Origin of the sequence: Vibrio agarivorans (genome assembly GCF_030409635.1) — a bacterium.
In the GTDB taxonomy this organism is placed as follows: domain Bacteria; phylum Pseudomonadota; class Gammaproteobacteria; order Enterobacterales; family Vibrionaceae; genus Vibrio; species Vibrio agarivorans.
The window spans coordinates 1609208-1724550 of sequence record NZ_JAUFQF010000004.1 but is presented as its reverse complement, the minus strand read 5'-3'; the positions used below and the strand labels follow the sequence as shown (position 1 = coordinate 1724550).

99 protein-coding genes and 1 other RNA gene (2 of these 100 running past the window's edge) are annotated in these 115343 nt (G+C 46.3%); 31 read left to right on the top strand and 69 right to left on the bottom strand.

Annotated elements, in window-relative coordinates; translation table 11 throughout:
• Together rimK and QWZ05_RS16400 are read left to right on the top strand one after the other, a co-directional pair.
• Positions 1-636, top strand: the 3' portion of a protein-coding gene (gene rimK, locus QWZ05_RS16405; RefSeq protein ID WP_264878111.1) for a 30S ribosomal protein S6--L-glutamate ligase. It extends 270 nt beyond the left edge of the window; the window shows 636 of its 906 coding nt (coding positions 271-906); its start codon lies off the left edge, out of view; the stop codon is at positions 634-636.
• On the top strand, positions 623-1687 hold the full coding sequence (locus tag QWZ05_RS16400) for a succinylglutamate desuccinylase/aspartoacylase family protein (protein WP_264878110.1): 1065 nt from the start codon (positions 623-625) through the stop codon (positions 1685-1687). The genes rimK and QWZ05_RS16400 overlap by 14 nt, the downstream gene beginning before the upstream one ends.
• Before the next feature lie 95 nt (positions 1688-1782).
• Here the strand turns inward: QWZ05_RS16400 and QWZ05_RS16395 are convergent, their stop codons facing one another.
• The 4 genes from QWZ05_RS16395 to dinB all read right to left on the bottom strand — a co-directional run bounded on the left by QWZ05_RS16395 (position 1783) and on the right by dinB (position 6754).
• Positions 1783-3147 carry a sodium-dependent transporter gene (locus QWZ05_RS16395; protein ID WP_290299496.1) on the bottom strand — a complete coding sequence of 455 codons (1365 nt, stop codon included), beginning with the start codon at positions 3145-3147 and terminating at the stop codon, positions 1783-1785.
• A gap of 93 nt (positions 3148-3240) precedes the next feature.
• Complete coding sequence (locus QWZ05_RS16390) at positions 3241-4791, bottom strand: sensor domain-containing diguanylate cyclase (RefSeq protein ID WP_290299494.1); 1551 nt, start codon at positions 4789-4791, stop codon at positions 3241-3243.
• A gap of 54 nt (positions 4792-4845) precedes the next feature.
• On the bottom strand, positions 4846-5592 hold the full coding sequence (locus tag QWZ05_RS16385; RefSeq protein WP_290299492.1) for a DUF2884 family protein: 747 nt from the start codon (positions 5590-5592) through the stop codon (positions 4846-4848).
• Between the two features lie 97 nt (positions 5593-5689).
• Positions 5690-6754, bottom strand: a complete 1065-nt coding sequence (dinB, locus tag QWZ05_RS16380) for a DNA polymerase IV (RefSeq protein ID WP_290300814.1) — start codon at positions 6752-6754, stop codon at positions 5690-5692.
• A 194-nt stretch (positions 6755-6948) separates the two neighbouring features.
• Here dinB and QWZ05_RS16375 point away from each other — a divergent pair, with 194 nt between their 5' ends.
• On the top strand, positions 6949-8169 hold the full coding sequence (locus QWZ05_RS16375; protein WP_290299490.1) for a response regulator: 1221 nt from the start codon (positions 6949-6951) through the stop codon (positions 8167-8169).
• A gap of 54 nt (positions 8170-8223) precedes the next feature.
• On the opposite strand, the gene dnaJ is transcribed toward QWZ05_RS16375, so the two are convergent.
• The 3 genes from dnaJ to grpE all read right to left on the bottom strand — a co-directional run bounded on the left by dnaJ (position 8224) and on the right by grpE (position 12501).
• Entirely contained in the window at positions 8224-9366 is a 1143-nt protein-coding gene (gene dnaJ / locus QWZ05_RS16370; protein WP_290299488.1) for a molecular chaperone DnaJ, read from the bottom strand.
• A gap of 215 nt (positions 9367-9581) precedes the next feature.
• The gene (dnaK, locus tag QWZ05_RS16365; RefSeq protein ID WP_264878103.1) at positions 9582-11495 is read right to left on the bottom strand and encodes a molecular chaperone DnaK; all 1914 of its coding nucleotides are present in this window, start codon (positions 11493-11495) and stop codon (positions 9582-9584) included.
• A gap of 397 nt (positions 11496-11892) precedes the next feature.
• Positions 11893-12501 (bottom strand): nucleotide exchange factor GrpE, encoded by a 609-nt coding sequence (gene grpE / locus QWZ05_RS16360; RefSeq protein ID WP_264878102.1) that lies wholly within the window; start codon positions 12499-12501, stop codon positions 11893-11895.
• Between the two features lie 244 nt (positions 12502-12745).
• Here grpE and nadK point away from each other — a divergent pair, with 244 nt between their 5' ends.
• Complete coding sequence (gene nadK / locus QWZ05_RS16355; protein WP_264878101.1) at positions 12746-13630, top strand: NAD(+) kinase; 885 nt, start codon at positions 12746-12748, stop codon at positions 13628-13630.
• A gap of 78 nt (positions 13631-13708) precedes the next feature.
• On the opposite strand, the gene QWZ05_RS16350 is transcribed toward nadK, so the two are convergent.
• Positions 13709-15544 carry an SLC13 family permease gene (locus QWZ05_RS16350; RefSeq protein ID WP_290299485.1) on the bottom strand — a complete coding sequence of 612 codons (1836 nt, stop codon included), beginning with the start codon at positions 15542-15544 and terminating at the stop codon, positions 13709-13711.
• A gap of 269 nt (positions 15545-15813) precedes the next feature.
• Between QWZ05_RS16350 and recN the strand changes: the two genes are divergently transcribed.
• Both recN and bamE read left to right on the top strand, forming a co-directional pair.
• The gene (gene recN, locus QWZ05_RS16345; RefSeq protein WP_290299483.1) at positions 15814-17478 is read left to right on the top strand and encodes a DNA repair protein RecN; all 1665 of its coding nucleotides are present in this window, start codon (positions 15814-15816) and stop codon (positions 17476-17478) included.
• Between the two features lie 213 nt (positions 17479-17691).
• Entirely contained in the window at positions 17692-18051 is a 360-nt protein-coding gene (gene bamE / locus QWZ05_RS16340; RefSeq protein WP_290299480.1) for an outer membrane protein assembly factor BamE, read from the top strand.
• Positions 18052-18116: 65 nt separating this feature from the next.
• Here bamE and QWZ05_RS16335 read toward each other — a convergent pair whose 3' ends face one another.
• Entirely contained in the window at positions 18117-18470 is a 354-nt protein-coding gene (locus tag QWZ05_RS16335; protein ID WP_264878097.1) for an RnfH family protein, read from the bottom strand.
• Entirely contained in the window at positions 18460-18903 is a 444-nt protein-coding gene (locus QWZ05_RS16330) for an SRPBCC family protein (RefSeq protein WP_264878096.1), read from the bottom strand. Before QWZ05_RS16330 ends, QWZ05_RS16335 begins: the two co-directional genes overlap by 11 nt.
• Before the next feature lie 116 nt (positions 18904-19019).
• Between QWZ05_RS16330 and smpB the strand changes: the two genes are divergently transcribed.
• Both smpB and ssrA read left to right on the top strand, forming a co-directional pair.
• Positions 19020-19505, top strand: a complete 486-nt coding sequence (smpB, locus tag QWZ05_RS16325) for an SsrA-binding protein SmpB (RefSeq protein WP_164648927.1) — start codon at positions 19020-19022, stop codon at positions 19503-19505.
• 67 nt (positions 19506-19572) lie between these two features.
• Positions 19573-19939: a transfer-messenger RNA gene (gene ssrA / locus QWZ05_RS16320) on the top strand.
• Positions 19940-20055: 116 nt separating this feature from the next.
• Here ssrA and QWZ05_RS16315 read toward each other — a convergent pair.
• From QWZ05_RS16315 to QWZ05_RS16305, 4 genes are all read right to left on the bottom strand, one after another.
• Positions 20056-20892, bottom strand: coding sequence for a BRO-N domain-containing protein (locus QWZ05_RS16315; RefSeq protein ID WP_290299475.1), 837 nt, complete (start codon positions 20890-20892; stop codon positions 20056-20058).
• Between the two features lie 82 nt (positions 20893-20974).
• Positions 20975-21763 carry a recombinase family protein gene (locus QWZ05_RS16310; protein ID WP_290299472.1) on the bottom strand — a complete coding sequence of 263 codons (789 nt, stop codon included), beginning with the start codon at positions 21761-21763 and terminating at the stop codon, positions 20975-20977.
• Between the two features lie 376 nt (positions 21764-22139).
• Positions 22140-22559 (bottom strand): endonuclease domain-containing protein, encoded by a 420-nt coding sequence (locus QWZ05_RS22315; RefSeq protein ID WP_353958918.1) that lies wholly within the window; start codon positions 22557-22559, stop codon positions 22140-22142.
• Positions 22560-22925: 366 nt separating this feature from the next.
• On the bottom strand, positions 22926-24296 hold the full coding sequence (locus QWZ05_RS16305) for a Fic family protein (protein WP_415852266.1): 1371 nt from the start codon (positions 24294-24296) through the stop codon (positions 22926-22928).
• A gap of 427 nt (positions 24297-24723) precedes the next feature.
• Between QWZ05_RS16305 and QWZ05_RS16300 the strand changes: the two genes are divergently transcribed.
• Positions 24724-26055, top strand: coding sequence for an ATP-binding protein (locus tag QWZ05_RS16300; RefSeq protein ID WP_264878081.1), 1332 nt, complete (start codon positions 24724-24726; stop codon positions 26053-26055).
• A 219-nt stretch (positions 26056-26274) separates the two neighbouring features.
• Here QWZ05_RS16300 and recQ read toward each other — a convergent pair whose 3' ends face one another.
• Positions 26275-28410 carry a DNA helicase RecQ gene (gene recQ / locus QWZ05_RS16295; RefSeq protein WP_290299465.1) on the bottom strand — a complete coding sequence of 712 codons (2136 nt, stop codon included), beginning with the start codon at positions 28408-28410 and terminating at the stop codon, positions 26275-26277.
• 237 nt (positions 28411-28647) lie between these two features.
• Here recQ and QWZ05_RS16290 point away from each other — a divergent pair, with 237 nt between their 5' ends.
• The 5 genes from QWZ05_RS16290 (at position 28648) to sstT (ending at position 34950) form a co-directional block, all read left to right on the top strand.
• Positions 28648-29352, top strand: coding sequence for a vWA domain-containing protein (locus tag QWZ05_RS16290; RefSeq protein ID WP_290299462.1), 705 nt, complete (start codon positions 28648-28650; stop codon positions 29350-29352).
• A 180-nt stretch (positions 29353-29532) separates the two neighbouring features.
• Positions 29533-31260, top strand: a complete 1728-nt coding sequence (locus QWZ05_RS16285; RefSeq protein WP_290299460.1) for a sodium:solute symporter family transporter — start codon at positions 29533-29535, stop codon at positions 31258-31260.
• 133 nt (positions 31261-31393) lie between these two features.
• Complete coding sequence (locus QWZ05_RS16280; RefSeq protein ID WP_264878077.1) at positions 31394-32062, top strand: YoaK family protein; 669 nt, start codon at positions 31394-31396, stop codon at positions 32060-32062.
• 307 nt (positions 32063-32369) lie between these two features.
• Positions 32370-33428: a ribosome small subunit-dependent GTPase A gene (rsgA, locus tag QWZ05_RS16275; RefSeq protein ID WP_290299457.1), complete on the top strand. Its 1059-nt coding sequence runs from the start codon at positions 32370-32372 to the stop codon at positions 33426-33428.
• A gap of 280 nt (positions 33429-33708) precedes the next feature.
• The gene (gene sstT, locus QWZ05_RS16270) at positions 33709-34950 is read left to right on the top strand and encodes a serine/threonine transporter SstT (protein WP_290299455.1); all 1242 of its coding nucleotides are present in this window, start codon (positions 33709-33711) and stop codon (positions 34948-34950) included.
• Between the two features lie 156 nt (positions 34951-35106).
• Here the strand turns inward: sstT and ureG are convergent, their stop codons facing one another.
• From ureG to QWZ05_RS16190, 16 genes are all read right to left on the bottom strand, one after another.
• Positions 35107-35739: an urease accessory protein UreG gene (gene ureG, locus QWZ05_RS16265; protein WP_264878074.1), complete on the bottom strand. Its 633-nt coding sequence runs from the start codon at positions 35737-35739 to the stop codon at positions 35107-35109.
• Positions 35740-35773: 34 nt separating this feature from the next.
• Positions 35774-36463, bottom strand: a complete 690-nt coding sequence (locus QWZ05_RS16260; protein ID WP_264878073.1) for an urease accessory protein UreF — start codon at positions 36461-36463, stop codon at positions 35774-35776.
• Between the two features lie 32 nt (positions 36464-36495).
• The gene (locus QWZ05_RS16255) at positions 36496-37059 is read right to left on the bottom strand and encodes a HupE/UreJ family protein (RefSeq protein ID WP_264878072.1); all 564 of its coding nucleotides are present in this window, start codon (positions 37057-37059) and stop codon (positions 36496-36498) included.
• 45 nt (positions 37060-37104) lie between these two features.
• On the bottom strand, positions 37105-37557 hold the full coding sequence (gene ureE / locus QWZ05_RS16250; protein WP_264878071.1) for an urease accessory protein UreE: 453 nt from the start codon (positions 37555-37557) through the stop codon (positions 37105-37107).
• 37 nt (positions 37558-37594) lie between these two features.
• The gene (gene ureC / locus QWZ05_RS16245) at positions 37595-39298 is read right to left on the bottom strand and encodes an urease subunit alpha (protein WP_290299450.1); all 1704 of its coding nucleotides are present in this window, start codon (positions 39296-39298) and stop codon (positions 37595-37597) included.
• Positions 39299-39377: 79 nt separating this feature from the next.
• The gene (locus QWZ05_RS16240) at positions 39378-39713 is read right to left on the bottom strand and encodes an urease subunit beta (protein WP_264878069.1); all 336 of its coding nucleotides are present in this window, start codon (positions 39711-39713) and stop codon (positions 39378-39380) included.
• Positions 39714-39723: 10 nt separating this feature from the next.
• Positions 39724-40026, bottom strand: coding sequence for an urease subunit gamma (gene ureA, locus QWZ05_RS16235; protein ID WP_264878068.1), 303 nt, complete (start codon positions 40024-40026; stop codon positions 39724-39726).
• Positions 40027-40050: 24 nt separating this feature from the next.
• Positions 40051-40977 (bottom strand): urease accessory protein UreD, encoded by a 927-nt coding sequence (locus QWZ05_RS16230; protein ID WP_290299448.1) that lies wholly within the window; start codon positions 40975-40977, stop codon positions 40051-40053.
• Complete coding sequence (gene urtE / locus QWZ05_RS16225) at positions 40974-41669, bottom strand: urea ABC transporter ATP-binding subunit UrtE (protein ID WP_290299446.1); 696 nt, start codon at positions 41667-41669, stop codon at positions 40974-40976. The genes QWZ05_RS16230 and urtE overlap by 4 nt, the downstream gene beginning before the upstream one ends.
• A 1-nt stretch (position 41670) precedes the next feature.
• Positions 41671-42522 carry an urea ABC transporter ATP-binding protein UrtD gene (gene urtD / locus QWZ05_RS16220; RefSeq protein ID WP_264878065.1) on the bottom strand — a complete coding sequence of 284 codons (852 nt, stop codon included), beginning with the start codon at positions 42520-42522 and terminating at the stop codon, positions 41671-41673.
• Positions 42519-43682 (bottom strand): urea ABC transporter permease subunit UrtC, encoded by a 1164-nt coding sequence (gene urtC / locus QWZ05_RS16215; RefSeq protein WP_290299443.1) that lies wholly within the window; start codon positions 43680-43682, stop codon positions 42519-42521. The genes urtD and urtC overlap by 4 nt, the downstream gene beginning before the upstream one ends.
• Before the next feature lie 10 nt (positions 43683-43692).
• On the bottom strand, positions 43693-45312 hold the full coding sequence (urtB, locus tag QWZ05_RS16210; protein ID WP_264878063.1) for an urea ABC transporter permease subunit UrtB: 1620 nt from the start codon (positions 45310-45312) through the stop codon (positions 43693-43695).
• Between the two features lie 120 nt (positions 45313-45432).
• Positions 45433-46719, bottom strand: coding sequence for an urea ABC transporter substrate-binding protein (gene urtA / locus QWZ05_RS16205; RefSeq protein WP_290299441.1), 1287 nt, complete (start codon positions 46717-46719; stop codon positions 45433-45435).
• A 407-nt stretch (positions 46720-47126) separates the two neighbouring features.
• Positions 47127-48437, bottom strand: a complete 1311-nt coding sequence (aceA, locus tag QWZ05_RS16200) for an isocitrate lyase (protein WP_290299440.1) — start codon at positions 48435-48437, stop codon at positions 47127-47129.
• A gap of 134 nt (positions 48438-48571) precedes the next feature.
• Positions 48572-50149 (bottom strand): malate synthase A, encoded by a 1578-nt coding sequence (gene aceB, locus QWZ05_RS16195; protein WP_290300813.1) that lies wholly within the window; start codon positions 50147-50149, stop codon positions 48572-48574.
• Positions 50150-50867: 718 nt separating this feature from the next.
• A complete protein-coding gene (locus QWZ05_RS16190) occupies positions 50868-51773 on the bottom strand; it encodes a hydrogen peroxide-inducible genes activator (protein WP_264878060.1) in 906 nt (301 codons plus the stop codon).
• A gap of 210 nt (positions 51774-51983) precedes the next feature.
• Between QWZ05_RS16190 and QWZ05_RS16185 the strand changes: the two genes are divergently transcribed.
• The 4 genes from QWZ05_RS16185 (at position 51984) to glpD (ending at position 57420) form a co-directional block, all read left to right on the top strand.
• The gene (locus tag QWZ05_RS16185) at positions 51984-52592 is read left to right on the top strand and encodes a peroxiredoxin C (RefSeq protein WP_264878059.1); all 609 of its coding nucleotides are present in this window, start codon (positions 51984-51986) and stop codon (positions 52590-52592) included.
• A gap of 303 nt (positions 52593-52895) precedes the next feature.
• On the top strand, positions 52896-53927 hold the full coding sequence (gene dapD / locus QWZ05_RS16180; RefSeq protein ID WP_264878058.1) for a 2,3,4,5-tetrahydropyridine-2,6-dicarboxylate N-succinyltransferase: 1032 nt from the start codon (positions 52896-52898) through the stop codon (positions 53925-53927).
• 171 nt (positions 53928-54098) lie between these two features.
• A complete protein-coding gene (glpK, locus tag QWZ05_RS16175; RefSeq protein ID WP_290299436.1) occupies positions 54099-55655 on the top strand; it encodes a glycerol kinase GlpK in 1557 nt (518 codons plus the stop codon).
• A gap of 208 nt (positions 55656-55863) precedes the next feature.
• Entirely contained in the window at positions 55864-57420 is a 1557-nt protein-coding gene (glpD, locus tag QWZ05_RS16170) for a glycerol-3-phosphate dehydrogenase (protein WP_264878056.1), read from the top strand.
• A 6-nt stretch (positions 57421-57426) separates the two neighbouring features.
• On the opposite strand, the gene QWZ05_RS16165 is transcribed toward glpD, so the two are convergent.
• The gene (locus QWZ05_RS16165; protein WP_290299434.1) at positions 57427-58611 is read right to left on the bottom strand and encodes an NnrS family protein; all 1185 of its coding nucleotides are present in this window, start codon (positions 58609-58611) and stop codon (positions 57427-57429) included.
• A 279-nt stretch (positions 58612-58890) separates the two neighbouring features.
• Between QWZ05_RS16165 and QWZ05_RS16160 the strand changes: the two genes are divergently transcribed.
• On the top strand, positions 58891-59895 hold the full coding sequence (locus QWZ05_RS16160; RefSeq protein WP_290299432.1) for a substrate-binding domain-containing protein: 1005 nt from the start codon (positions 58891-58893) through the stop codon (positions 59893-59895).
• Between the two features lie 109 nt (positions 59896-60004).
• Here the strand turns inward: QWZ05_RS16160 and QWZ05_RS16155 are convergent, their stop codons facing one another.
• The 3 genes from QWZ05_RS16155 to QWZ05_RS16145 all read right to left on the bottom strand — a co-directional run bounded on the left by QWZ05_RS16155 (position 60005) and on the right by QWZ05_RS16145 (position 63128).
• On the bottom strand, positions 60005-61231 hold the full coding sequence (locus tag QWZ05_RS16155; protein WP_264878053.1) for an ABC transporter substrate-binding protein: 1227 nt from the start codon (positions 61229-61231) through the stop codon (positions 60005-60007).
• A gap of 128 nt (positions 61232-61359) precedes the next feature.
• A complete protein-coding gene (locus tag QWZ05_RS16150) occupies positions 61360-62211 on the bottom strand; it encodes a carbohydrate ABC transporter permease (protein WP_264878052.1) in 852 nt (283 codons plus the stop codon).
• Positions 62211-63128 (bottom strand): carbohydrate ABC transporter permease, encoded by a 918-nt coding sequence (locus QWZ05_RS16145; protein WP_264878051.1) that lies wholly within the window; start codon positions 63126-63128, stop codon positions 62211-62213. Before QWZ05_RS16145 ends, QWZ05_RS16150 begins: the two co-directional genes overlap by 1 nt.
• 349 nt (positions 63129-63477) lie before the next feature.
• On the opposite strand from QWZ05_RS16145, the gene QWZ05_RS16140 reads away from it, so the two are divergent.
• Positions 63478-64569, top strand: a complete 1092-nt coding sequence (locus QWZ05_RS16140) for an ABC transporter ATP-binding protein (RefSeq protein WP_264878050.1) — start codon at positions 63478-63480, stop codon at positions 64567-64569.
• A gap of 9 nt (positions 64570-64578) precedes the next feature.
• On the opposite strand, the gene QWZ05_RS16135 is transcribed toward QWZ05_RS16140, so the two are convergent.
• A complete protein-coding gene (locus QWZ05_RS16135; RefSeq protein ID WP_290299429.1) occupies positions 64579-65508 on the bottom strand; it encodes a LysR family transcriptional regulator in 930 nt (309 codons plus the stop codon).
• Positions 65509-65665: 157 nt separating this feature from the next.
• Between QWZ05_RS16135 and chrA the strand changes: the two genes are divergently transcribed.
• On the top strand, positions 65666-66808 hold the full coding sequence (gene chrA / locus QWZ05_RS16130; protein ID WP_290299427.1) for a chromate efflux transporter: 1143 nt from the start codon (positions 65666-65668) through the stop codon (positions 66806-66808).
• Between the two features lie 83 nt (positions 66809-66891).
• Here the strand turns inward: chrA and QWZ05_RS16125 are convergent, their stop codons facing one another.
• From QWZ05_RS16125 to QWZ05_RS16060, 14 genes are all read right to left on the bottom strand, one after another.
• Positions 66892-67911 (bottom strand): tetratricopeptide repeat protein, encoded by a 1020-nt coding sequence (locus QWZ05_RS16125; protein WP_290299425.1) that lies wholly within the window; start codon positions 67909-67911, stop codon positions 66892-66894.
• Between the two features lie 9 nt (positions 67912-67920).
• On the bottom strand, positions 67921-68865 hold the full coding sequence (locus tag QWZ05_RS16120; protein ID WP_264878047.1) for a type II secretion system F family protein: 945 nt from the start codon (positions 68863-68865) through the stop codon (positions 67921-67923).
• A gap of 1 nt (position 68866) precedes the next feature.
• A complete protein-coding gene (locus QWZ05_RS16115) occupies positions 68867-69835 on the bottom strand; it encodes a type II secretion system F family protein (protein WP_290299422.1) in 969 nt (322 codons plus the stop codon).
• Between the two features lie 9 nt (positions 69836-69844).
• The gene (locus tag QWZ05_RS16110) at positions 69845-71308 is read right to left on the bottom strand and encodes a TadA family conjugal transfer-associated ATPase (protein ID WP_264878045.1); all 1464 of its coding nucleotides are present in this window, start codon (positions 71306-71308) and stop codon (positions 69845-69847) included.
• Between the two features lie 19 nt (positions 71309-71327).
• The gene (locus QWZ05_RS16105; RefSeq protein ID WP_264878044.1) at positions 71328-72548 is read right to left on the bottom strand and encodes a CpaE/TadZ family protein; all 1221 of its coding nucleotides are present in this window, start codon (positions 72546-72548) and stop codon (positions 71328-71330) included.
• Between the two features lie 9 nt (positions 72549-72557).
• Positions 72558-73043 (bottom strand): TadE/TadG family type IV pilus assembly protein, encoded by a 486-nt coding sequence (locus QWZ05_RS16100; RefSeq protein ID WP_264878043.1) that lies wholly within the window; start codon positions 73041-73043, stop codon positions 72558-72560.
• A complete protein-coding gene (locus QWZ05_RS16095) occupies positions 73040-73483 on the bottom strand; it encodes a TadE/TadG family type IV pilus assembly protein (RefSeq protein ID WP_264878042.1) in 444 nt (147 codons plus the stop codon). Before QWZ05_RS16095 ends, QWZ05_RS16100 begins: the two co-directional genes overlap by 4 nt.
• A gap of 1 nt (position 73484) precedes the next feature.
• Positions 73485-74714 carry a pilus assembly protein TadG-related protein gene (locus QWZ05_RS16090; protein ID WP_264878041.1) on the bottom strand — a complete coding sequence of 410 codons (1230 nt, stop codon included), beginning with the start codon at positions 74712-74714 and terminating at the stop codon, positions 73485-73487.
• 16 nt (positions 74715-74730) lie between these two features.
• Positions 74731-75003, bottom strand: a complete 273-nt coding sequence (locus QWZ05_RS16085) for a hypothetical protein (protein ID WP_264878040.1) — start codon at positions 75001-75003, stop codon at positions 74731-74733.
• A gap of 16 nt (positions 75004-75019) precedes the next feature.
• Complete coding sequence (locus tag QWZ05_RS16080; protein WP_264878039.1) at positions 75020-76483, bottom strand: type II and III secretion system protein family protein; 1464 nt, start codon at positions 76481-76483, stop codon at positions 75020-75022.
• An 8-nt stretch (positions 76484-76491) separates the two neighbouring features.
• Positions 76492-77241 carry a Flp pilus assembly protein CpaB gene (cpaB, locus tag QWZ05_RS16075; protein ID WP_264878038.1) on the bottom strand — a complete coding sequence of 250 codons (750 nt, stop codon included), beginning with the start codon at positions 77239-77241 and terminating at the stop codon, positions 76492-76494.
• Positions 77238-78575, bottom strand: coding sequence for a DUF8689 domain-containing protein (locus QWZ05_RS16070; protein WP_264878223.1), 1338 nt, complete (start codon positions 78573-78575; stop codon positions 77238-77240). The genes cpaB and QWZ05_RS16070 overlap by 4 nt, the downstream gene beginning before the upstream one ends.
• Positions 78576-78600: 25 nt before the next feature.
• On the bottom strand, positions 78601-79104 hold the full coding sequence (locus tag QWZ05_RS16065) for an A24 family peptidase (RefSeq protein ID WP_290299415.1): 504 nt from the start codon (positions 79102-79104) through the stop codon (positions 78601-78603).
• A 318-nt stretch (positions 79105-79422) separates the two neighbouring features.
• A complete protein-coding gene (locus QWZ05_RS16060) occupies positions 79423-79587 on the bottom strand; it encodes a Flp family type IVb pilin (protein WP_264878036.1) in 165 nt (54 codons plus the stop codon).
• Between the two features lie 739 nt (positions 79588-80326).
• On the opposite strand from QWZ05_RS16060, the gene QWZ05_RS16055 reads away from it, so the two are divergent.
• Positions 80327-80839 (top strand): helix-turn-helix domain-containing protein, encoded by a 513-nt coding sequence (locus QWZ05_RS16055; protein WP_264878035.1) that lies wholly within the window; start codon positions 80327-80329, stop codon positions 80837-80839.
• 104 nt (positions 80840-80943) lie between these two features.
• The gene (locus tag QWZ05_RS16050) at positions 80944-82635 is read left to right on the top strand and encodes an AMP-binding protein (protein ID WP_290299410.1); all 1692 of its coding nucleotides are present in this window, start codon (positions 80944-80946) and stop codon (positions 82633-82635) included.
• Positions 82636-82795: 160 nt separating this feature from the next.
• Here QWZ05_RS16050 and fusA read toward each other — a convergent pair whose 3' ends face one another.
• Together fusA and radA are read right to left on the bottom strand one after the other, a co-directional pair.
• The gene (fusA, locus tag QWZ05_RS16045) at positions 82796-84883 is read right to left on the bottom strand and encodes an elongation factor G (protein WP_264878033.1); all 2088 of its coding nucleotides are present in this window, start codon (positions 84881-84883) and stop codon (positions 82796-82798) included.
• 217 nt (positions 84884-85100) lie between these two features.
• Positions 85101-86477: a DNA repair protein RadA gene (radA, locus tag QWZ05_RS16040; protein WP_289960641.1), complete on the bottom strand. Its 1377-nt coding sequence runs from the start codon at positions 86475-86477 to the stop codon at positions 85101-85103.
• A gap of 264 nt (positions 86478-86741) precedes the next feature.
• On the opposite strand from radA, the gene QWZ05_RS16035 reads away from it, so the two are divergent.
• Positions 86742-89084, top strand: coding sequence for a PilZ domain-containing protein (locus tag QWZ05_RS16035; RefSeq protein WP_290299406.1), 2343 nt, complete (start codon positions 86742-86744; stop codon positions 89082-89084).
• Between the two features lie 84 nt (positions 89085-89168).
• Here QWZ05_RS16035 and serB read toward each other — a convergent pair whose 3' ends face one another.
• Entirely contained in the window at positions 89169-90146 is a 978-nt protein-coding gene (serB, locus tag QWZ05_RS16030) for a phosphoserine phosphatase (protein WP_290299403.1), read from the bottom strand.
• Positions 90147-90246: 100 nt separating this feature from the next.
• Between serB and QWZ05_RS16025 the strand changes: the two genes are divergently transcribed.
• Positions 90247-90849 carry a YtjB family periplasmic protein gene (locus QWZ05_RS16025; protein WP_264878029.1) on the top strand — a complete coding sequence of 201 codons (603 nt, stop codon included), beginning with the start codon at positions 90247-90249 and terminating at the stop codon, positions 90847-90849.
• A 105-nt stretch (positions 90850-90954) separates the two neighbouring features.
• On the opposite strand, the gene QWZ05_RS16020 is transcribed toward QWZ05_RS16025, so the two are convergent.
• Genes QWZ05_RS16020 through rppH form a run of 5 tightly spaced genes read right to left on the bottom strand, consistent with a single transcriptional unit; the run spans position 90955 to position 96225 of the window.
• Positions 90955-91806: a thymidylate synthase gene (locus QWZ05_RS16020; protein ID WP_264878028.1), complete on the bottom strand. Its 852-nt coding sequence runs from the start codon at positions 91804-91806 to the stop codon at positions 90955-90957.
• Positions 91803-92630: a prolipoprotein diacylglyceryl transferase gene (gene lgt, locus QWZ05_RS16015; RefSeq protein WP_290299402.1), complete on the bottom strand. Its 828-nt coding sequence runs from the start codon at positions 92628-92630 to the stop codon at positions 91803-91805. Before lgt ends, QWZ05_RS16020 begins: the two co-directional genes overlap by 4 nt.
• 26 nt (positions 92631-92656) lie before the next feature.
• Positions 92657-93451, bottom strand: a complete 795-nt coding sequence (locus QWZ05_RS16010) for a sulfite exporter TauE/SafE family protein (protein ID WP_264878026.1) — start codon at positions 93449-93451, stop codon at positions 92657-92659.
• Positions 93452-93460: 9 nt separating this feature from the next.
• On the bottom strand, positions 93461-95704 hold the full coding sequence (gene ptsP, locus QWZ05_RS16005) for a phosphoenolpyruvate--protein phosphotransferase (protein WP_264878025.1): 2244 nt from the start codon (positions 95702-95704) through the stop codon (positions 93461-93463).
• Between the two features lie 2 nt (positions 95705-95706).
• Complete coding sequence (rppH, locus tag QWZ05_RS16000) at positions 95707-96225, bottom strand: RNA pyrophosphohydrolase (protein WP_264878024.1); 519 nt, start codon at positions 96223-96225, stop codon at positions 95707-95709.
• 671 nt (positions 96226-96896) lie between these two features.
• Between rppH and mutH the strand changes: the two genes are divergently transcribed.
• Positions 96897-97565: a DNA mismatch repair endonuclease MutH gene (gene mutH / locus QWZ05_RS15995; RefSeq protein WP_264878023.1), complete on the top strand. Its 669-nt coding sequence runs from the start codon at positions 96897-96899 to the stop codon at positions 97563-97565.
• 21 nt (positions 97566-97586) lie between these two features.
• Here mutH and QWZ05_RS15990 read toward each other — a convergent pair whose 3' ends face one another.
• From QWZ05_RS15990 to brnQ, 6 genes are all read right to left on the bottom strand, one after another.
• A complete protein-coding gene (locus tag QWZ05_RS15990) occupies positions 97587-97898 on the bottom strand; it encodes a DUF6482 family protein (RefSeq protein ID WP_264878022.1) in 312 nt (103 codons plus the stop codon).
• A gap of 210 nt (positions 97899-98108) precedes the next feature.
• On the bottom strand, positions 98109-98360 hold the full coding sequence (locus tag QWZ05_RS15985) for a DUF1127 domain-containing protein (protein WP_290300812.1): 252 nt from the start codon (positions 98358-98360) through the stop codon (positions 98109-98111).
• A gap of 571 nt (positions 98361-98931) precedes the next feature.
• A complete protein-coding gene (gene vpsR, locus QWZ05_RS15980) occupies positions 98932-100263 on the bottom strand; it encodes a cyclic-di-GMP-binding transcriptional regulator VpsR (RefSeq protein WP_264878020.1) in 1332 nt (443 codons plus the stop codon).
• Between the two features lie 351 nt (positions 100264-100614).
• The gene (lysS, locus tag QWZ05_RS15975; RefSeq protein ID WP_290299396.1) at positions 100615-102132 is read right to left on the bottom strand and encodes a lysine--tRNA ligase; all 1518 of its coding nucleotides are present in this window, start codon (positions 102130-102132) and stop codon (positions 100615-100617) included.
• Between the two features lie 50 nt (positions 102133-102182).
• Positions 102183-103281, bottom strand: a protein-coding gene (prfB, locus tag QWZ05_RS15970; protein WP_264878019.1) for a peptide chain release factor 2 whose coding sequence is annotated in 2 segments (ribosomal slippage) — positions 102183-103205 and positions 103207-103281 — 1098 coding nt in all. Because the reading frame shifts where the segments join, the coding sequence is not laid out codon by codon here.
• Between the two features lie 163 nt (positions 103282-103444).
• Positions 103445-104758 (bottom strand): branched-chain amino acid transport system II carrier protein, encoded by a 1314-nt coding sequence (brnQ, locus tag QWZ05_RS15965; protein WP_264878018.1) that lies wholly within the window; start codon positions 104756-104758, stop codon positions 103445-103447.
• 335 nt (positions 104759-105093) lie between these two features.
• Between brnQ and QWZ05_RS15960 the strand changes: the two genes are divergently transcribed.
• Positions 105094-105837 (top strand): tRNA1(Val) (adenine(37)-N6)-methyltransferase, encoded by a 744-nt coding sequence (locus tag QWZ05_RS15960; protein WP_264878017.1) that lies wholly within the window; start codon positions 105094-105096, stop codon positions 105835-105837.
• A gap of 108 nt (positions 105838-105945) precedes the next feature.
• On the top strand, positions 105946-107172 hold the full coding sequence (gene srmB / locus QWZ05_RS15955; protein WP_264878016.1) for an ATP-dependent RNA helicase SrmB: 1227 nt from the start codon (positions 105946-105948) through the stop codon (positions 107170-107172).
• 353 nt (positions 107173-107525) lie between these two features.
• Here the strand turns inward: srmB and prfC are convergent, their stop codons facing one another.
• From prfC to ubiT, 5 genes are all read right to left on the bottom strand, one after another.
• Positions 107526-109106, bottom strand: coding sequence for a peptide chain release factor 3 (gene prfC, locus QWZ05_RS15950; RefSeq protein WP_164649010.1), 1581 nt, complete (start codon positions 109104-109106; stop codon positions 107526-107528).
• Between the two features lie 139 nt (positions 109107-109245).
• Positions 109246-109695, bottom strand: a complete 450-nt coding sequence (rimI, locus tag QWZ05_RS15945) for a ribosomal protein S18-alanine N-acetyltransferase (protein WP_264878015.1) — start codon at positions 109693-109695, stop codon at positions 109246-109248.
• 7 nt (positions 109696-109702) lie between these two features.
• A complete protein-coding gene (locus QWZ05_RS15940; protein ID WP_264878222.1) occupies positions 109703-110113 on the bottom strand; it encodes a DNA polymerase III subunit psi in 411 nt (136 codons plus the stop codon).
• 84 nt (positions 110114-110197) lie between these two features.
• Positions 110198-110701, bottom strand: a complete 504-nt coding sequence (locus tag QWZ05_RS15935) for a GNAT family N-acetyltransferase (RefSeq protein WP_290299391.1) — start codon at positions 110699-110701, stop codon at positions 110198-110200.
• Positions 110691-111212 (bottom strand): ubiquinone anaerobic biosynthesis accessory factor UbiT, encoded by a 522-nt coding sequence (ubiT, locus tag QWZ05_RS15930; RefSeq protein WP_264878013.1) that lies wholly within the window; start codon positions 111210-111212, stop codon positions 110691-110693. Before ubiT ends, QWZ05_RS15935 begins: the two co-directional genes overlap by 11 nt.
• Positions 111213-111393: 181 nt before the next feature.
• Between ubiT and QWZ05_RS15925 the strand changes: the two genes are divergently transcribed.
• The 3 genes from QWZ05_RS15925 to QWZ05_RS15915 form a co-directional block, all read left to right on the top strand.
• A complete protein-coding gene (locus QWZ05_RS15925; protein WP_264878012.1) occupies positions 111394-113430 on the top strand; it encodes a sensor domain-containing protein in 2037 nt (678 codons plus the stop codon).
• 147 nt (positions 113431-113577) lie between these two features.
• Entirely contained in the window at positions 113578-114591 is a 1014-nt protein-coding gene (gene ubiU / locus QWZ05_RS15920) for a ubiquinone anaerobic biosynthesis protein UbiU (protein WP_264878011.1), read from the top strand.
• 11 nt (positions 114592-114602) lie between these two features.
• Positions 114603-115343, top strand: the 5' portion of a protein-coding gene (locus QWZ05_RS15915; RefSeq protein WP_264878010.1) for a U32 family peptidase. The gene runs 138 nt beyond the window's last position; the window shows 741 of its 879 coding nt (coding positions 1-741); it begins with the start codon at positions 114603-114605; the stop codon falls past the right edge of the window.

Genomic DNA, 115343 nt, shown 5'->3' with positions numbered 1-115343 from the left:
TCGGTGGCCATCACTCGCTCTCGTGACAAGCTTCGCTCAATGCAGCTTTTGTCACGTAAAGGCATCGGTATGCCTATCACAGGTTTTGCAAGCAAGCCTGATGACGTTAAAGACCTGCTCGATATGGTCGGCGGCGCGCCAGTCGTCATCAAGCTCCTTGAAGGGACACAAGGTATTGGTGTTGTTCTCGCTGAAACGCGTAAAGCAGCGGAAAGTGTTGTTGAAGCGTTTATGGGCCTGAAAGCCAACATCATGGTGCAAGAGTACATTAAAGAAGCAGGCGGCGCTGACATTCGTTGCTTTGTTATTGGTGACAAGGTGATCGCTGCGATGAAGCGTCAAGGTGCAGAGGGCGAGTTCCGCTCTAACCTACACCGTGGCGGCACAGCTTCTTTGGTAAAAATCACTCCTGAAGAGCGCCGTACTGCGGTTGCAGCGGCAAAAATCATGGGGCTGAACGTAGCAGGAGTTGACTTGCTTCGCTCTGAACGAGGCCCATTGGTGATGGAAGTTAACTCCTCACCAGGCCTAGAAGGCATCGAAGCAGCAACTGGTAAAGATGTAGCGGGCATGATCATCGATTTCATCGAGAAAAACGCCGCTAGCAAAAGGACGCAAACTCGTGGCAAAGGTTAAATTCAACCAACCATTCGAACTGCTGGGGGAATCGACCCCAGCAGGGTCTCGCTCTGTGATTGAAATTGAGGGACCTAAACTTTATACCCACTCACCACTCTCAATTCCGGTTGAAGTGATAAACGGCAAATATCCAGGCCCAGTGCTTATGGTTAATGCAGCGATTCACGGTGATGAGTTAAATGGCGTAGAAGTCGTAAGACAGCTGATTGATACGCTTGATGAAACGAAACTAAAGGGCACGGTAATCGCAGTACCGATCGTCAACACGTTTGGTTTTATTCACAAATCACGTTACCTACCTGACCGTCGTGACCTCAACCGTTGCTTCCCAGGTAGTGAAAAAGGATCTTTGGCTTCGCGTGTCGCTCATACTTTCTTTGATGCATTGGTGGGCAAGTGTGATTATATCCTCGACCTCCACACCGGGGCGATACACCGCACTAACTTACCACAAATCAGAGCTGACTTGAGCAACCCAGAAACGCTACGTATCGCTAAAGCATTCGCGACTCCCGTGATTGTCGATGCACCACTACGTGACGGGTCATTGCGCAGCGAAGCCGAGCGTTTAGGTATTCCTGTATTAACCTATGAGGCAGGTGAAGCATTGCGTTTCGAACCGATTTGTATCTCGGCGGGTTTCATCGGCGTGCAACGAGTGATGAAAGCTATTGGTATGCTGCGTGCAAGCCGTAAAAAGTTACCGACTCCGGTGATTGCAAAATCCACAAGTTGGATCCGCGCAGAAGACGACGGTATTTTACGTACCCAAGTATCACTCGGTGATAAGGTAGAAAAAGGCCAAATCATCGCCTACATCGCCTCACCACTGGGTCACAGTGAAGTAGCGATCAAAGCGCATCGAAGCGGCATTGTGATCGGTCAGCAAACCCTTCCACTGGTTAACGAAGGTGATGCTATCTTCCATCTGGCCTACTTCACTCAAGATGAAGAGCAAGTTGAACAAGTCGTCGATGAGTTTATTGTTGAAGTCGCAAACGAAGATGAGCCATTAACCACTGGTGCTATCGAGATTAAGAACCCTTAACTCGTCGTCAAATTACCCAAGAACTACAAAGCCGAGCAATTTAACCTGCTCGGCTTTGTTTTATTCCAACATCACAGCTCGATTTATCAACTCACTTAAAAAAACGAAGCCCAAATGATCGCCCCAACAAGTATTGGGCAAACAACTTTCACGTAGATTGGCCACACCTTACCGAGCAGGCTGTGTTTAAAGTCTGCATCTCCCTGCTCTATCTCAGCCAACTTAGCACTTCGACTCCAAGCCCAACCACCAAATAAACAGATCATCATTGCAGCGAAAGGCTGTAAATACTGTGTCGCGACCATCGCAACCAATCCAAACAGTTGACCGAAGTTCGCGACAATAACCAAGCTGAACAGTGCGATGATACTACCCAGCACATAAGTCGTGGTTGAGCGCTGAGTGTTGAACCGTTCGCACACTAAAGCGACTGGGCACTCCAGCATCGAGATCGAAGACGTTAGCGCCGCGATAGTAAGCAACAAGAAGAACACAATTGCAAAGAGCTGTCCCAAAAGCCCTAGGCTCTCAAACATCAGGGGCAGTACGGTAAAGACTAGCGTGTCTGAGTTCAGCAAACTGCCATCAGCGGCATAAATTTCAACGCCTTGGTTCATAGCGACGTACATCGCTGGGATCACCACAAGGCCAGCAATAATAGCGACGGCTGAATCGACAACCGCAACGCTCATCGCCGCCTTCGGCAGGCTCTCTTTTTTACTCAAATACGAACCATAAATCAGCATTGAGCATCCACCAATCGTTAGCGAGAAAAAGCCCTGCCCCATTGCTGCAAGGAGCAACTGTCGATCCCAAATTTTACTAAAGTCAGGGATCAGATAGTGCTTGAGACCTTCCATCGCGCCTTGTTGCATCATGATGTAGATAAACAATACCAAGAAAAGCACAAACAAAGCCGGCATGAGGCGAGTCGACCACTTTTCGATCCCTTGCTTTACACCACTGCGCACAATCAGCATCGTTAGCCAATAGAACACAAGTGTGCCTGCCACATTACGGGTCAAAGAGAAGCCTTTAAACCACTGTGCGATGTCTACTGCCCCTAGCGCTTCAAAAATTGCACCAAAAAAGAAGCAGATTAACCAGCCGCCGACAATGCTGTAAAAGCCCATCACTGCGCAGGGTACAAGCAAGCTCAACCAACCCGAAGCTTGACCAAAACCACGATTCAATCGGCTTGTACCTAGCGACACTAAACTGTCAATTGGGTTCGCTTGTCCATGTCGGCCGATTGCCATCTCTAGCAATAGCATTGGAAATGCGACGACAATAATCATCACTGTATAAACAAAAAGAAATGCCCCACCACCATTACTGGCTGCTTGAGTAGGAAAGCCCCAAATATTGCCAAGCCCGACAGCTGCACCTGCCGCAGCAAGTACGAAGCCCATACGAGATCCAAAGCTTTCTCGTTGAAAAGTGTCTGTTACACCGCTCATAAAAACACCAACATACTAGTTTGCGAGTACGATAGCGACAAAAACAAACAATAGCAATGCTATGCGCCATACAATACCGCAATATGAAGATATTTAATCTACAGCTAAGTGTAATTTAGGTTTTACATCCTTATATTTCGAATAAGAGCAGCGATTTCGACCAAGTGACTTCGCATGATACAGCGCTTCATCAGCGCAACGAAAAATCGCTTGTTGCTGTTCGAGATCGTCACTGGTGATAGACACTGCCCCTAGGCTTATAGTAAGCAAATGGTGGATATCAGAAAACTCATGCACAATGGCCAATTCTTCTACTGCACGTCGATATGTCTCTGCGATGGCCTCGACCAAAATGGTTTGCTCACTTGACAGCACAACACAAAATTCCTCACCGCCAAAACGTGCCAACAACTTTGGCATGTCGTTGGAGACATCACGTAAGCAATGTGCCACTGCCTTTAATGCCTCATCACCTTGAACATGACCATAGTGATCATTGTAAGGCTTGAAAAAATCAACATCGATCAAAAGGACAAGATGATGTTGGGCCTTGTTTGCACGCAGCTCCTGCCAATAAGTGTGCAATCGATGGCGATTGGCTAGCTCTGTCAGCGCATCATGGTCGGCATGAAATTGTAGCGTACGTTTTGTGGCTTCTAACTCTTTAAATATCAGGGTTATTCGGCGTGCAAAATCTCTCATCTCAAATGAGATAAAGTCTTGCTCATTTGGCATGTAATCTTTCTGGTTCGCAAAATTGTTAAGCATCTGCGACGCCTGTTTTAACGGGCGAACAATCATATGCACGATGGCTAAAGCAAATAGGAACATAATTGAGGAGAATAGCGGTAATACGGCCAATTCTTGCCAAGAAATAAAGTGTGGTAGCTTAATCGAATGCTCGATACGCAAAACAACCGAAGGCTGATTCGCATAGTCAAGTAATTTAATATAGGTGATATTAGGCTCGTTTTCAGGAGGGCCCTGTGGGAAGTCTTCTGAGTTGTGTATCGTTACGCTCAACCCGGTCGCTAACTTAAGCGACCGCATCACCTGAGAGGTGATTGGACGAACAAAGAGAGAATAGCCGTGAGTACAATCAGATCCATCGCTCGAACAAATTCTGGCTGTTGCGATAAATGCAGGTTGGTCGTTAACCATCATAAACTTCACGACCGGCGTGATCTGATCAGTACGTGAACGCAGCGTATCGGCCAGTAAACTGCCATAACGATACCGATACTCTTCAAAGCTCACATTACTTTGCGTGTTAGGGTCATACCCCTTAACGAATACTGGGCTAACATTTTGGTCGAAGATCAGCACAGCATTGAGCTGAGTAACATAAAAAAAGTGATCATTCAGATTCTCTAGAACAAATGCCTCTTTCGGGTCTTCAACATACTCGACAAGCTCATCCCAAGCAGAAAAATCTTCTAGAGACCGCGCTAAGTTATTGGATTGAAGATACACCATGGTGCGCACACGATTAACTTCTTCCACCTGCTGCTTTTGAGCGAGCTCTTGTGCTTGATCAAAAGTCCAAAAATATCGAAATGCCAAATACGTGAGCAAAAAGGCCATCGTCATAAACAGTGATGCGACGATGGTCAATTGCTTTACGGTTAAATGAGTCAGGCGCATACGGTGGATATTCGTTCCTCGTTAAGAGTCTTAGGCTGATTGTGTCTCACGTGATTAGATGCTAAACACGCGGTAGTTCTCTAGCTCAGGTATTTTCTTATGCAATTCTTGCTCTTGCTGCTGTAGACCTTCAAGCTCTTCACAAAGCCCATCTTTATCTTGCTTTAGCTGGTTCGCATGCTCTCGAAATCTTTGCTCTAGCTTCGCCTTTAGCTTGGCCATATCATCGGCCATCTGAGTTAAGTTCAATCCGCCCTCTTGATCCATTTTCGCTGACATTGCGGCAAAGGCATCTTCAAAAAACTCACTGGTAAATAGCGCCTTAGCTTGATCCATCTCGGCGTCCCACTGCGCAATAAACTCATCAAACGACGTCGCGGGGATAGTAAAATCTCCCTGATTGTAATATCGAGCCTGTAAGCCGGAGAAATAGTCTGTCATCGCCGCTTTCAAATCATCAAACGCAGTAGGTGCATCAATAGAAGCGGCAATCTCATCGACGATATCTAACGCCAAAGCCAACCCATCATCGGTGAGCTTTTTCACTTTCGGACCATAATCCGCTAAGCGTTGCTTATAATCCTCCATCGCTTGCTGTTGCTCAGGGCTTAGTTGCAATGATTCGCCACGTAAAGTAACACTGTTGTCACTTGCAATTGCCAACCTACTGCCATCTGATTCAACAATTTCTAAATGCTCTGCACTCACATTGACATTATTGTCTATGTCTATTCGGCATTGCGCAGCAAAGAGCATTGGCGTAAAGAGTAGGCTAGCTGCAACAATTATTGTGGATTTCATATCGACCTCGAAACAAACAGGAGAGCCCTTACATTATTAGATCAATCAACATCCAATAACAACTATTTAACTTTATGGCAAATTAACGGAAAAACAATTAGATAAGTGATAGCTGATGAATATCACCCGGCGGCTTCAATGTGACGTTGAGGCCCATTAAACGGATTCCTCGCCCTTTTTGTCGCTCAAGGATCTCTTTCAGTAAGGGTTTAAAGTCATCAAGATCCAAATGATTGTGCTGATGTTCTATGGTCGTCAATTGAAAGTCTGCAAACTTGAGTTTAATGCCCTGCTTTGCGATTTCACCTTGTTCACTGTGCCTAGCAAGACGACGCTGTAATTCTGGAAACAGCTTCTCTTCAAGCAATCCCCAGCACTCTTCATAGCTAAAAATATTGTGACTGAGTGTCCGTTCCACTCCTACGGACTTGCGTTCACGAGACGTCTCAACTTCACGATGATCAATACCGTTGCTTCGATTCCATAACGATGCGCCCAAACGGCCAAATTTACGGATAACCTCTGCCTGCTGACTGTGGCGAATATCGAGACAACGAAAATAACCTGCATTGTTGAGTTTCTCCAATGACACCTTGCCCACTCCGGGAATTTTCTCGAGCGGTAAGTCATCGATAAAGGCCTGAACCTCATCGGGGGTGACAACACAGATACCATTCGGTTTGTTAACATCAGAGGCCACTTTAGCAACAAACTTAAGTGGCGCTACCCCGGCAGAGGCGGTGAGATTTAACTCTGCTTCAATATCACACCGAATAGCGTTGGCAATAAGTGTTGCTGAGCCTTTACACTGTGTACTGTCGGTAACATCCAGATAAGCTTCATCCAATGATAAGGGTTCAATTAAGTCGGTATAGCGACGAAATATCTGATGTATATGCCGTGAAACCTGTTTATAAACCTCCATTCTACCGGGCACTAAAACCAGGCTCGGGCAAAGCTCGAAAGCCTTAATTGTTGGCATCGCACTGCGCACACCAAATTGACGTGCTTGATAGTTACATGTCGATACAACGCCTCTGCGCTTATCGCGGCCGCCCACCGCAATAGGCACATTTTTTAGCTCAGGATTGTCGCGCATCTCAACCGCGGCATAGAAACAATCCATGTCGATATGGATAATTTTCTTCACCACACACCTCAAATTTAACTGTATACATAAACAGTATAAATCATGAGGTTTTGCCATTCAATTCCGAGCCACTAGTGATATAGGTGAACTAAGCTAACATTCTGTTACATCTAGTCGCATCGTTACTCGCCTTTTCCCACAGTCGCCTTATGATGATAAAAAACTCAGCAATAGACTGAGAAACTGGGACACACAAAGGAGTGGTTGTGATGCATCAAGTACTTGTCGTAGAGGACAGTCGCGCATACCAAAACTATTTAAGCCAGCAGTTACGTCAAGCAGGATTTGATGTAATCTGTGCCAATTCACTTTTACAAGCAAAAGAGATCATTGCAGAACAACCGCAACTGCTTTGCGCCATACTCGATTATTGTTTGCCTGATGCTCAAGATGGTGAAGTGATCGATTGGGTCCTGCAGCATCAATATCGAGTAATTGTCTTGACTGCGACCTTTAATGAAAATGTTCGCGAGAGTGTGCTTGCTAAGGGTGTTGTGGATTACATTCTCAAAGACAGCATGGCTTCTGTCTCTTATTTGCTGCCTCTGGTGCACCGCTTGCGTAACAACCACAACCATAAAGCTCTAGTGGTTGATGATTCACGTACCGTGCGTAACCACATAACATACCTACTTAACCAACAATATATCACAACCATAGAGGCAGAAAACGGCCAACAAGCGCTTGAGCTTTTTCAGCAACACAGTGACATTTCAATCATCATTACTGACCACGATATGCCGATTAAAGACGGCATCAGCATGATTCGTGAATTACGAACAACGCATAACCCTAGCCAGTTGGCGATCCTCGGGCTCTCGGGCAGTGACGACCGCACAATGACCGCACAGTTTCTAAAAGCGGGAGCAAACGACTTTTTGTACAAGCCTTTCAATCAGGAGGAGTTGTTTTGTCGCATTCACCACCTATTAGAAATGAAAGAGGCGCACTTAGAGATGTATCGCCTTGCAAACCAAGATGCACTGACAGGACTGTGGAACCGTCGCTATTTGTTTAATCAGTCGTGTCCAAGCTCGTGTAGCGCGCGCTCCGTTGCCATGCTAGATATTGATTTCTTTAAAAAGGTCAACGACAACTACGGTCATGATGCTGGTGATTCTGCCATTCGCACTATCGCAAACATTTTGAAAATCTACTTTCCCGATGACGTGGTGGCAAGGTTTGGTGGCGAGGAGTTTTGTGTGCAAAGCTGTGCGCCTTATGAAGAATTCATCCAACGCTTGGAATCGGTTCGCTGCCGCGTTGAGAAAACCCCTGTGGCTCATGGTGACTTGAAAATACCTTTGACGATTAGTATTGGCTCTAGCCAAGACAAAGGCTCACTCGAGCAACAAATAAAATTGGCTGACGAAAGGCTTTATCAAGCCAAAGAGAATGGACGCAATCGACTTATCTGTACCCCTTAACGACAAAAACCTGCACAGCGGTGCAGGTTTTCAGTCATTTTAGCGAGTTGATGTCTAGCTAGTTAGGTCATCAAAGAACTTCTTCACGCCATCGAAAAAGCCTTCTGATTTCGGCTTATGCTTTACTGCTGCTTCGCCACCACAAGACTCTTCAAATTCTTTGAGTAGCTCTTTTTGACGTGAACTTAGGTTAACCGGAGTTTCAACAACCAGTTTAACAATCAAATCGCCAACACCGCCGCCGCGCACGCCTTTCACGCCTTTACCACGCATACGGAACATACGACCTGTTTGTGTCTCGGTTGGTACTTTCAGGTTCACACGACCATCAAGTGTTGGAACTTCAACTTCGCCACCAAGCGCCGCCATTGCAAAGCTCACAGGCACTTCACAGTAAAGACTGTTGCCATCACGCTCAAAAATGTGGTGCTCTTTCACGTGAACCTGTACGTACAAGTCACCAGCTGGAGCACCCATTTCTCCCGCTTCGCCTTCACCCGATAGACGAATGCGATCGCCAGTATCCACACCAGCAGGGATCTTAACGTTAAGTGTTTTGGTTTTCTGCTTACGGCCTTGACCATGACACACGTTACATGGGTCTTTAATGATCTTGCCTTTACCGTGACAAGTAGGACAGGTTTGCTGAACCGCAAAGAAGCCCTGGCGCATCTGAACCTGACCATGACCGTGACAAGTGCCACACGTTTCAGGCGATGAGCCTTTCTTCGCACCGCTACCGTCACAGGTATCACAGTGAACTAAAGTAGGTACTTCAATCTCTTTAGATACACCACGTACTGCTTCTTCTAGCGACAGTTCCATGTTGTAGCGTAGATCGGCACCGCGCTGAGCACGCTGTTGACCACCGCGACCACGGCCACCACCAAAAATGTCACCAAATACGTCACCAAAGATATCGCCGAAATCGCCTTGGCCGCCGCCAAAACCACCGCCGCCCATGCCGCCTTGTTCAAAGGCTGCGTGACCATATTGGTCATAGGCTGCTTTCTTCTGTGGATCAAGCAGGATCTCGTACGCTTCTTTTACTTCTTTAAACTTTTCTGCCGCAGAGTCATCACCCTGGTTACGGTCTGGGTGGTATTTCATCGCTAGGCGTTTATACGCCTTCTTAATATCGCGCTCTGATGCATCACGGCTCACGCCTAATACTTCGTAAAAATCACGTTTTGACATGTTCTTCGTCACCAATTTAGTACTGCTAACGGGCTTTACTGGAAAAAGCACCGCTGGGTGTTTGTATCGTTCTAGCTAAAAGCTTTTCTTCAAGATAAGCCATCTAGTCAGGCAAAGTATTTAGCTGGAACGACAAGAGTATTTACAAACATACGGGCGTATGAGTTTCCTCAAACGCCCGCAAGAATATAACAGTTAAGTCAAAAGACTAAGAATTACTTCTTCTCGTCTTCTTTAACTTCTTCAAACTCTGCATCTACAACGTCGTCTTGCTGAGGTTGCTCTGCACCTGCTTCAGCGCCTTGAGCCGCTTGAGCTTGTTGTTGAGCAATTTCCATCAACTTCTGAGCTGCTGTCATTAGAGCTTGAACTTTAGCGTCGATAGCTTCTTTATCTTCGCCTTTACGAGCTTCTTCAAGTTCAGTGATCGCTGCTTCAATCTTCTCTTTCTCGTCTGCAGGTAGAGCTTCACCAGCTTCTTCTACTTGCTTGCGAGTACCGTGAATCATTTGGTCAGCTTGGTTACGTGCAGTCGCTAGCTCTTCGAACTTCTTGTCCGCTTCTTTGTTTGCTTCTGCTTCTTGAACCATTTTCTCGATATCGTCGTCGCTTAGACCACCAGATGCTTGGATAGTGATCTTCTGCTCTTTACCTGTCTGCTTGTCTTTCGCAGATACGTGTAGGATACCGTCAGCATCTAGGTCGAATGTTACTTCGATTTGTGGCATGCCACGAGGTGCTGCTTGAATACCTTCTAGGTTAAATTGACCTAGAGACTTGTTGTAAGACGCTTGCTTACGCTCACCTTGTAGAACGTGGATAGTTACTGCGTTCTGGTTGTCTTCTGCTGTAGAGAAAACTTGGTTCGCTTTTGTTGGGATAGTCGTGTTCTTCTCAACAAGCTTAGTCATTACGCCGCCCATAGTCTCGATACCTAGAGACAGAGGAGTAACGTCTAGTAGAAGTACGTCTTTCACTTCGCCTGCAAGTACACCACCTTGAACTGCAGCACCCATTGCTACTGCCTCATCAGGGTTTACATCGCGGCGAGCTTCTTTACCGAAGAACTCAGCAACTTTCGCTTGAACCATAGGCATACGAGTCTGACCACCAACTAGGATAACGTCGTTGATGTCGCTTACAGACAGGTCAGCGTCAGCTAGAGCAACTTTTAGTGGCTCAAGAGAACGTTGAACTAGGTCTTCAACTAGAGATTCTAGTTTTGCACGCGTTACTTTAACGTTCATGTGCTTAGGACCAGTCGCGTCTGCAGTTACGTATGGTAGGTTTACGTCTGTTTGAGAAGTAGAAGAAAGCTCGATTTTTGCTTTTTCTGCTGCTTCTTTAACACGCTGCATTGCTAGAGGGTCGTTCTTAAGATCGATGCCTTGCTCTTTCTTGAACTCTTCTACTAGGTAGTTGATCATGCGGTTATCGAAGTCTTCACCACCAAGGTGCGTGTCACCGTTAGTTGCTAGAACTTCAAATGTTTTCTCGCCTTCAACTTCATCGATTTCGATGATTGAGATATCAAATGTACCACCACCAAGGTCGTAAACTGCGATAGTGCGGTCACCGCCTTTCTTATCAAGACCGTAAGCTAGCGCTGCTGCTGTTGGTTCGTTGATGATACGTTTAACTTCTAGACCTGCGATACGGCCAGCATCTTTAGTTGCTTGACGCTGAGCATCGTTAAAGTAAGCAGGAACTGTGATAACTGCGCCAGTTACTTCCTCACCAAGGAAGTCTTCAGCAGTTTTCTTCATTTTCTTAAGTACTTCAGCAGATACTTGAGGAGCAGCCATTTTTTGGCCTTTCGCTTCTACCCATGCATCGCCGTTGTCTGCCTTAACAATTTTGTAAGGCATGATTTCGATATCACGCTGTACTTCTTCGTCTTCAAAACGACGACCGATTAGTCGCTTAATAGCAAATAGCGTGTTTTCTGGGTTTGTTACCGCTTGACGTTTAGCAGGTTGACCAACCAGCGTCTCACCATCTGTGTATGCGATTACCGATGCTGTTGTACGCTCGCCTTCCGCGTTCTCGATTACGCGTGGCTTGTCACCGTCTAGAACAGCAACACAAGAGTTAGTAGTACCTAAGTCAATACCAATGATTTTACCCATCAGGCTATCTCCGAATAAATTCTATTTTCGTTTGGTTATATCCCCTATGTGGGGATGGAGAATCGGGATTCAACCCTATTAACAAACTAAAATAATCATGTTTGTTTCTCGTATGCTCAATAGATAGGGGCAGGAAATGGGTTTTCAAGGGGACAAAGTAAAAAAAATTGAAGTTATGAATAAATAGTCATGTTTCGCATTGGCTTTGGGCTCCTAGCGTCTAATGAATAGATCCTGAAGTTCTTCAGGATGACGTATCATTGGGGCAGGATGACATAATCAGTTGGTAAAAACGGAACTAGGGAAAGAGCGAATCGTGTAGTAATTTTGTCTAGGGCATAAAAAAAGAGAGGTATAAACCTCTCTTTATTGATTTATTTGTAGATAAATAGTTTAACTATTTAGCGACCATCACCATCGCAGGACGCACAACTCGGCCATTCAGCTCGTAGCCTTTCTGCATGACAAACATCACTGTGTTTGACTCGTGATCAGGACTTTCTTGAATCGACATTGCTTGGTGCATTTCAGGGTTGAATGTTTCGCCTTCTGGGTTAATTTCAGTCAGGCCATTCTTCGCTAATGTGTCTTGGAACGTTTTGTGGGTCAGCTCAACACCTTCAAGGATTGGCTTCACAACTTCGTTCTCAGCATCTGCCGCTTGAATTGCACGCTCAAGGTTATCAATAACCGGTAGCAGCTCTTCTGCAAACTTGTTCAAAGCAAACTTACGTGCTTTATCAATCTCTTGCTCTGTGCGACGACGCATGTTCTCTACTTCAGCTTTAGCACGAAGTACAGCATCTTGCTGCTCTTGAACTTTCGCTTCGCTAGACAGCAGTGCTGCTTCGAGTTGAGCAATTTTCGATTCTGTCTCGTCTTGCTCAACTTCCTCAGCATTCCACTCGATATCCGCTTCAGAACCCACTACTTCAGCTTCTTGTTCTGTTTGTTCTGCGTCTTGCTTTAGTTCTTCTTCGTTTACTTTGTTTTCTTCGTTGCTCATGATGTCTCCAGAATTCAACGATTCACGCGCTCAAATCATTGGCTTGGGTAAAGATACTCACCCAAATCAAGCCTGCGCATAAAATGGCATGTATAGGGTTAACTGAACTTATTATGGGGATGATAAACCCTGTTTCAAGCCCTAGCACAACGATTGTTACGATCCAGACGTGCGCCAATCGCTATTTCGCTGTAAAGTTAACCCTATAAAATCAAAATACCCTATACAAGTCAGGTCGATACGAATGAAAAAGTCTTTTGACATCATCGCGATAATTGGCAAACCTCGAGATCAACAAGCGATTCAAACCCACCGAGATCTTTATCATTGGCTGAAAAGCCAAGGTAAGCAGGTTTTTATCGATGATCGCTTGCAAGACATTCTGTCTGATATTCCGAGTGAACACTTCTCAAACCTTATCGCATTAGGCAACACTGCTGATCTGGCTATTGTGGTTGGGGGTGATGGCAACATGCTAGGTGCAGCACGAGTCCTTTCGCGCTTTGATATTTGCGTCATTGGTGTCAACAAGGGCAACCTTGGCTTCCTCACAGATGTAAACCCAGATGATTTTGAACGCACCCTAACGGAAGTCATGAGTGGGGAATATATCGTTGAAGAACGCTTTTTGCTTGAGGCGGAGATCCATCGCCACGGACAGATAAAAAGCCATAACGCAGCCCTGAATGAAGCCGTACTGCACCCTGGCCAAGTCGCCCATATGATTGAATTTGAGGTGTATATCGATGACAGTTTTGCCTTCTCACAGCGCTCTGATGGCTTAATCGTCGCAACGCCTACAGGGTCAACTGCTTACTCACTCTCGGGAGGGGGGCCTATTCTCTCTACCAGTATGAATGCCATCAGTCTTGTTCCAATGTTCCCTCACACTCTGTCGAGCCGACCGCTCGTCGTTGATGGCTCGCGCCGTATTAAACTTGTTGTGTCACCAGACAATCGAGGCACACAAGAAGTTAGCTGCGATGGCCAGATCTCTCTACCTGTATCGCCGGGGGACGAGATTCACATCTACCGCAGTCCAAACTGCTTGAAACTCATTCACCCTAAAGATTACAGCTACTATCGCGTTCTACGTAACAAGCTAGGCTGGTCAAGTAAGCTATTCTGATACCCAAAATAGACATTGAGTTGCGGTACTGACTGCCGCAACTTAGCTTCAAGCCCCCTTTTACTCTCCTGGAATGGTCTATAACGGCCATATCAACAGCAGCAGTGGCATCGAAATAGCAATCACCAAGATCTCAAGCGGCAACCCCAAACGCCAATAATCACTGAATTTAAAGCCGCCCGGCCCGAGGATCAGCGTGTTATTCTGATGACCAATAGGGGTCAGGAAGGCACACGAAGCGCCAATCGCAACGGCCATTAAAAATGAATCAGGACTCACCCCTAAAGCCGACGATGTACCCAACGCAATCGGGCACATCACGGCAGCCGTCGCCGCATTGTTCATCAAATCAGACAAAAACATCGTCACCACTAAAATCAATGCAAGGCCGATCACTGGGCTACCTTGTGCAATGTTATCAATCATCAAACGCGCAATGATGTCGGCAGTGCCGGTGCTCTCGATTGCACTCGCGACAGGGATCAGCGCGCCAAGCAACACTATGACAGACCAATCAACACAGTCATACACCTTTCTTGGTTTGATCGTACCCAGCGCCAAAGAGGCCAACACACCAAGTGAAAATGAGATCACCGCCGGCATAATGCCAAACGCGGCAAGCGCAACCGCGAGCAGCATTATTAAACTAGACACCCACACGTCTCGTTTGTTGGGGATACGCAAATCGCGCTGAGCGAGAGGGATACAACCATTGTCAGCGGCAAATTGATTCATTGACTCTATTTGCCCTTGCAACAGCAACAAATCCCCCGACTGCAGTTGCATCGAACGTAGGCGTTTACGCTTTTGCTCGCCTTCTCGCGATAGAGCCAGTACGTTAATACCATATCGAGCTTGCAGCTGAAGTGCATAAACCAGTCGCCCGATCAGACGTGAGCTTGGCAACACCACAAACTCCATCAAGCTCACTTCATCATCGTGTTTCTTCTCTGATTTCTTATCCGCTTTTGGCTCATCTCCAGACATCTCTTTGCGCTCTAGCGCGGTCAACTCCTTTTCAGGCTCCTCTGGTTGCTCAAGCTCCAAACCGAGTATTGATAAAATGTCACTGAGCGCGTCTGCATCTGCCTCCAAAATAATGATGTCATCGACCTCAACTTGACGCCAAGGGTTAGGCGCCATGATCCGCACATCATTTTTTACGATACCAACAATTTGCACATCAACATCGGTAAGCTTTTCTTCAACCTCGCGTATGCGTAGGCCAGCTGCGGCACTGGCTTCCCCCACCCGCAGCTCGGTTAAGTAAGCCCCTGACTCAAAACCTTCAACCCCTGCTTTTTGTCGAATAGGAACCAAACGCCAGCCCACCAGCGCAATAAATACAACGCCAGCCAGCGCTATCGCGAGACCTATAGGGGTGAAATCGAACATGCTGAAACTACCGAGTCCGGCCTCCTCGCGAAAGCCTGCCACAATGAGGTTTGGGGGGGTCCCAATTAACGTGGTCATGCCGCCTAAGATGGTGCCAAACGCCAGCGGCATCAGGATCTGTCCGGGTGTAAGGTCTAATTTTTCTGTCAGTTGAATCGCGACAGGCATCAACAGCGCCATCGCACCTACGTTATTCATAAACCCAGAAAGCAGCGCTCCTAAACCCATTAACGTCAACAGAGTAAGGAATTGTCCCGCATTGGTTGGGAGAATTGAACGAGCGAGTACATCAACCGCACCTGAGTTTTGCAAACTCTGACTTAGAACGAGCACACAAGCCACAGTGACGACCGCAGGATGACCAAACCCACTAAATGCTTGCGCAGGGTCAACTAGGCTGGCTAATACACACGCCAATAAGGCACCAAAAGCCACCATATCGTGTCGCCAACGACCAAAAAGGAACATCAGCATCGTGCCCAGCATGATCGCTAGGATCGTCCATTGATCGTTTGTCATCCCGTTTCCACGTCCAAGCTCATCGTATGACTAACTATAGTTCAATTAACATCAACTCAAGGCACAACAGCAAACACTACCCTTCTGATATTGCTACGTTTATATAGATTGTCATTGAAACAGCCTCTCGTTATCCACTCTCCCACTTTGATCACTGTGACTTCTAAAACCAATTTCACAAAAATTGAAATTCGCGACTTTACTGTATAAAGAAACAGTATATACTGTTTTCTTATACAGTATTGTTCAGTTATACAGGTGATATAAAAATGCTGGCTCATTTAAGTGTAAACAATTTTGCTATCGTAAAAGCGCTACAGTTAGAGCTTGCCCAAGGCATGACCACCATTACAGGTGAGACGGGTGCGGGTAAATCCATTGCAATTGATGCTTTAGGTTTGTGTTTAGGCGGCCGTGCTGAGGCAGGCATGGTGCGACAAGGGGAAGAAAAAACCGAAGTCAGTGCCGCTTTTCACCTTGATAACAATATTCACGCGACCCGATGGCTAGAAGACAACGACCTATTCGATGGCAACGAATGTATTTTGCGCCGCACCATTACCAAAGAAGGACGCTCACGCGCTTTTGTTAATGGTAGCCCTGTGCCTCTTTCACAGCTTAAAGCGCTAGGTCAGCTGTTGATTAACATCCACGGTCAACATGCCCACCATCAGCTCATGAAGGCAGAACATCAAATGGCCATGCTTGATCAATATGCAGGTCATAACAATCTTCTGAAAGCGACTCGCAACGCATATCAAGCATGGCGACAGGCTGACAACAACCTCAAGCAATTGAAAGAGAACAGCCAAGCTAATTTGGCTCAAAAACAGTTACTTGAATATCAGATCAAAGAACTCAATGAGCTAGCGATCAATGAAGATGAATTCCAAGAGCTTGAGCAAGAGCACAAACGCTTATCAAACAGTGGTGAACTCGCCTCTTCCTGTCAGCAAGCCATTGAGCTTATCTATGAAGGCGAAGAAGTTAATGCGCTTGGTATTCTCCAGTCAGCCAGTCACACCTTGATTGAGCTTGCTGGGCTCGATGAAAAGCTCTCGGAGCTGCCAAATATGCTTTCGGAAGCCATGATTCAAATTGAGGAAGCCAACAGCGAGCTGCGCAACTACCTCGACAGCATTGATGTTGATCCGGCTCGAATGGCGTACGTTGAAGAACGTTTCTCAAAAATAATGTCGATGTCGCGCAAGCATCACGTGATGCCTGAAGATCTCTATCAGCATCACCAAGACTTGCTACAGCAAATTGAAGCGCTCGACTGCTCTGATGAAAAACTCGACGGGTTAGCTTTAGAAGTACAAGAGAAATATCAGGTCTTCCTAACTAACGCAGAAAAACTCAACAAATCTCGCAGCCGCTATGCCAAAGAGTTGAACAAGCTGATCACACAAAGCATGCATGAACTCAGCATGGAAAAAGCCAAGTTCTGTATCGATGTTTGCAATGAAATGCCGCATCCTTCTCCGCTTGGGATGGATACCGTCACCTTCCTTGTTTCAACTAACCCTGGTCAACCGATGCAGCCCATCGCCAAAGTCGCCTCTGGTGGTGAGCTGTCTCGTATTTCACTGGCAATTCAGGTCATCACCGCGCAAAAAGTCGATACGCCAAGCCTAATTTTCGATGAGGTCGATGTCGGTATCAGTGGCCCAACAGCAGCGGTCGTCGGACAAATGCTACGCAAACTGGGTGAATCAACTCAAGTACTCTGTGTCACACACTTGCCTCAAGTGGCAGGCAGTGGACACCAACAACTGTTTGTTGCTAAACAGACGAAAGGCGGCAAAACAGAAACTCAAATGCGTCAGCTCGACACCGAACAACGTGTTAGTGAATTGGCGAGATTGCTCGGCGGAAGTGAAATTACCGAAAGCACACTGGCTAACGCCAAAGAGCTGCTGATTGCTGCATAATAAATAGCGGCACTCCAATCACACTCAGATAGATTTGAGTGCAACTATTTTGTCTGTTGATGGTCTTAAAGTGCGGTATGTGTGTGAAAGCGTGAGACAAAACACCCGACTCAAAACACAAAACCCGCATCTTTACCTTGGTTGGCTATACATCTGGCGCTAGCTTGTTTATTATCAGCCAAGTTTAATTCACTAGACACAATGAAATCACCTATGCAGTTTAAGAAGTGGCTGATCGCTGTCCCACTTGCAATGACGATGTTAACGGGTTGCTCCTTAGCGGAAAAGCTGGTTTATCGAATCGATATTAACCAAGGCAACTATGTCGAGCAGGAAGCGGTAGACAAATTAAGATTTGGCATGACCAAAGAGCAAGTACGTTTCGTACTCGGCTCTCCAATGTTGATTGAGAATGGTCGTCCTGATACGTGGTATTACATTTATCACCACACCAAGGGTCATGAAGACTCTATCCAACGTGACCTCGTCGTTAACTTTGATGAAACAGGCACCCTGCTCGACATCAAGGGTGATTACATCGTTGGTGATAGCTTTTACGAAAGCTTGCGTTAATCAAAGCGCAAACCGTACGCATCAAAAAAGCTCGCCTTGGCGAGCTTTTTGTTTTCTGCTGAAAACTATTCTGATTTTCGCAAAGGACTCGGCTTACCACCCGTGACCGGATCCGCTGCGCCAGAGGCTTTTGCTTGCTCTGCTCGCTTGCGACGAATCTCTTTCGGGTCTGCCAACAATGGGCGATAAATTTCAATTCGATCGCGATCACGCACTGTTGCGTCAAGCTTAACGTTGCGGCTAAATACCCCAACTTTGTTCTTCGCTAAATCAATCTCTGGATATAGCTTTAACACGCCCGACTGCTCGATAATCTCTTCAACTGTCATCTTTTCATTCACCACTAAGGTAAACACACGCTGCTCATGAGGAAGTGCGTACACCACCTCAACATGAATCATCTCCGATTCAATACTCATAACACTGGTACACCTGCTTAGCACGCTTAGTAAACGCATTCACCATATTGTTGGTGAGTTCATGAAACACTTTACCAAAGGCCATCTCGATCATTTTGCTACTAAACTCAAACTCAAGTTTTAACTCAACCTTACAAGCTTGGTCATCAAGTGGCGTGAAGTACCAACCACCCGTCAGTGACTTGAACGGTCCATCGACCAGATCCATCACAATCGACCGGCCATGGAGCAATGTATTGTTCGTAGTAAAGGTTTTGCTGATGCCGGCTTTCGCCACATCTACTGACGCCACCATAAATTCGTGGCCCGCATCAAGCACCTTCGAGCCCGAACAACCAGGTAAAAACTCAGGATAGTTTGATACATCATTGACTAGGTCATACATCTGTTCAGCACTAAAACTGACTAATGCGGAACGACTGACTTGCTTCATAAACTCTCCTCATGGATGCATTAACATCGATTAGCTCTCTATTTTCACTTTTATTTGCCTCAAGCGCAAATAAAGGGAGTTGCTAACCTCTCCACTGACCGTATAATGCAGGGATTATGGCAAAGAAAAAATCAAAACAAAAAGCGGGTAGCAATACCATCGCTCTCAATAAGAAAGCTCGCCACGAATACTTCATCGATGATGAAATTGAAGCCGGCTTGGAGCTACAGGGCTGGGAAGTAAAATCACTTCGTCAGGGCAAAGCTAACATCGCAGAAAGTTACGTCTTCATGCGTGACGGAGAAGCGTTTGTCAGCGGTATGACGATTACTCCTCTTAATCAAGCATCAACACACGTGGTCGCAAACCCAACACGCGTCCGTAAACTTCTTTTAAGCCGTCGTGAGCTAGACAACCTTTTAGGTCGTATCAATCGCGAGGGTATGACTCTAGCTGCACTGTCTCTTTACTGGTCTCGTTCATGGGTGAAGATGAAGATCGGTGTTGCTAAGGGTAAAAAACTGCACGATAAGCGTACTGATCTAAAAGAAAAAGATTGGGCACGTGAGAAAGCGCGCGTAATGAAGAGCTCGCTGCGCTAATATTGAGCAGTTAAACGCACAACGCTAGACAGGTTATACTTTTCTGGTAGTATGCGAGGAACACTTCGGGGCTGATTTAGGATTCGACAGGAATTTTGAAGTCTGAGGTGCATGCCGTGGGGCGGTTGGCCACGTAAAAAGCCGCAAAAAAATAGTCGCAAACGACGAAAACTACGCACTAGCAGCTTAATAACCTGCTGAGAGCTCTCTTGCCCTAGCTTCCGCTTTTAAGACGGGGACCAACAAGAGATCAAACCCAAAAGAGCTAGCCCGGATTCTCCCGCCTGAGAGATGAACGGCGAAATTTAATTCAGGATAGCCATCAACTAGCGTGTCGGTTCGCAGGTCGGTGGTGAAATTAAAGATCGACTAAGCATGTAGTACCAATGATGAATGGTTTTTGGACGCGGGTTCAACTCCCGCCAGCTCCACCAAACGTTTGGAAACAGCGTTATTTCAATAGGTTAGCGCCTTTTGGGATAGCGCTGTTTTTGTATGGGTGCCACACTAAAGTGCCACAGTTGCGGCACCATGGTTTGTGTATCTATGCTTAGTCGGCACTCGTAGTTAGGTTCGCATAACCCATTGCTACTTCTATTACATTCATTGGGAATTTCTGCTCAAACCTGTCACCGTTAACTGACGGTAAGAACTCGAACTTCCCTTCCGAAGCAACTTTTTCACACAATGCAATAACATACTCCAGCTCTCTACTGTCAACCCCTCTACTATCCAAGACCTCACTAACATCAAAGTACTTGTTTCCCTTATCCTCAACACCTTCTAGCTCAACTATGCGGTCATTAAGAGATTGTAACTTGCGACCTTGTGCGCGGAAGTTACGGGAGTGCTTGCCGAACTGCTCATCAATAAGGTCAAGCCGTGCTCTAGTATTTCGTATGAATTGACTAACAATCATTGACGTTTTAGCTTGGCGTTCTGCTAGTTTTGTTTGTCCGTCCAACAATTGAAGCAATACTTCATCATCCGTACTCGGAAGTGCTTCCTGTTCGGGTGGCGGGTAAACTCCGTATCTTCTGATTGAAGGCATGACCTCTTTGAGCACCCACTTCTGAAACTTCTTTGCACCCGAGCTATTTGCTCGCATTACAACCCGATAGACACCAGTCTCAGTTACAAAGTGCTCTTGCACTTCCTTGCCATTTTCAACAAAGACTTCACTGTGGCGTTCATCATCATCTAGTGCTACGACTGATTCTTTGAGCAAGCCTGCTTGATTTGACGTTTTCTGACCATTCAAAGTCTGTGTCTCTTGCGAAATAACCCTCACGACATCCGTCAGCAAAAACAGCACTTCATCATCTTTAATCATTGTCTTGATTTGGTACTCACCCGATTCACTAGGGTACTCTAGAAAGTCAAACATCCCTTTACCTCATTCAACTAATTGAATACCAATAGTATCATTTACATTCCAAAAGAGCATAAACATAATCAGTATCGAGCGGTCATGACTCACTGTTCATCAATCTATACAGTGTAGCCCTACCTATCCCTAACTCCTTGGCTGCTTTAGCTTTTGGCAGACCTCTATCCAATAGCTTCTGCACATCCTCTCTAGTAACCTGTGCTTTCGGTCTACCTATGTGTTTACCCGCAGCCTTGGCTGCTGCTATGCCCTCAGCCTGACGTTCTTTGATTAACTCCCTTTCCATCTGTGCCACTGCTGCCAGTATCCCTAACACGCCTTTCTGTGCTGCACTCATGGCACCATCGAATCTCATTCCTTCTTTGTGGAACTGTACTGATACGCCTTTAGCCGTCATTCTTTCCACCAGCTCAACAGCATCACCCGCACCGCTACGACAAATACGGTCTAGGCTATGAACATGCAATACATCTCCATCCCTAACGTACTCCAAGCACGCCTGTAGCTGTGGTCTATCTACCGTCTTAGCCGATACCTTTTCCTCGAACACCTTATCTAAACGCACATCAGCTAACTGTCTGCTGGTGGACTGCTCTGCTGTACTAACACGGATGTAGCCTATCTGCTGCCCCTTGTACTGCATCGCTTCCTCAGGCTTATCCTGTTGCGCTTTACGCCCCTCTACCTCCCATTGGCTCAAGTGGCGCCTGACGCAGCTCACCTGCGCATAGCAGAAAGAATCACCTGTGACAGGGTTCTCTGCTTTGATACCTCCACCCTCAGACCTAGATAACTCAATCACCGAGCCGTTGCTTAACTCAACTAGCTTGTTCTTACTCTTTGCTACCTCGTTTGCTTTGAAGTACATCTGCTCTCCTACCTGCCTCAAAACCTCTTAGTGCTTTCAGGATTACATGTACCAAAAACATAAAACAATACTTTTGAGACAGTTTTAGATGCAGCCTCAAAAGGTATACTTTAGAGACACACAGGTTAGCCAGCATGAAAATGACCATGCTAGCCAACCCTACGGGGGACTGCGGCTTTATTCGATGTCGAGAATAACCCCGCACAAAATTTATTCCTCAGAACTCATCCGCTTCCCCTTCACCCTCGTGCTGTAGGCTCTTGGGTTATACCTGCGCTTTTGCCTACTTATGTGCCTTCCTGCAATCACTGATTTATCTACCGTGTACTTATCCAGCAAGGCACGGCTAATCCCTTGAACAACTTTCTCGGCTGTCTCATCTATCGTCATCCCACTTCACTCCGTTTTGACAAATCAACGTCCATACCCATAGCCAAGGCAAACCCTTTCTAATTGCTCTGCTCTTGGCTTCACTCTTCGAGCTTGAGCTAGCAACCACTTTCCAGCAACGCTTTGCTATTGCCCCCTTTGATTCGTACATGTAACGCACCTCTTTTAGCTCCTCTCGCATCAAATACCCCATAACCTTATTTAGGGTTATGCCTGACCGCTTGTTGAACATCCAACGCCCAGACTTATCCCAATGCCCCAAGTGAACATTACAAGTCCCATGTAACTCCCCCCTAATTAACCCCGTAGCATGGTCATGGTCTGTATGTGTCCTACCTGACAACTTCCTGCCACATAACCCGCAAGTATCACTAGGCTCATAAAGAGAACGGGGAAACACTTTCATGTCTCCCCGCTTATCACCGTACAACTCTGCCACTATTGGATTCTCATCCAAATACCTTTCAACTAGTCGCTCTTTCATCAACTAACACCTCGCATCTTTATCTCCCAAACTTTGTCGCATCAACTACGGACACCCTACGCCATGCTTAATCACGGATTGATTATTGCTCCGTTTATCAGGGTGATCTGCTCCAGCCAGACTGGACAGATCTGAACAAACCGAAAAAATGAACACAGACAAATACTATTCTTAGTTTTTGATTCTCAAGCCCAGAACTCGAAAGGACATTTTCGCTGCTATCTTTTCAATCTCATTAGCTAGCTCCTTACAGCTAACGAACACGATGCCCTAATCTAATTTCAATTTTCACGCTAAGGAATATTCTGTGGATTTACCAATTTTCTCAGCTTTTAGTATTCCTGCTGTAGCCATATCGTCAAGTTTTTGCTTCGCACTGTTGTAGCTAATACCTAGCAAATTCTCGACTTCTCTCGCTGTTACTGTTGGCTTTTTACGATAGCGAGGCTCACCAGAAACAAACCCTATAATCTTTCTCTCAATATCTTCTAAGCCAGAATATCGCTCTTCCAACCCCTGCATTCGATGTGCCGCTCGTTCATAAACGGAAATAAACTCATCAATAGCACGGCTGATAACTTTTAGCTGATATTTAATGAAGTACGTGAGGTCTAAGGTATCGTGCTCCGTGTCTAGATAACTCACACCATATTGAATTGGGGCTTTTTTAAGTAATGCTGATATTGCAATATAACGGAAGCCTGTATAACCAGATTTAAACATATACCAGTAAAACAAAGCCCTAGCGACTCTCCCGTTACCATCTCGAAACGGGTGAATGTAACCGATAACAAAATGAAGAGTAATGGCTTGAATAACAGGATGAACACCGTTGCCATTAACATTTAGCCAATTCACGACCCGAGTGAGTAATCTTTCAATATCATCATGTTTAGGCGGTTGATGAACAACCTCCCCTTCAGCATCAACAACTGCAACATCATCCGTCGTTCTAAATAATCCTGAGGTATATTTTTCTTGCTCTAGCGTTTTCGTTCCTGCCTTGTGTAAATTTCTGATTAACTCAATGCTAAACGACTCATCCCTAAGCTCCCAAGCTATTTGCATTAAGTCAAAATTTCCAAAAATCATTCGTTCATCGTCAGTACGAGGCTTCCTTTTTTTTCTAATCATTTCTTTCGCAAGGATTGTCGTCGTAGCAGCGCCCTCTAATTGACTACTCGATATCGCCTCATCATCCACTAGGTTATTCGCTAAATGCTCAAAATGCGCCCGCTCACCAATTTGCTCTAGGATGCCCAGCATTGCGCTATGCGTGGTATGTCGATCAATCTGTGATAACACGCGACCAAACTCGTGCAAGTTATTGAATCTGCAATGCTGTATATAGTCAGGAGAGTTTAATAGTGCTTGAATCACTTGCTCAGGTAAGCCTGGAGGCAATGGTTTATCTTCTAATGGCGTTAGCTCTATCAAGGTACTATCTCGAGACAAACGAGTTAGCCACCAACAATATTTGACTTCTAAGCCAGACTTTACCCTACGCCTAAACTCATTAAATGAATGGTAATCATCAGATAGCGGATTGATGAAATCTGTATAGTCGTTAGGATCAAGCCCTTGATTACCAATCTCAAACAAAACGTCACCAATTGTATTAAACGGACACTCTGGTGGTGATAAATACTTACCTGACATAAATTTCATCTCAAAATCTAACAATTCTGAGATCAGATTAATTAATATTGAGTAATTTTGCTAGCTTTAATCACCCACCCCTGTGATGTTCATCTGTGCTTTCATGCCTGTACCTATCTTCCTGAAGACAGCAATTCCAATGCATTACCTGCAAGTATCAATATTTGTAGAGCCAGCCCTGCTTTTGCTAAAGACTAGCTTGTCCAGATTGACATTTGCTTATACTGAGTATGAAGCACTCACCATATACTCATTACTGCGCCTCGCTCCCCCACATAATCATGCGTACACCAAAACGCACTTTTACGCGCATTAAAATGTAAAGAAAAACATTTTTATGCGCATTAAAATGTTTAAACTTGCATTTTATCGCGCATTTTTATGTAATAAACATCGAACATGAAATCGCTATCACTAAGGTGGCTAGATGAAACGAACACTGCTTGAAAACCTACTAACCTGGAAAGGCAAGCCAACCAGGAAGCCTTTACTGATTGATGGAGCTAGACAAACTGGCAAAACATTCTTATTGCAGGAACTGTTAGGAAGTACATTCGAAAATGTCCTAAGGATCGATTTCTTAGAAAGTCCTGAGTTAATGGAAGCTTTTTCTGGCTCTCTAAATCCTGATGACATCATCACCAATATTGAACTCTTAACAGGGCAAACCTTCGAACCATCTACAGATCTACTTATTTTAGATGAAATTGGTGAATGCCCTAGAGCGGTTACCGCACTTAAATACTTTGCAGAAAAGGGTCCCAAAGCTTATGTTGCTGCAAGTGGTTCCAATATCGGATTGCTCACCTCCTTTCCTGTTGGAAAAGTTGAACAGCACAACTTAAGGCCACTGACTTTCAGGGAATTTTTGTGGGCATCTGGAGAAAAAGCTCTTCAAAAAGCGTTTGACCAAAAGCTGAGTTCTTCTGCGGCTCATTCCAAGTTAATCGAACTGCTAACTGATTATTACTTCGTTGGCGGCATGCCTGAAGCTGTAAACTCATGGTTCGAAAACTCTCAACTCAGCATCATTGACCGAATTGAAGCCGTCTCTGAAGTCCATCGAAACTTAATTGAGGGCTACATGCGTGATTTCGGAAAATACTCTGGAAAAGTAGATGCACAACTCATCGAGTCTGTATTTAGAAGCATCCCAGCCCAGTTATCTTCGGTATTCGATGACTCCGTTAAACGGTTCAAATTCAAGGGCGTTCACGAACGCAAATCTCGTTATGCTGAATATGAAAGTGCGATCACATGGCTTCACAAATGTCGACTTGCATTAAAGAATCACCCTATTGAAGGACAACCTCGTGCTCCTTTAGCTGCTTATCAGAAGGAAAATGCGGTTAAATTATTTCTCTTTGATGTAGGCCTGTTGAACCATATGCTCGGCACGGGTTACCGTGAAATCAAACAACAAGGCTATGAATACAAGGGGTATGTCGCAGAAAACTATGTTCAACAGGAAATCGCCGCACTAGGTATTGAACCAAGTTTCTCTTGGGGCGACGCAAGGGCTGAGATAGAGCTCATCATCGCTGACGACCTAGGCCGTATTGTGCCTGTAGAAGTAAAGAGCGGTAAGCGAACCCGTGCAAAATCATTGCAGTCTTACATCGAAAAGTGCAAGCCCCACAAGACGATCAAACTTACAGGTACTCAAAGCTCTCCAGCAACAGAGAAAGAGCACATAGTGATGCCACTTTACTACACTGAATACTTACTTGATCACCTAAGAGAGTTAGATAAAAGCTAAGTGAGTTAGAAAAATTCATTGAGAGCGAAGAGTCCATGATATGAGCAATATTTGGTCATGTCGTTTGAACAAAGTGCTCAAACCTTTTAGTCTGAAGTTGGTCTTATTCGCTTTAGCGCAGCTCCAAGTAGGCTTGGAGCTGTAAAGGCCTGTGATTAAAGCGATGTCATGCTAGCATTACGCGCTTGAACGCCAAACCGAGCCACTGTCATTGCAGCGTTAAGCATGCTGGCTCTGCAGAGACTTCAAGTGCCCGAGCACACAACGTAGGGTGCCGTAATCATACTGCTCGTTTAACGCCTCAAACAGGGGCTTGAGCTTGTTCTCATTGATGCTGTTAAGCTGCGTTGCCACTTGTGAAATTTCAGCGATTTGTGATTCCTCAAGCTGGACAAGATCACCTAGCTGACAAGCTCCTGTTTCAATTCCAGCACTCAAATGCGCGAATATCGTGGTTTCGGCAAGCTGTCTCTGTTGCGCGACGTTCTCAACCGAGCCGAGTGATTGAAATAACTCAACCGACTTTCGTTCGGTCTCAGACAGGTTGCGCAGTTCGATTGGTTTCGGCTCAACCACCGCTAATAGTGGCTCCCCATGTTGGCTGACCTTTTTGTCACCAAATCCGGATATATTGCTTAGTTGCTCTCGCGTTTGAGGCCGCGCTAGTGCGATTGCCTTTAAGCTCGCATCATGACAAATCACATAAGCAGGGACATTTTGCTCCTTCGCTAAGCTCGCTCGTACCTGCTTGAGGGCTTCAAACTGAATTAAATCCGACGGAGAAAGATCGATAGACTCACTAGAGGCAGACGATTTCTTCGGCTTAGTTTTGCGCAGCTCACGCAATTGTACTTGCTGCTCGCCTTTTAAAATTGGGCGGCATTGTGGCGTCAGTTTAAGGCTGTTGTATTCCCCCTCCACACGCAAATAGTTCATGGCAATCAGTTGGCGAAACACCCCTTTCCACTCATTCGCGTTTAATTCAATGCCAATCCCGAAGGTAGAGACACTATCATGACCGAATCGACGAATACGCTCGTCACTTTTTCCTAGTAGCACATTGATGAGATAGGTTACGCCAAAACGTTGGTCACAGCGGTAGACTGTAGACAGCGCCTTTTGTGCTGCCTGCGTGCCATCCCAAGTCGTAGGTGGGTTTAAGCAGTTGTCACAGTTTCCGCACGGCTCAGGAAGCTGCTCATCAAAATAGGCAAGAATGGTTTGACGACGACAAGTCACCAGTTCGCAATAGCCAAGCAGTGCATTCAGCTTTTGAATTTGCACCTGCTTATAAGCCTCATTCCCTTCTGAGTTATCCACCATCTGGCGCTGCATCACCATATCTTGCATGCCATACGCCATCCATGCGTTGGCCGGCTCACCATCACGACCAGCACGGCCTGTCTCTTGATAATAGGACTCCATGCTTTTGGGTAGGCTTAGGTGGGCGACAAATCGTACATCCGGTTTGTCTATCCCCATACCAAAGGCGATTGTCGCGACAATAATCACTCCCTCTTCGCGTAGAAAGCGTTGTTGGTGTTCGTTACGTTTTTCAACCGGCAACCCTGCGTGATAGGGCAAAGCAACTCTGCCTTTGCTGGCGAGCCACTCAGCGGTCTCTTCCACTTTCTTTCGCGATAAGCAGTACACCACGCCCGCATCATTAGGATGACTTGTTGAGATGAAAGACCATAGGTCATTTTTGGCATTGTTTGGTTCGCTAACGTGATAGCGAATGTTGGCTCTATCAAAGCTATGCACAAAAACTTGCGCTGACTCTAAACCTAATTGTGAGATTATCTCTTGCTTAGTGCGCTGATCTGCGGTCGCCGTTAATGCGATGCGAGGCACTTGAGGAAAGCGTTGATGTAATACAGAAAGCTGTTGATACTCTGGCCTGAAATCGTGTCCCCATTGGCTCACACAGTGCGCTTCATCAATCGCAAACAGTGAGATACGACACTCAGATAACAGATTGAGCGTCTGCTCCATCATCAAACGTTCTGGCGCGATGTACAGCAGTTGAATCTCTTCTCTGCGGATCAAATCTTCGACTTCACGTTGCTCATAACTGCTCAGTGTTGAGTTGAGGTAAGCGGCAGAAACACCGACCTGTTGAAGCGCATCCACTTGATCTTTCATCAGCGCAATCAACGGAGAAACCACCACACCGACTCCTGGGCGTACAATGGCAGGAATTTGATAGCACAGCGATTTCCCCCCACCCGTTGGCATCAAGGTTAAAACATCTTGCCCATCAACCAGCGTATCTATGATAGATTGCTGTTGATGTCGAAAGTTGTCATAGCCAAAAACGGATTTTAAAACCTCTATCGGGGTTGGGCGCTGCATATTAGGTGTCTCACATTGAATCCTGATGGGCTTATCCTACCTTATATTTAGTTCAGAACCAGATTAGATTGCGGATGTGAATGCGGGTTAACTCACTTAAATCCATTCTTTGTTGAAACGCTTGCATATCGTTGAAAGCACACAATAACACTCACATTTTACAAGGTTACTTGTGTTGAATTTACACAAAAGTCGCTAAGATTCAGAAAGGTTTGGTGAAGTGTAGGGAGAACGCCGATGTATACTCAGCTGGAAGAAGCGCTGCAAGCGGTACAAAACAAAAATGCTGCGACACAACCATCAGCCAGTCGGATTACGGGTGTGCTGCCGATGGCTATCGTCATTGCGTGCAATCAACACCACCAAGGTCAGCCAGTATTACAAATCAATACCTGGCTAGAAAAGCTCATTTGCCAACTGCAACAGCAGCATGACTTAGTGCAGGGATTAGAGCTCGCCGTCTTAGCGGCGCATGACTACACCACGGTACACCAACCACTCACACCACTCGAGAACCTCAGTGCTATCCCACTGTTAGCGGCAAAAGGCAATAAAGTCACGCTGGCTCAAAGTATTGATAGCGCCCTGTCGATGCTACTCACTCGTATAGAAGAGTTTAAACATGATGGCATAAAAGCCAAACGCCCATGGATGATCATCGTGACCGACCGTGTCGGCACCGACTTTATTCTCGACACTCAGGCTAGATTGGAAAAATACAAAAACAGCTTTGAAGTGATCCCGTTTGTCCTCAACTTTGGGGATTTTGCGCCTGATTTGGAGCGGTTAACCCTTGGTAGTCAAATCACCGTAAATCTTAATGACGTTGAGCCCATCAACGCTTGGTTTGAATTGAATCTATTAAGTGTATTGAGAACAAAACAAGGTCAGGTTCAGCTGACCGCACCGCCTCGAAAAACGCTAAGCTCCCAACATGACTAATGTGAAACTCAGTTTCGGGTTGGTTAACCTCTACAATTTGATCTAGCTCTCACATATACACTGCGCAATTGTCGTACAATATTAAATGAAACGACGTTTCTAAATATTAACACCACTGTTCTTATACAGCATGGTGTTCTTGCAAACTTATTACTTTTAAAAACATAGTAGGTTCTTACTGTGACAAATCTTGATTGGTCAGTACTCGCACTCTATTTCGTGTTCTTACTTATCGTGACCGTCGCCTTTAAACGTCACGCCACCAGCGCTGATGGGTTTATCAAGGGAAATGGCGCGATGACATGGTGGATGGCAGGCGCGACCGCTTTTATGACTCAATTTTCTGCTTGGACATTCACCGGAGCTGCGGCTAAAGCGTTTGAGGACGGCCTCAGCATTATGTTCGTTTTTTGGGGTAATGCCCTTGGCTTCTTTCTCTCGGCAGCTTATTTTGCCAAGCGTTACCGACGCTTGCGTGTAGCTACCGCCATGGACGTTATCAAACTACGTTTTGATAAAATGTCAGAGCAAGTGTTTACTTGGTCGAGCTTTCCGATCACCTTGGTGGGTGCAGCAATATGGCTCAATGGCTTAGGTGCATTCCTCTCAGCGACCTTCGGTATCAGCATCGATATCACCATCATTGGCATTACCGTGCTAGTGACATTTATCGCCCTAACAGGGGGGGTGTGGACGGTCTCAGCGACCAACGTGATCCAATTGGTTCTCCTTGTCACTATTACTATGGTTGTCGGTGCCATTGCTGCCAAAGAGGTGCTCAGTCAGCCAGTAGGCTCTGTGCCTGAAATGATCATGGGTGACGATATTTCCGTGTGGCAAATTTTCGTGTTGTGGGTCGGGGTGATGATGTTCAAGCAAACCTTAAACACCAACAATGCGTTGAGCAGTTACCGCTTTTTAATCACCAGTAATGAAAAAGAAGCCACACGCTCCGCCTTACTTGCCGGGGTACTGTTCCTCATCGCACCAATACTCTGGTTCTCTCCACCGTGGTTTGTGGCCTCGGCTGGAATCGACCTATCTCAAGCCTATCCCGACTTAGGGGCAGGTGCTAACAACGGCGCTTACCTCTACTACATCGAACACTACATGCCACACGGCCTACTTGGTTTAGTCATGGTCGCCATGCTTGCTGCAACGGTCTCACCGATGACCACTGCACTGAATCGAAATGCAGGCATTGTAGTTAACAATATCTACCTGTCTCTGATTAATCCAACGGCCAATGATCAACAGCAAATGTGGTGGGGAAAAGTCTCGACATTAGCCACAGGGATTCTTGCTGGCAGTGTGGCGCTTATATTTGCGCGCATCGAGGGCTATAGCCTGTTTGATATCATGATGATATTCACTGCTTTGCTGCAAATGCCGTTGTCGATTCCTTCATTCCTTGCCTTGATTAACCTGCGCACTCCAGCGTGGTCAGGCTGGGCTACCGTATGTGTCGGTCTGGTTGTCTCAGCCTTTATGCACTTCATATTTGATGTTCAATGGCTAGAGCCGCTAACGGGTGTGCTCAATGATCGTGAGAGAATTGACCTTATTATTGTCGCGACCTTGCTTGCTCATCTCTTTATTACGGGTGGGTTCTTTATGGCTACAGGTTGGTTCAACAAAACCACTAAGGTGAACAGTGAGGTAGGCGAAAGAATTAGCACACCAATGAGCCTTGAAGAACAGACACCGATTGATCACTCAAACGGCATCTTTATGGGTAAGGCGATGACTGCACTTGGCATCATCGTTGCTCTGTTTGCGCTTTCTACCGACACCCTTAGCGATGCGAGTATCTTCGTCGCGATTGGAGGCGGCATCTTTTTGTGTGGGTTTGGGTTGGCTTCGATGTCCAACCGACTACACAAACTGACCCTCGCTGAAAATGTATAAGTTGGCCCCGAAAAAGTAAGAGATAAATTCGGCGAGAGCATTATCTGACAAAGCTCTCGCCTATTATCTTTTTGGGTGTATAATGCGCCGCCTTCGCTCATTGCTTGAGCGCTCAAACAAAAGAAGGTGTGACTTGATTACCCAACTCCCAAAATGGATCGAATACGGTGCTTTTCTGCTGGCTTTCATCGCAGGATGCATTAACGCAATCGGTTTACTGGGGGTAGAACATCAATCTATCTCGCATCTATCAGGCACAGCAACCTTACTCGGCACTAGCCTATTAAAAGACTCTTACTCTTTAACACTGCACCTGGCAGGTGTTATCGGTGCCTTTTTTGCAGGAGCTGCACTGTCCGGGTTATTGCTCCACAGCACCGCGTTAAAGTTGGGCCGTCACTACGATACCGCATTGGCTATCGAGGCGGTTTTGCTGCTCACGGCGATGACCTTACTCAAAGATAACTCTCATTACGGGCATTATGCGGCCTCAATGGCGTGTGGCCTGCAAAATGCGATGGTGACAACCTACAGTGGTGCGATTGTGCGTACGACTCACCTCACGGGTATCATTACCGACCTTGGCATTATGTTTGGTTCAATGCTGCGCGGAGAGTCTTTCCATAAGCGCCGAGCGGTACTTTTTAGCCTCATCGCGTTGGGTTTTATCTCTGGCGGCACGCTAGGGGCCTATCTGTTTGGTCAATTTGCATTTCAAGCCCTAATTGCACCAGCAGCCATTTGTGCACTATTAGCGATCGGTTATCGCCTCTATCGCTTAACGGCAAGAGCAGAAAACTAGAGACATAGTGGCAATAGAGCGACTATAATCGCCACTCATTAAACGAATATATTGACTAAATACTTGGAGGATACGAATGATTGTAATGACTTTTAACCACTGGGCTATGCAGAAGTAACTGAACCGAATTAACTAAACTGATTTAGCAAAATCAGGCTTTCAATTAATTACGCCTTCACTTCTTACACCCTCTTCATAGCCCGGACTTATCCGGGGTCAAAATCTACTCGAATTAGACCCTAATAGTGTTATTACTTTTAGGCGCCTTGCTCTATCTTAAATTCAGCGGCGTCTGGGAAATTCGACAATGAAACAACAAATTAATCTAACATCACTGACATTAAACCAACTTGGTTGGAAAGGCTTTTTTCAGCAGCAATTAACGCTCGACGACTATGAAAACACCTGTTTTGGTCGCGTTATCGCACACCATCGAAGCGGCTATATCGTATGGACTGAGCAAGGCGAGAAGCACCTCGATATCCATCATAGCCTGCCTCCTATGACCGTTGGCGACTGGGTGATCTTAAGCGACCATAACGAGTTCATTAGGCTTTTGGATCGTCGTAGTCTTTTTAGTCGTAAAGCAGCAGGTAGCAAGGTGGCAGAGCAGTTTATCGCAGCCAACATCGACACTCTATTTATCGTGGTTTCGCTGAACGATGATTTTAACTTAAGCCGTATTGAGCGTTATTTGGCGCTTGCTCATGAAACGGAAGTTGAGCCTGTTATCGTGCTCACCAAAGCTGACTTATGCCCACAAACGCAAGAGTTGAAACAGCAAGTTATGAAGCTGAACCCACTCTTGATGGTCGAGAGTGTTAACAGTCTTGATGCAGATAGCATTCAATGCCTAAGTGCTTGGTGTAACGTTGGTCAAACTGTCGCCTTTATGGGCTCGTCAGGGGTAGGCAAATCAACACTGGTCAACACCTTGCTTGGTCAAGAGACGCAAGAAACGGGTGGTATTCGTGAAGATGATAGCAAGGGACGTCACACCACAACGTCACGTTCAATTCATATTTTACCTGCCGGTGGTGTGTTGATTGACACCCCTGGAATGCGTGAGTTGCAACTGGCTGACTGTGAGCAAGGCGTGAGTGAAACTTTTGCTGATGTCGAATCACTCGCCAGTCAATGCCGCTTTTCTGATTGCAGTCACGACAGTGAGCCAGGGTGTGCAATACAAGCAGCGCTAGCCTCTGGTGAACTTGAGCTTCGCCGTCTCAATAACTATCAGAAGCTGCTTCGCGAGCAGCGCCACAATGGTGCGACACTGGCTGAGCAACGCGCACACGATAAACAGCTTGGTAAGATGTATCGCAGCATTCAAGGTGAGGCACGTAATCGAAAAGGCAAATTTTAGTTTTTCTCGATAACTCACCAATTTTAGGAGACTTCGGTCTCCTTTTTTATTCTTTAACACCAACAACGTGCAACATATTTCACCACAAAATCACTACATAAGTGGTATTTTCCGCCACGCAGGGTCACATTTTTTAATAAAAAGGCGTATATTGTTTAGCCAGCATTAATAGTGCTGGTCAATTAATGGAATGCTGCACCTTAGCCCGAGCAAATTGAAGCCATAATTCAAGCCGTATAGAGGCCAAGGGCAGTGTCAAACAATACTTCAGGATAGATGTATGCAAAACAACATAATCGCCCGTTTCAGCCAAGGTAATCTTGTGCTGCAAATTCTCGCCGGTATCGTACTTGGTGTGATTCTCGCAACCGTTGCGCCGGATCACGCAGTAAGCGCAGGCATGTTAGGTAGTCTTTTTGTTGGCGCGTTAAAAGCCATAGCACCCATTTTGGTCTTCATTTTGGTGGCTGCTTCGATCGCTAATCAGAAGAAAAACCAACACACCCACATGCGCCCAATCGTTGTGCTTTACCTAATTGGTACACTCTTCGCTGCATTGACTGCAGTGGTATTGAGCTTTCTATTTCCTACGACTTTGACACTCGTGACGGGAGCAGAAGGTGCAACACCACCACAGGGTATTGCCGAAGTACTACAAACTCTACTGTTCAAGTTGGTGGATAACCCAGTAAATGCACTGGTTGAAGCGAACTACATCGGTATTCTTGCTTGGGGTGTCGGCCTAGGTTTAGCTCTGCACCATGCTTCAGATACAACAAAAGCCGTTTTTGAAGATCTGAGCCACAGTGTGTCACATATCGTGCGTTTCATTATCCGTCTAGCGCCTTTTGGTATCTTCGGCTTGGTTTCAACAACCTTCGCGACGACTGGTTTTGAGGCCCTTGCAGGCTATGCTCACCTGCTGGCAGTTCTGCTTGGTGCAATGGTGATCATCGCACTGGTTGTAAACCCTGCGATTGTCTTCTTTAAAACCAAGCAAAACCCTTACCCGCTGATTTTCCAATGTCTGCGCGAAAGCGGTGTTACGGCCTTCTTTACTCGTTCAAGTGCCGCTAACATCCCAGTGAACATGGCGTTGTGTGAAAAGCTAGAGCTTGACGAAGACACCTACTCCGTTTCTATTCCACTGGGTGCGACAATTAACATGGCTGGTGCTGCAATCACCATCACCACACTAACTTTAGCCGCAGTGCATACGATGGGTATTCAAGTTGATATCTTCACGGCACTGCTACTGAGTATTGTTGCTGCAGTATCAGCTTGTGGCGCATCTGGTGTGGCAGGTGGCTCACTACTTCTTATTCCACTTGCGTGTGGCCTATTTGGTATTTCAAATGACGTGGCAATGCAGGTTGTAGCTGTAGGCTTTATCATCGGCGTGATCCAGGATTCAGCAGAAACAGCACTAAATAGCTCAACAGACGTGGTATTTACCGCTGCCGTTTGTAAATCAGTTCAGCAACAAACGCAAGCAACACAGCTTGAAGAGCAGAAAATGTAAGCTCTGAATTTAAGATGCTTGAAGTAAAATAGCTCCGCAAATGCGGAGCTATTTTTTTAGCTGTAGGGTAATAAATTGTACGGAACAAAGAGGCTTTCCTCCGCTTCAATTAGATACTGAATCAAGTCCAGTATGACGACGTAACCCACTACCCCATCAAGCCACTGGCTCTTTCAGCGTCAGCATCCCTTCTGTGACAATAAAGTCGATAATCGTATCTAGCCCTTTACTCTCTTTTAAGTTGGTGAACACAAACGGTTTTGTTGGTCGCATACGCTGAGTATCTTGCTCCATCACCTCTAACGATGCACCAACATATGGTGCAAGGTCAATTTTGTTGATAACCAACAGATCAGAACGAGTAATACCCGGGCCACCTTTACGTGGGATCTTCTCCCCTTCTGCTACGTCTATCACATAGATAGTTAAATCGGCCAACTCTGGGCTAAAGGTCGCACTTAGGTTGTCACCGCCACTTTCTACAAAAACGACATCAAGATTTTTGTGCAGTTTTGCTAACTCTTCAACCGCCGCGAGGTTCATTGATGCATCTTCACGAATCGCAGTATGTGGACAGCCACCTGTCTCTACACCAATGATACGATCAGGGTCTAACGCCTCTGCGCGAGTCAGGATTTTTGCATCTTCTTGGGTATAGATATCGTTGGTAACGACTGCGATGTTCAACTTGTCGCGAATTGCCTTACACAGCACTTCAAGCAGTGCTGTTTTCCCTGACCCTACTGGGCCGCCGATACCAATTCGTAGTGGTTGCTTATAACTTTCCATTGAAATCTTCCTTTGTTCATCAGCCCATGAGGCTTTAAGAGCGGAACAATCGCGTGTACTGCGTTTGATGCAGTGAGCTTGCTATTGCGATTGATGGCGTAAAACTGCCTATCATCCACTCTTCAATATCTAGTGCTTGAGTGATCACCTTTGGAAAACACTCGGTAATATTTATCAGTGCTAACTGACCATCGGTTTGACCTAGAGGGATCAATTTAACCCCTGCGGTGACGATGTTCTCTAGCCAGCTCCACAGATAACCCTGCTTGAGGGTGTTAAGATCAATTGACCAAGCGCGCGCCGCAATACATAGCCCCAACAGTTGATTCGGATGGCTAGAGAGGCTATCAACGACTTGAATATCAATATCTAATTTACGCAGCAACGTATAAAGCGCGAGCCCCCTTTGTCGCTCTTCCGCTCTTAGCTCACTGGTTTCACGGCTGGTGTAAAGCACGTCACACCAATGCTCGATGGTTTCTATATCGCCGCTATCCAACGCTGCATAAAATCTATCGATGATGGGTAACTCGAGTGTCGCTACGCTTGACTCCACCATGTGCTTCAACCAATCCTCGAGGCTACTTCTGTCCTTCACCCACTGAGCTTCGACAGCATATTCAAGGCCTTGAGAATAGGTAAAACCACCAATCGGCAACGCCGGACTGATCAGCTGGAACAGTCGATAACAAGCCAGCTCGCTGTTTGATTGGTTCTGTTCCATATCGTATTACTCTGGTCAGTTAATCTAGTCAATTAAGACGCCAAGACCAGCAAAATACTCGCTGAAGCGACACCCACTGAAATCCATTTTGAACGTAATAATTTACCCGCGACACTGCCAACAACCATTAAGGCAGTTGCACTGATTAGCATGCCAATAGCAAACACCGAGATGCTGCCTGTTGCTTCCACTCCATGTGCGTAACCGTGGAAAAACAGCATGCTGATTGACGCGGCGAGAGCCATGTTGATACGCGTTGTTGAAGGAGAAAACGCATGCCATAAGCCAAGGCTCACAACGAACAGAGAGGCAATGATTGCCGGCTCAACAATCATAGAGAAGCCAAAGAGTTGCCCTGCGAAAAGCCCTACAATCAACGATACTAGGCCGGCCACAACAAGTTGCGCTTTATGGCGATTACCCGCAGCCACACAGCCAATCAGTAATCCGAAAGCAAGCAGCATGATCAGATGATCAATACCGGTAACAGGGTGAACTAACCCAGAAGAAAAAGAGTGGTGCTCATGGCCTGGATGAGCCAAAGCTAGAGAAGGGGTTGCCAGTAAAGCGATCAACGTGGTTAATTTGGTTTTCATATCTCGTTCCTTAATTATTTATTATCCATTGCTAGCCAAAGAAGTTTAGTGATGGTGATGATGCCCACCAGAGCGACCACCGTATGCCCCACCCTCTGGCTCAAAAGGCTGTTGCTCTGATGTAACGGTTGCGCCTAGCCCTTCTACCATTTCATCAAGTACATGGTCGTGCTGATAACGCACCCAGCCCGCTTCAACTTGCAGCGGCACATGACGGTTACCCAAGTGATAAGCGACTCGCGTCAATAGATGCGCATCTTCGCAATACACAGTAGACACTTGCTCGGGGGCTGCTTTCACTTCCACCACCAAACCGCACTGACTGGTTAGCTGCTCGCCGCCACGCAGAATATGACCTCGCGGCAGGAACAAACCTGCATCACGACCATCATCTAGCGTCACTTTTAAACGGCTTTTAATTCGACTATCGATCGGCAAGCTCAAATAACCATCGGCTTGCTTATCGCCATGAGAATCAATCTCTGTCAGTTCAATCATCAATTTTGCTCCTATACCACTGAATCAGGACACGTTGTTAAAATAAGAAATAGCGCTGTGCCATCGGCAACACTTCTGCAGGTTCACACACTAATAGCTCGCCATCAGCCCGCACTTGATAAGTTTGTGAGTCGACCTCAATCTTCGGCATCCAGTCATTCAGCTTCATGTCGGCTTTGCTGATGTCACGGCAATGACTCACCTTACCAATCAAGCTCTGCAGACCCAACTGCCCAGCAATGTCGTCTTGCTTCGCTTGTTGAGAGACAAACAACATTGAGGTGTTTTGACTGGCTTTGCCGTAACTGCCGAACATAGAGCGGTAGTGCACAGGCTGAGGAGTTGGAATTGACGCATTTGGATCGCCCATCGGTGCCATCGCAATCATGCCTCCTTTTAGGATCACGCTAGGCTTAACACCAAAGAACGCTGGCTTCCACAACACAAGATCGGCCAATTTTCCTTGCTCTATTGAGCCAATTTCATGCGCCATTCCGTGAGTAATTGCCGGGTTAATTGTGTATTTCGCCACATAACGTTTGAGTCGAAAGTTATCGCTATAGCTCGAATCTTCAGCCAAGCTGCCGCGCTGCACTTTCATCTTATGGGCGGTTTGCCATGTTCTGGTGATCACTTCACCAACGCGCCCCATTGCTTGTGAATCTGAGGCGATCATCGAAAATGCACCAAGGTCATGCAGGATGTCTTCGGCGGCAATCGTCTCACGGCGAATACGTGATTCAGCAAACGCGACGTCTTCAGCAATTGAGGGAGATAAGTGGTGACACACCATTAGCATGTCTAAATGTTCATCAACGGTATTGATGGTGTATGGACGTGTTGGGTTGGTCGATGATGGCAAAACATTCGACTCACCTGCCGCTTTGATAATATCGGGGGCATGACCGCCACCCGCACCTTCGGTGTGGTAAGTATGAATAACTCGGTCGCCTATCGCACCGAGGGTCGATTCAACAAAACCAGATTCATTCAAGGTATCAGTATGGATCGCCACTTGCACATCCATTTCATCCGCCACGCTAAGGCAGGTGTCAATCGATGCTGGTGTTGTCCCCCAGTCTTCATGGAGTTTAAGGCCAACCGCCCCTGCTGCGACTTGCTCACGTAAGGCTTCCGGTTGGCTCGCGTTCCCCTTACCCAACAGACCAAAGTTCATTGGAAATTGATCCAACGACTCAAGCATGCGGTGCATATTCCAAGGGCCCGGTGTGCATGTGGTGGCATTGGTTCCGGTATTCGGCCCAGTGCCACCGCCGATCATCGTCGTTACCCCTGACGCCAAAGCCTCTTCTATTTGCTGAGGACAGATAAAGTGGATATGGGAATCAATACCACCCGCTGTAAGGATATTGCCTTCTCCAGCAAGCACTTCAGTGCCAGGGCCAATGACAATATCGACACCAGGTTGAACATCAGGGTTACCTGCTTTACCTAAGGCTTGAATGCGGCCATTTTTGATTGCGACATCCGCTTTTACGATACCCCAATAGTCGAGTACCACAGCGTTTGTGATCACAAGGTCAGGTGTTTCCGCGCTTGGACGCTGGCTCTGCCCCATCCCGTCACGAATCACCTTACCACCACCAAATTTGACCTCATCGCCATAAATCGTGAAGTCTTTTTCTACTTCTAGCCACAGTTCAGTATCGGCCAGACGTACGCGGTCCCCGACTGTTGGACCAAACATCTCGGCATAAGCCTGTCTGGATATTGTCGCCATTTTCAATCCTTTGCTATTTTTGCTGCGTGCAGGTCGGTTTACTTGTAATACCGACCTGAACGCGAAAAGAGGGAGCGGGTTACACTTTACCCATCACTTTGCCTTGAAAGCCGTACACTTCGAGCTTGCCGGCGTAACGCACCAGCTCAACCGTTCTAGACTGCCCTGGCTCAAAGCGTGTCGCCGTGCCTGCGGGTATATTGAGGCGAAAACCTTTGGTCTTTTCGCGCTCAAAATCTAGAGCGTTATTGGCCTCATAAAAGTGGTAATGAGAACCAATTTGAACGGGACGATCGCCAAGGTTTTGCACTTGAACCGTGACAGTTTCGCGGCCTTCGTTGAGAGTAATATCACCACTAGGTGTCTCAACAACGCCTGGCACTAAACCACTGTAGTTGGTTTGACTCGCTGACATATCGCGCTCCTTACACTATTGGTTCGTGAACGGTAACCAGCTTGGTGCCGTCAGGAAACGTCGCTTCAACTTGCACGTCTGGGATCATCGAAGGTACGCCTTCCATTACATCATCAACAGACAATAAGGTGCGTCCAAAATCCATCAACTCTGCAACGGTTTTACCTTCGCGCGCACCTTCCAAAATCGCGCTACTGATAAAAGCAATAGACTCTGGGTAGTTCAGTTTTAAGCCTTTCTCTTTGCGTTGTTGTGCCAACATTCCTGCGCAAAAAATCAGTAACTTATCTTTTTCTCTTGGTGATAATTCCATGTTACAGCTCGCGTATAATTTAAATTATGTTGCCCATATTCTTGGGTTATCTGGTGTGCTATCGGTTAAGTGCTCACGACTCATGCGCCACACTTCACTCATGACATCAATAAGGTCTTCACTCCAATACCCCAATGCACGAACCACTAGTAGTTGCTCGATTTGAGTAGCTCCGAGCACATACCTAGGGTTACCTGATACCTTTTGGGCTTGTGATGTTCTAGAACAGAGCAAGCTCTGTACCAACTCAAGCAATTGATTATCTTCGCTTTTAATGTACAAGGTGGCCGCTAATGGATAACTCAACATTCCCTTATTTATCATAAGGTTGCTGCCACCTCGAAAGTTGAGACCTTCGGTTAATATTCGCTGACCATCAACAAAAATTTCGGTCTTACCAATCAGGTGCCCATGGGAAAATCCCTCTTGTAGTGCAGGTCGGCCAAAACAGTGCATCTCCCAGCCCCAAAACTGTGCGTCTGGCGCAAGATGAATTTGAGTATCAAGCCGCGTATGTGCATGAGGGAAAAAGATATTTTCTTGAGGGAACCACTCTAGCCTAGCTCCCGATTTCACCGTCAAGGTTTGGGTTTGGCGAGCGTATTTACTGTTGGAGCGATAGAACTTGGTCGCGCCTGGTGTCGTCACTAGAGCCTGCGCTTGAGGTTCAAGGGTGACTTGAATATCGAGCGTATCACCACCCACTACTCCACCCGGCGGGTGAAGCAGATAGGTATGGCATGTTGTTCCATCTGGATATAGCGGGCGTTGGATAGCAAGCGGGCCTTTTTGCGTTCGGTGCTTGAGGACGGTTTTGTCCCCGCGCTGCGTAAAGGTTAAACCCAGTTCCGCTTTCCAACCATCACGTACATCTTGTTCAATGGCTTGGGCAACCGAAACAGGATGAGCCACTATAGGCTCTTCGCTTTGTGCTGCTAAAAGAGAACTCATACCGTGAGGTACTCCTTAATCAGCTGCTCGTTGAGTTGGTCGATATCCCCTTCTGCTACCTGACGGCCGCGATCAAGAATACAGAATCGGTCTCCCACTTTGCGGGCAAAGGGTAGCTTTTGCTCCACGAGTAACACTGTCAGTCCCATCTTCTCGTTGAGCATGCGAATAATGTCACCTATCTCTTGCACGATATTGGGCTGAATGCCTTCGGTCGGCTCGTCGAGGATCAGCAACTTAGGGTTCACTACCAAGGCACGACCGATTGCAAGCTGTTGCTGTTGCCCTCCCGAAAGGTCGCCACCACGGCGATGAAGCATCTCTTTCAGCACAGGGAAGAGTTCAAAAATAAATTCTGGGATTTTGCGATCCCCTTTAGCTCGAATTGGCAGCCCAACTTCCAAGTTCTCTTGCACTGTGAGCATCGGGAAGATTTGACGACCTTGCGGAACATAGCCAATCCCGTGTCTTGGACGCTCCTCTGCATCCAGTTTAAGCAGAGATTGATCACCCATTTTAATGTCGCCACTTTTCACTTTTACCAAGCCCATAATGCACTGTAATAAGGTAGTTTTACCGACACCATTGCGCCCCATCAGAACAGTACATTTACCTTCGGGTATGGTCATATCTAAATCCCACAAGGTGTGGCTCTCACCATAAAATTGGTTCACCGATTGAATCTCTAACATCCTATTCTCCGAGATAAACTTGTTTAACTTCTGGGTGAGACTGCACTTGGTCCATCGTGCCTTCCGCTAAAACGTGCCCTTGGTGTAACACCGTGACGTGACTTGCTATCGAGCGAACAAAGTCCATATCATGCTCAACCACAACCACCGAGTGCTTACCTGCTAGTGAATTGAGCAGTTCAGAGGTACGATCCATCTCCTGATGTGTCATACCTGCAACCGGCTCATCCACCAGCAAAAGCTTAGGGTTTTGCATCAAGAGCATGCCGATTTCGAGCCACTGCTTTTGACCATGAGAGAGATTTCCGGCGCTATTTGTCGCTTCGTCTTTAAGGTGAATAAGCTCTAAAACGGATTCCAACTTGTCTTTCTGCTCACCGCTCATTTGCGCCGTAAATGTGCCCCATACAGAGCGAACGCCCGACATCGATAGCTCAAGGTTTTGCCATACACTCAAACACTCAATCACTGTTGGTTTCTGAAATTTGCGTCCGATACCCGCATTGGCAATTTCCGCTTCGTTCATCTTGAGAAGGTTTATGTTAGAGCCTAACCAAACCTCACCGGTATCTGGTTTGGTCTTGCCAGTAATGATATCCATCATGGTTGTCTTACCCGCCCCATTCGGACCGATAATGCAGCGTAATTCCCCCTCTCGAATATAGAGATTGAGATCATTAATCGCCTGAAAACCATCAAAGCTCTTGTTCACACCCTCGACGTATAGCAGCACGTTGTGACGAGTATCGATCGCAGGATGGACATCTGGCTTGAGAAAAGTGAACACTTCATCACGGCGTGTGAAGGTCTGATAATTGTCTTTAATGTGCTGGACTGATTGTAATGCGCTCATACGGTTGCCTCCTTAGCGTCACTGTCTTTTTGAGTATTTGGCCTATGGCTAACCCGCGTGCGAATAGCCTCTGCACGGTCACTAACAAAACCAATCACCCCTTTCGGGAAATACATCGTCGACAGAACGAAAAGACCACCAAGCGCAAACAGCCACACTTCTGGAAATTCTACCGTGAACCAACTTTTGGCATAGTTGATGATAAGAGCACCGACAATCGCGCCAAACAAGGTCGCGCGACCACCAAGAGCAACCCAGACCACCACTTCAATTGAGTTGAGTGGAGCAAACTCTCCCGGGTTGATAATGCCCACTTGAGGCACATAAAGTGCGCCAGCAATACCCGCAATAACCGCAGATAAAACGAACACCCATAGCTTGATGCCATCCACGTCATAACCCATGAAACGCGTGCGTGACTCAGTATCGCGAATCGCCAACGCCACTCGACCTAGACGGCTTGTCACCACCATTCGACACACGATATAACTGATCATCAAAGCGATACCTGTAATAACAAACAAGGCCAACTTAGTGCTGTCGCTTTGTAAGCTAAAGCCGAGGATATCTTTAAAATCGGTCAAGCCGTTGTTACCACCAAAGCCCATCTCATTACGGAAGAAGGCAAGCATCAAGGCGTAGGTTAGTGCTTGTGTCATGATCGAGAGGTAAACCCCTGACACACGTGAGCGGAAAGCGAGATAGCCAAAGACATACGCCAGCGCGCCGGGAACTAAAACCACCATCGCACAAGCCAACCAAAATTGATCAAAGCCTTGCCAGAACCAAGGCAGCTCTTGCCAGTTTAGGAACACCATAAAATCGGGCAGAATCGGGTCACCATACACGCCGCGATCACCGATTTGACGCATCAGGTACATCCCCATGGCGTAACCACCGATGGCAAAGAAAGCGCCATGCCCTAAACTCAGAATGCCGAGATAGCCCCACACTAAGTCCAGCGCCAACGCTAACATGGCATAGCTTAAATATTTCCCCATCAACGAGACTGTAAACGTCTCAACATGCAACGGGTGCCCAGCAGGGAGCAAGGTGTTCGCCAACGGAACAAAGATAACAGCAGCAAGGATAGCCAATAGGGTTAATTGCCCACCTCGGTCGCCTTGAATTGCTGAAAGAACAAAAGATTTCGACTGCATACTGTTCTCCTTAACTTTCAGCCGCACGACCACGTTGAGGGAAAAGACCTCGTGGACGTTTTTGAATAAATAGAATGATGAACACCAGCACAAGAATCTTCGCCAGTACCGCACCAGCCCAAGGCTCAAGCACCTTATTGAACAAGCCAAGACTCAAGCCAGCAACGAGAGTGCCCCATAGGTTGCCTACGCCACCAAAGACCACCACCATGAATGAATCAATGATGTAGGCTTGGCCCATATTTGGCCCTACGTTAGTTAACTGAGACAGTGCTACACCGGCGATACCCGCAACACCTGAACCCAGACCAAACGTCATGGCATCAACACGCTCTGAGCGAATTCCCATTGCACGTGCCATACCTCGGTTTTGGGATACCGCACGCACCTGCAAACCAAGTGGTGTTTTCTTGAGTACCATCAATAGCCCCCAGAACACCAAGCCACAGAACAAGATGATGTATAAACGGTTGTATGTCAGGGACAGCATCGGGTTAATTTCTAACGCACCCGACATCCAATCGGGTGTACTGACTGAGCGGTTTAAAGGAGAGAAAATAGAGCGTACCGCTTGCTGTAAGATCAAGCTGATACCAAAGGTGGCCAGCAGGGTTTCTAATGGGCGACCATACAAGTGACGGATCACGCTGCGTTCAATGGCAATACCTACTAAACCAGAAACAATAAACGCCATCGGTATCGATAGAATCAATGCATAGCCGATATGATTGGGCATCAATTGCTGCATAACATACGTGGTGTAGGCTCCGATCATGATTAGCTCACCATGCGCCATGTTTATCACGCCCATCACACCAAAGGTAATTGCAAGTCCAATCCCTGCCAGTACCAGTACCGAGCCGAGACTGAGTCCAAAAAATACCGTTTCGGCCCCGGCATAAAGAGATTGAGATTGTTGATAACGTGTCTGGGCAAGATTAGCGGCGCTCTCTATATCAGCCGGTGGTTCGCTGGCAAGAACTCGATTGACGGTTTGAGCAACAATCGGAAACTTATACCCCCCCACCGTTTCAATTGCAGCAATACGATCTGAATTGCTAGAGCTTGTATCTTGGGCAATATCAATCGCCAAAGCGAGTTCAATCAGCTCAGTGACTTTGTTGTCCTGCTCTACGGATAAACGCGTTGCTAGTGCCTTTAGCAACTCATCATCGTTAGTACCAAGTAAGGTCATCACCGCATCGTAGCGTACACTCGCTTCCGGGCTATTAATCCCCAGCGAAGCTAGCTCAGAACGAATTTCTCGGCGTAAACGGTTGTTCACGCGAACTTTCTTAAACTGACGACTGTTTTCAATCATCAGTGGATCACGTCCCCAAGCAGACTGGGCCTGTTGTGCGGATTTAAGGTTATCGATCACATACAGCGCTTGGTGATTCGCGCTGGATTTGTCGCTGAAATAATACAGATTGCCATCGAGCCAAGCGTTCAAAACTTGCTTTGCGGTTAGTGCATCTTGCTCTTGCACCAACCACTCAATAGCTTGGGATTTTTGACTGTTGTTTTTGCCGATAAGAGCGTCGCTAAAACTCTCTTCTCCGGTCACTGCCGCCCAACTAACATTCACAGAAAGTAGCATCAAAAGCGCTACTTTAAATACATTCTTCATGACTTTCGTCCTTCACAAACCGAGCTTATTGTTTGTCGGCAGACTATTTGGCCTACCATGTTCTTTTTGCTCGGATACCACGAGAAAAGGTGCTCCACAGAGGAGCACCACATAGGCAAATTAGTTACTGCCTGCACATTTCTTGGTTTCAATGTTGAACGCGCCACAAGAGAATGGCTTAGACCAGCTTGAGAATAGTTTCGCAGATTCTGGTAAGTATTTTGACCACGCATCACCTGCAACTAAGCCTGTCGTTTCCCAGACGATATCGAACTGACCATCGTCTTGGATCTCACCGATTAGGACAGGTTTAGTAATATGGTGGTTAGGCATCATGGTCGAGTAGCCGCCAGACAAGTTAGGCACCGATACACCAATCAATGCATCTTGCACCGCTTCTGCATCTGTTGTTCCTGCAACCGTTACCGCTTGTGCCCACATGTTGAAGCCAATGTAGTGCGCTTCCATCGGATCGTTGGTTACACGGCCTTCGTTCTTAATGAATTTATGCCATGCTTCAACAAACTCGCCGTTCGCTTCCGTATCCACACTCATGAAGTAGTTCCATGCGGCAAGGTGGCCAACCAACGGCTCGGTATCCATACCAGAGAGCTCTTCTTCACCCACTGAGAATGCGATGACAGGAATGTCTTCTGATGAGACGCCTTGTGCACCAAGCTCTTTGTAGAAAGGAACGTTGGCATCACCATTGATAGTTGACACCACTGCAGTTTGTTTACCTTCAGAGCCAAACTTTTTAATATCAGAAACAATCGACTGCCAATCTGAATGGCCGAACGGCGTATAGCTGATCATGATGTCTGATTCAGCCACACCCTTCGATTTTAGATATGACTCTAAGATTTTATTCGTTGTACGTGGATAAACATAATCCGTACCAGCAAGTACCCAACGCTCAACCTCAAGATCATCCATCAAGTAATCAACCGCTGGGATCGCTTGTTGGTTTGGCGCAGCACCGGTGTAGAACACGTTTTTCGATGACTCTTCACCCTCGTATTGCACCGGGTAGAAAAGAATACTGTTGAGCTCCTCGAACACCGGCAGCATCGATTTACGTGACACTGACGTCCAGCCACCAAAGACAACGTCAACTTTCTCTTTTTCGATCAGTTCACGTGCTTTTTCTGCAAATAGCGGCCAGTTAGACGCAGGATCGACAACCACTGCCTCAAGTTGCTTTCCTAACAAACCACCTTTTTTGTTCTGCTCATCCACCAGCATCAACACTGTATCTTTTAGCGTTGTCTCACTGATCGCCATGGTGCCTGAGAGTGAGTGCAAAACACCGACCTTAATCGTGTCTTCGGCAGCGAATACCGCACCACTAGAAAGTGTTAAAGAGGTGCATAGTGCAGCAAGCGTTAAGTTGAACTTCTTGTTCATATTGGAAACTCCATCATGTGAATTATTATTCAATTAGATGATTTACAAGAAGAGTGCCAGTTTAACCCTAAAGGAGTACCAATTGTTAAACGCATATATTTCAATAACTTAAATCGAATAGTACCAACAATGGTGCACAAGCAATCATTTGCATTGATTCACGGTGGTGCAAACTGAGCGGCGTTGAACCAAAATGATGACATTTTGTGCTGCGTATTCGCCGTAATGTCACCAAGGTGAAGCACAAGATTCTTGCACTTTACTGTTTTGGGGCAGCCTAAAAGGTAGCGTGGAGTCTGAATGTGAAGGGAAACAAGCATAAAAAAGCGCAGCAAGCACGGGGGCGCTTGCTACGCTAAAGCAGTGCGTAGATCCTGTGTGAGCCTGAGAGTTGGCTCACCAGTCAGTTAGAACTGATCTTCTTCTGTGGAACCTGTCAGAGCCGTCACAGAGGAGTTACCCCCTTGAATGGTATTGGTCATACGGTCAAAGTAACCCGTACCCACTTCTTGTTGGTGGGCAACGAAGGTGTAACCCTTCTCTGCTGCTTCAAACTCAGGACGCTGAACTTTTTCAACATAGTGACGCATACCTTCACCTTGTGCATACGCATGAGCCAACTCAAACATGTTAAACCACATGTTATGAATACCTGCCAGCGTAATGAACTGATACTTATAGCCCATGTCAGCCAACTCTTGCTGGAACTTAGCAATGGTTTCTGCATCCAAGTTTTTCTCCCAGTTGAACGAAGGAGAACAGTTATAGGCTAATAGTTGGTCTGGGTATTCTGCATGGATGGCTTCAGCAAACTTGCGAGCTTCTTCGAGACACGGCTTCGCCGTTTCACACCAGATAAGGTCAGCATAAGGTGCATACGCGAGACCGCGAGCAATAGCTTGGTCGATGCCAGCGCGCACTCGATAAAAACCTTCTGCAGTGCGCTCGCCTTGTATAAAGTCTTTATCATATGGGTCACAATCCGAAGTCAGAAGGTCTGCTGCATTCGCATCTGTACGCGCAATCACTAGCGTTGTTGTGCCTGCTACATCGGCCGCTAAGCGCGCTGCCACCAGCTTCTGCACTGCCTCTTGAGTTGGAACCAATACTTTACCGCCCATGTGTCCACACTTCTTCACTGATGCCAGTTGGTCTTCAAAGTGAACCCCTGCCGCACCCGCATCAATCATCGACTTCATCAACTCGTAAGCATTGAGTACCCCACCAAAGCCCGCTTCCGCATCCGCCACAATCGGTAGGAAATAATCAATACCACCTTCATCTTCAGGCGATTTGCCACCTGCCCACTGAATTTGGTCAGCTCGACGGAATGAGTTATTGATGCGTTTTACAACAGAGGGAACCGAGTCTACTGGGTACAACGACTGGTCTGGATACATGGTTGACGCGGTATTGTTATCAGCAGCAACCTGCCAACCCGATAAGTAGATAGCTTCGATACCCGCTTTGGCTTGCTGTACTGCTTGGCCGCCAGTAAGTGCACCTAGACAGTTCACATAGCCTTTTTTCGACTCACCGTTAACCAGTGCCCAAAGCTTATCTGCACCTCGTTGTGCAACTGTATTTGCTGGCACCATTGAGCCACGAAGCTCAACCACTTCTTCAGCTGTATAAGTACGCTTCACGCTTTTCCAGCGTGGATTTGTTGCCCAATCTTTCTCTAGTGCTTCGATTTGTTGGCGGCGTGTTAGTGTCATAGTCAGTCCCTCTCTCATTTCATGTTGTTCCACATGGGTATCCATAGATTCGCAATACATCAGGCTAGGTGTAGGGGCGCCTAAAGCGAACAGATCATCACGTTATTGGTTTTGTATTGTTATTAATGTTTTGGCTAATCTAGATAGTCATAGCCAGGTACAGTAAGGAAGTTGGTTAACTCATCACTGGTGGTTAATCTTGCCATTAGGTCAGCGGCCTCAATGAAGCGTCCGCTATCAAAGCGCGCTTGACCAATCTCTTGCTTCACCACATCAATCTCTTCAGATAAATACTGTTCAAACAGTGCTTTGGTGACCACTTGGCCATTGTCTAAATCTTTGCCGTGTTTAATCCATTGCCAGATAGATGCACGAGAAATCTCTGCGGTTGCGGCATCCTCCATTAAGCCGTAGATAGGTACACAGCCGTTGCCGGAGATCCATGCTTCGATGTATTGCAGCGCAACACGAATATTGTGACGCATTCCTTGCTCGGTGCGCTCTCCCTGACAAGGCTCAAGTAGCATCTCGGCGGTAATAGGCTCATCGTCTGCTCGGCTAATATCGAGCTGGTTAGTACGTGTCCCGAGTACTTTGTCAAACACCTCTCGAGCCGTGCCTGCTAATCCTGGGTGAGCAACCCATGTTCCGTCATGACCATTATTGGCTTCCAGTGATTTGTCGTTGTGAATTTTGTTCAGCACGACTTGGTTCTGCTCTGGATCTTTTGCTGGAATGAACGCTGCCATTCCCCCCATTGCAAAGGCACCACGGCGGTGACAGGTGCGAACCAATAAACGAGAGTAAGCGTTCAAAAACGGCTTATCCATCGTCACCACTTGTCTGTCTGGCAGAATACGATCAGGGTAATTTTTCAAGGTCTTGATGTAGCTGAAGATGTAATCCCATCGACCACAGTTCAGTCCGACAATGTGCTCTTTGAGGGCGAACAAAATCTCATCCATCTCAAACACAGCAGGAAGGGTCTCAATCAATACTGTCGCTTTAATGGTGCCAGTATCGAGACCAAAGTACTCCTCGGTAAAATGAAAGACTTGGCTCCACCATTGTGCTTCATGATGAGATTGCAACTTCGGGATATAGAAGTAAGGCCCACTTCCTTTCTCAAGAAGCTCTTTGTAGTTGTTATAGAAATAGAGGGCGAAATCGAATAAGGCACCCGGAATAGCCTCACCATTGAAATGAACATGCTTCTCTTTAAGGTGTAAGCCTCGCACACGACAGATGAGCACTGCTGGGTCATCAGTGAGCTGATAGTGTTTACCATTGCTCGGATTTTTGTAGTCGATTATCCCTCTCACCGCATCACGTAAATTGATTTGCCCATCAAGTACCTTCGTCCACGCTGGAGACATTGAGTCTTCAAAGTCAGCCATAAACACTTTAACGTTGGCGTTGAGCGCATTGATCACCATTTTGCGATCGGTTGGACCGGTGATCTCCACACGGCGATCTTGCAGATCACTTGGAATCCCTAAGATCTTCCAACTGCCTTCTCGGATATCTTGCGTATCCTGGTTAAAACTCGGCAGCTGTCCATTGTCGATGTCGCGTTGGCGCTCCTCGCGAGCCTTGAGTAACTCGTCTACTTGCGCAGCAAAACGACCACAAAGCAGAGATAAAAAGGTTTGGGCTTCGTTAGGGAAAACAACTTGATGTTCTGAAGACAAGGCCTCCGTTACAACAAGCATGCCTGGGTTTTCTTGGGCTAGATGTTCTTGGCTGTTTTTCTCTGCAATTTGTGTCGACATAATCCGTCTTCCTTAGTCAGATTTCACTTGTAACTTTTAAACTACATTTTATTTTCATTTATCGGCTTGGATGAATCACTCTTATTGGTGTTTGTGATTGTATTTTCACCATTACGTTTGAGTTATTCAAGCTAGACCTTAGTAGCAAAAGCGTAATAAAACCTTATAACAACTCGCTTTAAAGGAAAACACCAAAAGTTAAGGAAAGGTTAAATTCGAAGTTTTATCTTGTTTCAAATGATCGTTTGAATTGACCTTCATTTTGTAGGTAGTTACGTAATTTAATTACATAAAAAACCCAAGCTAATTTGCGTTTTAAACACTTGTATGAATTTAAACTGGAATCAGAACACCAGAGAAATAAACACGTTGCGATGGTTGAGGTGAATGCAATCGAACAACAGACGAAATTGCAGGTGTAAAATTAACATTGTGAAATTTCACAATTTTATGAAAGGTCCTACATTCAAAGCCTGTAAAATTTCACAATAAAAATCACACCAGAAGAGGAATACTCTGCAAATTCCATATATCGATGGAATTTTATTTGGCAATTATTGCCATTAACAGGCTTAGACTAAGGGATAAAAGGGAAAGTTAGACAAAGTAGATACAAAAAAAGAGTGCGATTTTGCACTCTTTTCTAGATATAGCCGGCTTATAGTAGCTCTGATACAACCTCAGCCAATTGTTCAAACGTTTTTGAACGTGAGGTGCTTGGTCGCCAAACGAGACCTATTTTACGATAGGCCTCTTGCCCAGGGGGATCGACAATCACCAAGTTCTGGTTGTCCAAAAGCCCGTGATCAATCGCCATTTGTGGGATAAAAGTCGTACCAAGCCCGTTAGCTACCATCTGCACAAGCGTGTGAAGACTGGTCGCACTGAAAGGATTAATCTTCTCTTTCTCCGTCAGCGCACACGCTGAAACCGCGTGCTCAGTAAGACAGTGTTCACGCTCCAACAAAAACACAGACTCATTTGGCAAATCATCATAGCGAATCGGTGCCGTGATCTGGTCTGCTTGATTACGACTGATGATCATCTTAAATGGGTCTTCGCCGACGATACAGCTGTGCATGCCATCGATATCGACCGGCAGTGCAAGAATGAGTACATCAAGCGTGCCTTGACGCAGTGCGGCAAGAAGATTAGAAGTCGTGTCTTCTCTTAGTAGCAAGTCAAGTTGAGGGTATTGGCTATTTACCTGCTGCACTAGGTCACACAGTAGGAAAGGCGCAATAGTCGGAATACATCCGACTCTTAACTGCCCTTGCATCGTCTCACCTTGGCATAAATAACCTAACTCAACCAGATCTTGTCCTTTTGCTAATAGTTCACGTCCATGTTCTACGACTAACTCGCCAGCTTGGGTGAAAACCAGAGGGCTTTTCTTGTCCTTCTTTTCATATAGAGGACAGCCAATCAACTCTTCTAAGTTTTGTATTCCTTTACTAAGGGTTGATTGACTCACAAAACACTTCTCAGCGGCTTCACTGAAGTGACGGGTTTCATGCAGCGTAATAAGGTAATGTAACTGCTTTAAACTTGGCCATTTATTCATAAAACTATCAGGGTATTCCCGCCGGTTCGTAATCGAGCTCACATCCTTTGGGATTATCGCTTTTTTCGATTAACTCAATCTATTTAATTCGCTTTTTTCTATACTACGCTTTGTACTAGTATTTGTCCCGTACAAACACGGACTGAAGCGCTGCATAACCATTACGGAATGTTAAGCGTGCCAGACTTTAAAATATTTAGGAGCAAAAAAATGGTACTAGTTGGTCGTCAAGCCCCAGACTTCACTGCTGCAGCTGTTCTAGGTAACGGTGAGATTGTTGATAACTTCAACTTCGCAGAATTCACTAAAGGCAAGAAAGCAGTTGTTTTCTTCTACCCACTAGATTTCACTTTCGTTTGCCCATCTGAGCTAATCGCATTCGACAACCGTCTTGCTGACTTCCAAGCGAAAGGCGTTGAAGTTATCGGCGTTTCAATCGATTCTCAGTTCTCTCACAACGCATGGCGTAACACTGCTGTTGAAGACGGCGGTATCGGTCAAGTTAAATACCCACTAGTCGCTGACGTTAAGCACGAAATTTGTAAAGCATACGACGTTGAGCACCCAGAAGCAGGCGTTGCTTTCCGTGGTTCTTTCCTAATCGACGAAGACGGTCTAGTACGTCACCAAGTAGTTAACGACCTACCTCTAGGCCGTAACATCGATGAAATGCTACGTATGGTTGATGCGCTAAACTTCCACCAAACTCACGGTGAAGTTTGCCCAGCACAATGGGAAGAAGGCAAATCAGGTATGGACGCGTCACCAAAAGGTGTTGCAGCATTCCTATCTGAGCACGCTGACGACCTAGCTAAGTAATTAGCAAACACACCAGCGCTCAAACCTGGTGCATGGTTGGACAAATATAAAACAAGTGCAAAAGCACACTACGCCCAATCAGTTTAGTAAAGTCAAATAATCAAAGCCCGAAGGAGACTTCGGGCTTTTTGTTTTCTTATACATCTGAATAGACAGAAGTGTCGCCAAAAAGACAATAGGTATTTGTTTACGGACTTTACACCAAATGCCCCTTTAAACTCGCACAACGTCTATTTAAGATGAGTAATATCTGATGAGCACATGCGGTGCTCTTTTAATGAATTGATAGATGGAGATTCAATAATGGCTTACTTCTCTCTAGCCTTTGGTACAGCAACTAAGAACCGTGACGGTAAAATCATCGAAGCGTTTTTTCCAAGCCCAGTTCTAAACCCTTCTGAAGAGTTGGTTAATGCACTAGCACCAATCTCTGGGTACGAGCAAGGTAACCAAGCGATTGAAATCACTCCAGCTCTAAGCGCTGAGCTTGCAATTGCATTCGCAGCAAACGGCGACGTCGCAAACGCCGCATTCGCAGAAAAAGCCGCACAAGCAGAACAGCCTCTTGTTCTTGTTATTCTTGCAACTGATGAACAACCTCAGTCTGTTGCTGAAGGCTTCCTAAAGCTGCAACTTATCTCAAACCGTCTAGTACAGCCTCACGGTACAGTACTTGATGGTATCTTCGGTCTACTACACAACATCGCTTGGACAAACGAAGGCCCGATCGACCTACCAGAACTGGCAGAGCGTCAGATTGAAGCTCGCCTAGCGGGTCGTGCACTAAGCGTAGATTGTGTCGACAAGTTCCCTAAAATGGTGGATTACGTGGTTCCTACGGGCGTACGTATCGCTGACACGTCTCGTGTACGTCTTGGTGCACACGTGGGTGAAGGCACAACCGTTATGCACGAAGGCTTCATCAACTTCAATGCTGGTACAACCGGTGTGAGCATGGTCGAAGGCCGTATCTCAGCAGGTGTTGTGGTTGGTAACGGTTCAGATATCGGTGGTGGCGCATCTATCATGGGTACGCTATCTGGCGGCGGTAAAGTGGTTGTGTCTATCGGTGAAAACTCACTGCTTGGCGCGAACGCAGGTCTTGGCTTCCCAATGGGCGACCGTTGTACTATTGAATCAGGCTTGTACGTAACTGCTGGCTCAAAAGTTCGCATGCTTGATTCATCAGGTAACGAAGTTGAAATGGTGAAAGCACGCGACCTTGCAGGAGTCTCTGACCTACTGTTCCGTCGTAACTCAGTGACAGGTCAGATCGAATGTCTAGCCAACAAATCTGCGGTTGAACTGAACAGCGAACTGCACAAAAACAACTAATACCTCTATCGTATTAAATTAGATAAAGCCTTATTTTTAAAGGTGTGTAAACGGTCTCACATTGAGACCGTTTTTTATGACTTGGGAAACACTTTCAGTCATTTTTTCTCACGTTTTCAATTCTGGTGTGCATAATTTATCCATACTTATAAAAAGCATGGATGAAACATTATGCCTGACTTAACTTCCAATAACGCTGCCTCCAACACCCCACGCTACGTTGTCGCTCTCGACCAGGGCACCACCAGCTCCCGGGCGGTCATTCTCGACCAACACGCCAATATTGTTGCGGTATCCCAACGTGAGTTTACCCAGATCTACCCCAAAGCCGGTTGGGTTGAGCACGACCCTCTCGAGATCTGGGCAACCCAAAGCTCAACATTAATCGAAGCACTGGCTAAATCGGGCATTCGAAGCGATGAAGTGGCCGCTATCGGCATCACCAACCAACGTGAAACCACGATAGTGTGGAACAAAAACACCGGAAAGCCCGTATATAACGCGATTGTATGGCAATGCCGCCGCACCTCTGCGTTGTGTCAAAAACTCAAACAACAAGGGCTTGAAGACGATGTGAGAGAGCGCACTGGCCTCGTGCTTGACCCTTACTTCTCTGGCACAAAAATTAAATGGATTCTCGACAATGTTGAAGGAGCTCGAGAACAAGCGGAAGCGGGAGAGTTACTGTTCGGTACAGTCGATACTTGGCTGGTATGGAAGATGACCTCAGGTCGCGTACACGCCACCGATTATACCAATGCCTCACGAACCATGCTTTTTAACATCAACACCTTAGAGTGGGATCAAACCCTTTTAGACACGCTCGGCATACCTCGCTCTATGATGCCGGAAGTGAACGCTTCTTCTCATATCTATGGTCAAACAAACATTGGTGGCAAGGGCGGTACGCGTATCCCTATTGCTGGTATCGCGGGGGACCAACAAGCGGCTCTGTTTGGCCAAATGTGCGTATCAGCTGGACAAGCCAAAAACACCTATGGCACAGGCTGCTTCTTACTGATGAACACTGGTAACGAAAAAGTCACTTCACGAAACGGGCTGCTTACCACTATCGCATGTGATGAAAAAGGCCAGCCAAGCTATGCCCTCGAGGGCTCTGTATTTATGGGCGGTGCTGCAATTCAATGGCTAAGAGATGAGTTGAAGCTGATCTCAGACGCCAAAGACTCCGAGTATTTTGCCACAAAGGTAGAATCATCAAACGGTGTGTATGTGGTTCCAGCCTTCACTGGGCTTGGTGCCCCGCACTGGGATGCCTATGCTCGGGGAACGATTGTTGGCTTAACACGCGGCACCAGCAGCAATCATATTATTCGTGCAACCTTAGAAAGTATTGCCTATCAAACCTACGATGTACTAAGTGCCATGCAGGCAGATGCGGGTATCAATATCAAAACATTACGTGTCGATGGCGGCGCAGTCGCGAATGACTTTTTAATGCAATATCAGTCCGATATTCTCGACAGCGAAGTGATTCGCCCAAAAGTAACCGAAGTCACCGCCCTTGGTGCTGCCTACCTTGCAGGCTTGGCTGTCGGATTTTGGCACAATATTGATGAGCTCAAAGACAAAGCTGAAATTGATACTCGATTTATCCCTCACCCTGATGAAGATAAACGCCAACGTCGCTATAAAGGCTGGAAACGAGCCATAGAGTGCGCGCGCTTATGGGCGTCCTTCGAGGATGAAGAAAACAGCGCCGACTAGCTTATCGCCTCCCCTGTTTTCCGCGCACATTTATCATTTCTGATACGCGCTAACACGTAAAACAGGGCATTGCTCACGCACGAATTGTAAACGTTTACAGTATGATAATTAAACATGCCGTTGTCAGAGGTTTTGCCAACCTATCGCTTGCGTCACTCATCATATAAGTCAGCAAGTAACCTCTGATACTACACCTAGGGATAGTAATATGAACGGAATAAAAAATGCCCACTCAACCTCTCAGCACCCCCTTGATATGCTGGTTATCGGCGGTGGGATAAACGGTGCTGGTATTGCCGCTGAGGCTGCGACTCGTGGCTTGCAAGTCGCGCTATTTGACGCAGCGGACTTTGCCTCCGCCACCTCCTCTGCCAGTTCAAAGCTCATTCATGGCGGGCTACGCTATTTAGAGCATTATGAATTTCGTCTCGTCTCTGAAGCTTTAGCAGAGCGTGAAGTGCTGCTCAAGAAAGCACCGCACCTAGCGTTCCCTATGCGCTTTCGCCTGCCTCATCGTCCCTTTTTGCGTCCTGCCTGGATGATTCGCGCAGGGTTGTTTCTCTATGACACACTTGGTAAGCGCCCGATCACCGGTAGAGAAGAGTCGGCTCTCGCGGCCAGCAAACGAGTTAACCTCAGTGATAGTGGATTGTTTCAACCAGAAATTAGAATTGGTTTTGAATACTCCGACTGCTGGGTTGATGATGCTCGTTTGGTGCTAGCCAACTTACAAACTGCTCGCACGAACAGAGCCATCATCAACAACTATTCCCGTGTTGAAAAGGCGGTTCGCGAACAGGGCTTATGGAAGGTAACGGTAAATAACCTGCGTAGCGACCACAAAGAGATCTACTATGCTAAATCTCTTGTTAACGCAGCAGGCCCTTGGGTGAAGCAGTTTTATGACCATGGGTTAGAGGCGCCATCACCGCGCAATATCCGTTTGATTCAAGGCAGTCATATTGTTGTGCCAAAGATTCATGAACAGGAAGAAGCCTATATCTTGCAAAATAAAGATGGCCGTATCGTGTTTGTTATCCCTTACCTTGGTAAATACTCTATGATTGGCACGACCGATCAGGAGTATCACGGCGATCCGCGCGACGTTAAGATTACCGATAATGAAGTCGACTACCTGATTGATGTCGTCAATCAGCACTTTGTCCACACTGTAAAGAGAGAGGATATTGTTTGGACATTCAGTGGAGTGAGGCCGCTATGTGATGATGAGTCTGATTCCCCACAAGCGATCACACGTGATTATACTTTAGAGCTTGAGCAAGAGATGGATGAAGCCCCTCTACTGGCCATATTTGGCGGAAAGCTCACCACCTATCGCAAGTTGGCTCAAGCAGCCATTGAAAAACTCGTCCCTTACCTTCCGCAAACTTTAGCGGCGAGGGAGAGTACTTTGCCTCTCTATGGTGGTGATCTCGACACTGACCTACACAGCTTTATGTTGCAGCTAGACGTTATCTATCCATTTATTCCATCACAGCAGCTACAAAGATACGCACGTCAATATGGGTCACAAGTCCATCAACTCCTCGAAGGGATAAAGACGATAGAGCAATTGGGCGAGAACTTTGGCGGAACGTTATTCCAACACGAAATCGACTTCTTAATGAACACCGAGTGGGCATACAGCGCCGAAGATATCATTTGGCGCCGTACGAAAGTTGGGTTAGAGCTCTCAAACACTCAAGTTGAGCACATCGAAGCGTATATCGCAGAGCAACACAGTAAGCTCAGTTATTTAGTTTAACTTCGACTAGCCAGGGTGCCCATCAACGCGAGCGGTGATGAGCATCTTGGCAAACTTCACTACAAATAGACCAAAAGCCACAACCCAAAGCACAGCGGCAATTTCTATCCAACGCATCATCAGCTCAGGGTAAAATGCGGTGCCAATGCTTCTCACTAAAGCAGCTACAACAATTAATGCAAACGCTAACCACATACTCGGCCCTTCATAGATGGCGCGACCGGTGTGGCCCATTGTCACACGAGCAATCATTGCTAGAATCACCCCGCCGAAGGTTCCGATAGCAAATAGATGGATCAAAGCATACTGTGCCATCGGGTTATCCCAAGCGCCGCGTAATATCAGACTTAAAGGTAAGCACAAATAACTCAAGTGCAATGACCACACTAGCGGCTCACTCAAGGTGCGCCAAGGTTTCCAACGCATGACACGAACGAATTGAGCAATACCTGCAAACAACATGATTGGCATCCCAAGCTCGGCAAAGGTCAGTGGGAAAAAGCTCAAAACAAAAAGGATCATGATGGGCAAATTGCTTGCCCATTCGAGCCAAATCCAAGGCTGAGGCTTTTCAAAGTTGAAGCGACGCGCAGTAAAGAATGGAATAACACGTGCCCCCATAACCGACAACAGCAGGGCGAACCACCACAACATCGCTTGCCAAACCGCGCTAGAACTAAATGGAGGCATACCTTTGATGGTGGCATAGCTCGCAAAGTTTGCACCTATGGCTAAAACGAACAGTGGAATGAAGAACAAATTACGCCAGCCTTTTGCTTTAACCACTCGCAAACCGACTTCATAGGCACACAGCGCTAAAAACAGCGCTTCGATACTCGACACCAACCACAGTGGCGCTGGTGTCCAAAATAAAATTCGCACAACCAGCCATAGCGCAACCAGCACAGCCAAGCGATAAGATTTGGTGCCAGGGATCCCCGTCCAGTTTTGTACCGCCGTCAGCACAAAGCCCATAACGATTGCCATACCAAAGCCAAACATCATCTCATGCACATGCCACCATAGTGGTGGAACATTAAGTGCGGATGGCGCACCGGTTTGAAACATCCAAACCCAAAGCACGATAGCGATAATGGCATAGAGACTGCCTAGCAGAAAAAAGGGCCTAAACCCCAATCGCAAAACCGGGGTAATGCCTTCTTCTACTTTTCGGTCGGTAATATTTAGCATGAGGAAATCTCGTTTTTTCGTTGATGTGATCAGTCTACGCCCAACTTTTAACATGTACAACACATGCATGTTATAAAAGCAAACGTTACCATTGCATTAAATCCTGATAAATCAGTACTATAAAAAAGTTCCAGAATTTATTTATTTCTTCGGTTGCTCTGTTGTTACACATCAGGTGTAATATGAGAATACACGCACTGTTTGTCAGTGTGTCACCAAGACACAACACCTTGAGACCGTTGGCACAAATCGAAAGCTCGGGGTGTAGGGAGAATCCAAATGGCTACTATCAAGGATGTTGCTAAAGAGGCGGGCGTTTCCGTTGCGACCGTTTCACGCGTCCTCAACAACTCACCCAAAGCGAGTAAGACCTCAATTGACGCCGTTCATACGGCAATGAAACTGCTGGGGTATCGCCCAAATGCAACGGCAAGGGCTTTGGTGAGCAAGAGTTCAAATACTCTTGGGGTGTTAGTGAGTGATGTCTCTGATCCCTTCTTCGGCGCGATGGTCAAATCCATCGACAATGTGGCTCACCAAAGTGGTAAGCATATCCTAATCGGTAATGGCTACCATGATCCTGATGAAGAGCGGCGTGTCATTGAGCTGCTGATCAACAGCCGTTGTGATGCCTTAGTACTGCACTCAAAAGGCCTAAGTGATGAAGAACTGATCGCCTATGCCAAAGAGGTCAAAGGACTCGTGCTGATCAATCGCACCATTCCTGAAATCGCAGATCGCTGTATCTCTTTAGATAACTATCGCGGTGCCTATCTCGCGACTGAACACTTGATCAAACAAGGTCACAGCAAAATTGCTTGTATCGCCTCAAGCCATAAGATTGAAGATGCTGATGAACGAATTGACGGCTATCGACAAGCGCTGAAAGATAACCATATTGAACTACCAAGCTCTTATATTGAATATTGTGAGCCTAACAGTGACGGTGGTGAGCAAGCCATGACAACCCTGCTGAGTAAATCTCTCGATATGACCGCAGTGGTTGCTTATAACGACTACGTGGCGGCGGGCGCACTATCGATTACTCAAGAAAATAGCATTGCGGTACCCGATCAGCTATCCATCATCGGCTTCGATGATGGCTTAATTGCTCGCTATGTTTACCCTCGCCTTACCACCATTCGCTACCCAATTAGCATGATGGCAGAGAAAGCCGCACAACTGTCATTGGCACTATCACAAGCCGATAGTGAGCATCATGACTCGATTCGTTATACCCCGACCTTAGTGCGTCGCGACTCGGTTGCCCAGCTGCGCGATTAAATCGCCCAATTATTTAAACAGTAAACACAAATAAGGCTCCCAACGGAGCCTTATTAATGACAGTTGAAGCTATCTGTTTACTAGAAGCTATCGATTAAACATCGCCTTTCTATTTAAAGGTGCGCTGTCTGGTTTTTTCTAGCTTCTCTAAGATCTTATCAATGCGATCAGGGTGTACCATAAACTCTTGGAACCCCTTCATCCCTTCTTTCGCCATTGCTGGGTCTGTATCGCGGTCATAAAACTGAGCAGTACCTGCCGCGCTGTTAAGCATCGCAACCCCTTTGTTGAGGAATGGGTCATCTTTCACGCTTGCTTGATTGTTGGTCGGGATTTGCAGCATCATCTCATTGATCAACGCCTGGTTCTCTGCACGAGCGACAAACTCTAGGAATTTACGCGCATCCGCTTTGTTTTTCGCCTTGCTTGGAATGTGCAGGGTATCCATCGGTGCATCTTCAGCCAATGGCACTGCAGGGTCGATAACCGGAAATTGGAAGAAGCCCATATGGTCTTTCACTTCTTCTGGGAAGTTTGGCGTAATGAAGTTACCCATCAGATACATCGCGGCTTGGCCGTTATACAAGAAAGGCTGTGCTTCTTGCCAAGAGTATGATGCATGGCTATCCAAGAAGTAGTCTTTCTCAACCAGTTGCTTCCAGTTTGCAAAGGTCTTCTTCACACGATCATCGGTGTACGGCACTTTACCGTCCATTAGCTCGATATGGAAATCAAGGCCGTTGGTACGCATGTTCATGTAGTCAAACCAACCTGCAGCAGTCCACAGATACTTAGTACCGATGGTAAACGGCGTGACTTCGTTCGCCTTAAGTGTTTCAGACGCTTTCAGTAACTCATCCCATGTTTTCGGCTCGGCAATGCCGTACTTATCAAAAATATCTTTGCGGTAGTAAATACCCCATTGGTAATAGGTGTATGGAACGCCGTATTGTTTACCATTAACTGTCATTGCTGGCAGAGCCGATTTGAAGCTCTCATCCATACCTTGGTCTTGCCAGATATCACTCACATCTTCGAACAAACCACGGTCAACGAACGTCTTCATGCGGTTGCCGGCATACCAGAACACCACATCAGGTGGTGAAGTCACTAGCCAGTTACGAATTGTCGTTTTATAAGCCTCGTGATCGTACAAGTTATACTTGACGTTAATATCAGGATATTCAGCTTCAAAACGTTTTACGATCTCTTCCCAAGCTTGCTTGGGAGCGGGGTCGGACGCGTCTGAGTTAATCACTAGCTCACTCGCCCATGCACCTGTTGATAGCGTTGCACCAAGTGCGAGGGAGGCAGCAAAGGTTTTCACGTTTTTCATAGTAGGGTCCTTATTGAGAGCTCTAGGCTCTGTTCCTGTTGTTTTTGTTATTATTTTCAAAGTAGACCATCTGGCCACTTTCTCTCGCTGAAAAGGAAATTCTGTGAACTCCCCCACCAACGAAATTCTTATCCTTTCGTTGCACCTAATGTTAAGCCAGCGATAAAGTGGCGCTGCATGGTAAAGAACAGCACGACAGGGGGTATCGCAGCCACAATTGCACCTGCCGACATCAACTGCCACGAGGCCAACCATTGGCCTTGCAATGAGCTCAATCCAGCTGTGACAGGTCGCACTTCATCACTTTGAACTAATACCAATGCCCAGAAAAAATCATTCCAAATAAAGGTAAAGACCAACACAGCTAGCGCAGCAAGAGCCGGACGAACCAATGGCAACACCACATGCCAGAAAATCTTCCACTCAGAGACCCCTTCGACACGCGCCGCCTCAATCAGGGCATCAGGTATACCGACAATAAAGTTACGCATGAATAAGGTACAAAAACCCGCTTGGAAAGCGATATGGAAGAAAATCAATGCCCAATGAGTATCGTAAAGCCCAAGTGAGATCGTCAGGTCACGAACCGGAATCATCAAGATTTGAAACGGTACGAAGTTACCTGCAATAAACATCGCGAAGATCCAAATGTTGGCTCTAAAACGATATTTCGCCAACGCAAACCCAGCCAGCGTTGACAGTGCTACTGCCCCTGCCACGGCTGGTAGCGTAATCAACAAGCTATTGATTAGATATTGCCCCATCGCAGTTGCAGTAAACACTTGCGTGTAATTTTCTAAAAACTGGATCTCACTTGGCCACCCCCAGTAGTTGCCGACATTGATATCTTCAATAGAACGAATTGAGGTCATCATGACGGCAATCAGAGGCAACAACCAGAGCACAATCGAGATTGGTAACGCGATACGATAACTGATATTGGTGAAGGCGCCTGCGCGCTGAATCGGTTGTGGAAACATTACTTTTCACTCCTTAGCATGCGCCATAAGAAGTAGGCGATATACACATCCATGATTAAGAACAGCATCACAGAGACCGCTGCACCGTAACCCATACGGTAGTTAAAGATAGACTCCTCGTACATTTGATACGCCAATACTGTTGAGCTTCCCCAAGGGCCGCCCGCGGTCATCGTTGCCACCAAGTCAAACGAACGCAGCGCGCCAATCACCGTCACGACAATCGCAATGAAGGTCGCTGGGCGAAGTTGGGGCAGCACGATATACCACAGCATTCTAAGCTTTTTCGCACCATCTAAGCGCGCCGCTTCTAATTGCTCGGGATCGAGGTTGTTCAAACCTGTCAGGTACAAAATCATGCAGTAAGAGATCTGCGGCCAAAGACCCGCAGCAATAATCCCGTAAGTCACATAGGTCTCGTTAGCCAACACGGCCACAGGCTCAAAGCCAAATGAGGCCAACATAATATTGAACAGACCAAATGACGGGTCATAAAACCAAGCAAAGACCAAACCGACAACCACTTGAGAAATCACGAATGGAAAGAAGAAGAGAGACTTAACAACCCGTATGCCACGAACCTGCTGATTGAGAAATAGCGCGATCGCCAAGCCTATCGGCGGTGCCAACATAAAAAATATCAGCCACAAAAAGTTATTTTTCAAAGACGTATAAAACGCTTCTGAATCAAATAACTCGCGATAGTTATCAAGACCAATCCAGGTTTTATCGCCCAGCCCATCCCAGTCGTAAAAACTTAAGCTAATACTTTCGAAGATAGGAAAGATGACATAAACGGAGAATATGAATAATGCGGGCATCATAAAGAGCCAAGGAGATAACTTGGCACTCACCCGAGACTTTTTACGTGCCGATGGCAACGAGTTTTGGGGGTATGTCTTTAGAGTATCGGACATGAACTTCACTCCATGCGTTCATAACTCTTTGTCACTGTTGAATTTATACAGTGAAAAGCAGCAGCAATTAAGAGAAACAGCGGTGTTTATTATTTGTTCTCATCTTACCTCGACAATTTAACAATTTCACAACCAACCAACAAAACTGTAAACGTTTCCACATATTTTAGTTCAAAACGCCGAATTTGCATGACAAAGATCAATAAAAAGAAATCCGATTACATAATTGCTGCAAGAAAGAAGTATCTTTCATTCTATATCTCTATATTTGCATCGGCCCAACAAAGCCAGTTGCAAATGACAGCACGGACAAAGCTGCATCGCTAAATAGATGCAATAGGAGTAAGCAATGGCAGATATTACTTTAAGAAATGTCATCAAACGTTTTGGCGATGTACAGACGATTCACGGTGTTGACCTTGATATTGATAACGGTGAATTTGTCGTTTTTGTTGGCCCATCAGGTTGTGGAAAATCGACGTTATTGCGCTTAGTCGCTGGCCTTGAAGAGATCACTGAAGGTGAGATTCATATTGGTGATGAATGCGTAAATGACAAGGACCCAGCAGAGCGCGGTGTTGCAATGGTTTTCCAAACCTACGCTTTGTATCCGCACATGACAGTGGAAGAGAACATGGGGTTCGGTCTTAAAATGAACGGCCACCCTAAAGATAAGATCAAAAAGCAGGTGGACAACGCGGCTAAAACCTTACAACTCGAACAGCTTCTCAAGCGAAAACCGAAAGAGCTCTCAGGTGGCCAACGCCAGCGTGTTGCGATAGGCCGCGCCATTGTTCGAAATCCTAAAGTGTTCCTGTTTGATGAGCCACTCTCTAACCTTGATGCCGAACTTCGCGTCGATATGCGCCTACAAATCGCTAAATTGCACCAAGATCTGCAAAACACCATGGTTTATGTAACGCACGATCAGGTCGAAGCCATGACGCTGGCGGATAAAATCGTGGTATTAAGAGATGGCCAAGTTGAGCAAGTTGGCTCCCCACTCGACTTATATCATCGCCCTCAAAACGAGTTTGTTGCAGGATTTATTGGCTCACCGAAAATGAACTTTGTGCCGACCAAGGTGAAACAAGCTTCACAGAGTGGTTTATCTTTAGAAACAGACAGTGGTCAGGTGGTAACGCTATCAGGAAACTATGCAACTCTGACGAATGGACAAGCAATCACCCTAGGCGTTCGTCCTGAACATATTCAGCTTGATGAGACTGAAGCGCTTACTCTGCCATTCCAGAGCGAAGTTGTTGAACGCTTGGGGAACAGTACATACTTATTCGGTCAAGCGGCTGGCGTTGATGGCTTTAAAGTTCACCTTTCTGGTGACAAAGAGGTGCAAAAATACACCAAGATCACCATCAGTTTTGCGCCAAGCGATGTACACCTGTTTGATGAACAAGGCCTGCGTATCGAGCCGCAAGTTTAACTCGTCACTCTATATCGATTCACTCATTGCAACACTAGAGCGAATCGCTTCCACCACACAACGGCGCAGCCATTGATTTTTGGCATCGCCGTTTTTGGTTGCCGGCCACACTAGGTTAATATCAAAATCCGCTACGGGAACTGGGGGTTCAATATGCGCTAACCCACTCGAGCTGGCCATCTCTTGCGCCATAAGTTTGGGTACAATAGCCACCATTTTTCTCTGTTTGAGCAAACGGCCGACAGTAAGAAAATGCCCTGCTGTTACTGTCACACTGCGCTTAAATCCACGCAAAGCCAGCTGCTCATCCACTTTGGTCTGCTGTGGGCCATTTGGGCTCACCAAAGCATGTTCTGCCTGTGCAAAGTCCGCTAATGACATATTTATTGGTAAGTGTTCTGGGTCAAACAAACAAGCGTGCTGTTCACTATAGATAACGCTGTGTTGATAGGTTTCACTTGAATCTTTGATGCTACCAATCACCACATCCAGCTTATCTTGAACACTACGCTGTTGATAATTGGCTTGGTTCACATTGAAGAAAGAGACCTTGGCTTGGGGTGCAATAAGACGAATCGCATCATAGATCTTAGACGCGAAAATAAACTCAGCATAATCGGTTAGCCCTATACGGCATGTCCCTTGATACTGCTCTGGGGCAAACGCCTTTTTGTCCAGTAAGTCGTGAGTGACGCTGTTTAAAATCGCTTCAATCTTTGGTGCAATGTGGTGAGCATATTCACTAGGCTCCATCTGATGTCCTTTGCGCTCAAATAAAGGATCGTCAAACAAGACGCGCAAGCGTCCTAAGCTATGGCTCATCGCCGACTGACTCACATAGCTCTGCTCTGCCGCCAAACTCACACTGCGGTGCTGATACAAATAAGAAAATGCTACCAGCAGATTCAAATCGATACTCTTCCAGGAATTATCACTCACAACCTTCAACCTTCAACCTTCAACCTTCAACCTTCAACCTTCAACCTTCAACCTTGTAAATCCTATTTCATTCATACCGTCAATTCAAACTATCAATTGGATTAATTATCACCCAACACTTAAATTATCCGCAGTATTCACAACAAGACTCAAGATCATGTTCTCTCTATTTAAAACCTTCTTTCTATTGGGCTGGGTGAGCTTCGGTGGCCCCGCCGCTCATATCGGCTATTTTCGTCAGGCCTTTGTCGAAAAGCGTCAATGGCTAAGCGATGATGAATATGCTCAACTCGTCGCACTGAGCCAGTTCTTACCTGGACCAGGCTCAAGCCAAGTCGGCTTTGCGGTTGGCTATAAAAAAGGTGGCCTACTCGGCGGCGTATTAGCCTTTATTGGTTTTACTCTCCCTTCTGTGTTGATCATGTTAGTGCTTGCAACATTAAGCACCCAACTTACCGATCTTGCTTGGTTTGAGTCGGTGATTCATGGTTTAAAACTGCTTGCTGTCGTGGTGGTAGCTGATGCAACTTGGGGGATGTACAACAACTTCTGTAAAGAGAAGATCGGGTTGGGTCTGTTTGTTTTTACCGCCATTGCTCTCCTCGTCTTTCCGGGGATTGCGACTCAGATTGCTGTATTGATCATTGCGGCGATTGTGGGTATGCGAGCACTGCAATCAGGTAATCAGCAGCGCCAAGGCGAGTTTAAAGCTAACTGGACACCACTGATTATCTTATTTGCTCTCTTTGCGGGTCTGCCGTTTATTGCTCACCTCAACTCTGAGCTTGGGATCTTCAACAGCTTCTTCCAAGCAGGTAGCTTGGTGTTTGGTGGTGGTCATGTTGTCCTGCCACTACTGCAAAATCTCGTTGGTGATCAACTAAGCCCAGATGCTTTTTTGACTGGATATGCCGCAGCTCAGGCAGTGCCAGGCCCTATGTTCACTTTTGCGACTTACCTTGGTTATGACTTAATGCCAAATGCCCCGATTTTTGGCGCGCTAATGGCAACGCTTGCCGTGTTCTTACCGGGATTTTTGTTGCTACTGGGCGTCCTCAAGCACTGGAATCAACTGGCGGCTATTCCAAAGGTAAATGGCGCGTTAAAAGGGGTGAATGCGGCGGTTGTGGGATTATTGCTCTCTGCGCTTTATCAACCTGTTTTTGTGAGTGCTGTACTCTCTGGATTCGACTTTGCAGTGGTGGTTGCAGGCCTATACCTGCTTAAACACAAAAAACTACCAATCGTCTGGATGGTGGCAATATTTATCCTGCTTGGGCTAAGCCTTGGGATGGTTTAATCCCCTTTAGCTTGCCAATAATAGCTAAAAGCCCTTAGTTCAATCAACTAAGGGCTTTTGTACACCAGTAGGCCGAAACCTAGTTACTCACTCGTTTGAGCCACGATAAACTGCTCTTGTCGCACCATCTCAAGTGCTCTTTCTAAGTTTTCATTCGCCACTTGATAATAGGTTGGTTTCTTATCAATGGCTTGTTCGAGGTATGGGATGGCTTCTTGCGGCTTGCCCTGTAACATCAGAAAATAGCCGACATTGTTGAGCGCTTCAGGCGCGTCCATCTGTTGCTGGAAGACATTCAGTGCACGCTTAACTTCTCCGCGGCCTAGATAGATAAGCGCTAAGTTATTCAATGCTTTTTCGTTATTCGGGTCGCGCTCTAAAGCAGACATCGTATAGCGGCGTGCTGTGGCATAATCACCGGACATGTAGAAGGAGTATCCTGTATTTAGTAGAGCCTTCAAAGAAGCGGGGTTAATCTGTAACGCTCTTTGATAAAAGGCTTGGGCAAGATCATGCTCTTTTTCCACATCATAAATCACCCCCAACCCCGTATAGGCCATAAGTGGCGACTTATAATCAACGGCTAGGTTGTTTATCTGAACATCTGTCATATCATCTTGAAGTTTAAGAGAAACATTCTTTCCAAGACGAATTTGATCGGCGTTGATTGCTCTATAAAAGTAAGTTTCACCTTGTGTAACATCACCTGACTTGGTGTATAAAATGCCGAGTTGCTCAAGCACGTTGGCATTATTGGGGTTCTCTTCAACCGCGAGCAGATACGCTTTTTCCGCAAGAGGGTAATTGCCTCGCGCATGGTGAATACGGCCAATGTTATAAAGCGACTTATCCTTCATTTGCGCGTCTTCAAACGTCAGCGAGCGAATGTACTCGTATAACGCAAGGTCATAGTTGCGATCACCAAGAGCAGCATCACCACGTTTTATCGCCTCGACCTCATTAGCCGGGGGGCTATCACTGGACAGCGAATCTATCGGTTTACCTTCATATAACGACGTATCAAGCGAAGGTGGCTCTTCTTTGCTGGCACAGCCAGCGAGTAGAACCATTAGCGCCATCATCCCAAAGTGCAGTTTATTCATAAGTCTTCCTTACTTACCTAAGGTTGCTGTTAGTGAAAGTATTGATGGGCCTACCGCAACAATGAAGAAACAAGGCCAAATAAACAGCAATAAAGGAAAGATCATTTTTGTTGGTATCTTAGCCGCAATTTCTTCAACCTCTTGGTTACGTCTATCACGGTAATCTTCTGTATATTCACGTAAGGTTTGCGACAAGCTGCCACCAATTCGCGAAGCGTGTGCCAGCATCGAGGCAAGACCCGAAATATCTTTCAAACCGGTGCGCTCAACCATGTCTTGAAAAGCATCTGACATTTCAAAGCCCGCTTTAATTTTTACACACACAGTATCAAGCTCATCGGCAAGATCTGGGTGGGAAATCACCAGTTCATCAGCAACTCGACGTAGTGCCGCATTAAAACCCAAACCAGATTCAGTACACACGACTAACAAATCTAGTGCATCCGGAATCCCTCCGCGCAAGCGTGATTGTCTTTTGCTTGCTAAGCGATTCAGCCAAACATTGGGTAAATAGAGACCTGTCGCGACACTGGCAATCATCCATAAGTACATGTTGCTAGTATCAGGAGCAAACACATAAAGCATCGCCGCAAGAGCAACACCAAAAAACAGTGCTATTCCCTTGAGAGCATAAAAAACATTCAATGCACCCGCATCGTGATAGCCTGCGTGCATCAGTTTATGACGCACGGTCTCTCGCTCTTTGCCACTGCTTGGAGCCATAATCGGCGCTAACGACTCAAGCGTACTCTCAAGCCCTTTGTTACGCTTTCTTCCAAGGGGCTGATTATCTTCTTTTATCTTGTCTAGCTTGTCCTGTATTGGAGATCGACTACCGATAAAAAGCACAGACACGGTTAATACCAGCAGAACTGTCGAGACTAGAATTAGCCCCAAAAACATCGTTTGCTCATCCAACTGAAAAGACTGCAGCCAAGCGGTTAATGCGTCCATATCACACCTCGAAATTCACGATATTGCGAATCCATAGTGAGCCAATACACAAACTGATCACCCCATAGATAATCAGTGAACTGCCTCGAGGGTCCGTCAACAGTGGCTCAACATAGTCTGGGTGCATCACTGACATCCCGAGGAAGAGTACAAAAGGTGATAACACCAATATCCACGCTGAAAGGCGACTCTCTGCAGAGATACTCTTGATTTTTCGCGCCAGCTTAAAACGAGCACGTAACACCTGACTCACCTTTTCAATGTTTTCAGACAAGTTACCACCTGTCTCTTTCTGCAATAAAACCGCACTAGAAAAGGCAAGCATCGATACGGTCGGTGTCCGTTCAGCCATTTGCATAATCGCAAGGCGCATATCATAACCATAGTTCAAAAGATTAAACGTGTTAGTAAACTCTGGTCCGATGGGTGCAGGCATTTCTCGGCCAACTTCACCAAAGGCTTGGCTAATGGGTTGACCAGCCTGAAGCATACGACGCATGATATCGAGCGCTTCGGGTAGTTGCTCTTCAAACGCGGATAATCGCTGCGCAATTTTGTGTTGAAAATAGAAATGGATACATGCCCACACTAAGCAAAAAGCGATAAGAGCGACGTAGAAAGGCTGCTCGATTGCGATCAGAAATAAGACAATCGCCAATGACAGGACAAGGCCAACGCCCAATACGCTAGATAGGCTCCACTGATAACCCGAAAGCTCAATCGACCGTTTAAGTGATGCAAACGTTTTGAACGAAACGAGCTTGCGGTCAAGTGGTGACAGGCCTTTCAAATAATGGTCGTTAAGCAGAGAACGCGTTTCATCATCCAAATCTGACTGCGAATCCTGCAAGCGTTTAGTGAGTTCTTTATGTTTCGCTTTGTTACCCGCAGCAGGCAATATCAATGCCTGTGAGATAAACACCACAGCCAAAAACAATAACAGGAAGAAGAATCCAGCATCTTCAGTCATGGTAGCCTCCTAGCCTTGAGACTCATTGAACAGATCGAAAGGTACATCCAACCCGCGCTTGACAAGCTGATCGTGACAATCCGGCACAATTCCTGTTGCGGTGTAGTAACCCAATACATTGCCTTCTGCGTCTACGCCTCGGCGTTTGAAGGTAAAAATCTCCGACATGGTGATAATATCCCCTTCCATGCCATTAATTTCTGAGATGCTTACCATACGACGCTTACCGTCTTCTTGACGATCCATCTGCACCACAAAGTGAATGGCAGAAGCGATTTGAGAACGTAGGTTTTTGGTGGACATATTCCAGCCTGCCATCGCAAACATATTTTCGACTCGGCTGAGTGCGTCGCGCGGCGTATTCGCGTGAATGGTTGCGAGTGAGCCATCATGACCCGTATTCATTGCGGCAAGCATATCGACTGCCTCTGCGCCGCGCACCTCACCCAAGATAATTCGGTCAGGTCGCATACGTAGACAGTTTTTCACCAAGTCACGCTGAGTAATCTCCCCTTTCCCTTCTAAGTTCGCAGGGCGAGTCTCCAAACGTACAACATGCGGTTGCTGAAGCTGTAGCTCTGCCGAGTCTTCAATCGTTACGATGCGGTCTTCACTAGGAATAAAGCCAGAGAAAATATTCAGGGTCGTTGTTTTACCTGAACCTGTCCCCCCCGAGATTAAGATGTTGAGTTCCCCTCTAACAGCAGCCTCTAGAAAACGTGACATAGCTGGCGAGAGAGAGTTAAAACTCAGTAGGTTTTCCATTGTGAGCTTATCGACTGCAAACCGACGGATTGAGACTGAGGGGCCATCCAATGCCAAAGGGGGTATGATTGCGTTAACCCTTGAGCCATCCATCAAGCGGGCATCAACCATCGGTGAGGCTTCATCTATACGACGCCCGACCTGGCTAACGATGCGATCAATGATATTGCGCAGATGTCGGTCATCAAGGAAGGTGTACAGCGTGCGCTCGAGTTTACCGTGTCGTTCGACATAGACATTTTTGGGCCCGTTAACCAAGATATCAGACACGGTTGGGTCGTGTAGAAGGGGCTCTAAAGGGCCAAGACCAAACACTTCATCTTCAATTTGTTGAATGACGCGCTTACGCCCTTCAACACTGAGAACATGCCCTTGCTCTGCAGACATCAGTTGCACGATCGCTTCGTGTAGATCTTTTTTGGCTTTTTCTGTTTCTAAACTCGCGAGCAAGCCTAGATCGAGTGTTTCCAGTAATCTCTGATGGAAAAAGTGTTTAATCTCTTGCTCTTGTTGTTGTTGCTTTAGCGCTTTTTGTACAGCTTGCTCCTGAGCCATACTTTCTTTTTGTGTTAATTCGTGACGTTCATCCTGAGTCGCTTGCGGTTGTACTTCTTGACCAACTTCAAAAGTAGCCTCATCAGCACCCTTCTCTGCTGTGGCTAGTTTTTCCTGTAACTCAGGGTTGATATTTTTTCGTTTAAAAAACATATCTTCCCCCTAAAATAGATCAGGAAAACAGACGTTTAATCCAACTCTGTTTCTCTTCTTTATTTGGCATCATTGTCAATGCAAACTCTTTTACTCCCTTAGAAATCGCACTGTTACTTTTTACATCTATAAGCGGTTTTCCGAGGTTGGCACTCTCGATCGCCACTTTAAAATCATTGGGAATCAACTGAAGTTTCGCTCCATTAATTGCCCCTTCCATATCTTTAATCCCTATTGGCCCGCGCTTTTCGTAACGATTCACTACTACTTCGACATGCTCTTGCTGAATACCAAACTCATAAGACAACTGCTTAATCATTCGGCTGGCGTTCTTAATCGATACTAGATTTTGCTGAGTCACAATGTAGGTCTTTGTCGCGGGTGCGAGGACACTAGCAAACAAGCGATCCATACCGCGTGACATATCGACAATCACATACAGGTAAAACTCACGAAGTATGGGTAACAACTTTTTGATTTGTAGCGCTTTGTCGTAGTTATCTTGGCTATGGTCGTGGTTAAACCCCAAGACATGAAGACCGGATTCATGCTTGGTAACTAGGCTTCCTAGTGAGCTTTCATCGATATCTCCCACCTGCGCAATCGCATCTGCGATGCTGTAGGGCGAGCTAATATTGAGATAGTCTTCGATAACACCAAATTGCAGGTCAAGATCCAACAATAGCACCTGCTCTGGATGATGGGTTGCAATCTCCAAAGCTGAGTTCAGAGCCAGCGTTGATGCTCCACTGCCACCTTTACTGTTGATGAAGACGATAAACTCCCCCATATTACGGCGAGAGATCTTCTCTTCAGCCAAACTTTTGAGCATGGGGAGAAAATCAGCAAGGCGAGACTTAGATGACAAGTAATCAGCTGCGCCCATCTTCAACGAGATACGCAATGCGCTGTTATCTTCTTCATCGCCAAACACTATCAAAGAGGCCTCATTACCCTCTGGCACAATCGGGGTATCAAGGTTCTGTAATTCAACAATTTTCTGCGCCCAATTAGGCCCAGTTTCGACAAAAATGATGTCGGGTGGTGCTAGCTTAGAAAGCTCCAATAAACTGACATTGATCAGCGGAACTGCTTCACAATGAAGGTTGTCACATTGACTGGTTTCCATCGTGATGTGATTAAGGAATGGCTCACTAATGTAAAACACCCACACCACTAAGTTGGTTCTTAGCCTTGGCCTTTCATCACTATCTCTGGTTAGCTTCACTGCTTCTCCCATCACTCGCTCCTAGCAATCATTCTCTTGTTGAGTCCCATCCGGTGACGGCAAAATACCGAGACTCTCTCTTGGCCTAATTGACTCAAACTCCGGTACCGCTATCAGACCTAAATCATCAAACACACTCATTAACCCGGCAAATTGGTAATCAAAATCAATGACTCGTGCTCGTACAAAATGAATATCGGTAAATGTTCCCGCTCCTGCTAAATCCACCGGAGAACCGTTACTATCGAGATAATCTACCGACAAATTGGCTGCAGTGAACCCATTTGGCGCGTTGGTGGGCACAACGAGAGCAGGGATGTCATTTTGGTCTTGAACACGACAGACCACTCCCAACCTCGCACTGACTCTGGTCATTTCGTTAATCAACTGCAATGAGTAGATGTAGCGTCCTACTTCTATTAGCGCCATCATGATTAACAGCAGTGCTGTTGCTACTAAAGTGAACTCAATAATACTGAGCCCCTTTTCTCGCTTTAAATTCTTCATGGTGCTGTCCTCATAACCGCGGAGGCATTAAGCGGTATCGTAAAGGGCCCACTTTGGGGGAAAGCACCAAGCACTGGGGTGTAATTGTGGCTGATGGTTATCGTTACGTAACCGCCAGCATGGGTGACACTCACATCGCCTGTTGTCACACCATCGACCATAGAGGTACTGCCTCCGCCAGTAGAGCCATAAACCACCATATTTTTTATCGCGGTGTGGTCTGCAACCTGATCATAGGTCGCAGTTCCTTGAATATCAGATGTCGCATAACGAATACCACTTTGCGCCATCTTATTGAGTGTGTTGTATCGAATCAGTGCATTCCCAAGCTCTGTCATACCAACCAAGATCAGTAAAATGACGGGGATAGACACCAGAAACTCTACTGCTGCCAAGCCTTTTTGATTCGATTGTGAGGATCTCGCTATTAACGTTTTCATGTTATGACTCCTCATTCAAAGGGTCATCGTGAAGGACAATTCGATAAGGCCCTTCGGAATCAGATTCATCGCCAGGCTGCCCACCAGACACCGTACAATCTTCAATAAACTCACCAAATACCGCTTGCTTACCTGCATTACTAGTTGGGGCTTTTTGAATCATGAAGAAACAGCCAAGGGCCTCAATGCTGAATGAGTCTGTACCACCACTTGCACCATCGCAGTCAACGATAGGGATAGGTAGAATACGACGATTAGGTTGCCCCCCCTGACCTACAGTGCAGTCTGATGTTCCCTGAGCACAAGGCAGAGCGGCTAAATAATCGCTATACCCCCAAGGATTGCCGCCCGCACCACTAGTGTCCTCATAAGTAATATCACCCGCATTGTTAATAGTCGCTTTGTTACTAGGTTCTCTGACGTAATAGTCTGGTGGAAAATCAGATGAATTGACCCCACCACCGCCGTAATCACCAAAACGCGTATTCAAACCTTGCCCAACGGGACCAACCGATCCCCCAGGTTTGGTTTGTACGTTTTCATCTAAGTCAATCTCACCGTCATAACCACCTGCCAATGCATCACGCACGGTACTCGCACCAGAACCGAAGTCCAACAGTTGGTAGTTACCCGGCCCCATATCAGATTGGTTCTGGTCTGCAATTTTTAACGCATAGACCTGCCCTGGATTGTAACCCGTACTCCCACCGTCTTCTCCGGCACAAACTGCAATAGGAACCACATTGATCAATACATCAATTGAGGTGCTTGGCCCAGCGACTGCGCTGACATCTAAGTCCTTCGTAATACCGAATATACCTGCAAAGAAATCTTCCAATGCAAACCCTGACACTTCCACTCGTACAAAGGTCTGCTCGGTCGCAGTAAATGAAGCATCGGGAAAGACCTGAGGATCATTAGAGTAAGTTACACTTACCGATGCACTGGAAAAATCTAGCTCCGCATTACCAGTTGCATTGGCCATGTTGGTTAAAGTCGTGTTTGCCGCTGTTGTGGCTTGCGCAGTCGTACCCCCGCTGTCTATCACTATTGCCCCAGCTAACGCCGCGGCATCTACTCCATTCTGCAGACGCGTCTTATTCATCAATGCATGGTTCACATCCACCGCCAGTGAAGCGATACCAAGCAATGCAATCATTGATGCCGTTACCAACACCAACACCAACCCTTGCTCTTTTCGAGTGGTGTTAAAGGTTTGTCGTGTAACCATGATATGTCCTTAAGGGTTAATCGCTTTCGCTAGAGAACCCTTCTACAAACTGACTATCCGTGCCTTTCAGATCTTTACTTTGTCTACCTGTATAGATTTGATAAGCCCCTTCCATTCGCTCACCACTACCGGTCGGTACATAACCTAGGTTTTCAATACTCGCGTTCGGGTTATAAATTTGCTCCGACTGCAATTTCGCTACGTGTGTACCCAACGGCTCTGGATTTGCACACCCAGCCAATACCCAAAGTGTGCCCAACGTTGTTACTAGTAATTTCATCTTGTTCATAAGCTGTCACCCCACGTTATAAGCTGTGGCCAAATGCGCCCTCAGTACCACCCTTTGAATTTTCAATAATCGAGGTGGAGGAGGAAGCTCGCGGCGTGTTATCTCTCACTGCGTCATTGTCGATTTTGGCTCCTTTACCCAACAGGTAGTACTCAAAATCTGAAGGCTCGACAAAGGCGTCCGTCGGCAATGTAATGCGGTTTCGGTCGACAGGCTGGGCGAGACGAGGTGTCACCAAAATAACCAGCTCTGTTTCGCCAGAGATATACTCTTGGCTATTAAACATCTGCCCCAAGATTGGGATGTCACTAAAGCCTGGCATCTCTTCTATAACGTCACGTACGTTCTCGCTTAATAGGCCTGCAATACCGATGGTTTGCCCATCAGCTAGCTCCAGTGTTGAAGACGCACTTCGACGTGTAATAGGAGGAATGATGTAGGTGCTGTTTGTGAGATCTGGCGACAGTGTTAGAGAGCTAGAGTTAGCAATCTCACTCACGTCAACAGCAAGATTTAGATTGATTTTTTTGTCACTCAGGATCGTTGGGATGAACTTCAAACCCACACCATATTCCTTGTACTCAATCGTAATCCCATCTTCATCCGGCACAGGAATTGGGAACTCACCACCCGCTAAGAATTCTGCTTTAGAGCCACTTAAAGCGGTGAGATTCGGTTCTGCAAGTACCTTGGCGGTACCATTTTGTTTAGCGATGTCGAGAGCAAAAGTAAAAAGTGTGTTGTCATCAATAAACGAACCTAACAAGCCGGTACTTTCAATATCTGGCGCATTAAATATCGGACCTAGGCCACCTAAGACTGCCCCCCCAGCGGAAGTTGCCCCAAAGGAGAAGCTGCCGTTTTGCTGAAAGAAATTAAAGTCAGCGTCAAAACGTCTTACCAGGCTGCGCTGCACCTCCGCTACTGTAACCTCAAGCATCACTTGTTGCGCACCACCAATCGTCATCAGATTGATCACACCGGTTTGGTCGACTTGCTCACTGAGTGATTCATTCGATTCAGTCAGTGTTTGCCCTGGAGCGTAGGTTTCAGCGATGCGCAGCGCCATACTCATCGCTGCCTGATTACTGACTTGACCGCTGAGAACTAAACGATTTTGTGCGCTGTGCACCTCAATCGGCTCGCCCGGTAAAAACTCATACAGCTTGCCCTTGAGACTATTAAGATCATGAGTAACCTGAACATTGATCGATTCAATCAGACGCCCACGACTGTCCCAAGCCATCAGATTCGTTGACCCTAAGGTTTTACCAATCAGAAATACCTCATTGGATTTCAACATCACAATATCCAAAATGTTTGGGTCACCTAAAGACACTCTCTTAGCGCGCCCCGGCAAAGTTACTTGGATAGATTTATGCTGTGGCACTGTGACCACCTGCCCCGTTTGGGTTGCAGCGAATACACTGCCACTGCTAAACATCAATAGGGTGAACAATAACGTCATTATTGTTTTCATATGTCACCTCAGTTGCGAACTCGAATATTAGAAGATTCCGTTCCCTTAATAATCGTCACACTCGGTGCAACGTAACGCTTCTTAGCAACGGGTTTGTGCTTATCATGGGGGTTGCGCAGAGCCAATTGAAGCTCTCCTCGGCTCTGAGCCGTCATCAATTTTTCTGCCTCAGTCGGGCTTACTGCTAAAGTTACGGCTCGGACAATCACCGGCTTGTTGTCATCCGTTTTGGCGGTTTGGTCTACAGCAAGCACTTCTATATCACGCAAAATAGTCGACGTATTTGCTGAGGTCTTGCTGTACTGAATCGTATTCAACACATCGACTTTATTGCCGGGTAGAAGGAAACCCGCGACACCAATAACATCATTAACGCGAATCGTAACGGCTCGCTTTTTATCGGGAATCAATGCCGCAAGCGTCGCGCCCTCTCCCGGTTGAGCTAATCGCTGCTTGACGACAATCTCATCAGGAAACATTACGGCGTCAGCAATCAGACCCACAATGTCATCTTCTGAAGAAAACTGATCTTCTGACCGCCAGTCTTTCTCAATCAACTTGGTAGTAAGGTGCTGACTGGTAATCACCGTACCTATGAGGATTTCTTGTGAAGCAACCACCACCGGTTCGCGCTCCACAACTTCAACCTCAACCTGTGGCTGAACTTGTCTATCCATCCACTTCTTAGCAAAAAATACCGCAGCCAACCCCAGAATAATGGACAGAACAAATAGTAATATGACCTGACTCCGACTCATTGCGCATCTCCTCCCTTGCCTTCGGCAGTAAAGTAAACTTCCCATGCTCTAGCGAGTATTTCTGGTGTTATGGTTCGATCTATTTGCTCGAAAGTAATGATGTCACTACTGATTCCTGCAAGATCTTTTGGCAAACATGGGTAGTAACCGACTCCACGCTCTTGGTGCAGAGTCAGCAGTTTTTGTAGCGCAGATGGTTGAACACCAATCTGCAAGCCGCCCACTACGCTATCCCACAATTCGAGATAGTCATTTTTAGCTAGCGGTGTAAATTGAATCTTGTAGCCAAGGCGTCGTAAAAAAGCCGGGTCGCCGATGGCGTTTGGGTCTAAATTGGTGGAAAAAGCAAGAGTGAGAACGAAAGGTATCGTCATCTGTTGCCCGTTGGGTAGAGGAAATTGATCGAACCGATACTCCATAGGGACTATCCAACGGTTAAGAAGACGCTCGACTGATATTGCTTGTCGCCCGAGATCATCGATGACCAGCACACCATTATTCGCCATCATCTGTAGGGGTGCCATCCACACTCGACTATGTGAGCAATGATTCACCTCTAACATTTCCATGGTGAGCTCTCCACCCACTTGAATGTTCGGTCTCAGACATAAGGCCCAGCGACGGTCAAATTGCTCTTTAAAAACTAAGCTTTCCGTAGAACCGCCATCATCTAAAATTTGATGGTGCTGCGGGGTAATCACGCGAATAATATTGCCAGAGGAATAAACAGCGTAAGGAATGAATACCGAAGAGTTGAGTGAATCTAAAATTCGGGTCGCAACGTAGGTCTTCCCAGTCCCTGCATCTCCATACAGCAACAAAGCTCGACCGGAGTTGATAGCTGGCCCCAAAAGACCAACAATCCGGTTTGCTCCAACCACGTCAGATAGAGCACGTGTTACGTCTTCTTTTGAAATAAGATGGTGACGAACATCTTGTGCCTTGACTATTTGTTCATACTGTTTCGCTGACACGGGGGCTGGCCCCAAATAGGCATCTTTTGAAAATGCCGCTTCGGCTTCAGATGTACCTGATTCAGACAAACCAAAGCGAACATGCCCAACGCCTTGGTGTAGAGGGGAGCGACTTTCTGCTTGAAACACCTCTATCAAAGCCTTTCTCTTGAGGCCTGCGAGTATTTCCTCAACAAGATGACTGTTAAGGCCGATCGCCTTGGTGAGTTCAAGGACGTCTGATTTTGGATAGGCAGACAAATGCTTGAGCATCAAGTTATCTAGCACCACTCGAGGAACATCAACCTCATCAAACGACGTTGGTACACTGGGTGCTGCGATTAAGACATTTTGCCTTGACTCAAAGGTTAGCTCACTCATCAACTCAGCCATAATCTATTATTCCCTAATTAAAATAACTGCTCAAAGCAACACCAACGACGACAACTGGCGCAAAGGGCATCAGCAACCGCTCATTGGGAAGCGTCCTGCTGACACTTTGGTTAACCCCAGCTGATGACGTGAATAACAGTGAAGATCGCGCTCTTGAAAGCTGCAATGAACGGAAATAAGTTATGTATAAGGTCCCTATCAACACAGTTGCGACAGCAATCCAAACAATTGCCGACCCAATGCTGGACCAACCTACAAAACACCCCACCGCGCCCATCAACTTGACATCGCCAGGTGCCATTAACTTCAGAAAGTAAAACACAAGCCCACCCAAAAACATCAACGCCCCACATGATGCACTGAGTAGCGCTGAGTTCACTTCACCGCTCACTTGCCACTGATAAGCCATACCAATTAGGGCTAGCGAAAGAACAAGGCTGTTTGGAATTCGGTTCTCACGGGCATCAAACAACCCAATCAAGAACAGCACGGTCCACGCGCATATCAGCAGAAACATAAATGCCACTCCATACACTTGATTTTTGCATGGCAGTGGCATTGCTCTTACATTGAACGGTTCAACTGAGGACGGTTTGCACCTCTTGCAGAAGCAAGTTCCCCCAATTGGTGAAGACTAAAATAAGTACAACGGCTAGTAAGCCTGCACCTACAACATACTCCACTGAAGCTAAACCTTCATCGTCGCTTAAAAATGTTCGCGCGAATTGCCACATATCATGCCCTTCCACGGTTACAAGGCTCACTAAACAGAAATCCCAAGTGCTTCCCTGCGCTAACCGGTGTCTTGTTTGCACAATTACCAAGCAAATTTGGCTTAAGCAAATACGGCTGCAAGCTCAGCCTGGATAATTGCCCCCCAACCGGTGAACACTACGGCTAACGCCGCTACAAGTAGGCCTGCACCCACAACGTATTCCACTACGGTTAGGCCTTCTTCATCGTTCATAAACGCTTTAATGTTGTTAACTAGATGTCTCATGACGTCCTCTCCTTCGTTAAATTCACAACCACACTCAGTTCCGTGAAGTTGCGCCAGTGATTAATTGAAAATTTAGGATTGAATAAACTTAGGAGTTAGGACTTTCTTGATTATTATTGGTACTTTTTTGCCACTTTTAATTGAGTATTGACTTTAAATCAACAGGTTAGAACGCGCATCTAATATGCAACCAATTTTATTTTCTAATTATTAAGATCATAACTTTCTTCGATTAAATCTATAATTAAAAACAATTTTTTAACTGCCCTTAAAGTAGATTGAACCATTAAAACAAAGGGCACGTATACATCACTCTCTAATTTTTGAGACGATGCTACTTTCAAGGTGTTGTATAAAAATAAGATTCATATTTACCCCATTAGAGTTAAATCACAATCACCATTCCATCGACATTATCTCCCCAAACTCATCATTTAGTTTACATGCCCCACTCTCTCTCCTAAGCTTTGTAGAACTGCCGTACTTTGTTTTATTTGTTGTATTTGGGGATGATATGAAGTTACTTCACAAGGGCTATTGGTTTGGCTCTAGCCCACTTGAAATGCCAGAACCACTCAGATATGAACTAACTAACTATTTTAAAATTATTGAGTGTGGGCAAGATATCTCGGTATTGAGTGAGCCTGACATTGAATTGTGTTTCTTTTATTTCAACGATAACGGAGATATAAAACTTTTTCAGTCCTTGACGCGGTTATGCAAAAACCTCGATAAAAAAATGATCGTTATACATTCCGGAGGAATAAATTCCACCATCACCTCGGCGACTCGCTACATTTACTCCTCTTTCTCAACGAAGAGTGAAGATGTCGATACCTGGGTGACCAGTCTTAATCTCAATATAAGACTCGACTACTCAAGCCATTCGTTTTCTACAGAGTTAAAATCCGCTAAACCAACTTCAGCCAAACCAAACCCAGAGATTAGCGAGGTCGTTAAGTATATCGATTCCAACCTGCCAAGCCCCCTTAGAGAGGAGGAGCTGGCCGACCATTGCCATTATTCTGTCACTTATTTCTCAAAGCTATTTAGAAAAACAATGGGGGTAAGCTTTAGAGACTACGTAATGTCAAAGCGCATCTCTTTAGCCAAGCAGATGCTCGTTGAAGACAAGTACTCAAAAGTCGCAGTGGTCGCGTATCAATGCGGCTATAAAGACGTTTCCTACTTCTCCCGCATCTTCAAAAAGAAAACCGGACTCACCCCAGCCAGTTATCGTCAACAATATTGAACGTTATCACACAGTTGGCTTTTTACTTTATGCATCCCTGTGCTAATGTTAACAAGAATTTAACATATAACTATAACTGAACACGCATAACGTGGAGCACAACAATGACTCAGCCTAACTTCGTAGCCCAACAACCTTGCACTCTCCTCCCGCCGAATGAATTGATTCTCAAGTGGGCAGATGAGCGTCCTAATGAGGTGTACCTCAAGCAAATTATTAACCGACAGTTTGTCGAGTTCACCTACGGGGAAGTGGCTGACAAAGCCTTGCGCCTCGCCTCTGCATTACAAAACCTCGGGGCTAAACCTGGGGATAGAGTCGCTCTGATCTCTAAAAACTGTGCAGAGTGGTTTATTTGTGACTTAGCGATGACTTTAGGCGATTTCGTCAGCGTTCCGATTTTCCCTACCGCAGCGGCAGACACCATTGAGTACTGTATTACCCACAGTGAAAGTAAAATTTTGTTGGCCGGCAAGCTCGATGATCCAGCCGCTACCCAAGAAGTGATCGACAACAACCCTGCTTTGATTTCTGTTGCACTCCCGTACGATACTGCACCGAACTGCCAACATCTGTTCTCGACCTTGATTGAACAGAATGAACCCACCCAAAATCGACCTGAACATTATGACGATAAAGTAATGTCACTCGTCTACACATCCGGTACATCGGGTCTACCCAAAGGGGCGATGTTGACCTATGGCGCTTTCAGTTGGTCAGTAGAGCAATTGAAGACTTTAATCGGCATTGAAGACGGCGATCGTCTGTTCTCCTATTTGCCACTCGCGCACATTACTGAGCGTGTGTATATCTACGGCTCATCGATTGCCGGCGGAGTGTGCACTGCATTCCCTGAATCTCTCGATACCTTTATCGAAGATGTCAAAATGCACCGCCCAACGCTATTTATCTCTGTACCAAGACTTTGGACACTTTTCCAGCAGCGTATTCAAGACAAGTTGCCACAGAAAAAACTCAATATCTTGCTCAAAATTCCGTTTGTAAATTCTCTGATTAAGAAAAAGCTTGCTGATGGTTTAGGGCTGGATCAGGCGCGTGTCTTGGGCTGTGGCTCTGCACCCGTTTCACCCGCCTTGCTTGAGTGGTATCACAGTGTTGGGCTCAATATTACAGAAGCTTGGGGCATGACAGAGTCATTTGCCTATAGCACCCTGAACTACCCATTCCGTGCTGATAAGATTGGCTCAGTAGGTAAAGCTGGCCCCGGCATAGAGATGAAGATCGCCGAAGATGAAGAGATTCTTGTTCGTGGACAAGGGTTGTTCTCTGGTTATTACAAAAATGATATTGCGACCCAAGAGTCTTTCAACGAGGACGGGTGGTTGCACACAGGAGACATCGGATTTATCGATAGTGAAGGTTATTTGACCATTCAAGGGCGCAAAAAAGACACTTTCAAAACCTCTAAGGGTAAGTTTGTTGCTCCAGTACCTATCGAGAAAAAGCTGTTTGAATATAGTCGCGTCGAGATGATGTGTTTGATTGGTCTTGGCCTTCCCGGCCCGATTCTGCTAGTCGTACCACATGATTTCCCGAATTTCGATAAGGCGCGTTATGAGCGCACCACCCATAAGGTGGTGGCTAAGATGAACGCTCAATTAGAGTCACATGAGCAGATTAAAGGGGTATTGATGATCCAAGACCCTTGGAGTATCGAGAATGGGATTCTTACTCCGACATTGAAAATCAAACGTCATGTACTCGAACAAAAGTACCACGATATTGGGCACAACTGGCCGAAAGGCGTGTTGGTGCAGTGGGAAGAAGATATGTAACTTCTGCGCACTATTTGTTGTTTTGAAACCGCCGTTTGGCGGTTTTTTCATAGCTTATAAAACCATGACTCTTTAAATACACATTGTTCTTTACATACAAAAAGCCCCGCTAGCTTTCACTAACGGGGCTTTTATAAAGCTATCTAGCGTTTAAAAAGAATTACTTCTTCGCGTTACGCTCTTTAACTTCTGCAATTACTTGCTCAGCAACGTTTGCTGGACAAGCTGAGTATTGACCGAACTCCATAGAGAACTGACCACGACCAGAAGTGATAGTACGTAGGTGACCGATGTAGCCGAACATCTCTGATAGAGGTACGTCAGCTTTAATACGAACACCAGTAGTACCAGCTTGTTGGTCTTTGATCATACCACGACGACGGTTAAGGTCACCGATAACGTCACCAACGTTGTCTTCTGGAGTGAACACGTCAACGTTCATGATTGGCTCAAGAAGTTGCGCGCCAGCTTTTGGCATAGACTGACGGAATGCGCCTTTAGCAGCGATTTCGTAAGCGATTGCTGATGAGTCAACTGCGTGGAAGCCACCGTCGAATAGCTCAACTTCTACGTCTAGCGTAGGGAAGCCAGCTAGAACACCGTTGTCCATCATTGACGCAAAGCCTTTCTCAACTGCAGGCCAGAATTCTTTAGGTACGTTACCACCAACAACTGTTGAAGAGAACGTGAAGCCAGAGTTTGGCTCACCTGGTTTGATACGGTAGTCGATCTTACCGAACTGACCAGAACCACCAGACTGCTTCTTGTGCGTGTAGCTATCTTCAACTGCTTGAGTGATAGTTTCACGGTAAGCTACCTGAGGAGCTCCTACTTCTAGCTCAACGCCGTAAGTACGCTTAAGGATGTCTACCTTGATGTCTAGGTGAAGTTCACCCATACCTTTCAGGATAGTTTCGCCTGACTCTTCATCAGTCTCAACTTGGAAAGATGGATCTTCTGCAACCATCTTACCGATAGCGATACCCATCTTCTCAGTAGAACCTTTGTCTTTTGGAGATACAGCAATAGAGATTACTGGTTCTGGGAAGATCATTGGCTCTAGAGTACATTCGTGCTTAGGATCACATAGAGTGTGACCAGTTTGAACGTTCTTCATACCAACTACAGCGATGATGTCACCCGCTTGTGCAGTTGTTAGTTCGTTACGCTCGTCTGCTTGCATCTCAACCATACGGCCGATACGCTCAGTTTTACCTGTTGCAGAGTTAAGGATTGTATCACCCTTGTTCATAACACCTGAGTAGATACGAATGAACGTTAGTGCACCAAAGCGGTCATCCATGATTTTGAATGCTAGCGCTTTTAGTGGCTCATCAGCAGAAACTGTAGCAACTTCGCCTGTTGGCTCACCTGTTTCAGGATCTGTTAGCGGCTGAGGTTCAACTTCAGTTGGCGCTGGTAGGTAATCTACAACAGCGTCTAGTACTAGCTGAACACCCTTGTTCTTGAACGCAGAACCACAGAATGTTGGGAAGAATGCTAGGTCACGTGTACCTTTACGGATACAACGCTTAAGGTCTTCGATAGAAGGCTCTTCACCTTCCATGTAAGCTTCCATTAGGTCATCGTCTTGCTCTACAGCAGTCTCGATTAGCTCTTCACGGTACTGTTCTACGTCGTCAACCATGTCAGCTGGTACGTCTAGTACTTCGTAGTTTTCTGGAAGACCAGAGTCATCCCATACGTAAGCTTTACGGCTTAGTAGGTCAACAACACCAACGAAGTCGTCTTCACGACCGATTGGAAGAACCATAACTAGAGGGTTAGCACCTAGAACGTTTTTAACTTGGTCAACAACGTTAAAGAAGTCTGCACCCATACGGTCTAGTTTGTTAACGAAGATCAGACGAGATACTTCTGATTCGTTAGCGTAGCGCCAGTTAGTTTCTGATTGTGGTTCAACACCACCAGAACCACAGAATACACCGATACCGCCATCAAGTACTTTAAGAGAACGGTAAACTTCTACTGTGAAGTCAACGTGTCCCGGAGTATCGATAACGTTTAGACGGTGACCGTTCCAGAAACAGCTTACAGCAGCTGACTGGATTGTGATACCACGCTCAGCTTCCTGCTCCATGAAGTCAGTAGTAGATTCACCATCGTGAACCTCACCAGTTTTGTGGATCTGACCTGTTAGCTTTAGGATACGCTCAGTGGTAGTTGTTTTACCCGCATCAACGTGCGCGAAAATACCAATGTTTCTGTATTTCGATAAATCTGCCATTGTCTTACTCTGTTAATAAGGTATAAAGTGCGCGCAGAGTATAGCACATTCGGTTAAAACTCATAGCCCTGCGAGCGGTTGGGTGAAAAAAAAGTCACACAGCCAAGAAAGGCCGTGCTTTTTATTCGGTCTGGTAGGTAAAAGCTAGGTGAAAATTTGTATTTGTACAAATTTTACCGACACCTAGCGCTACTTTCAGGAAGTTCTGAGCGGTCTGTTACAGCTCATCAAATGCGCTAATCGCTTCGGATAGTTTCTTAACTCCGTGTATTTGCATCCCTTCAATGCCACCTTTCGGCATATTTGCTGCGGGCACAATAGCACGCTTGAAGCCATGTTTAAATGCTTCGTTTAATCGCTCTTGACCACTTGGCACTGGGCGAATCTCTCCAGCAAGCCCCACTTCACCAAACACAACGACATCTTTAGGCAGAGGGCGATCTCTAAAGCTAGAGAGCAGCGCCATGACAAGTGCTAGGTCTGCACTGGTCTCTGTTACCTTCACACCACCAACCACATTAACGAAAACATCTTGGTCAGCCATTTGCAAGCCACCATGCTTGTGCAGTACAGCGAGTAATAAAGACAGTCGGTTTTGCTCTAGGCCAACGGCCACGCGTCGTGGGTTAGCCAGCTGTGAGTAATCAACCAGAGCCTGGATCTCCACCAGCAATGGGCGTGTGCCTTCCCATACAACCATGACCGAGCTGCCTGAGGTTTCTTCTTCTCCACGCGAGAGAAAAATAGCGGAGGGGTTACTTACCTCTCTTAGCCCCTGACCTGTCATGGCGAAGACACCGAGCTCATTCACCGCACCAAAACGGTTTTTGTGGCTTCGTAGGGTTCTAAAGCGGCTGTCTGTGCCACCATCAAGCAAGACCGAACAGTCAATAATGTGCTCAAGCACTTTAGGGCCCGCCAGAGTGCCGTCTTTAGTTACGTGACCGACAATAAACACCGCAACATTGTTCTGTTTCGCGTAACGAGTCAGTGCAGTCGCCGCTTCTCGAACCTGCGCAACACTGCCCGGAGATGACTGAACATCAGAAACGTGCATCACCTGTATCGAGTCAATAACCATGAGTTTAGGCTGCTCTTTTTCGGCGATTTGGCAGATGCGATCAACGTTGGTTTCAGACAGCATTTTCAAACTGTCTTTTGGTAAGCCTAAGCGTGATGCGCGCAGAGCTACTTGCTGTAGCGACTCTTCGCCTGTGACATACAATGTCGGCATTTGGCTTGCGAGTAAACACATCGTTTGCAGCAACAAGGTTGATTTACCTGCTCCTGGGTTACCACCAATCAAAATGGCCGCCCCCGGCACAATCCCCCCACCTAACACACGATCAAGTTCTTTAAAGCCGCTTGAGAAACGCGGAACTTCTTGCAGATCGATCTCTGAAAGAGTTTGTACTTGAGCATCTGCCGCGCCAGCATAACCCGATAGTCGTTCATTGCGAGCCACTGTCGGTGAGGCCGCCATACGCACCTCTGAGATAGTGTTCCACGAACCACACGCATTACACTGCCCCTGCCAACGAGGGAAGTCTGCGCCGCAGTCATTACATACGTATGCGCGTTTTGCCTTAGCCATAACACCCTATTTGATAATTTAAACAATATAAATGATACTATCGAACTGCCTTTTAAGGCTTTGCATTATTGTCAGTGACGATTGTTATCAATGACGACCCATCTCACTGACATACTTGGGCAGTGACATTACTATAGTGCCCAAGTCTTGAGATAAGGCTTTGAACTGATGCCTTATCTATTTGAGAGTGCACTATGGAATCGCTTTAAAGATTAATGCTTTATTGCCGATAGTATTACCAAGCCCGAAGTTTAACAAAAAAACATGCAACAAGCCGAAATTCTTTCCATAGTTGAACGCCTTCTCCCTGCCTATCATGCGGCGGATTTTGAGACCGTTTTAGACCAAGTTGTTAGTGAGTATTCACCAACAGCTAAGTTACTGGTTAAAATGGAAATGAATCGTCAAATGGCCACTTGTACAAAAAAAATCGACCTCCGAGGTCGGGTGCAAGGCGAGTGTCGTGAGTTTACCCTCGATGGCATTCAGCACTGGCTTGATGATGTTGCTTTCAATGCTTACCACAAGAACGTTGAAAAATACGGCAGCTACACGGAAGGCGTTTGGGAAGCGTTGGTTAATACACGCAATAACTATCGTGTTATGAAGCAGCGTAACGGCGCAGCAGCCCAAGCTGGGAATGAAGAGCACCAGTTTTGCGTCGAGCCAGTATTATTAGGGTACGACCTAAAACGTAAAGAAAATCGCCTAAAAGTCGCATCTCAAGTCGAGATGAAGCTCTCCAAAGGCCAGCAAATTCACGCTGTTACCGTCGATTTATCCGCTTCTGGGGCAAAATTCAAGGTCCCTGCCGCGTTCAACTATAAATTAGGTGAAGTGGTTGACGTACGCTATGTGGAACTTGCTAAAGGCTCAAAGATTGAAGATGTGACGAGCGACCTCTGCTACCGTGTCGTCGGTATTGATCTCTGTTACGAGAATGATGCGGTAAAGTATCTGCGCACGATTAAACTATCAGAAAGCGATCTCCCTGAGCGCATCATTCAAGAAGCCTTAAAAAACACCAGTCAACGTGTCCGACATGACAACCAAGATAAGATCATTCGCGCTCGCACTCGTGGCTATGAACATACCTTCCTAAAGCACACCTGTAACCTGCCGGTGTTTTTCAGTCAGCATGAACTGAAGTTAGTGCTTATGACGGAGAACAATAAGGCGATTTGGCAATACTGGCAGGATGAACGCAATCAACAGGCGCTAAGCTCTCTATTTCACAAAGAGCGCATGTCACTTATGGCGCAAACTGGGGTGAAATCCACCAGCAATATCCTCTATTCATTTAAGCATGCTCACCAAGACAAGTCACTGTTCTATTCAATGATGGTACCGGAGGCGAGTCGCGATGAGCGTAAGCTGTTTTGGCATATTGGCGCCCGGCGCCCAAGCTGGAAAGCATTCAAACTGCACGTATTTGAACTAAAAGCAGAGGAGCGCGAAGAGCTTGAACGACATGCGAATGAACTCGGTCTCGATGCTCGAGAGCTCACACACTGTGGTATTTTGCAAGAATTGGCTGACACACAATCTGCCAGCGATTACTTATTGACGGAAAAGCCACAGCTCGACAGCAAAGTGTTGAACAAATTTCGTCAATCGAGAGCGACTGACAACCGTGTACTTTCCCTCTATTTTGACGCGTGTACGCGTCGACGTGAACCTCGCTACAAGCTTCGCTCACCTATCATTGTGACAACGAAGTCGGGGCAGCAAGTCGAAGGTGTCACCACCGACATCTCTAAACATGGACTGGGCGTTATCCTCAAGGATCCGATCAATCTGATTGCCGAGGATATGTGTCATATCAACTTTAAAGAGCTGCAGCTGTATGACAAGAGCGTGCCTCTCAATAAAGTGAGTTATCAAGCGATTCGTATTGGCGCAACGGGCAAGCAGCTACAATTAAAGCTTGAGCACATCAGCGATAACAGCCGTGTTGCCGCCTTCTTTGAAAAGGTGATTCGTCATAACGAAGGTAAGCTGATTGAAAAGAATGAGATCCTGCCGAGCACCGAGATTTTAGAAGGCTTACACAATATATTGCTCGATAAAATAGTCAGCGTGCCGCTATTTTTTGAAAAACAAAAGACCAACATCAAGCCAAAAGTGATTGGGGTCAATCAACCGCTCGCCGACTGCCTGATACCATTTGCTCGCTTAGGGAGTGATCATAAATTTACCCTAGACCCGATTTTTAAAGGTCGCACCAATACCTTGATCGCCCAGCCTATGAAGCGTATTGATGGCATAGGTCCGCACTATTTTGAAATCTATATCAACTCAATGCTATTGAATGAGCGCACGCAGAGAGTGCAAACTCATTTATCCACTGAGTTTGAATCACTTAAAGACCGTATCCAGTTCATCAAGAAAGCACAGACGGTTGGCCGCTTTTTCGCTCTGCGAGTCTCATCTACTCCGGTCTTTGACCCTATCACCAGTCTATTACGTCAAGACCTCAATGAACTGATGTCCATCAGCCTGACTCAAGCGCGCAATCTGGAAAAAGAGATTATTGGTATTGTGGGCTACAGCGAAGTTGTGGATATCACCGATGAGGTGCTGGTTCGATTAGAGCTCACCCGCTAGAAACTTTCGCACCGCAAAAAGAGACACTCTCTAACTAAAAGTAATCATGACCGCAAAGACGGTCATGATTGAGATTTAATGCGATTAGGTTCTTTTCCAGCTCACCTTGCCTTGCTTGGCGTACTGCGCAGACAAAATACAAAGCACCCCACCTAAACCAACATGACGGATTGCCGTTTGCGCTTCCTGCTCAACCTTAGGCTTAGCATGAAAAGCGATACCTAAACCAGCCGCTCTCATCATCACTAGATCGTTCGCGCCATCACCCACGGCGACAGTGTTGTGTAGCTCAATGTCATACTCTTCTGCCAACTCGAGTACGATATCCGCTTTTGTTTGAGCAGAAACCACCTCGCCTAATACCTCTCCCGTTAGCTTGCCATCAACAATCTTTAGCTGATTAGAGCGAGCGTAGTCTAGATTCAAAGTCTCTTTGAGGTAGTCAGAAAAATAGGTGAATCCACCAGAGGCAATAGCCGTCTTCCAGCCAAAGCCTTGCAGTGCGTTAATCAATGCGGTCAAATCAGGCATTAGTGGCAATGTGCTGCGTACAGACTCTAGGATCGACTCATCCGCCCCTTTGAGTTTGGAGACACGCTGACGCAGACTTTGTTCAAAGTCGAGCTCACCTTGCATCGCACGTTCAGTCACAGCAGAAACCTCTTCCCCAACACCAGCCAACTTCGCTATCTCATCAATACACTCAATTTGAATCGCAGTTGAGTCCATATCGAACACGATAAGCCCTGGCTTGGAGAGGTCCGGGACATCTTGTAAATGGGCATACTCTAAATCCAACTCAGCAAGAATCGCCTTGTGCTCTGCGGTCAATTCACCGCTCATCAGGGCAACTTCATAAGGGCCAACTTGCCAAACATCGACAATATGATTGTAAAAGCCGGTATAGAAATCGATATCCTCAAGCTGACTGCAGGCCAGTGTTCGACCAAAGATAACCCAGTTTGCTTTGTTCTTATCGAGTTGCGAACTATCCAATACTTCAGGAAAACGTAATAGCAGCGAAGTGTGTCTGTGAATGGGCAGTTTATGTAACAAATCCATGTTTCTCGTCCTGTCTAAGTTTCAGTAACGTTAACCTATTGCTTTTTATAAACGCAAGTCTCAATATGGCACAAATTAGAATAATTCATGAGCATAGGTAATGAACGAATCTCTGTTTTCCTTCCGTAATGCGTTGAAAATTGTCGGCTTTGCGTTGCTCACGATCATGGTTGCAGTGATAGCGGTTAACAGTCTGCGGATCAGTAAAGAAAATGAACGCATTCAGGCAAATCAGTTGGAAACACTGACCAAGATATTGATATCGCAAGCCTCACTGTCGGCAAGTGAAATGATTGAACAAGAAGATCAAGAGCGACTTCTCGCATTGACCAATCAGTTAGCTCAAGACCGCCTAGTATTCGATGCCACCGTTTATGATGCCGAAGGCATTAAGTTAGCCGCCAGTGACGATGCATTGAGTGCACGTGAAGTTCTCGGGTTAGATACACCATTGGCAACCGCACGAATCGGCAGACAACAGCTGGTCGAGCCCGTCATCAATGATGGGTCTATTGTTGGCTTTGTGCGCATCACCTTTGAAACAGGCCGAGTCACTGCGGTGTCTGACCACTTCTATCGTAAGAGTGACCGCTATATGTATGGGCTCATCGCTTTGAGCTTCTTGTGTGGGTTGTTGATGGTGATACTTCTCAAGCGTAAGCCGAAGAAAAAAGGCGAGAACCTATTGTTAAAAGGGCTTTAGAGTTCAGAGTTCAGAGTTCATTTAGAATTAAAAAGAGGATAGACCGAATGGCTATCCTCTTTTCGTTTCAGAAACGCTATTTGTATGCGCTAAATTTTCAGCAAGTTACACTGAAAATGGATAACGAATCGGCTCATGAGATTCGTAACCAATCACTTCAAAATCATCTAGTGTCACCCATGTTTCCAAGTCTTCTAGTGACTGAATCTTAGGGTTAATCTTAAACTGAGGTGCGGCCAATGGCTCACGCTTAAGCTGCACATCACGCATCAGTTCAAGTTGGTCTTCGTAAATATGCGCATTGACGATCTTGTGATAAGCCACACCCGGCTTTTTACCCGTAATTTGTGCCATGATCGCCAAGAATACATACACCTGAACCATGTTAAAGTTCAGACCAAGTGGAACGTCACATGAGCGTTGCGTACTGTTCAAATACAGCGTATCGCCCAATAGCGAAAAGTGATGGCTGTACATACATGGACGTAAGCACCCCATATGGAACTCACCCGGGTTGTAGAAATTAAGAATTTCACCACGGTCATCCACGCCACGAGTTAAATCATCAACAATCTTACGCAGTTGATCGATGTGGCCACCATCAGGCTTAGCCCAAGCTCGGCCTTGAACGCCATAAACGCGCCCCATGTCATCGTCACCCTTGCGGTAAGGGTTGTTCAGCCACGCTTCATTCAGGTTGGCATTTGCATCCCAGGTTTTTGTTCCCAACTTGCGGAAATCTTCCGCATTATCATAGCCACGGATATAACCAAGCAGCTCTGCTACTGCCGCTTTCCAAAAACTTTTACGCGTCGTTACAAGAGGGAACTGGTTGTTGGCAACATCGTAAGTCAGGTCGGCGTTGATCACGGTTAGGCAGCGCTTGCCTGTTCGCTCATTTTCAATCCACGTACCTTGGTCAACGATGCGCTGACATAAATCTAAATACTGTTTCACGATTCACTCTTTTTTGCGTTTGATTGGTCAGAAAAATGGCCGCGCTTGTATGCCCACACCATCATGAGTCCGCCAATAATAATCATAGGAAGAGACAGGATCTGCCCCATCGAAATAAAGTCACCAAATAAGCCTAAATGAGCATCCGGCTCACGCACGTATTCGACTAGGAAGCGGAAGGTACCATACCCCAATAGGAAAAGACCTGATACAGATCCAAGTGGGCGCGGTTTTTTGATGAACCAGTTCAAAATAAAGAACAGAACAATACCCTCAAGCGCCATCTCATAAAGTTGCGATGGATGGCGAGGTAGTGGGCCACCGTTCGGGAATACAACGCCCCATGGCGCATCAGTCACACGTCCCCAAAGCTCACTGTTCATGAAGTTGCCCAGACGTCCCATACCTAAACCAAACGGCACCAAAGGTGCTATAAAGTCGGCTACACCAAAGAAGGTTCGCCCATTCTTTTTTGCGTACCAGAACATTGCGGCAATCACGCCCAATAGACCGCCATGGAAAGACATGCCGCCTGTCCAGACTTTGAAGAGATAGAGCGGTTCTTGAATGAAGAGGTCAAAGTTGTAGAAGATCACGTAGCCGACTCGGCCACCGATCACCACGCCTAAAAAGCCTGCAAATAGCAAGTCAGACACTTGTTCACGAGTCCAACCACTGCCCTTCGTGTCTGCACGACGATTTGCCAGCCAAAGTGCGAACACAAAACCAACAAGATACATCAGTCCGTACCAGCGGACTGATAGTGGCCCTAAGCTGAACAGCACAGGATCGATGTTTGGAAACTCAATAAATCCTTGAGACATAATACTTTCTCTAATTGGGTATAGAACTACTTAAGTAGCATGATACCTGCTACAAAAAACAAAAATAAGGCAAAAACACGCTTCAAACGCACGGTCGGCATACTCGTTGCCATCAGTGCGCCAAAACGTGTTGTAAATGCTGAGACCAAAGAAATCGCAATAAGTGCCGGAAGATAGACATAGCCTAAGCTGTATTGCGGTAGGTTATCGGCGCTGACACCACTTAAAACAAAGCCCAACATGCCCGCTATCGCAAGAACACAACCGCAGACAGAGGATGACCCCACAGCACGGCGCATTTCTACACCATGACGATTGAGAAAAGGCACCGAAAGCGAACCACCACCGATCCCGGCCAAGCTAGATACGACCCCAATAGCGGAGCCTGTTGCGAGCGTAGCAGGTCTCGAGGGCATCGGATAGACCTTATGACTGCGTGATGAAAACAACATTTGTAACGCCAAACAAACCACAATCACACCAAACACGCGGGGTAGGTATTCTGCAGGGATAAACTCCACGATAAACGCCCCTAAAAAACCACCTACAACGACGCCCGGCATGAGCCATTTCACTGCAAAAAAATCGATATTACCAAGTCTTAAGTGATTGAATGCCGACGAGCCTGAGGTAATGATAATAGTCGCTAATGAGGTGCCAAGTGCCATCGGCATGATGTTTTCAGAAGGTACTTCAATTAAGGGTAAGATAAACGTCAACGCTGGGACAACAATGAGTCCGCCCCCTATGCCCAACAACCCCGCCATCATGCCAACAAAGCCGCCCAGCAGGCACAAGACAAATATTAGTTCTATGGACACAAGGTTTCCTTAGTGTTTACCAGCGCGGATAAAGCCAGCAAACTCTTTCGATTCAAAATGGCTGAGCATCATATCATAGATAGATTGAGCATAGGATTGCCCTAACGCGTACTCAGCTAACTGCTCTAATTCCTCAAGCTCACTATGACACAATAAATATTTCACTTTAGCGACATTGGAGGTGTTCATACTCAATGAGCGATAACCCATTCCGACTAAAAGTAGGGCTCCCATTGGATCGCCCGCAAGCTCACCACATACACAAACAGGAAGATTCACCGACTCACAAATCACCTTGATGTGTTTCAAAGCAGAAAGCACCGCCGGATGCATAGTTTCGTACAAAGTAGAAACACGGCTGTTATTGCGGTCAACTGCCAATAAATATTGCGTCAAGTCATTGGTACCGACAGAAACAAAATCTATTTTGTTAGCAATATGCGGCAGCAGGTACAGCATTGAAGGCACCTCAACCATCACACCGATAGTCGGCCTTTTCAAGCGACAGAACTCACTGACCTCTTGATACGCCTGTTCAAATAGCCTCAGTGCATCATCCAACTCTTGCACATTCGAAACCATCGGCAACAAGATACTTAGATTGTCATTACCTTGACTCGCTCTAAGCATGGCGCGTAACTGAATAAGAAAGATATCGGGGTGGTCCAGTGTAAAGCGAATACCTCGCCAGCCTAAGAAGGGGTTTTCTTCTTCGATTGGGAAGTAAGGGAGTGCTTTGTCGCCACCAACATCTAGGGTACGCATAACCACGTTTTTATTCGGATAAGAAGCAAGAACCGATTGATACTGACCGACTTGCTCATCCTCTGACGGAAAGCGATGCTGCAATAAGAATGAGATCTCTGTACGGTACAAGCCGACACCATCCACGCCCTGATTAATAGCAATGCTACTGTCAGCACTAAGGCCTGAGTTAAGCATGATATCAACACCGAGACCGTCAAGTGTGACTGCAGGTTTATCAGAGTGGCGACTCACCATACGAGTGAGTTCTTTCTCTTCGTGCAACAGGCCACGATACTCTTGCAGTAGTTGGCGGCTAGGAGAAACGAAAAGCTTGCCGCTGTAGCCATCAACGATGCCTGCTAGACCACTGAGCTGAGTGATATCACACTCCAACCCCATAATGGCTGGAATACCCAAGGCGCGAGACAAAATAGCCGCGTGAGAGTTGGCAGCCCCCTCGATTGACACTACGGCCAACAGTTTGTCTTTTGGCACTGAAGCCAAAATCGATGCGGTTAACTCTTGCACCACCATGATGATCGGTTTTTCGATCACTTGCTGCTCTTGCTCTGTGTTGTGCAAAAAGAACAATAAACGCTGTCCAAGCTCACGGAAGTCTTGCGCACGTTCGCGCAAGTAAGGGTCCGACATTTTTGCAAAACGGCTAGAGTAAGACTCTATCACTTGGCGCAATGCCCACTCAGCACGGTCATACTGCTGAATTTGCTTTTTGAGATCATTCTTGAGCATCGGATCATTGAGTAAGTGCGTAAAGAGATCAAAGATCCCCTTTGCATCCGATGTTAACTCACCTTCAAGCTTCTTACGCATGCGGCGAAAGTCTGCTTGCGCGGCTTCCATCGCCATGGCTAAACGCTCTTGTTCTTGCTCGACATCAACCGTCGAAGCCGGCGCTACCTCAGTAAGGTTCGGCTGCGTATTGTCGAGCCAAAATCGACCTATAGCCACACCTGATGAAGCAGGAACACCGATTAAGGTACGTGAGTGATGGTTGGGTAGCCAGTGGCCTAAGGTTTGCCCATGAGCAATCAACACCGCTAATTGGGCAGAGAGAGTCACAAGAAAGGACTCTTCCGATTCATCGAACAAACGTGGCGTCTTTTGCTGAACCACCAGCACCCCAAGCACTTTTTTACGGTGAATAATGGGTGTACCAAGAAAGCTCTGATAAACCTGCTCACCGAGCTCAGGGAAAAATTTAAAATTAGGATGCTTTGAGGCTTCCGCCACATTGATAGGTTCAGCGGTGCGCTTTACACGTCCTACTAGCCCCTCAGTGAAGCGGATATGAATGCTATCACCTTTGAAGGTCAGGCCTTGTGTCGCCATCAACTCAAGGCGCTGCATTTCTTCATTGGCAAGGTAAACCGTGCAGCACTCCGTGTTCATTGCGCTACAGGTTTGTTTCACCAAGATCGACAACGCCTGATGCAGATCATCAACCCTAGATACTTGTTCAACTATGTCCCTTAGTTGAGAGAGCATTCCTATCCTCTTTTATGCTTGCGCTTAGATTTCAACTTGCGCTCGTGGAAAGGCATCGCCGCTGAGGCAAACTCTTTCATCGCACGACGATACACATCGCGCTTAAAAGACACTACTTGTCTCACTGGATACCAATAACTCACCCAGCGCCACCCATCAAATTCAGGCATGTTTCCGCGCTGCATATTAATTCGTGACTCATCACAGTCTAATCGCAGCAGAAACCATTTCTGTTTTTGGCCAATACAGACCGGCTTTGAATCCCATCGAACGAGTCGTTTGGGGAGCTTATATCTCAGCCAATGACGACTCGTCGCAACGATCTTCACTTCATGTTTTTTTAAGCCGACTTCCTCGTATAACTCACGGTACATGGCTTCTTCAGGTGTCTCGCCTTCATCAATGCCCCCTTGAGGAAATTGCCATGAGTGTTGTCCGAATCGTTTAGCCCAGAATACCTGACCATGGTTGTTACAAATCACAATACCGACATTCAAGCGGTAACCATCGCCATCGATCACTGGCCGACCTCAAATAAATTCTTTAATGCCGTGATTTTTCCACATATCCCCAGCACTAGCAAACCTACAAGTGTGATTAATGCATGATTTGTGCAAGAAGCCCGTCTTTATGGATAACTTTTCGCCACACTAGAACTTATCAACATTAGAGTGAGACACAGCCCACATTTATTCACCTTTTCTGTGAATAACCATGTGCAAAATAGTCACCAATTAGATCAAAAACTCAACACCCAATCGAAAACCAATCACACACAAAGTCAGAAAAATAGGAAAATAACACCACATTTCAGCCACTTAATACAAAAACAAAGAATACCTCGTCTAACCTTACCGTTATTAAATCCAACCAAAACCAAACTGGTCAAAGATCAACCATCCGTAACGTTATCCACACTAAAAAGTTAATATTAGAACTTAGTCTAGTTTTTCAACCATTTATTGCACTCAAAACCCCTGTTTATTCATACATACCTTTAGCTCTCGCTCTTTTTGGGCTCGCTTTCTGTGGATAAGTTGAACTTAAATGACTTTTTACTCAATATTAAAGAGCAACAACAACCGATAAGCAGTGCCGTTACACCTGCATCATCTGCTAGAATCAACATCAATCGACTCAGAAAACACCGATACTCTCAATTTCCAGTTATGTACCCACGCAACAAGACACGATGAAAGCTGAACCAGAAACAGAACAAGAACTCCTTGATAGAGCCTGGCAAATTGCCGGCATGACCTTTGCTCAACTCGCGCAAGAGGCATCAATGTCAGTGCCAAACGATCTCACGCGAGATAAAGGCTGGGTTGGACAACTCATAGAGTGGCACCTCGGTGCAACAGCGGGAAGCAAGCCGCAACAAGATTTTGAACAGCTGGGGATAGAACTCAAAACTATTCCGATTAGCTATCAGGGCAAGCCACTTGAAACCACATTTGTCTGTGTAGCACCTCTGCTGGGCGTTCATGGGCTCACTTGGGAGAACAGCCACGTTCGCAATAAAATGTCACGTGTCTTGTGGGTGCCTATCGAAGGAGAAAGAGAAATTCCATTGGCGGAGCGTAAAGTGGGAGCGCCATTAATATGGTCGCCGAGCCCTGAGCAAGAGAAACAACTGCGTCAAGACTGGGAAGAGTTAATGGAGATGATTGTCCTTGGGGATATTGAAAAGATAACCGCTAGGCACGGAGAGATGCTTCAGCTGCGCCCTAAAGCTGCCAATGGCAAAGCGCTAACTGAAGCGTATGGTTCTAGTGGAAAAATCATTAAAACGCGCCCAAGAGGTTTCTATCTACGCACTCAATTTACAGCGTCTATTCTCAACGATCATTACGCATCATAAGACATTAATCAGTCGATGCCTCTAATGAGTGACCAAAGAGAGTTCAATATCGCTATAGCCAATCGCTGACTCAGCACCACACTCGTCATAAGCGTTGTGCAAGCGCAAATAGGCTTTGTCAAAACCCAATCGGGTCAAATCCTCTTTGACCAACTCCAATGAGTCGTAGTGAACCGGCTCATTGTCGACCGTGACAGGCTCAAGTTTATGTTTATATTCCACCGCGAGTTGATATTTTGCTAGGTCAGCACATCCAATCACAAAGACCTTAGGAGTGCGGTACGTCTCTTTGTGATAACCGTGCAACCATTTATCTAGTTGTCTTCTTTGCATTGTGCACCTCCATCTTTGAAATTGTAGTCAAGGATCCCGGTGCTATTGTTTTTCATCCCATTATCTTGTGCAGTAGTGATGAAAGTGTCTATGAATTGCGACAAATTTGGGCGCATTATTCGGTCAATAAACCAAAGTTCGATAGCAATAACCCTGCAACCCACACCGCAAAGAGAATTAAGGGGAGGTGTTACTCCCTCCCCTTACGCATTACGTGATCATTCTAGATTGTAATATCCTTCTAAGATGTCTCACGCGGCGACCCGCTGTAGCTTTCGGTGCTTCAGTGCGACCTAGAGGGCGTCCTGTCGCGTCTAAACCAACATCTCGAAGTAGATGCTCGCTATGGAAAGGAAGCTCATGGGCGCTTTGACGTACTCGTCTCTTCCATGCTCGCTCTTCTTGTTTTAGATCGGCAACTACACACCATGCTGCAAGTTTTAGATAAATTGAATGACGCATCATCGTTCTCCTAATGAGTTAAGTGACGCGGAAAACGGCAGCAAATAAAAATACGAGCTTAGGTATGAGCTGCAGTTAACCGCAGCTATTTAAAGACTACGGAACGGTTATTTAGCGAAAGTGCTTCGTGCGGGCATGTGTTTCAGCGAACACTTGGCCGCTGTGGCAAAGTGTTTATCTGCTGAAAAATCGGCATGCATAGCCCATACGCAATCAAACGTTTTGACGGTAATCATATGAGCCTCCTAGCTAAATAAGTTCCTGAATTGAAATGGTAATTTAGCTCGTCAGTGAGCCAAGCTTTGTAGTAAGTCTTGCGACTTGTGGTTAATTCTTACTCAACAAGGTGAGTATTTCAACCTGATTGTTTTTTATTCGATAAAAAGAAAATAATTCTCTAATAACTACTCCCTTCTTGCCACTTCAATAACATATTCCGCCACGTCTGACCCTTACTGTGCTGTAATGTCATTTCTTGATGCTTCGTTCACGTACCATGTCATAAATAGCAAATAATAAGAGCAACCCTAGGGTTGCTCTTATTATTTGATGAATGAATCAGTGACAATAATTAGATCGAGTTTTCACTGATCAGATTATGTTTATTCAGCAAGCGATACATAGTGGCTCGCGAAACACCCAGCTCTTTAGCAGCCTGAGACACTTGACCATCATGAGATTCGAGCACCAACATTAATGCGTCTCGCTCACTGCGCTCACGAATACTCTTCAAACTGCGTTTTCCATTATTTCGTTTGGGTAACTCCAACTGCCCTTCTTCAATAATGGGCTGTTCCGACATTAATACAACGCGTTTAATTAGGTTCATTAATTCACGAACATTACCCGGCCAATGATAACGTGCCAGTGCCTTAATTGACTCCTCACTATAACTGCGAGCTTGAGCATTGTAATCTTTGGCATACACTTGCAAGAAATGACGCGCCAACAGCGCTATATCACCTGAGCGTTCTTTTAAGCTTGGGACATTAATACGCAGCACATTAATATAATGATAAAGGTCTTCATTAAAGTCTCCATCAATAAGTGCTTTCTCGATGTCCATCGAATTTGCCGCCAAAATACGCACATCGACCTTTTTCGAGCCTTCAGCAGTATCTACGGTTCCCTCTTGTAAGAAGCGCAGTAAATTCAATTGCTGTGATTTGGGTAAGGTCAGGATATCGTTGAGAAGAATTGTGCCGCCGTCAGCGCGCTCTAGCATAGACTTTGCCCCAGGTTCAAGTCCTATGCCAAACAGCTCTGTTTCGAGGCTATTCTCAGAAAGCGCACGACAGTTGACAGAGATAAACTCACGCTGCGAGCGTGAAGACGTTTTATGAATCGCTCTCGCGACCTTCTCTTTGCCCGAGCCACTCTCACCATAAATGAGGATACTCACGTCTGTTGGGCCTATACGTTTGATTTGGTCACGAAGACGCTTCATCGGCATAGACTCACCCACAAGGCCCATGTCGTTGTTGCTACCAAAATGCGGCCACACTTTCATCTCTAGTTTGAGCATACCAAGTTGATGGCCAATCGTACTCAGTAACTGGGTATCTGGGATAGGAGAGGTAAAGAAATCGATGCAGAAGTTCACAATGAACTGGCAGATAGTGTCAGATTTTAGTTGAGACTCTCGAATCAACGCCATCCAACGAACGTGTTTATGCTGACTCACTAAACTCGCAATGCCATTTAGCGAGAACTCATCGTGACTCAAATCAACAATACCGATACACGGCCCTGTCTCATTAAATAACACATCTGCTTTGCGAAGGTCACCGCTGATAGTACAACTCCAACCGGCGCTTTCTAACACCTTCAACCAAGGCTCAGGTGTACCACCGACCACTATTAGTGATCCGGGGATAGAGTCCTGTCTAAAATGAGAGCCCATGTCCTTTCCTTTTATTACTTATCCAAATACAAACAAACGTGAACCTTGAGACGATAAAACATATCAAGTATCAGTATTAAGACTAACGTAACAAAATGTAACATTCTAGTTAGGCCATCGTGAAATTCACTCAATTTTTCGAATTAAGTCGAAAAATATGCCACTCAACGCATTCGTCACTCTTTTTAGTCTTTCGTACTGGCTGATATTAATAAGTTAGTACAATAAATATAAATTCAAACCAAAGTGTTCATTTTCCTCAAGCTCGAAACGAATCAGGCTATACTCGATGCATAAAAAAAGAGTTGCTCGAAAGCAACTCTTTGAAGATTAGACGATATTTATTGTCAATTACGCTTGCGGGCGCATCGCTGGGAATAGAATAACGTCACGAATAGTGTGCGTGTTAGTAAATAGCATCGCTAGACGATCGATACCAATACCTTGACCTGCTGTTGGCGGTAAGCCGTGCTCTAGGGCTGTGATGTAGTCTGCATCGTAGTACATAGCCTCATCATCACCCGCGTCTTTCGCGTTAACTTGCGCCTTGAAACGCTCATCTTGGTCTTGTGCATCGTTAAGCTCTGAGAAGCCGTTTGCAACTTCACGGCCACCGATGAAGAACTCAAAACGGTCTGTGAAGAACGGGTTTTCATCGCTACGACGTGCAAGTGGTGAGATGTCTGCAGGGTAGCCAGTGATGAACGTTGGTTGAATTAGCTGAGGCTCAGCCGTTTCACCAAAGATCTCTTCAAGAAGCTGACCACATGTCCAGAACGTCTCTACTTCTACGTGTACAGATTTCGCGATAGCTACCATCTTGTCACGATCTTGTAGGTCTGCTTCAGTTAGTGCTTGAATCTCAGCGTGCTCAGGGTTGTAGTGCTTGATCGCATCGAACATGCTCATGCGAGCGTATTTACCACCGAACTCTACAGTCTCGTCACCGTAAGGCATAGAAGTCGAACCAAGAACGTCCATCGCTGCTGTGCTTAGCATCTCTTCTGTTAGATCCATAAGATCTTTGTAGTCAGAGTACGCTTGGTAGAATTCCATCATTGTGAATTCTGGGTTGTGACGTGGAGAAAGACCTTCGTTACGGAAGTTACGGTTGATCTCAAATACACGGTCAAAACCACCCACGACTAGACGCTTCAGGTAAAGCTCAGGTGCAACACGTAGGTACATGTCGATATCTAGTGCATTGTGGTGAGTGATGAATGGACGAGCCGTTGCACCACCAGGGATCACGTGCATCATTGGCGTTTCAACTTCTAGGTAGCCTTTTGAGCTCATGAAGTTACGGATTGAAGACACAAGCTTAGAGCGCACGATGAATGCGTTGCGAGAGTCTTCGTTCACGATTAGGTCAACGTAACGCTGACGGTAACGCATCTCTTGATCAGTCAGGCCGTGGAACTTCTCTGGAAGCGGACGAAGTGCTTTAGTTAGCAGCTCGTAAGACTCCATGTTCACGTAAAGGTCGCCTTTACCTGACTTGTGAAGCGCACCTTTAACACCGATGATGTCACCGATATCTAGGCCTTGGTATTTCTCTTTAAGCTCTTTTTGAACATCTTTTGCAGCGTATGCTTGGATACGGCCAGATGTTTCTTGAATAGCTAGGAATGGACCACGCTTAGCCATTACACGGCCAGCGATTGCAACAACGTGGTTTAACTCTTCTAGCTCTTCTTTCGTCTTTTCACCGAATTCCGCTTGAAGATCGCCAGCTAGGTGCTCACGACGGAAATCATTTGGGTGACCGTTTGCTTTGCAGCTCTTGCGGATATGATCCAGCTTGCTACGACGCTCTGCGATCAGCTTATTCTCTTCTTGTGCGTTTTCGTTTTGAACAGCATCAGTCATTTTCGATGTATCCTGTCTTTCTTTGTGAAAATTGTTTTTCGGTGAAAAGCTTACAGACCTGATTTCAGGCTAGCTTCGATAAATTTGTCTAGGTCGCCATCAAGAACCGCTTGAGTATTGCGGTTTTCAACGCCAGTACGTAAGTCTTTGATGCGCGAGTCATCCAGTACGTAAGAGCGGATTTGGCTACCCCAACCGATGTCAGATTTAGCATCTTCATTGGCTTGCTTCTCTGCGTTCTGCTTTTGAATCTCTAATTCAAACAGTTTTGCACGAAGCTGCTTCATCGCTTGGTCTTTGTTCTTATGCTGAGAACGGTCATTCTGACATTGCACCACAGTATTGGTTGGAACGTGAGTAATACGAACCGCCGATTCCGTGGTGTTTACGTGCTGACCACCCGCACCAGAGGCGCGGTATACGTCAATGCGTAGATCAGCAGGGTTAATGTCAATCTGAATGTTGTCATCAATCTCTGGGTAAATAAATGCAGACGCGAACGAAGTATGACGACGACCACTTGAGTCAAATGGAGACTTACGAACCAGACGGTGAACACCTGTTTCTGTGCGTAGCCAGCCATAAGCGTACTCACCTGAAATTCGTACCGTTGCTCCCTTAAGGCCAGCAACTTCACCCTCAGATACTTCAATCACCTCGGTCTTAAAGCCTTTTGCCTCAGCCCAACGCAAGTACATGCGCAACATCATTGAAGTCCAGTCTTGAGCTTCTGTACCACCAGAACCCGACTGAAGGTCGATATAGCAATCTGACTCATCGTGATCACCAGAGAACATACGACGGAACTCAAGCTTTTCTAGCTTCGCTTCTAGCTCAGCAAGTTCTGGCTCAACTTCATCAAAGGTCTCTTGATCTTCTTCTTCGACAGCAAGTTCAAGAAGACCATCAACGTCCTCTACACCTTGGTCAAGCAAGTCGATAGTTTCAACAACCGCTTCTAGGGAAGCACGTTCTTTACCTAGTGCTTGCGCACGCTCCGGTTCGTTCCATACATCCGGTTGTTCTAGCTCTGCATTAACTTCTTCTAGACGCTCTTTCTTGGCGTCATAGTCAAAGATACCCCCTAAGGACATTCGTGCGCTCAGTCACGTCCTTCAGACGGTTTTTAATAGGATTGATTTCAAACATGTTGGCTCAACATTTTAGAATAGAATTTAACCGCGAAAGTGTACTCAAAAATGTGACGAAGATACAGAAAAAATCATCTCCAATATGCATAGTCATATCGAAAACACACTCAAAAAAAAAGCTGGCCATGCAGCCAGCTTCATAAAACCTAGATATTTTTCAATTACGCCGCTTCTTTTGTACCCTGTGTCGCTGTTGGGCCAGAAATAAAGAAACCTGCAATTACCGCTGTCAATGTTGGTAGCACCCAGCCCATTCCCACACTGAATAGTGGCAATGAGTCAAACATAGACACATCCACCCCAGCCACTTTTGCTGCATCAATCAATGCAAATAGCAGCGCAACTGCAACGATAATACGTGAGGCTGCTTTTGGATGAGGTAAAAATGGACGAATAAATGCCAATGCAACTAATGCGATTGCAACGGGGTAGAGCGCAAACAGTACCGGAACAGACAAAGCAATCAGCTGAGACAGACCGATATTGGCGACCACCGCACATGCAGCACCATTAATAATGACCCATTTTTTGTAAGAAATAGACGTCAAAGAAGCGAAATAATCAGAACATGCCGAAATCAAACCAATCGCTGTAGTTAAACAAGCAAGCAACACAATAACAGACAGAACCAGTTGGCCAGATGGACCAAACAAAGCTTGTACATACTGACTTAAAATCGCGCCCCCGTTATCTGCACCAGCCGCGACAGAAGCACTGGTTGCACCAAGATAAAACAGTGATACGTAAACAAAAGTCAGGCCAACTGCTGCAATAACGGCTGCGCTCACCAAATACTTTTTAGTTGCTGCGCTATCTGTGATGCCTTTGCTACGAATCGCATCGACAATCAGCATGCCGAACATCAGTGCACCGAAGGTATCCATAGTGTTGTAACCTTCAAGAAAGCCAGTCGTTAAAGGTTGAGTCGCATAATCGCCCTGTGCAGCAATTGCAACACCTTGAGGGTCAACAAATACAGCGAATGCCAACACCATAAGACCAATAAACAGTGCTGGTGTCAGAAACTTACCGATAATGTCGATAAGCTTGCCTTGTGACCATGCAAAAAACATGGCGACACAGAAGAAGAAGACTGAAAATAGTGTCAAGTGGAACTGCTGTGCGTCGGCTAGGAAAGGACGGAAGGCCATTTCGTATGCCACAAGACCGGTACGCGGCGCAGCAAACGCAGGACCAATGATAATAAAGATCAGCACCGTAATCAGTGTTGCAACACCTTTTGGAAGATCTCTTGTCATGTGCTGCCAACTACCACCAGCGAAAGCCAAAGCAATCACGGTAATCAAAGGTAGGCCTACCGCAGTGAGTAGAAAGCCCAGCATAGCCGGCATTAAGTTCTCGCCAGCCAGCTGACCCGCGATTGGTGGGAAAATAATGTTTCCTGCGCCTAAAAAGAAGGCAAAGAGCATAAAGCCAACCGCTATAATGTCGGCTAATTTTAAATTTTGATTCACAACGTATTCCTCGTGTTGTTTGAATCCTTTTAGGATTCCAATGACGAGACTGCGATTATCGTTGATGCTTTTGTTATCGAATTTGCACCGAAAGACAGACTAAGATCACATTCTTCTGAATGAGAGGATAATGTACAATCAAAATGTTACATTCAAGCGAATAGACAAAAACACCATATAAAACCAAATTTGGAATCAAAAGGCAGTCAAATTCACTATATAAAAGACAGAAAGCCAGTGAATTTAACTTGTCATTTTCGACAAGCTGCATTTACAATTCAGCATCATTAACCAACAACAGTTAACATTAAAATACAATTCACTGCATATAAGCCATGACTCAGCATAAGACAAATAAGACAAAAAGCTTTAGATTTAAACAATTTAGCATCGATGGCGGCTATGCAGGCATGGCCGTCAGCACTGATGGGGTGTTATTAGGCGCATGGAGCGATTGTCATGCCCAAAGCAATATTTTGGATATTGGGACGGGGACAGGGCTATTAAGCCTTATGTGCGCACAGCGCTACTCCAATACACGTATTACCGCGATTGATATTGACCATCAGGCCTTTGTTGCGGCATCCAACAATGTCAGAGCCTCTCCTTGGAGCGATCGTATTGAGGTAAAACATCTGTCACTCGGGAAGTTCTACTATGCGTACCCGAGTAGTCAATTTGCTACGATAATTTGTAACCCTCCGTACTTTAATAGCGGTGAAACAGCTGGCAGTGAGCAAAGAGCCACAGCTCGTCATACCCACACCCTTAGCCACGAAGATCTCGCGCGTCATATTTCAATACTGATGACAACCGAAGGGAGAGCCAGTCTAATCTTGCCTCTAGTAGAAGGTAAACAGTTCATCGAACTTGCCCAGCAATTCCAACTTACGCCGACTCGATTGTGCCGTGTAAAATCGACAAAGAGTAAGCCTGCATCAAGGCTGCTTATCGAGCTTCAACATGAAAAAAACAGTTCAAGCCACCAGTGTATTGATAGTGAGCTAGTCATTATGGATAACGGCCAATATAGCGATGCATTTGTTGAGCTGACACGAGAGTTCTATCTTAAAATGTAAGCACGAAAGCACATCTTTGAGTGATCTAGATCACTACGCTCGCTTCTTAGATCGACAGAGTATATAATATGCGCCCTTTACTTTTACCCTGCTTGTGGAGAAACCACTGTGATTAAAACGTTTGCAGATTTAGAACTAGACCCTAACCTGCTAGAGGCTATTGAGGAAATGGGCTTTTCTCGCCCTACGCAAGTTCAAGCAGAAGCGATTCCACAAGCGCTTGAAGGGCGTGATGTCTTAGCATCCGCGCCAACGGGAACAGGTAAAACCGCTGCGTTCGTTATTCCCGCTCTGCAATATTTGCAGGACTTTCCTCGCAAAAAAGCAGGCCCTGCGCGTGTTTTGATTCTTACGCCTACTCGCGAGCTCGCTATGCAAGTTGCTGACCAAGCACGTGCGTTGGCGAAAAACACCAAACTCAATATCTTCACTATCACTGGTGGTGTTCAATATGAAGAGCACGCTGATATTTTGAAGACAACTCAAGATATCGTGGTAGCGACACCAGGCCGTTTGATGGAATACATCAATGCAGAGCGTTTCGATTGCCGTGCAATTGAGTGGTTAATCCTTGATGAAGCAGACCGAATGCTCGACATGGGCTTTGGACCTACGGTTGACCGCCTCTCTGGTGAGTGCCGCTGGCGTAAACAGACACTTCTATTCTCTGCAACACTAGAGGGCCGTGGTGTTGAGGGCTTCACTGCTGACCTGCTTAAAGACCCAGCAGAAGTCAATGCCGAGCCATCACGTCGTGAACGTAAGAAGATCTCTCAGTGGTATCACCGTGCTGATGATATGGAGCATAAACTGGCCCTACTTAAAGTGATCATCACAGAGCAGGCAGAGCGCAGTATCATCTTCCTCAAAACCCGCGAGCGCCTTGCTGAACTGCGTGCACAACTTGAAAGTGCCCAGATCCCATGCTCATGGATCCAAGGTGAGATGCCGCAAGACCGCCGTAACAACGCAATTGCCCGTTTTAGAGATGGCACTGTCAACGTACTGCTTGCAACCGATGTAGCAGCGCGTGGTATCGACCTTCCTGATGTGAGTCACGTCATTAACTATGATATGCCGCGTACTGCCGATGTTTACTTACACCGTATCGGACGTACTGCGCGTGCAGGTAAGAAAGGTAATGCTATTTCTTTGATTGAAATGCACGACCAACCAATGATGGACCGTGTCGCTCGCTATGTGAAAGAAGACATCAAAGAGCGCTTTATTAAAGAGCTTCGTCCAAAGCACAAAAAGCCAACGTTCAAGAAAAAGAACAAAAAGAAAGTAGAGAAGAAGAGCGTTAAGAAGAAAGTGACTAAGAAGAAAAAGTAATTTTCTCTGCTCATTCAGATTCAAAAATGCCACTTCAGTTGAAGTGGCATTTTTATTATTGAGCGAATATTGAGTCTTCAGTGCGCTTAAAGTAGATCCTGAAATAAATTCAGGATGACTCAATAGTCGGCATATGATGACCCAATCGTGGGCATATTCGGCGACAATAGCCCTCGCACATCATATTAGCCCAGAGCGTGACATTGGCTCTTAACACGGCATACTGGCTCCCAGAGTGTCATATTGAACTTGTTTCAATATCTACTCAAAGGCGCCAATAAACTAAAAGCATGCTAGTGATAAACCCTGAACTGAATCAGGGTAACGCTATCAGGGGCGATAATCGTTGCCAATTAGTGTTCGCGAGTAGCGCGGAAGTCTACGTCAGGGAAGCGTTCTTGAGCTAGGTTCAAGTTCACCATGGTTGGAGCGATGTATGACAGGTTATCGCCACCATCCAGTGCAAGGTTCGCTTGGTTCTTACGCTTGAACTCTTCGAGTTTCTTCTCATCACCACACTCAACCCAACGTGCTGTCGCAACGTTAACGCCTTCGTAGATTGCCTCTACGTTGTATTCTGCTTTCAGACGCGCCACAACCACATCAAACTGAAGCACACCGACTGCGCCAACGATCAAGTCATTGTTTTGCAGAGGACGGAATACCTGAACAGCACCCTCTTCAGAAAGCTGAACCAGACCTTTAAGCAACTGCTTCTGCTTCAATGGATCTTTTAGGCGAATACGACGGAACAGCTCCGGTGCAAAGTTTGGAATACCAGAGAACTTCAACGCTTCACCTTGAGTGAAGGTATCACCGATCTGGATGGTGCCGTGGTTATGCAGACCAATAATGTCACCTGCAAACGCATTTTCAGCACGAGAACGATCGCCCGCCATGAAAGTAACCGCATCTGAAATGCTCACTTTCTTGCCAGTACGAACATGATTCATCTTCATACCCTGCTTATAAGTGCCAGATACAATACGCATAAACGCAATACGGTCACGGTGCTTAGGGTCCATATTGGCTTGGATCTTAAACACAAAACCAGAGAAATCTTCTTCCGTCGCTTCAACGTCACGCTCAACCGCTTGACGCGTTTTAGGCGCTGGAGCCCACTTCGTCAGGCCATCTAGCATATGGTCAACACCGAAGTTACCCAATGCGGTACCAAAGTAAACAGGGGTCAGCTCACCCGCTAGGAATAGCTCTAGATCGAACTCTGGACACGCGCCCATTACTAGCTCAAGCTCTTCACGTACACTTTCTGCTAGGTCAGCACCGACTTTTTCGTCTAGCTCTGGGTTGTCTAGACCTTTAATGATACGAACTTCTTGGATCTCGTGCCCGTGACCTGATTCGTATAGGATCGTTTCGTCGCGGTGAATGTGGTAAACACCCTTAAACTCTTTACCACAACCGATAGGCCAAGAGATTGGCGCACACGCCATGCCTAGCTCGCTTTCTACTTCGTCCAGAACTTCCATTGGGTCGCGAACGTCACGGTCCAATTTGTTCATGAAAGTTACGATTGGCGTATCACGTAGACGCGTTACTTCCATAAGCTTACGAGTACGATCCTCGACACCTTTCGCGGCATCGATAACCATCAGACATGAGTCTACAGCCGTCAAAGTACGGTATGTATCTTCCGAGAAGTCTTCGTGTCCAGGAGTATCGAGTAGGTTTACTAGGCAGTCATTATATGGAAACTGCATTACCGAGGTCGTTACCGAGATACCACGCTCTTTTTCCATCTCCATCCAGTCTGATTTAGCGTGCTGTGCTGAACCACGACCTTTTACCGTACCCGCTTTTTGAATCGCGTTTCCGAATAAAAGAACCTTTTCTGTGATGGTGGTTTTACCCGCATCCGGGTGAGAGATAATCGCAAACGTTCTACGTTTGCTTACTTCTTGTTGAAAAGACATAAACGCCCTTTGCTGTCATTCATGAGTGAAAGCGTAGAGAGTCTCATGACACTCTCTACCTTAAAATTTTGTGCGCGGATTATACAGAAAAGTCGCTTTGTTCGCGACTATTTATAGCCAATGACTTTATGGCGATGAGTTATAGGAAAAGAAAGCTCATGATAATGGCGTCTTCTTTACCATTCTCTGTTGGGTAGTAGTTTCGGCGACGATCGACCTCGTTGAAGCCTTCCGCTTGATAAAGTTCAAAGGCGCGAGTATTACTCTCTCGAACTTCCAGCCAAGCACTTTCAGCATTGCTCGCTTCACATCGGTCAAGAAAGGCGTTCAACAAATGCTTACCAAACCCTTTCCCCTGATGACTCGGGTCAATAGCAATATTGAGTAGCGTCACCTCACCCACAATATTTTGGGCGTAGAAGTAACCGACCACGGCATTATCCACCAATAGCACGTGATGGTCTGCACCGCGACTGTTGATATCACTGAGCAGTTTTTCACTCCATGGGTGAGTGTGTGCCAGTGATTCGATACGATAAATCGCCGCAAGATGTGTCGCTTCTAGCGCGACAACAGAGAGATTAGACATACGATACTTATTGTTGAGATTGAATCTGAGACCACAGCGCACGGCGCTGTTGATTGTTACCATCAATGTGTTCTAACACAGGGCTAATCAATGATTTCGCGGCGGTCTCTTGCTTGTCACAACCAGAAAACCACACCCACTCAATGTGCTGATGATTGACTTGAGACCAGTGTTGAGGCTCAATGTGCTGCACTTGCTCTAGCGATAAATTCATCGCCTTTAGAACCTTCTCTAAGAACTCAGCTAATTTACCCTGAGGGCACTGGGGAGCAACTAATAACAAGCGGCACGACTCGTCGAGTGCATGTTGTTGACTCTCTACACCTTGCAATCGCTCTGGGTGAGTGAGGTTCCATTGAGTGATACCCATCTCTGCAAGATAAGCTGCATCACGTTGGGTTTGAGTGAGGTTTGTCATGGTATGAACTGTGATTGATTTAGCCATTGGCTTTGTGCGAGGAGATACTAGCAAAGGCAGGCTAATATCTCCACTCTCGACCGATTAAAGCTCGCTAAACTCTGGACAGTAACGAATCACACCTTGGTGATTATCAAAAGCGCCCTCAATTAACGGCTTGATTTGAAATGCGCCTTCAGGCACATCCCATTGGCAACTTAGGCCATGAGCACTCGCTGACTCAAAACCAAACTTGCCGTACAGTGCTGGATCGCCTAAAACCACACACCCCGCATAGCCTAGCTCTGGCAGTGAGACAAAGCCTTCTTCGATCAATAAACGAGCGATACCTTGCTGCTGATAATCAGGGTGCACACACAGCGGCGCTAAGCCCTGCCAAGTCACATCGTGTCCATCGATTTCGACTGGCGTAAAGAGAAGGTGCCCAACAATTTGCCCCTCATCGGTACATGCGACTAAAGAGAGTGTGTTTCGGCCATTTTCGCGTAAGGTCTGCACTAGGTTCGCTTCCGCTTCCGTCGGGAAGGTTTCACGAAGCAATTGACCAATCACCAGCATATCAGCCGGTGCTTCTGTTCTAATAAGCATTGCTTACCTCTTTCGGCGCTTGAGCTTCAGTGAGACCTTTTTGAACAAAGTCAGCCAGTTGATTCAACATCACCTGCATCGCTTTTGGCAAAGAGTCCAGATCGATACTGTCCATTAAGTTTTTCACTTCAAGGCCGAGCTCAGTGTCCCCTTCAATAGACAGGCGACGTTGGAAGAACAAGGTATCCGGATCCTCTTTACGACCGGCAATCAAAACTAAGTCGTTCAAGTTGCCGCTAAAGCTGACGTCTTCTTGAACAGGTTGGTCTGCAACCACTAACTTCTCATCTTGATAGCTAATTAACCAGCTCACGCCCAAGTCGGATACGGAAACCTTCAGCCATTTATCTTCAAGAAACTCGAAATCGCCATCTTCCAGTGCTTCTTGGAAAACCATTTTAAGGCCTTCAAGAAGGGCTTTTTTTTGTACAGTTTGTGGCAATAAGTGGATCGGAGATCTCAAAATCGAAGCTGCATTTTGAACTAATTGAGTGCGAATCTTGTTAATCACGCGTCTTTTCCGTTAATTTGTCTTCACTGCTCTCTATAGTAAGAGAGATAAATTTCATGATTCCTGTTGTGTATCAAGAAAACCCACATTTGGGCAAGTACTTTTATCTGCCATAATAGCGCGGTATAGTACAGGAATTACCTTAAAGGACGTTGATGAAAATGCGAGTTGGTTGTAGTTGATGCCTACCTCAGAATTAACAAATTGGTTCTCCAAATTTACGTCAAATAGTCCATTCTATTTTGCAGTTCTGGATAACGAGCACCGATATATTACCGTGAACTCCCGCTATTGCGAGATCTCCGGTTTAGATAGTGAAAGCCTCGTCGGATTAAGCGACTCTGATGTATTGGGTACTCACGTTTATCAACACCTCAAACCCTATTATGAACGCGCCTTTTCCGGTGAGCAGATAGAAACGGAACTGACGCTGAGTTTGGCGGACACTGAAACCAGTCTGCATTTTAGTTTGTCGCCTCTTTTTAACGGACAAAGCATCGAACATATTATTTTCCATGCTGTCGATACCTCGGAAAAACAGATTCTTGCACGCTCGCTTGAAGAGTCCGAAGACAAGTTCAACAAGATTTCTAACCTGATCCCTGAAGGGCTGCTGATTGTTGAAGATGACCATATCATCTCCGCCAATGATGCCGCCGCGAGCCTACTTGGATTTAGCTCTCACTCCGAGCTGCTTGGTGAAGAGCTGTCACGTCTGTTTGTCGACCAAAAAACCAAGGCGGTCTTCAACCAAAAGCTTGAGCATATTCTTACCAAATCACCTTTAGTCTGCTTAAGTGGCCCACGCTGCAACCTTGAGCGAAAAATTAGGCTCTACAGTGACACGCTCCATATTTTAGGCAGTCCGTCGCACATTGTTATCATGCAAGACGCAGATCAGACTGAGAAGTTACCGACTCAAACACAGACCTTCTCAAATATCGATTCTCTAACCGGCCTGTTCAATCGATTTGGCTTCACTAAAAGGCTTGAGCACTACATCGCCAATGAAACACCTTTGGTGATGCTCTACCTAGATATTGATAACTTTAAAAATATCAACGACTCACTTGGCCACCACATCGGCGACAAGGTCATCAAAGAGGTATCATCACGCCTTAAACGCTTACTGCCCCAACATGCCACACTCGGGCATTTAGGGGGGGATGAGTTTGGTATCATCCTGCCAGAACCAGAAAACAGTGTCGTCGTTGAGTCACTAGCAGAACGCATCATTAACCTCATCAACCAACCTTTTGATCTACACCACTTTAGTAAGCGCCTAGCCTGTTCGATTGGCAGTGTCGCCTACCCTGGTGACGGTAATGATGCTCGAATTTTGCTACAAAACGCTGATACGGCCATGTATGAGGCGAAAGATCGTGGTCGTAACCGACTGATTAAATTTAACGACCAAATGAACAAAGAAGCGCGTATGCGCCTCTGGTTAGAGATTGAGTTACAAAAAGCACTGCAGCAAAACGGTCTTGAGGTGTGGTATCAACCTAAAGTGAGTGCGAAAGACTTCAGCATCAATGGTGCCGAAGCACTGATCCGCTGGAAACACCCTGTCGAGGGTTACATCAGCCCAGGCTCGTTTATCCCTGTCGCAGAGAAAGCAGGGTTGATTGAACAGCTTGGCCGAGTCGTTATGCGTGAGGTGTTCAGTACAGTAAAGCGCTGGCGCATGCAGGGCATTTTGCCGGGTCGTGTCGCGATCAACCTTTCGCCAGAACAGTTTGGCAACCCTAAGCTCATCGATTATATGGAGAAACTTCTAAAATCAACGGGGCTTGATTCAAGTTGCATCACGTTTGAGCTGACTGAAAGTGCCGTAATGAGTGACGGTGAACACACCATCCAAATGCTAAGAGCCATCAAGAAGCTGGGCTTCTCATTGTCGATTGATGACTTTGGTACCGGTTATTCGTCTCTGTCATACCTTGCTCGCTTCCCGATTGATGAGCTGAAAATCGACCGTGCATTTATCAATGATATTGATGAGTTACCAAAGCAAGTGACGGTGATCGAGAACATCATCAACCTCGGCAAATCACTCGATCTCACCGTGGTCGCAGAAGGTGTCGAGACACAGCAACAAGCAACGCTGCTTTCCAACCTGAACTGTCACTCTATCCAAGGTTTCCATTTCTACAGACCTCAGCCTAAGCAAGAGGTCGAAGAGCTGTTCGCGCAAAATCGCCGCCACAAGAATTAAGTGATAACCCTATGGTAACTGTTCTGTTTACCTACTTCTTATGGAGTATTTACAGATTAGTTACCTGAAAACTGCCTTACATCAAATCTACCGTTCATATTTCTTCATAAAATCGCTGAACTCTCGAATACAGAAAGATACAGAGCAATGGAATTACTATGCCCTGCAGGTAACTTACCTGCCTTGAAGACCGCTATAGACTGCGGTGCCGATGCGGTTTATATCGGCTTTAAAGATGACACAAATGCTCGTCATTTTGCTGGCCTCAACTTCACAGGAAAGAAGCTAGATAAAGCGGTGCAATATGTACATGACCGCAACAAGAAAATCCATGTGGCATTGAATACCTTTGCTCACCCCGATGGCTTTGCTCGCTGGACCGACGCGGTTGATCAAGCAGCACAGTTAGGCGTTGATGCGTTGATTGTTGCGGATATCGCAGTACTGGAATACGCAGCCAATAAATACCCTCATCTTGAACTGCACCTTTCGGTGCAAGCCTCTGCGACCAATATTGCGGCGATTGATTTCTATAAACAGAACTTCAACGTAAAACGTGTCGTACTACCTCGTGTTCTTTCGATTCACCAAGTGAAACAGCTGTCTCGCAACATCACCAGCGATGTTGAGCTTGAAGTGTTTGCTTTTGGTAGCCTGTGTATCATGGCTGAAGGTCGCTGCTACCTATCGTCTTATATGACAGGGGAATCACCGAATACGGTTGGTGCTTGCTCTCCAGCAAAATACGTACGTTGGCAAGAGACAGACAATGGTCTTGAGTCTCGCCTCAACGATATCCTGATTGACCGTTATGCAGATGGTGAAAATGCGGGGTATCCGACACTGTGTAAAGGTCGATTCACCACTGACCTTGCAGGCGAGCAAAAGCGCTACCATGCTTTAGAGGAGCCTACGAGCCTCAATACGCTGTCTATGCTACCAGAGCTATTCAAAGCCAATGTCGCTTCAGTGAAGATCGAAGGTCGCCAACGCAGCCCAGCTTATGTCGAGCAAGTGACTCGAACGTGGCGTGCTGCCATTGACCGCTACCTTGCTAACCCTGAAGGCTATACCGTTGAGCCTGCTTGGGATGCGGCGCTGGCCAATGTCTCAGAAGGCTCACAAACAACGCTTGGTGCATACCACCGCAAATGGCAATAGAGGAAAACCCAATGAAATACGCGCTAGGACCCCTGCTGTACTTTTGGCCTAAGCAAGATGTGGAAGCTTTTTATCAGCAAGCGATGAACAGCACTGCGGATATCGTTTATCTTGGCGAATCCGTCTGTTCAAAACGCCGTGAGCTGAAGGTAAACCACTGGTTCGACATAGCCAAAGAGCTTTCTTCAGCTGGCAAGCAAGTGGTGATCTCGACGATGGCTCTGCTTGAAGCGCCAAGCGAAGTCAGTGTTATGAAGAAATACATCGACAATGGCGACTTTGCGATTGAAGCCAATGATGTTTCAGCTATTCAGTTGGCAAGTGAAAACAAGGTGCCGTTTGTCGTGGGCCCAGCCGTCAACACCTACAACGCCCATACACTAAAACTGTTCCGTAAGCAGGGCATGATCCGCTGGTGCATGCCGGTTGAGCTATCACGCGATTGGCTCAATAACACCCTGAATCAGTGTGATGAGCTCGGGATTCGTGGCGATTTCGAAGTAGAAGTGTTCAGCCATGGCTATCTACCTTTAGCTTACTCTGCTCGCTGCTTTACAGCTCGCGCAGAGAACCGCTCAAAAGACGACTGTGAAACTTGCTGTATCAAATACCCAACCGGTATTCAGGTTCGCAGCCAAGAAGGACAAGAGGTGTTTAACCTTAACGGTATCCAAACGCAGTCTGGTTACTGCTATAACCTAGTGAACGATCTACCGGGAATGAAGGGCCTAGTCGATGTCGTGCGCCTAAGT

Coding starts and splice junctions, on each gene's coding strand:
- QWZ05_RS16395 (WP_290299496.1), bottom strand. CDS start 3,147: ATGAGCGGTGTAACAGACACTTTTCAACGAGAAAGCTTTGGATCTCGT.
- QWZ05_RS16390 (WP_290299494.1), bottom strand. CDS start 4,791: ATGCGCCTGACTCATTTAACCGTAAAGCAATTGACCATCGTCGCATCA.
- QWZ05_RS16385 (WP_290299492.1), bottom strand. CDS start 5,592: ATGAAATCCACAATAATTGTTGCAGCTAGCCTACTCTTTACGCCAATG.
- dnaJ (WP_290299488.1), bottom strand. CDS start 9,366: ATGTCAAAACGTGATTTTTACGAAGTATTAGGCGTGAGCCGTGATGCA.
- dnaK (WP_264878103.1), bottom strand. CDS start 11,495: ATGGGTAAAATCATTGGTATTGACTTAGGTACTACTAACTCTTGTGTT.
- grpE (WP_264878102.1), bottom strand. CDS start 12,501: ATGAGCAACGAAGAAAACAAAGTAAACGAAGAAGAACTAAAGCAAGAC.
- nadK (WP_264878101.1), top strand. CDS start 12,746: ATGAAAAAGTCTTTTGACATCATCGCGATAATTGGCAAACCTCGAGAT.
- QWZ05_RS16350 (WP_290299485.1), bottom strand. CDS start 15,544: ATGACAAACGATCAATGGACGATCCTAGCGATCATGCTGGGCACGATG.
- recN (WP_290299483.1), top strand. CDS start 15,814: ATGCTGGCTCATTTAAGTGTAAACAATTTTGCTATCGTAAAAGCGCTA.
- bamE (WP_290299480.1), top strand. CDS start 17,692: ATGCAGTTTAAGAAGTGGCTGATCGCTGTCCCACTTGCAATGACGATG.
- QWZ05_RS16335 (WP_264878097.1), bottom strand. CDS start 18,470: ATGAGTATTGAATCGGAGATGATTCATGTTGAGGTGGTGTACGCACTT.
- QWZ05_RS16330 (WP_264878096.1), bottom strand. CDS start 18,903: ATGAAGCAAGTCAGTCGTTCCGCATTAGTCAGTTTTAGTGCTGAACAG.
- smpB (WP_164648927.1), top strand. CDS start 19,020: ATGGCAAAGAAAAAATCAAAACAAAAAGCGGGTAGCAATACCATCGCT.
- QWZ05_RS16315 (WP_290299475.1), bottom strand. CDS start 20,892: ATGTTTGACTTTCTAGAGTACCCTAGTGAATCGGGTGAGTACCAAATC.
- QWZ05_RS16310 (WP_290299472.1), bottom strand. CDS start 21,763: ATGTACTTCAAAGCAAACGAGGTAGCAAAGAGTAAGAACAAGCTAGTT.
- QWZ05_RS22315 (WP_353958918.1), bottom strand. CDS start 22,559: ATGAAAGTGTTTCCCCGTTCTCTTTATGAGCCTAGTGATACTTGCGGG.
- QWZ05_RS16305 (WP_415852266.1), bottom strand. CDS start 24,296: ATGTCAGGTAAGTATTTATCACCACCAGAGTGTCCGTTTAATACAATT.
- QWZ05_RS16300 (WP_264878081.1), top strand. CDS start 24,724: ATGAAACGAACACTGCTTGAAAACCTACTAACCTGGAAAGGCAAGCCA.
- recQ (WP_290299465.1), bottom strand. CDS start 28,410: ATGCAGCGCCCAACCCCGATAGAGGTTTTAAAATCCGTTTTTGGCTAT.
- QWZ05_RS16290 (WP_290299462.1), top strand. CDS start 28,648: ATGTATACTCAGCTGGAAGAAGCGCTGCAAGCGGTACAAAACAAAAAT.
- rsgA (WP_290299457.1), top strand. CDS start 32,370: ATGAAACAACAAATTAATCTAACATCACTGACATTAAACCAACTTGGT.
- sstT (WP_290299455.1), top strand. CDS start 33,709: ATGCAAAACAACATAATCGCCCGTTTCAGCCAAGGTAATCTTGTGCTG.
- ureG (WP_264878074.1), bottom strand. CDS start 35,739: ATGGAAAGTTATAAGCAACCACTACGAATTGGTATCGGCGGCCCAGTA.
- QWZ05_RS16260 (WP_264878073.1), bottom strand. CDS start 36,463: ATGGAACAGAACCAATCAAACAGCGAGCTGGCTTGTTATCGACTGTTC.
- QWZ05_RS16255 (WP_264878072.1), bottom strand. CDS start 37,059: ATGAAAACCAAATTAACCACGTTGATCGCTTTACTGGCAACCCCTTCT.
- ureE (WP_264878071.1), bottom strand. CDS start 37,557: ATGATTGAACTGACAGAGATTGATTCTCATGGCGATAAGCAAGCCGAT.
- ureC (WP_290299450.1), bottom strand. CDS start 39,298: ATGGCGACAATATCCAGACAGGCTTATGCCGAGATGTTTGGTCCAACA.
- QWZ05_RS16240 (WP_264878069.1), bottom strand. CDS start 39,713: ATGTCAGCGAGTCAAACCAACTACAGTGGTTTAGTGCCAGGCGTTGTT.
- ureA (WP_264878068.1), bottom strand. CDS start 40,026: ATGGAATTATCACCAAGAGAAAAAGATAAGTTACTGATTTTTTGCGCA.
- QWZ05_RS16230 (WP_290299448.1), bottom strand. CDS start 40,977: ATGAGTTCTCTTTTAGCAGCACAAAGCGAAGAGCCTATAGTGGCTCAT.
- urtE (WP_290299446.1), bottom strand. CDS start 41,669: ATGTTAGAGATTCAATCGGTGAACCAATTTTATGGTGAGAGCCACACC.
- urtD (WP_264878065.1), bottom strand. CDS start 42,522: ATGAGCGCATTACAATCAGTCCAGCACATTAAAGACAATTATCAGACC.
- urtC (WP_290299443.1), bottom strand. CDS start 43,682: ATGCAGTCGAAATCTTTTGTTCTTTCAGCAATTCAAGGCGACCGAGGT.
- urtB (WP_264878063.1), bottom strand. CDS start 45,312: ATGAAGAATGTATTTAAAGTAGCGCTTTTGATGCTACTTTCTGTGAAT.
- urtA (WP_290299441.1), bottom strand. CDS start 46,719: ATGAACAAGAAGTTCAACTTAACGCTTGCTGCACTATGCACCTCTTTA.
- aceA (WP_290299440.1), bottom strand. CDS start 48,437: ATGACACTAACACGCCGCCAACAAATCGAAGCACTAGAGAAAGATTGG.
- aceB (WP_290300813.1), bottom strand. CDS start 50,149: ATGCTTGTTGTAACGGAGGCCTTGTCTTCAGAACATCAAGTTGTTTTC.
- QWZ05_RS16190 (WP_264878060.1), bottom strand. CDS start 51,773: ATGAATAAATGGCCAAGTTTAAAGCAGTTACATTACCTTATTACGCTG.
- QWZ05_RS16185 (WP_264878059.1), top strand. CDS start 51,984: ATGGTACTAGTTGGTCGTCAAGCCCCAGACTTCACTGCTGCAGCTGTT.
- dapD (WP_264878058.1), top strand. CDS start 52,896: ATGGCTTACTTCTCTCTAGCCTTTGGTACAGCAACTAAGAACCGTGAC.
- glpK (WP_290299436.1), top strand. CDS start 54,099: ATGCCTGACTTAACTTCCAATAACGCTGCCTCCAACACCCCACGCTAC.
- glpD (WP_264878056.1), top strand. CDS start 55,864: ATGAACGGAATAAAAAATGCCCACTCAACCTCTCAGCACCCCCTTGAT.
- QWZ05_RS16165 (WP_290299434.1), bottom strand. CDS start 58,611: ATGCTAAATATTACCGACCGAAAAGTAGAAGAAGGCATTACCCCGGTT.
- QWZ05_RS16160 (WP_290299432.1), top strand. CDS start 58,891: ATGGCTACTATCAAGGATGTTGCTAAAGAGGCGGGCGTTTCCGTTGCG.
- QWZ05_RS16155 (WP_264878053.1), bottom strand. CDS start 61,231: ATGAAAAACGTGAAAACCTTTGCTGCCTCCCTCGCACTTGGTGCAACG.
- QWZ05_RS16150 (WP_264878052.1), bottom strand. CDS start 62,211: ATGTTTCCACAACCGATTCAGCGCGCAGGCGCCTTCACCAATATCAGT.
- QWZ05_RS16145 (WP_264878051.1), bottom strand. CDS start 63,128: ATGTCCGATACTCTAAAGACATACCCCCAAAACTCGTTGCCATCGGCA.
- QWZ05_RS16140 (WP_264878050.1), top strand. CDS start 63,478: ATGGCAGATATTACTTTAAGAAATGTCATCAAACGTTTTGGCGATGTA.
- chrA (WP_290299427.1), top strand. CDS start 65,666: ATGTTCTCTCTATTTAAAACCTTCTTTCTATTGGGCTGGGTGAGCTTC.
- QWZ05_RS16125 (WP_290299425.1), bottom strand. CDS start 67,911: ATGAATAAACTGCACTTTGGGATGATGGCGCTAATGGTTCTACTCGCT.
- QWZ05_RS16120 (WP_264878047.1), bottom strand. CDS start 68,865: ATGGACGCATTAACCGCTTGGCTGCAGTCTTTTCAGTTGGATGAGCAA.
- QWZ05_RS16115 (WP_290299422.1), bottom strand. CDS start 69,835: ATGACTGAAGATGCTGGATTCTTCTTCCTGTTATTGTTTTTGGCTGTG.
- QWZ05_RS16110 (WP_264878045.1), bottom strand. CDS start 71,308: ATGTTTTTTAAACGAAAAAATATCAACCCTGAGTTACAGGAAAAACTA.
- QWZ05_RS16105 (WP_264878044.1), bottom strand. CDS start 72,548: ATGGGAGAAGCAGTGAAGCTAACCAGAGATAGTGATGAAAGGCCAAGG.
- QWZ05_RS16100 (WP_264878043.1), bottom strand. CDS start 73,043: ATGAAGAATTTAAAGCGAGAAAAGGGGCTCAGTATTATTGAGTTCACT.
- QWZ05_RS16095 (WP_264878042.1), bottom strand. CDS start 73,483: ATGAAAACGTTAATAGCGAGATCCTCACAATCGAATCAAAAAGGCTTG.
- QWZ05_RS16090 (WP_264878041.1), bottom strand. CDS start 74,714: ATGGTTACACGACAAACCTTTAACACCACTCGAAAAGAGCAAGGGTTG.
- QWZ05_RS16085 (WP_264878040.1), bottom strand. CDS start 75,003: ATGAACAAGATGAAATTACTAGTAACAACGTTGGGCACACTTTGGGTA.
- QWZ05_RS16080 (WP_264878039.1), bottom strand. CDS start 76,483: ATGAAAACAATAATGACGTTATTGTTCACCCTATTGATGTTTAGCAGT.
- cpaB (WP_264878038.1), bottom strand. CDS start 77,241: ATGAGTCGGAGTCAGGTCATATTACTATTTGTTCTGTCCATTATTCTG.
- QWZ05_RS16070 (WP_264878223.1), bottom strand. CDS start 78,575: ATGAGTGAGCTAACCTTTGAGTCAAGGCAAAATGTCTTAATCGCAGCA.
- QWZ05_RS16065 (WP_290299415.1), bottom strand. CDS start 79,104: ATGTTTCTGCTGATATGCGCGTGGACCGTGCTGTTCTTGATTGGGTTG.
- QWZ05_RS16060 (WP_264878036.1), bottom strand. CDS start 79,587: ATGAGACATCTAGTTAACAACATTAAAGCGTTTATGAACGATGAAGAA.
- QWZ05_RS16055 (WP_264878035.1), top strand. CDS start 80,327: ATGATCGTTATACATTCCGGAGGAATAAATTCCACCATCACCTCGGCG.
- QWZ05_RS16050 (WP_290299410.1), top strand. CDS start 80,944: ATGACTCAGCCTAACTTCGTAGCCCAACAACCTTGCACTCTCCTCCCG.
- fusA (WP_264878033.1), bottom strand. CDS start 84,883: ATGGCAGATTTATCGAAATACAGAAACATTGGTATTTTCGCGCACGTT.
- radA (WP_289960641.1), bottom strand. CDS start 86,477: ATGGCTAAGGCAAAACGCGCATACGTATGTAATGACTGCGGCGCAGAC.
- QWZ05_RS16035 (WP_290299406.1), top strand. CDS start 86,742: ATGCAACAAGCCGAAATTCTTTCCATAGTTGAACGCCTTCTCCCTGCC.
- serB (WP_290299403.1), bottom strand. CDS start 90,146: ATGGATTTGTTACATAAACTGCCCATTCACAGACACACTTCGCTGCTA.
- QWZ05_RS16025 (WP_264878029.1), top strand. CDS start 90,247: ATGAACGAATCTCTGTTTTCCTTCCGTAATGCGTTGAAAATTGTCGGC.
- lgt (WP_290299402.1), bottom strand. CDS start 92,630: ATGTCTCAAGGATTTATTGAGTTTCCAAACATCGATCCTGTGCTGTTC.
- ptsP (WP_264878025.1), bottom strand. CDS start 95,704: ATGCTCTCTCAACTAAGGGACATAGTTGAACAAGTATCTAGGGTTGAT.
- mutH (WP_264878023.1), top strand. CDS start 96,897: ATGAAAGCTGAACCAGAAACAGAACAAGAACTCCTTGATAGAGCCTGG.
- QWZ05_RS15990 (WP_264878022.1), bottom strand. CDS start 97,898: ATGCAAAGAAGACAACTAGATAAATGGTTGCACGGTTATCACAAAGAG.
- QWZ05_RS15985 (WP_290300812.1), bottom strand. CDS start 98,360: ATGCGTCATTCAATTTATCTAAAACTTGCAGCATGGTGTGTAGTTGCC.
- vpsR (WP_264878020.1), bottom strand. CDS start 100,263: ATGGGCTCTCATTTTAGACAGGACTCTATCCCCGGATCACTAATAGTG.
- lysS (WP_290299396.1), bottom strand. CDS start 102,132: ATGACTGATGCTGTTCAAAACGAAAACGCACAAGAAGAGAATAAGCTG.
- QWZ05_RS15960 (WP_264878017.1), top strand. CDS start 105,094: ATGACTCAGCATAAGACAAATAAGACAAAAAGCTTTAGATTTAAACAA.
- prfC (WP_164649010.1), bottom strand. CDS start 109,106: ATGTCTTTTCAACAAGAAGTAAGCAAACGTAGAACGTTTGCGATTATC.
- rimI (WP_264878015.1), bottom strand. CDS start 109,695: ATGTCTAATCTCTCTGTTGTCGCGCTAGAAGCGACACATCTTGCGGCG.
- QWZ05_RS15940 (WP_264878222.1), bottom strand. CDS start 110,113: ATGACAAACCTCACTCAAACCCAACGTGATGCAGCTTATCTTGCAGAG.
- QWZ05_RS15935 (WP_290299391.1), bottom strand. CDS start 110,701: ATGCTTATTAGAACAGAAGCACCGGCTGATATGCTGGTGATTGGTCAA.
- QWZ05_RS15925 (WP_264878012.1), top strand. CDS start 111,394: ATGCCTACCTCAGAATTAACAAATTGGTTCTCCAAATTTACGTCAAAT.
- ubiU (WP_264878011.1), top strand. CDS start 113,578: ATGGAATTACTATGCCCTGCAGGTAACTTACCTGCCTTGAAGACCGCT.